93 protein-coding genes, 3 tRNA genes and 2 pseudogenes (2 of these 98 cut by a window edge) are annotated in these 115,343 nt (G+C 69.8%); 70 read left to right on the forward strand and 28 right to left on the reverse strand.

The annotated features are described in order from the left end of the window. The 5 genes from G448_RS0103580 to G448_RS0103600 all read left to right on the forward strand — a co-directional run. A protein-coding gene (locus tag G448_RS0103580) for a type III secretion system chaperone family protein (protein WP_026406869.1) crosses the window boundary here: on the forward strand, positions 1-240 show its 3' portion. The gene continues 447 nt to the left of window position 1, outside the view; only the last 240 of its 687 coding nucleotides appear in the window; its start codon lies off the left edge, out of view; its stop codon occupies positions 238-240. 10 nt (positions 241-250) lie between these two features. Then, positions 251-1,252 carry a tRNA (adenosine(37)-N6)-dimethylallyltransferase MiaA gene (miaA, locus tag G448_RS0103585; protein WP_026406870.1) on the forward strand — a complete coding sequence of 334 codons (1,002 nt, stop codon included), beginning with the start codon at positions 251-253 and terminating at the stop codon, positions 1,250-1,252. 10 nt (positions 1,253-1,262) lie between these two features. Continuing rightward, on the forward strand, positions 1,263-2,225 hold the full coding sequence (gene dapF / locus G448_RS0103590; protein ID WP_026406871.1) for a diaminopimelate epimerase: 963 nt from the start codon (positions 1,263-1,265) through the stop codon (positions 2,223-2,225). A gap of 68 nt (positions 2,226-2,293) precedes the next feature. Then, positions 2,294-3,718, forward strand: a complete 1,425-nt coding sequence (gene brnQ, locus G448_RS0103595; protein WP_034494227.1) for a branched-chain amino acid transport system II carrier protein — start codon at positions 2,294-2,296, stop codon at positions 3,716-3,718. A 194-nt stretch (positions 3,719-3,912) separates the two neighbouring features. Next, positions 3,913-5,172 carry a hypothetical protein gene (locus G448_RS0103600; RefSeq protein WP_026406873.1) on the forward strand — a complete coding sequence of 420 codons (1,260 nt, stop codon included), beginning with the start codon at positions 3,913-3,915 and terminating at the stop codon, positions 5,170-5,172. Positions 5,173-5,229: 57 nt separating this feature from the next. On the opposite strand, the gene G448_RS0103605 is transcribed toward G448_RS0103600, so the two are convergent. Both G448_RS0103605 and G448_RS0103610 read right to left on the reverse strand, forming a co-directional pair. Then, positions 5,230-5,880, reverse strand: a complete 651-nt coding sequence (locus tag G448_RS0103605; protein WP_026406874.1) for a class I SAM-dependent methyltransferase — start codon at positions 5,878-5,880, stop codon at positions 5,230-5,232. 37 nt (positions 5,881-5,917) lie between these two features. Then, positions 5,918-7,330, reverse strand: coding sequence for an MFS transporter (locus tag G448_RS0103610; RefSeq protein WP_051268596.1), 1,413 nt, complete (start codon positions 7,328-7,330; stop codon positions 5,918-5,920). A 327-nt stretch (positions 7,331-7,657) separates the two neighbouring features. Here G448_RS0103610 and hflX point away from each other — a divergent pair. The 6 genes and pseudogenes from hflX to G448_RS0103640 all read left to right on the forward strand — a co-directional run bounded on the left by hflX (position 7,658) and on the right by G448_RS0103640 (position 16,303). After that, positions 7,658-9,335, forward strand: a pseudogene (gene hflX / locus G448_RS14965) (GTPase HflX). Continuing rightward, on the forward strand, positions 9,332-11,359 hold the full coding sequence (locus tag G448_RS0103620; RefSeq protein ID WP_026406876.1) for an ATP-dependent DNA helicase: 2,028 nt from the start codon (positions 9,332-9,334) through the stop codon (positions 11,357-11,359). Before hflX ends, G448_RS0103620 begins: the two are co-directional and overlap by 4 nt. Before the next feature lie 64 nt (positions 11,360-11,423). After that, positions 11,424-12,131 carry a FadR/GntR family transcriptional regulator gene (locus tag G448_RS0103625; RefSeq protein ID WP_026406877.1) on the forward strand — a complete coding sequence of 236 codons (708 nt, stop codon included), beginning with the start codon at positions 11,424-11,426 and terminating at the stop codon, positions 12,129-12,131. Between the two features lie 211 nt (positions 12,132-12,342). Beyond that, positions 12,343-13,239, forward strand: coding sequence for an SMP-30/gluconolactonase/LRE family protein (locus tag G448_RS0103630; RefSeq protein ID WP_051268597.1), 897 nt, complete (start codon positions 12,343-12,345; stop codon positions 13,237-13,239). 19 nt (positions 13,240-13,258) lie between these two features. Next, positions 13,259-15,121: an alpha/beta hydrolase gene (locus G448_RS18490; RefSeq protein WP_211227951.1), complete on the forward strand. Its 1,863-nt coding sequence runs from the start codon at positions 13,259-13,261 to the stop codon at positions 15,119-15,121. 177 nt (positions 15,122-15,298) lie between these two features. Further along, positions 15,299-16,303: an L-lactate dehydrogenase gene (locus G448_RS0103640; protein WP_034494229.1), complete on the forward strand. Its 1,005-nt coding sequence runs from the start codon at positions 15,299-15,301 to the stop codon at positions 16,301-16,303. Positions 16,304-16,438: 135 nt separating this feature from the next. Here the strand turns inward: G448_RS0103640 and lexA are convergent, their stop codons facing one another. Continuing rightward, the gene (lexA, locus tag G448_RS0103645) at positions 16,439-17,203 is read right to left on the reverse strand and encodes a transcriptional repressor LexA (protein ID WP_026406881.1); all 765 of its coding nucleotides are present in this window, start codon (positions 17,201-17,203) and stop codon (positions 16,439-16,441) included. Positions 17,204-17,445: 242 nt separating this feature from the next. Between lexA and G448_RS16965 the strand changes: the two genes are divergently transcribed. Further along, positions 17,446-18,177 (forward strand): LysM peptidoglycan-binding domain-containing protein, encoded by a 732-nt coding sequence (locus G448_RS16965; RefSeq protein ID WP_169720817.1) that lies wholly within the window; start codon positions 17,446-17,448, stop codon positions 18,175-18,177. A 97-nt stretch (positions 18,178-18,274) separates the two neighbouring features. Further along, on the forward strand, positions 18,275-18,736 hold the full coding sequence (nrdR, locus tag G448_RS0103655) for a transcriptional regulator NrdR (protein ID WP_026406883.1): 462 nt from the start codon (positions 18,275-18,277) through the stop codon (positions 18,734-18,736). A 64-nt stretch (positions 18,737-18,800) separates the two neighbouring features. Here the strand turns inward: nrdR and G448_RS0103660 are convergent, their stop codons facing one another. Next, positions 18,801-19,940, reverse strand: coding sequence for a glycosyltransferase family 4 protein (locus G448_RS0103660; RefSeq protein WP_026406884.1), 1,140 nt, complete (start codon positions 19,938-19,940; stop codon positions 18,801-18,803). Between the two features lie 114 nt (positions 19,941-20,054). Continuing rightward, entirely contained in the window at positions 20,055-20,795 is a 741-nt protein-coding gene (locus G448_RS0103665; protein ID WP_026406885.1) for an IclR family transcriptional regulator, read from the reverse strand. Positions 20,796-21,029: 234 nt separating this feature from the next. Between G448_RS0103665 and leuC the strand changes: the two genes are divergently transcribed. The 7 genes from leuC to G448_RS0103700 all read left to right on the forward strand — a co-directional run bounded on the left by leuC (position 21,030) and on the right by G448_RS0103700 (position 29,154). Continuing rightward, positions 21,030-22,493 (forward strand): 3-isopropylmalate dehydratase large subunit, encoded by a 1,464-nt coding sequence (leuC, locus tag G448_RS0103670; protein ID WP_026406886.1) that lies wholly within the window; start codon positions 21,030-21,032, stop codon positions 22,491-22,493. 29 nt (positions 22,494-22,522) lie between these two features. Beyond that, a complete protein-coding gene (gene leuD, locus G448_RS0103675) occupies positions 22,523-23,200 on the forward strand; it encodes a 3-isopropylmalate dehydratase small subunit (protein WP_026406887.1) in 678 nt (225 codons plus the stop codon). A gap of 154 nt (positions 23,201-23,354) precedes the next feature. Next, positions 23,355-24,677 (forward strand): UDP-N-acetylglucosamine 1-carboxyvinyltransferase, encoded by a 1,323-nt coding sequence (murA, locus tag G448_RS0103680; protein ID WP_026406888.1) that lies wholly within the window; start codon positions 23,355-23,357, stop codon positions 24,675-24,677. 118 nt (positions 24,678-24,795) lie between these two features. Continuing rightward, positions 24,796-25,644 carry a lysophospholipid acyltransferase family protein gene (locus tag G448_RS14970; RefSeq protein ID WP_034494232.1) on the forward strand — a complete coding sequence of 283 codons (849 nt, stop codon included), beginning with the start codon at positions 24,796-24,798 and terminating at the stop codon, positions 25,642-25,644. Next, positions 25,641-26,672, forward strand: coding sequence for an NAD(P)H-dependent glycerol-3-phosphate dehydrogenase (locus tag G448_RS0103690; protein WP_026406889.1), 1,032 nt, complete (start codon positions 25,641-25,643; stop codon positions 26,670-26,672). The genes G448_RS14970 and G448_RS0103690 overlap by 4 nt, the downstream gene beginning before the upstream one ends. A gap of 207 nt (positions 26,673-26,879) precedes the next feature. Beyond that, positions 26,880-28,073 carry a D-alanine--D-alanine ligase family protein gene (locus G448_RS0103695; protein ID WP_026406890.1) on the forward strand — a complete coding sequence of 398 codons (1,194 nt, stop codon included), beginning with the start codon at positions 26,880-26,882 and terminating at the stop codon, positions 28,071-28,073. Continuing rightward, positions 28,060-29,154, forward strand: a complete 1,095-nt coding sequence (locus G448_RS0103700; protein ID WP_051268600.1) for a thiamine-phosphate kinase — start codon at positions 28,060-28,062, stop codon at positions 29,152-29,154. Before G448_RS0103695 ends, G448_RS0103700 begins: the two co-directional genes overlap by 14 nt. Before the next feature lie 202 nt (positions 29,155-29,356). Here G448_RS0103700 and rpmB read toward each other — a convergent pair whose 3' ends face one another. Continuing rightward, the gene (gene rpmB, locus G448_RS0103705; protein WP_003785965.1) at positions 29,357-29,548 is read right to left on the reverse strand and encodes a 50S ribosomal protein L28; all 192 of its coding nucleotides are present in this window, start codon (positions 29,546-29,548) and stop codon (positions 29,357-29,359) included. A 315-nt stretch (positions 29,549-29,863) separates the two neighbouring features. On the opposite strand from rpmB, the gene G448_RS0103710 reads away from it, so the two are divergent. Together G448_RS0103710 and G448_RS0103715 are read left to right on the forward strand one after the other, a co-directional pair. Continuing rightward, positions 29,864-31,720, forward strand: a complete 1,857-nt coding sequence (locus G448_RS0103710) for a DAK2 domain-containing protein (RefSeq protein ID WP_026406892.1) — start codon at positions 29,864-29,866, stop codon at positions 31,718-31,720. 75 nt (positions 31,721-31,795) lie between these two features. Beyond that, positions 31,796-34,042: an ATP-dependent DNA helicase RecG gene (locus G448_RS0103715; RefSeq protein ID WP_026406893.1), complete on the forward strand. Its 2,247-nt coding sequence runs from the start codon at positions 31,796-31,798 to the stop codon at positions 34,040-34,042. A gap of 27 nt (positions 34,043-34,069) precedes the next feature. On the opposite strand, the gene rsmD is transcribed toward G448_RS0103715, so the two are convergent. Then, on the reverse strand, positions 34,070-34,642 hold the full coding sequence (gene rsmD / locus G448_RS0103720; protein ID WP_026406894.1) for a 16S rRNA (guanine(966)-N(2))-methyltransferase RsmD: 573 nt from the start codon (positions 34,640-34,642) through the stop codon (positions 34,070-34,072). A 177-nt stretch (positions 34,643-34,819) separates the two neighbouring features. On the opposite strand from rsmD, the gene coaD reads away from it, so the two are divergent. The 8 genes from coaD (at position 34,820) to G448_RS0103760 (ending at position 41,330) form a co-directional block, all read left to right on the forward strand. Next, positions 34,820-35,356, forward strand: a complete 537-nt coding sequence (gene coaD / locus G448_RS0103725) for a pantetheine-phosphate adenylyltransferase (RefSeq protein ID WP_026406895.1) — start codon at positions 34,820-34,822, stop codon at positions 35,354-35,356. Further along, complete coding sequence (locus G448_RS0103730) at positions 35,340-35,894, forward strand: ATP synthase subunit B family protein (RefSeq protein WP_026406896.1); 555 nt, start codon at positions 35,340-35,342, stop codon at positions 35,892-35,894. Before coaD ends, G448_RS0103730 begins: the two co-directional genes overlap by 17 nt. A gap of 238 nt (positions 35,895-36,132) precedes the next feature. After that, the gene (locus G448_RS0103735) at positions 36,133-36,714 is read left to right on the forward strand and encodes a YceD family protein (protein ID WP_026406897.1); all 582 of its coding nucleotides are present in this window, start codon (positions 36,133-36,135) and stop codon (positions 36,712-36,714) included. Then, positions 36,714-37,604 (forward strand): ribonuclease III, encoded by an 891-nt coding sequence (rnc, locus tag G448_RS14975; RefSeq protein ID WP_084436303.1) that lies wholly within the window; start codon positions 36,714-36,716, stop codon positions 37,602-37,604. Before G448_RS0103735 ends, rnc begins: the two co-directional genes overlap by 1 nt. A 5-nt stretch (positions 37,605-37,609) precedes the next feature. Next, positions 37,610-38,620: a bifunctional DNA-formamidopyrimidine glycosylase/DNA-(apurinic or apyrimidinic site) lyase gene (mutM, locus tag G448_RS0103745; protein ID WP_026406898.1), complete on the forward strand. Its 1,011-nt coding sequence runs from the start codon at positions 37,610-37,612 to the stop codon at positions 38,618-38,620. A 105-nt stretch (positions 38,621-38,725) separates the two neighbouring features. After that, entirely contained in the window at positions 38,726-39,298 is a 573-nt protein-coding gene (locus tag G448_RS18495) for a TetR/AcrR family transcriptional regulator (protein ID WP_026406899.1), read from the forward strand. Next, complete coding sequence (locus G448_RS16975) at positions 39,295-40,551, forward strand: glycosyltransferase (protein ID WP_051268601.1); 1,257 nt, start codon at positions 39,295-39,297, stop codon at positions 40,549-40,551. Before G448_RS18495 ends, G448_RS16975 begins: the two co-directional genes overlap by 4 nt. Positions 40,552-40,676: 125 nt before the next feature. After that, a complete protein-coding gene (locus G448_RS0103760) occupies positions 40,677-41,330 on the forward strand; it encodes a response regulator (protein ID WP_026406900.1) in 654 nt (217 codons plus the stop codon). 62 nt (positions 41,331-41,392) lie between these two features. Here G448_RS0103760 and G448_RS0103765 read toward each other — a convergent pair whose 3' ends face one another. The 5 genes from G448_RS0103765 to G448_RS0103785 all read right to left on the reverse strand — a co-directional run bounded on the left by G448_RS0103765 (position 41,393) and on the right by G448_RS0103785 (position 50,236). Next, positions 41,393-43,345 carry a GAF domain-containing sensor histidine kinase gene (locus G448_RS0103765; protein WP_051268602.1) on the reverse strand — a complete coding sequence of 651 codons (1,953 nt, stop codon included), beginning with the start codon at positions 43,343-43,345 and terminating at the stop codon, positions 41,393-41,395. A gap of 10 nt (positions 43,346-43,355) precedes the next feature. After that, positions 43,356-45,149 carry a thiol reductant ABC exporter subunit CydC gene (gene cydC, locus G448_RS0103770; protein WP_026406902.1) on the reverse strand — a complete coding sequence of 598 codons (1,794 nt, stop codon included), beginning with the start codon at positions 45,147-45,149 and terminating at the stop codon, positions 43,356-43,358. Further along, positions 45,146-46,921 (reverse strand): thiol reductant ABC exporter subunit CydD, encoded by a 1,776-nt coding sequence (cydD, locus tag G448_RS14990; protein WP_211227952.1) that lies wholly within the window; start codon positions 46,919-46,921, stop codon positions 45,146-45,148. Before cydD ends, cydC begins: the two co-directional genes overlap by 4 nt. 663 nt (positions 46,922-47,584) lie before the next feature. Next, complete coding sequence (gene cydB / locus G448_RS0103780) at positions 47,585-48,721, reverse strand: cytochrome d ubiquinol oxidase subunit II (protein WP_026406903.1); 1,137 nt, start codon at positions 48,719-48,721, stop codon at positions 47,585-47,587. An 18-nt stretch (positions 48,722-48,739) separates the two neighbouring features. After that, entirely contained in the window at positions 48,740-50,236 is a 1,497-nt protein-coding gene (locus G448_RS0103785) for a cytochrome ubiquinol oxidase subunit I (RefSeq protein ID WP_026406904.1), read from the reverse strand. Positions 50,237-50,688: 452 nt separating this feature from the next. Here G448_RS0103785 and G448_RS0103790 point away from each other — a divergent pair, with 452 nt between their 5' ends. The 5 genes from G448_RS0103790 (at position 50,689) to proB (ending at position 57,108) form a co-directional block, all read left to right on the forward strand. Beyond that, a complete protein-coding gene (locus G448_RS0103790) occupies positions 50,689-53,397 on the forward strand; it encodes an Rne/Rng family ribonuclease (RefSeq protein ID WP_156910909.1) in 2,709 nt (902 codons plus the stop codon). Between the two features lie 201 nt (positions 53,398-53,598). Then, a complete protein-coding gene (gene rplU / locus G448_RS0103795; RefSeq protein ID WP_034494236.1) occupies positions 53,599-53,919 on the forward strand; it encodes a 50S ribosomal protein L21 in 321 nt (106 codons plus the stop codon). A gap of 84 nt (positions 53,920-54,003) precedes the next feature. Further along, the gene (gene rpmA / locus G448_RS0103800) at positions 54,004-54,261 is read left to right on the forward strand and encodes a 50S ribosomal protein L27 (protein ID WP_026406907.1); all 258 of its coding nucleotides are present in this window, start codon (positions 54,004-54,006) and stop codon (positions 54,259-54,261) included. Positions 54,262-54,373: 112 nt separating this feature from the next. Next, positions 54,374-55,966, forward strand: coding sequence for a GTPase ObgE (obgE, locus tag G448_RS0103805; RefSeq protein WP_026406908.1), 1,593 nt, complete (start codon positions 54,374-54,376; stop codon positions 55,964-55,966). Further along, positions 55,963-57,108: a glutamate 5-kinase gene (proB, locus tag G448_RS0103810; RefSeq protein WP_026406909.1), complete on the forward strand. Its 1,146-nt coding sequence runs from the start codon at positions 55,963-55,965 to the stop codon at positions 57,106-57,108. Before obgE ends, proB begins: the two co-directional genes overlap by 4 nt. Before the next feature lie 45 nt (positions 57,109-57,153). Here proB and G448_RS0103815 read toward each other — a convergent pair whose 3' ends face one another. Together G448_RS0103815 and G448_RS0103820 are read right to left on the reverse strand one after the other, a co-directional pair. Continuing rightward, positions 57,154-57,771 (reverse strand): hypothetical protein, encoded by a 618-nt coding sequence (locus tag G448_RS0103815; protein WP_026406910.1) that lies wholly within the window; start codon positions 57,769-57,771, stop codon positions 57,154-57,156. Next, positions 57,768-58,928, reverse strand: coding sequence for an AAA family ATPase (locus G448_RS0103820; protein WP_026406911.1), 1,161 nt, complete (start codon positions 58,926-58,928; stop codon positions 57,768-57,770). The genes G448_RS0103815 and G448_RS0103820 overlap by 4 nt, the downstream gene beginning before the upstream one ends. Before the next feature lie 325 nt (positions 58,929-59,253). On the opposite strand from G448_RS0103820, the gene G448_RS0103825 reads away from it, so the two are divergent. The 9 genes from G448_RS0103825 (at position 59,254) to G448_RS0103865 (ending at position 66,946) form a co-directional block, all read left to right on the forward strand. Next, on the forward strand, positions 59,254-60,573 hold the full coding sequence (locus G448_RS0103825) for a glutamate-5-semialdehyde dehydrogenase (RefSeq protein ID WP_026406912.1): 1,320 nt from the start codon (positions 59,254-59,256) through the stop codon (positions 60,571-60,573). 342 nt (positions 60,574-60,915) lie between these two features. Beyond that, a complete protein-coding gene (nadD, locus tag G448_RS0103830) occupies positions 60,916-61,596 on the forward strand; it encodes a nicotinate-nucleotide adenylyltransferase (RefSeq protein WP_026406913.1) in 681 nt (226 codons plus the stop codon). Then, complete coding sequence (locus G448_RS0103835) at positions 61,589-63,361, forward strand: hypothetical protein (RefSeq protein WP_026406914.1); 1,773 nt, start codon at positions 61,589-61,591, stop codon at positions 63,359-63,361. Before nadD ends, G448_RS0103835 begins: the two co-directional genes overlap by 8 nt. Before the next feature lie 33 nt (positions 63,362-63,394). Then, positions 63,395-63,781 (forward strand): ribosome silencing factor, encoded by a 387-nt coding sequence (rsfS, locus tag G448_RS0103840; RefSeq protein ID WP_026406915.1) that lies wholly within the window; start codon positions 63,395-63,397, stop codon positions 63,779-63,781. 16 nt (positions 63,782-63,797) lie between these two features. Continuing rightward, entirely contained in the window at positions 63,798-64,448 is a 651-nt protein-coding gene (locus G448_RS0103845) for a histidine phosphatase family protein (protein ID WP_026406916.1), read from the forward strand. Between the two features lie 126 nt (positions 64,449-64,574). After that, positions 64,575-64,647, forward strand: a tRNA-Ala gene (locus G448_RS0103850). A gap of 46 nt (positions 64,648-64,693) precedes the next feature. Next, positions 64,694-64,765, forward strand: a tRNA-Glu gene (locus G448_RS0103855). 38 nt (positions 64,766-64,803) lie between these two features. Next, positions 64,804-64,876 (forward strand) — tRNA-Ala (locus G448_RS0103860). An 81-nt stretch (positions 64,877-64,957) separates the two neighbouring features. Continuing rightward, on the forward strand, positions 64,958-66,946 hold the full coding sequence (locus tag G448_RS0103865; protein WP_026406917.1) for an OPT family oligopeptide transporter: 1,989 nt from the start codon (positions 64,958-64,960) through the stop codon (positions 66,944-66,946). Between the two features lie 39 nt (positions 66,947-66,985). On the opposite strand, the gene G448_RS0103870 is transcribed toward G448_RS0103865, so the two are convergent. Further along, entirely contained in the window at positions 66,986-67,462 is a 477-nt protein-coding gene (locus G448_RS0103870) for a MarR family winged helix-turn-helix transcriptional regulator (protein WP_051268603.1), read from the reverse strand. A 107-nt stretch (positions 67,463-67,569) separates the two neighbouring features. On the opposite strand from G448_RS0103870, the gene G448_RS0103875 reads away from it, so the two are divergent. Both G448_RS0103875 and ppgK read left to right on the forward strand, forming a co-directional pair. After that, positions 67,570-68,520 (forward strand): NADP-dependent oxidoreductase, encoded by a 951-nt coding sequence (locus tag G448_RS0103875; RefSeq protein WP_026406919.1) that lies wholly within the window; start codon positions 67,570-67,572, stop codon positions 68,518-68,520. Positions 68,521-68,766: 246 nt separating this feature from the next. After that, positions 68,767-69,543, forward strand: a complete 777-nt coding sequence (ppgK, locus tag G448_RS0103880; protein WP_034494247.1) for a polyphosphate--glucose phosphotransferase — start codon at positions 68,767-68,769, stop codon at positions 69,541-69,543. Positions 69,544-69,723: 180 nt separating this feature from the next. Here ppgK and deoD read toward each other — a convergent pair whose 3' ends face one another. Continuing rightward, positions 69,724-70,440: a purine-nucleoside phosphorylase gene (gene deoD / locus G448_RS0103885; RefSeq protein WP_026406921.1), complete on the reverse strand. Its 717-nt coding sequence runs from the start codon at positions 70,438-70,440 to the stop codon at positions 69,724-69,726. Positions 70,441-70,681: 241 nt separating this feature from the next. Here deoD and G448_RS0103890 point away from each other — a divergent pair, with 241 nt between their 5' ends. From G448_RS0103890 to G448_RS0103930, 9 genes are all read left to right on the forward strand, one after another. Beyond that, positions 70,682-72,244, forward strand: a complete 1,563-nt coding sequence (locus G448_RS0103890) for a sodium-dependent transporter (RefSeq protein WP_026406922.1) — start codon at positions 70,682-70,684, stop codon at positions 72,242-72,244. Between the two features lies 1 nt (position 72,245). Continuing rightward, complete coding sequence (locus G448_RS0103895) at positions 72,246-72,431, forward strand: methionine/alanine import family NSS transporter small subunit (RefSeq protein WP_026406923.1); 186 nt, start codon at positions 72,246-72,248, stop codon at positions 72,429-72,431. Positions 72,432-72,547: 116 nt separating this feature from the next. After that, positions 72,548-73,411: an HAD-IIB family hydrolase gene (locus G448_RS0103900; protein WP_051268604.1), complete on the forward strand. Its 864-nt coding sequence runs from the start codon at positions 72,548-72,550 to the stop codon at positions 73,409-73,411. A gap of 60 nt (positions 73,412-73,471) precedes the next feature. Then, the gene (locus tag G448_RS0103905) at positions 73,472-75,256 is read left to right on the forward strand and encodes a serine/threonine protein phosphatase (protein ID WP_245572169.1); all 1,785 of its coding nucleotides are present in this window, start codon (positions 73,472-73,474) and stop codon (positions 75,254-75,256) included. Positions 75,257-75,357: 101 nt separating this feature from the next. Beyond that, the gene (locus tag G448_RS0103910) at positions 75,358-76,083 is read left to right on the forward strand and encodes a vitamin K epoxide reductase family protein (protein ID WP_026406926.1); all 726 of its coding nucleotides are present in this window, start codon (positions 75,358-75,360) and stop codon (positions 76,081-76,083) included. Next, positions 76,080-76,808, forward strand: coding sequence for a metal-dependent transcriptional regulator (locus G448_RS0103915; protein WP_026406927.1), 729 nt, complete (start codon positions 76,080-76,082; stop codon positions 76,806-76,808). Before G448_RS0103910 ends, G448_RS0103915 begins: the two co-directional genes overlap by 4 nt. A gap of 9 nt (positions 76,809-76,817) precedes the next feature. Continuing rightward, positions 76,818-77,294: an HIT family protein gene (locus G448_RS0103920; protein ID WP_026406928.1), complete on the forward strand. Its 477-nt coding sequence runs from the start codon at positions 76,818-76,820 to the stop codon at positions 77,292-77,294. A 397-nt stretch (positions 77,295-77,691) separates the two neighbouring features. Then, positions 77,692-80,688, forward strand: coding sequence for a leucine--tRNA ligase (locus G448_RS0103925; protein WP_026406929.1), 2,997 nt, complete (start codon positions 77,692-77,694; stop codon positions 80,686-80,688). Positions 80,689-80,993: 305 nt separating this feature from the next. Beyond that, on the forward strand, positions 80,994-82,397 hold the full coding sequence (locus G448_RS0103930; protein ID WP_026406930.1) for a sodium:proton antiporter: 1,404 nt from the start codon (positions 80,994-80,996) through the stop codon (positions 82,395-82,397). Positions 82,398-82,666: 269 nt separating this feature from the next. Here the strand turns inward: G448_RS0103930 and G448_RS0103935 are convergent, their stop codons facing one another. Beyond that, positions 82,667-83,710 (reverse strand): DUF3097 domain-containing protein, encoded by a 1,044-nt coding sequence (locus G448_RS0103935; protein ID WP_034494250.1) that lies wholly within the window; start codon positions 83,708-83,710, stop codon positions 82,667-82,669. A 137-nt stretch (positions 83,711-83,847) separates the two neighbouring features. Between G448_RS0103935 and hrcA the strand changes: the two genes are divergently transcribed. Together hrcA and dnaJ are read left to right on the forward strand one after the other, a co-directional pair. Next, positions 83,848-84,912 (forward strand): heat-inducible transcriptional repressor HrcA, encoded by a 1,065-nt coding sequence (gene hrcA, locus G448_RS0103940; protein WP_026406932.1) that lies wholly within the window; start codon positions 83,848-83,850, stop codon positions 84,910-84,912. A gap of 109 nt (positions 84,913-85,021) precedes the next feature. Continuing rightward, complete coding sequence (dnaJ, locus tag G448_RS0103945) at positions 85,022-86,152, forward strand: molecular chaperone DnaJ (protein ID WP_026406933.1); 1,131 nt, start codon at positions 85,022-85,024, stop codon at positions 86,150-86,152. 8 nt (positions 86,153-86,160) lie between these two features. Here the strand turns inward: dnaJ and G448_RS0103950 are convergent, their stop codons facing one another. Further along, positions 86,161-86,979 (reverse strand): YggS family pyridoxal phosphate-dependent enzyme, encoded by an 819-nt coding sequence (locus tag G448_RS0103950; RefSeq protein WP_026406934.1) that lies wholly within the window; start codon positions 86,977-86,979, stop codon positions 86,161-86,163. Positions 86,980-87,033: 54 nt separating this feature from the next. Between G448_RS0103950 and G448_RS0103955 the strand changes: the two genes are divergently transcribed. The 5 genes and pseudogenes from G448_RS0103955 (at position 87,034) to G448_RS0103980 (ending at position 90,648) form a co-directional block, all read left to right on the forward strand. Further along, positions 87,034-87,858 carry a 16S rRNA (uracil(1498)-N(3))-methyltransferase gene (locus G448_RS0103955; RefSeq protein ID WP_026406935.1) on the forward strand — a complete coding sequence of 275 codons (825 nt, stop codon included), beginning with the start codon at positions 87,034-87,036 and terminating at the stop codon, positions 87,856-87,858. A 395-nt stretch (positions 87,859-88,253) separates the two neighbouring features. Then, on the forward strand, positions 88,254-88,826 hold the full coding sequence (locus G448_RS0103960; RefSeq protein WP_245572170.1) for a hypothetical protein: 573 nt from the start codon (positions 88,254-88,256) through the stop codon (positions 88,824-88,826). A gap of 272 nt (positions 88,827-89,098) precedes the next feature. Continuing rightward, positions 89,099-89,484, forward strand: a pseudogene (locus G448_RS0103965) (ATP-binding cassette domain-containing protein); the annotation flags it as partial. A 250-nt stretch (positions 89,485-89,734) separates the two neighbouring features. Beyond that, positions 89,735-89,995, forward strand: a complete 261-nt coding sequence (locus G448_RS18000) for a hypothetical protein (protein WP_026406938.1) — start codon at positions 89,735-89,737, stop codon at positions 89,993-89,995. After that, positions 89,995-90,648, forward strand: a complete 654-nt coding sequence (locus G448_RS0103980) for an ABC transporter permease (protein WP_026406939.1) — start codon at positions 89,995-89,997, stop codon at positions 90,646-90,648. The genes G448_RS18000 and G448_RS0103980 overlap by 1 nt, the downstream gene beginning before the upstream one ends. 30 nt (positions 90,649-90,678) lie before the next feature. Here G448_RS0103980 and G448_RS0103985 read toward each other — a convergent pair whose 3' ends face one another. Then, complete coding sequence (locus tag G448_RS0103985) at positions 90,679-91,602, reverse strand: CPBP family intramembrane glutamic endopeptidase (protein ID WP_026406940.1); 924 nt, start codon at positions 91,600-91,602, stop codon at positions 90,679-90,681. Between the two features lie 219 nt (positions 91,603-91,821). Between G448_RS0103985 and G448_RS0103990 the strand changes: the two genes are divergently transcribed. From G448_RS0103990 to G448_RS0104010, 5 genes are all read left to right on the forward strand, one after another. Continuing rightward, positions 91,822-92,382, forward strand: coding sequence for an STM3941 family protein (locus G448_RS0103990; RefSeq protein ID WP_026406941.1), 561 nt, complete (start codon positions 91,822-91,824; stop codon positions 92,380-92,382). A 91-nt stretch (positions 92,383-92,473) separates the two neighbouring features. Then, positions 92,474-93,082: a TetR/AcrR family transcriptional regulator gene (locus tag G448_RS0103995; RefSeq protein WP_026406942.1), complete on the forward strand. Its 609-nt coding sequence runs from the start codon at positions 92,474-92,476 to the stop codon at positions 93,080-93,082. 70 nt (positions 93,083-93,152) lie between these two features. Further along, entirely contained in the window at positions 93,153-93,989 is an 837-nt protein-coding gene (locus G448_RS0104000; protein WP_084436312.1) for an ABC transporter ATP-binding protein, read from the forward strand. Then, entirely contained in the window at positions 93,986-94,732 is a 747-nt protein-coding gene (locus tag G448_RS0104005; protein WP_026406944.1) for an ABC transporter permease, read from the forward strand. Before G448_RS0104000 ends, G448_RS0104005 begins: the two co-directional genes overlap by 4 nt. A gap of 62 nt (positions 94,733-94,794) precedes the next feature. Further along, positions 94,795-95,667, forward strand: coding sequence for an EamA family transporter (locus G448_RS0104010; RefSeq protein WP_026406945.1), 873 nt, complete (start codon positions 94,795-94,797; stop codon positions 95,665-95,667). Positions 95,668-95,803: 136 nt separating this feature from the next. Here G448_RS0104010 and brxL read toward each other — a convergent pair whose 3' ends face one another. The 9 genes from brxL to G448_RS0104050 form a co-directional block, all read right to left on the reverse strand. Further along, on the reverse strand, positions 95,804-97,921 hold the full coding sequence (gene brxL, locus G448_RS0104015) for a BREX system Lon protease-like protein BrxL (RefSeq protein ID WP_026406946.1): 2,118 nt from the start codon (positions 97,919-97,921) through the stop codon (positions 95,804-95,806). Positions 97,922-97,930: 9 nt separating this feature from the next. Next, on the reverse strand, positions 97,931-100,465 hold the full coding sequence (gene pglZ / locus G448_RS0104020; protein WP_026406947.1) for a BREX-1 system phosphatase PglZ type A: 2,535 nt from the start codon (positions 100,463-100,465) through the stop codon (positions 97,931-97,933). Further along, a complete protein-coding gene (locus G448_RS19090) occupies positions 100,462-100,968 on the reverse strand; it encodes a Fic family protein (protein ID WP_342663524.1) in 507 nt (168 codons plus the stop codon). The genes pglZ and G448_RS19090 overlap by 4 nt, the downstream gene beginning before the upstream one ends. Then, entirely contained in the window at positions 100,866-101,867 is a 1,002-nt protein-coding gene (locus G448_RS14995) for an ATP-binding protein (protein WP_245572171.1), read from the reverse strand. Before G448_RS14995 ends, G448_RS19090 begins: the two co-directional genes overlap by 103 nt. Before the next feature lie 136 nt (positions 101,868-102,003). After that, complete coding sequence (locus G448_RS17345; protein WP_084436314.1) at positions 102,004-104,409, reverse strand: AAA family ATPase; 2,406 nt, start codon at positions 104,407-104,409, stop codon at positions 102,004-102,006. Beyond that, the gene (pglX, locus tag G448_RS0104035; RefSeq protein WP_034494252.1) at positions 104,406-107,966 is read right to left on the reverse strand and encodes a BREX-1 system adenine-specific DNA-methyltransferase PglX; all 3,561 of its coding nucleotides are present in this window, start codon (positions 107,964-107,966) and stop codon (positions 104,406-104,408) included. The genes G448_RS17345 and pglX overlap by 4 nt, the downstream gene beginning before the upstream one ends. A gap of 11 nt (positions 107,967-107,977) precedes the next feature. Continuing rightward, positions 107,978-111,502, reverse strand: a complete 3,525-nt coding sequence (gene brxC / locus G448_RS0104040) for a BREX system P-loop protein BrxC (protein WP_026406950.1) — start codon at positions 111,500-111,502, stop codon at positions 107,978-107,980. Next, positions 111,499-112,113: a DUF1788 domain-containing protein gene (locus tag G448_RS0104045; RefSeq protein ID WP_026406951.1), complete on the reverse strand. Its 615-nt coding sequence runs from the start codon at positions 112,111-112,113 to the stop codon at positions 111,499-111,501. Before G448_RS0104045 ends, brxC begins: the two co-directional genes overlap by 4 nt. Continuing rightward, on the reverse strand, positions 112,110-112,733 hold the full coding sequence (locus tag G448_RS0104050) for a DUF1819 family protein (RefSeq protein ID WP_245572172.1): 624 nt from the start codon (positions 112,731-112,733) through the stop codon (positions 112,110-112,112). The genes G448_RS0104045 and G448_RS0104050 overlap by 4 nt, the downstream gene beginning before the upstream one ends. 224 nt (positions 112,734-112,957) lie before the next feature. On the opposite strand from G448_RS0104050, the gene G448_RS15000 reads away from it, so the two are divergent. The 3 genes in view from G448_RS15000 to G448_RS0104065 are tightly spaced (at most 23 nt apart) and all read left to right on the forward strand, a layout consistent with a single transcriptional unit that may run on beyond the window. After that, complete coding sequence (locus G448_RS15000; protein WP_051268610.1) at positions 112,958-114,106, forward strand: PhoH family protein; 1,149 nt, start codon at positions 112,958-112,960, stop codon at positions 114,104-114,106. A gap of 23 nt (positions 114,107-114,129) precedes the next feature. Next, the gene (gene ybeY, locus G448_RS0104060; RefSeq protein WP_026406953.1) at positions 114,130-114,588 is read left to right on the forward strand and encodes an rRNA maturation RNase YbeY; all 459 of its coding nucleotides are present in this window, start codon (positions 114,130-114,132) and stop codon (positions 114,586-114,588) included. Next, positions 114,585-115,343, forward strand: partial view of a hemolysin family protein gene (locus G448_RS0104065; protein ID WP_026406954.1) — the 5' portion only. Its footprint extends 531 nt past the window's final position; 759 of the gene's 1,290 nt are visible here — the first part of the coding sequence; it begins with the start codon at positions 114,585-114,587; its stop codon lies beyond the right edge, outside the window. Before ybeY ends, G448_RS0104065 begins: the two co-directional genes overlap by 4 nt.

Below are 115,343 nucleotides of genomic sequence, written 5' to 3' on the forward strand. Positions count from 1 at the left end.
CCCGTCAGCGAGGGCCTGCGCGATGAGCTCGCCTCCAGTGTCAACGACTGGAACCGGGACAAGTTCTTCCCGACGGTCTCGATCATCGATTCCCCCTCCGGCTCGATGGTGCGCGCCACCTACCTCATCGACCTCAGCTCGGGGGTCACCGATACCCAGTTGCGCCTTCACCTGGAGACCGCCCTGTCATCGTGCACGCAGGCTCTCAGCCTGGTGCGTCCCCTCCTGCCCGAGCTGTGAGGGCGGTGCGGTGACCCCGTCCGTTGTCCGTGTCGCCGTGGTCGGCCCGACCGCCACCGGCAAGTCGGATCTGGCGCTCGACCTCGCCGATGCGCTCACCCGCGAGGGTCGGGCCGCGACGGACGCGGGCGGTATCGAGATCCTCAACGCCGATGCCTCCCAGCTCTACCGCGGCATGGACATCGGCACCGCCAAGCTGCCGGTCGCCGAGCGCCGCGGCTACCCCCACCACCAGATCGACGTCCTGGACGTGCGCGAGGACGCCAGCGTCGCCGCCTACCAGCGCCGCGCGCGCGCCGATCTTGAGAGCATGGAGGCGCGCTGCGCCCGCGCCGTCATCGTCGGCGGCTCGGGGTTGTACGTGCGCGCGGTCACCGATGCCCTGGAGTTCCCCGGCACCGACCCGCTCGTGCGCGACGCCCTGAAGGAGCGCGCTCGCCGCGAGGGCGCGCACCGGCTCTGGGAGGAGCTGAGCGAGGCGGATCCCGCTTCGGCACGGCGGATCGAGCCGACCAACACGCGCAGGATCGTGCGCGCCCTGGAGGTCCTGGCTGTCACCGGTCGGCCCTTCTCCGCGACCCTGCCCCGGTACGAGGATCTCGTGCCGACGCTGCACCTGGCGCTGCGCGTCGATCGCGCCGCCCTGGACGCGCGCATCGATGCGCGCGCCGTCGCCATGTTCGATGCGGGCCTGATGGATGAGACCGAGGAGCTCATGTCGGCGGGCCTGGACCAGGGAACGACCGCACCGCGCGCCATCGGCTACGCCCAGGCCATCGACGTGCTCCGGGGGCGGATCACCGAGGCGGACGCGGTGGAGCTCACGGCCCGGGCGACGCGCCGTCTCGCCTCGCGCCAGCTCAAATGGTTCCGCCGCGACCCGCGGATCCACTGGCTCGATGCGGTCGTCGACTCCGTCGGACGGTGGGAACCCGGGCAGCGCCGGAGCGTGACGCATCAGGCGGTCCGGCTGGTCGCCCAGGCGGACGAAGCGCACGCTCGCGTCGCCTAGGCTTGGGCCCATGACTACTGCCTCGCGTCTCGCGGGCCGCGAGCTCATCAAGGGCCACGGCACGGAGAACGACTTCCTCCTGCTCGTCGACCCCGAGCGGGAGGTCTCCGTGAGTGCCGCCGATATCGCCGCCGTGTGCGATCGGCGCGCCGGATTCGGGGCCGACGGCTTCGTGCGGGTCGTGCGCACCCGGTCGCTGCCCGGCGCTCAGGGCTTCCACGAGGCCGTGCCCGAGGCGGAGTGGTTCATGGACTACTACAACGCCGATGGCTCCGTAGCGGAGATGTGCGGCAACGCCTCACGTCTGTTCGCCGCCGTCCTGGACGCCGAGGGACTGCGCTCGATCGCCGACGGCGACAGCGTCACGATAGGAACCCGCGGGGGCGCGCGCGCCATCACCCGCGTGGGCGACCTGTGGACGGTCGACATGGGGCCGGCCCGCCCGATACGACCCGTCGGCGCCCTGGCCGATGCCGAGGAGGATGGCTGGGACACCGTCGTCGTCGTTCCCGGCCTGGAGGGGGAGCGCGCCGCCCTGTCCATCTCCATGCCCAACCCGCACACCGTGGTCGCCCTGGGAGACGAGGACGAGCTTCGTGCCGCCGACTTCGCCGGCTTGACGGACTCGGGGGATCCGGTCGTCTACGACCCTGCGCCGATGGCCGGCACCAACCTCGAGCTCGTGGTGCCGATGGGTGGGGACGCGGACTCCGCCACCGGCGACCGGGTGGGCCGGGCGAGTGTCCGAGTGCTGGAGCGCGGTGTGGGGGAGACCCGCTCATGCGGGACCGGCTGCTGCGCCGTGGCCGTGGCCCTGCACGTGTGGGAGGGCGGCGACGCGCCCGAGGACTACCTGCTTCAGGTGCTCGGGGGCGAGATCGGGGTCCACGTGGGCGCGGACCCGTTCGCCGAGGGCTCCACCGTGCTCTTGACCGGCCCCGCCGCGATCACCGGACGCGCGACCGTCTCCTGATCCCGCCACCTGCGAGCATCTTCCTTGAACGACGACCCTGCCCGAGCCCGGACCGAGGACGGAGCACCATGAACCGATCAGCACGAACCGATCAGGCCGCCACCGGTCGCATCGGGATGACCATCGTCACCGGCCTCATGCTGTTCGCCCTGTTCTTCGGCGCGGGCAACCTCATCTTCCCACCGGTGCTCGGCGCCTCGGCGGGCGACCGTCTCCCCGAGGTCATGGCGGGATTCCTCATCACGGGAGTGCTCCTGCCGCTGACCGCCGTCATCGCCGTATCCACCTCTGGTGAGGGCATCCTCGGGCTCGCGCGCCGTGCGGGCAGGCGCTTCGGCATGGTCGCGCCCGCGGCCGTGTACCTGTCGATCGGGCCGCTCTACGCGATACCGCGAGTGGTGACCGTCGCCTACGAGCTCGCGACCCGCCCCGTGCTGGAGCTGCTCGGCCTGGACCCGAGCCGGTGGGTGCTTCCAGTGCACGCCGCGGTATTCCTGGCCGTCTCCGTGCTCATCGCCCTGCGCCCCAGCCGCATGGCCGACCGCATCGGGCGCTGGCTCACTCCGGCGCTGCTGGTGCTCATCGCCGTGCTGTGCATCGCAACCGTGGCGAAGGCGGATGCCGTCAGCCACGTCGACCGCGTCGCCACGGGCCCGTACGCGGTCTCCCCCTTCAGCACCGGACTGACTCAGGGATACCTGACCATGGACGTCCTGGCGGCGACGGTGTTCGGCATCGTCGTCATCCAGACGCTGCGCTCCCGCGGGATCAGCTCGACCGGCCGGATCGTGCGCAACACCGCCGGCGCCGGCATCATCGCGGCGGCCTGCCTGGCCGCGGTGTACATCGGTCTGGCGATGATCGGGGCGAGGACCGACGGCGCCGCGGACGACGGCACGGCGCTGCTCCGGACGGCGGCCATGAACGCCCTGGGGTCGACGGGCGTCGTCGTCTTCGCGGCGATCGTGGTCCTGGCCTGCCTGACGACGAGCATCGGGCTCCTGTCCGCCTGGGCGGGCTACGCCTACGCGACCTTTCCCAGGGCGACCTTCTCGCGCCACCTCGTGGCCGGGGCCGGGTGCTCCTTCATCTTGTCCAATCTGGGCCTGGCGGTCATCATCATGATTGTCTCGCCCCTGACGCTGCTGCTCTACCCCATCACCATCACGCTCGTGGCGGCGACGATCGTCGACGTCGTCGCGCCGGGCCGCCTGCGAACCGCCTACACGTGGCCCGTGGCCGTGGCCAGCGCCCTCGGCCTCGTCTCGGCCCTGTCCGAGGCGGGCTGGGGCGCCCCGAGCGCGCTGCTGGCGCGGACCGGGGTGTGGAACGACTCGACGGGATGGATCGCCCCGACCCTGCTCGCCCTCGCCCTCGGAGCCTCCCTGGACGTGCGCGCGGGCCGCTGGGCGACGCCCGCCGGCGACCTGTCCGACGCCGCCGAGGACGTCGAGCGGGCCGTCACCGGTGTGGAGCCGGCTCGCCGGGACTGAGGCCGGTCTCGGGCCGGGGACGGGAAACGGGGAGCCGGGCCGCGAGCCGCGGAATCGATGTCCCGGGGCTCGGGCCCTTCCCGTCGCCCATCGAGCACCGGTTCCGCGAGCGCTTCGAGTGCCCGCGCGGGGGCGGCGCCCCGATCGGTCGTGGGGACCTGATGAGGACCCGGGACCGGGCGTAGCCTGCTGACGTGGCCCCCTACGATGACGTCCTGCTGGCCGCCGCCAGACAGGTGTTCCCCGACTCCGAGATCACCGTCGCCGATGCCATCCGCCTGCGCCTGAGGCACCACGACGGCGGCAGGGCCGAGTACTGGTGCTCCATCCCCGAGCAGGAGAGCCGGGGCCTGCCCTTCGAGGAGCGCGTGCGCATGACGGTGGACTACCTGCGGACCTTCACCATCGAGCACGAGAGGCTCGAGGAGGAGCCCTGGGAACGACTCATGCCCCTGGTCAGGCCCGCCGGCTTCCTCCGGTCGCCGTCGGTCGCCGGCGGGTCGATCAGCGGTCTCGTGGTCGCCAGACCATTGGTCGACCACCTGGTCGAGATCGTCGGTGTCGACTACCCCGACGTGACGAGCCCGGTGACCACGACTCGGGCCGAGGCGTGGAGGGCCCCGGTCGATCGTCTGCACGTGGCCGCCAGGAACAACCTGCTGCTGAGCGGTCTTCAGACCGAGATCCTGGCGATCGGCGCCACGGGCGAGGGTGCCGTCCATATCGTCGGCCCGCGCGGCTACGAGACGTCCTGGCTGGCCTTCCCGGAGGTCTTCGCCCGGCCGATCGGGGCGGTCGCCAACCCGGTCCCGGGCGAGTCCCGCCAACTCGTGTTCCCCGTGGCCCGCAACGAGATGTTCGTCCTCCCCGAGGCCGATGAGGCGGCCATCGCCGCCGCACTGGGGTACTCCGGCTCCCGCTATTTCAATGACCGGCGGGCCATGGCGCCCTTCGCCCTCGTCCACGAGGGCGGCGCACTGGTGCCGTGGCGGCGGTCCGGCAGCCCTCTGGCCAGGAGATCGTGGCTGCAGCGGCGCCGCTTCGTGCGCGACCAGTACGCCGCCCAGGTCGATCGTCCGGCGGAGGCCCGGCGGCTCCAGGACGATGCCTCCGGAAGAGCGGCGGCGCCCCTTCCCGTGGCCGGGCACGGCATCCTGCCGACCAGCACCGTCGTCGCTGTCGGGCTTCGCGGCCGTCGCGGTGCCGGCGGGGATTCCGACGGCGGCGTGCGCGGCGGTGGTCCGCTGCTGCCGCAGGTGGAGTACCTGGACCTGCGCTCGGAGCGCGGCAGGGTCGTCGTCCCGTGGCAGCAGGCCGTCTACGCGCTCCGCCTGCGGCTCGTGCGGGGGCGGATACCCGTGCAGTGGGCCATGCGCGCATGGACCGTTCACCGTGACGTGTGGGAGCGGCTGCGCCTGGCCGCGGTGGACCCGGAGGTTCTCGAGCGGGAGTGAGGGAGACGGAGGGGCCGAGTGCCCGGACGGCGGCGGAACCGCCTCCATGGAGTGGAGTCATCCGGGGCTGTTCGCTCGCCGATCGTCGGTCGGTCGCCGTCGCCCCTGGACCCGCAGGACGCGGAAGCCCTTGGCGGAGGCCGTCCGTGTCACGGCGCGGCCCGTGCCCTGCAGCCACGCCGCCAGCGAGTCCGCGCCCAGGTTCTTGCCGACGACGAACCACGCCTCGCCGCCGGGTGCCAGCAGTCCCAACCAGGACGCCAGCAGTGCGTGCAGGGCCTTCTTGCCGACGCGCACCGGAGGATTGGACCAGATGAGGTCCAGCCGCGTACCTTCGCGCTCCAGCTGCGCTCGCAGCGCAGCGGCCTCGATGGCATGCACATTCGCGCACCCGGCGGCTGCCGCGTTGCGGGCCGTCAATCCCAGGGCGCGCTCGTTGATGTCGGTGGCGAGCACGCGCGCACGTGGAGAGGCGTCGGCGAGAGCCAGGGTGATCGGCCCCCAGCCGCAGCCCAGGTCGAGGAGCGTGCCGCGCCCGGGCGGGTCGGGGACGTGATCGAGCAGGACTCGCGTGCCCCTGTCGAGGCGGTCGGGGGAGAACACGCCCGACGCCGTCATCACCGCGTGCTCGCGGCCGCGGATGAGGAAGGAGCGGGAGCGCTCCTGCGCGGCGACAGCGGGGGAGGGGGTGAAGTAGTGCTCGCTCACGTCCCGAGGCTAACCGGTTCGCCCGGCCCGGGGCCTCTCAGGCCGCGCGACGGGCCATGAGCGGCGCCAGGCCCAGCATGGCGGTCAGCACCACGACGACGGGAACCACGAGGACCTCCTCGACCCCGGCCGACGTCGGCGCCACCAGGGTCGTCACCAGGGTGCCCAGGGCAGCCCCGCCCACGTTGACCGCCACCGTCACCGCGGTGGCCGATCGGGTCTCCGAGATCCCGTCCGCCGCCCTCCCCAGCTCGGTCGGATCGGTCACGCAGCGGATGAGCGTGTCCTGGTGGGTCAGGCCCATGCCTAGTCCCGCCAGTCCCCAGCCCGCGTGCAGACCCCACCAGGGCGCCTCACCGGTGAGGGTCACCGCGACGAGGCCGCCGCCGACCGCGAAGAGCAGCCCGGCCAGGCCCGTCCGCACCAGGTACTCCCGCTGCTGTCGCGCGGGGTGGGCTCCGCACCACATGGCCACCGCGCTCCACAGGACCCCGGCGGTGGTCAGGGCCCAGCCGATCGCGATCGGTCCCAGGCCGAGGACGTCATGGCCAGCGGGGGAGATGAGGAAGTCGAGGGCGAAGTAGCAGGCGCACACCCACGTCAGCACGGCCAGGGCCGCACGGCGACCGGGCGCCAACCGCAGCACACCGGCGGGGAAGACTCGCGAGCAGGCCCAGACCACGCCTGCCAGGCCGAGAGCCGAGGCCGGCCAGAACCACGGTGACGCCGCCGGCACGAGCCCGATGAGGGCCACCCCGCCGGCCAGAACCGAGGCCGCCGCGAGCGGGGCGCCGGAGCGGTCGCCCGCGTCGTCGTCGGGCACCCGCAGACCCCGGATCTGCCGGGCCATCACCAGCCGCGCCGCCACCAGCACGGGCGCGTAGGCCACCAGCGCCCACCGCCAGCCCCAGCTCGAGCCGACGGCCGCGGCGTAGGCCGGTCCGATCAGGGAGGCGACCACCCACACGGCTGAGCTCGCCGCCAGGAACGCGCGTCGCCACGCCTCGGGAAGCCCTGCGACCATCGCCCCCGTGGTGACCGTCGCCAGGGCCCCCGCGGCCAGTCCGCGCACGATCTCCCCCAGGACGTAGACGCCCACATCCGGCGCCAGTGCTCCGGCTCCGGCTCCGGCGACGAGCACCGCCGTCAGGGAGGTCATGAGGCGGTCGGCGCGCCACCGGGAGAGCAATGCCCCGCCCAGCGGCATGGTGAGGAACGTCGGCACCGTCGCCGCTGCCGTCACCAGGCCGTAGCGAGCTCGTGCTGCCAGGTCCACGGCGACCAGCGGCAGTACCGTCTGGTTGATGTAGACCTGCATGCCCGCCAGGAGCTCGACCACCAGCATCGCCAGGGTCAGGCGCCCGATCGAAGTGGTGAGCACGGCGCGCGCCGAGACGGGCGGAGCGGCCCGGTCTGGAGTCCGGGGGCTCTGGGGGCTCGGGCTGGTCACAGTGGGAGAGTAGCCGCGTTCGCCATGATTCCGGACTGCCCGGGACGATGCGCGCGGGGTCGGCCCGCGTGCCGGGGACCGGATCCGGGGCCCGCCAGCGGCCCGGACGGGCGGGCTCCCTGGTCCGGGGTGCCCGACGGCGCTACGATGCCGCCATGTGGATTCCTCGTATGCGCTGAGCCGTTGACGGCTCCGCGTCGTCCCCAATGCGCCCCTCGCCCGCGCCCGGCACACCGGGCGGGTCCGTCGAGTCTCCGCTCCGGGCCGCCTTCTCGCATACGAATAGGATTCCTCGTGACTCATCGCTCGTCCCGCCATGACCCCACCATCGACGCGTCCGACGACTCGCCGGATGCCGCCCGCACCGCGGGTGCCGCGCGCCCGGTCGCCTCTCACGCCGCGGGCTCGGATCGGCCCACCGCCGAGGACGTCGTCAGCCGTGTCCTCTCGCGCGCCGGGACGGCACTGGCCTCCACCGCGGGCGGATATCCCGGCCGTGAGTCCGATGACGACGGCGCCCTGGAACGGGAGGCGCGCGCCGGCATCCGCCGTGTCGCCGGCCTCAGTACCGAGCTCGAGGACGTTGGCGAGGTCGAGTACCGCCGGATCCGCTTGGAGCGGGTCGTGCTCGTCGGCCTGGACCTGTCCAGCGGCACTGCGCCCGGATCCGGCTCCCGGGCGCTCAGCGCCGCCCAGGACGCGGAGACCTCGCTGTCCGAGCTCGCAGCACTCGCCGAGACCGCCGGCTCCCAGGTCCTGGACGCCCTCATCCAGAAGCGCGATCACCCCGATCCGGCCACTTATCTCGGGTCCGGCAAGGCCGCGGAACTGGCCGAGATCGTCGTCACCGCGGGCGCCGACACGGTCATCGTCGACGGCGAGCTCGCCCCCTCCCAGCGTCGTGCGCTCGAGGACGTCGTCGGCGTCAAGGTCGTCGACCGCACCGCCGTGATCCTCGATATCTTCGCCCAGCACGCCAAGTCGCGCGAGGGCAAGGCCCAGGTCGAGCTCGCTCAGCTGGAGTACCTGCTGCCGCGCCTGCGCGGCTGGGGCGACTCCATGTCCCGCCAGGCCGGAGGACGGGTCGTCGGAGGCCAGGGCATCGGCTCGCGCGGCCCCGGCGAGACCAAGATCGAGCTCGACCGACGCCGCATCCGCCGCCGGATGGCCAAGCTCCGCCGCGATATCAGGGCCATGGCCCCTTCACGGGAGGTCAAGCGCGGCTCGCGCCACCGCGGTCCCATCCCCTCGGTCGCGATCGCCGGCTACACCAACGCCGGCAAGTCCTCGCTCATGAACCGGCTCACCGATGCGGGCCTCATGGTTCAGGACGCTCTCTTCGCCACCCTCGACCCGACCGTGCGCCGAGCCGAGACCTCCGACGGGCGCGTCTACACCCTCACCGACACGGTCGGCTTCGTTCGCAACCTCCCCCACGAGCTCATCGAGGCCTTCCGATCGACCTTGGAGGAGGTGGCGGGCGCGGACCTCGTCCTCCACGTCGTTGACGCCGCCCATCCCGATCCCCTCGGCCAGGTGACGGCGGTGCGGGCGGTGATCGCCGAGATCCCCGGGGCGCTCGATGTCCCCGAGCTCATCGTTCTCAACAAGACCGACCTCGCCGACGCCGTCACCCTTGTGACTCTGCGCACGCGCCTGCCCGGCGCGATCCAGGTCTCCGCCCGCACCGGCGACGGGATCGACGAGCTGCGGGCGCGCATCGCGGCCATGCTGCCGCGCCCGGATGCGCACGTCGATGTCGTCATCCCCTATTCGCGGGGCGATCTGCTGCTCGGTCGGATCGAGACAAGCAGCGCCGTGCGTCATCCCCTATTCGCGGGGCGATCTGGTCTCCAGGGTGCACGCCGACGGTGAGATCGACACGATCGACTACGCACCCGACGGCACCCGCATCGTCGCCAGGGTCGACGCCGCCCTCGCCGCTGAGCTGCAGGCCGCCGCCCTGCGCGACGCCGCTGCGGGCCCGATGCCGGACTCCCCGTGAGCCCGGCCGACGACACGGTCTCCGCCGACTCGGCCGACGGGGACGGGCGCGTCCTCACCTCTCTCGACGAGGCCGTGCGTCGCCTCCGGGGCGCCCCGCGCCCCGGGCAGGTCGAGATGGCCGCCCGCGTGGCCGATGCGCTGGAGACCCGAACGCACCTGCTGGTGCAGGCCGGCACGGGCACCGGCAAGTCCCTGGGCTACCTCGTGCCCGTCATGGTTCGCGCCGTCGATGCCGGGGAACGGGCCGTCGTCTCCACGGCGACGCTGGCCCTCCAGCGGCAGATCCTGACCCGGGACGCCCCCCTGGCCGCGGACGCCGTCGAGGTCGTCACCGGGTCGCGACCGGGCGTCGCGCTGCTCAAGGGCTGGCAGAACTACGTGTGCCGTCATCGTCTGGAGGGCGGTTACCCCGACGACGAGGGAGCCCTCTTCTCCGCCGGGGAGGCGACCACGGCGGGGCGCATCGGGGAGGCGGGCCGGCGCAGCGTCGGGGAGCAGGTCGTCCGGTTGCGCGAGTGGGCGGCGGACACCACCACCGGCGACCGTGATGATCTCGTCCCGGGCGTCTCGGACCGGGCCTGGGCGCAGGTGTCGGTGTCCAGGGCCGAGTGCCTGGGCCCCTCCTGCCCGCTGCGCGAGGAGTGCTTCCCCGAGCTCGCCCGCGCCGCTGCGGCCGAGGCCGATGTCGTCGTGACCAACCACGCCATGCTCGGCATCGCCGCGGCGGGCAACCCCGGAGTACTGCCCGAGCACCGGGTCCTGGTGGTCGACGAGGCTCATGAGCTCGTCGAACGGGTCCGCTCCCAGAGCACCGTGAGCCTGTCCGCGGCCGCCGTCATGCGCGTGGCCGCCACCGCGCGGCGGGGGGCCTCGGTCCTCGTCACCGAGTTGGAGTCCGCCGGTCGGCGGCTCCAGCTCTCCCTGGCCGATCTGCCCGACGGACGACTGCGCGACGGCCCTCCTCCAGTCCTGCATGAGGCGCTCGTCGTGCTGGATGCCGCGGCGCGCCAGGTCCTCGCGGACGTGCGCGAGGCCGCCAGGGCCGGGAGGAAGGGCGCGGACGCCGGCGGGGCCGGGGGCGTGGCGCTGGCCCGCACCGCCGTGTCGGACCTGGTGGGGGCCATTGAGCGCATGACCTCGGACTCGGTGCGCGAGCATCGTGACGTCGCCTGGGTCGAGCGGCCTCGTATGGGGACCGAGCCCCCGCGGCTCACGCTGGCGCCCGTCGATGTCGCCGCCTCCGTGGCCGACTCCCTGCTGGGCGACCGCGCCGCCGTTCTGACCTCGGCCACACTGGCCCTGGGAGGCGGCTTCGAGCCGATGGCCCGCGCTCTGGGGCTCACGCTGGCCGCCGGTCAGTGGGACGGCGCGGACGTGGGCACGCCGTTCGACTACGCCCGCCAGGGCATCCTCTACACCCCCACCCACCTGCCCAGGCCGGGCAGGGGCATCTCCGAGGCGGTGCTCGACGAGATCCTCGCCCTGACCGAGGCGAGCGGTGGCGGCATGCTGGGCCTGTTCTCCTCACGCCGCGCCGCCGAGGAGGCCGCCGGGGTCCTGCGCGGCGCCACGGCCCTGACCGTCTACGCCCAGGGCGATGACCAGCTGCCGACCCTGGTGGAGGCCTTCGCCGCGGAGGAGGACTCCTGCCTGGTGGGAACCCTGTCCCTGTGGCAGGGCGTGGACGTGCCCGGGCGCGCCTGCCGCCTGGTCATCATCGATCGCATCCCCTTCCCCCGTCCGGACGACCCCGTGGCCCAGGCCCGCAGCGAGGCCGTCGCGGCCGGAGGCGGAAACGGCTTCATGAGCGTGTCCGCCGCCCACGCGGCCCTCCTGCTCGCCCAGGGGGCGGGGCGGCTCATCCGCCGTTCCGAGGACCGCGGCGTCGTCGCCGTCCTCGACCCGCGCCTGCGCACGGCCCGGTACGGCGCTTTCCTGGCCCGTTCCATGCCGGGGCTGTGGCCGACTCGCGACCGCGATGTGGTCCTCGGCGCGCTTGCGCGGCTGGCCGCGACGAGTTGACGGCGCTCAGCGCGGCGACGCGCGCCGCAGTGTGTGAGAATCGGCCGAGGCGGAAGGGGAAGAGATGCGCAGGGACATGGTCGGCCGGGTTGTCGATGACATTCTCAACCGGATCGCCGACGGCCGGTACTCCCAGGACCGGACCCTGCCGAGCGAGGTCGACCTCGCCACTGAGCTCGACGTCTCGAGGCTGACGGTCCGCGAGGCCGTCAAGGTGCTGCGGGAGCGGGGGATCCTGCGGGTGGTCCAGGGTCGTGGCACCTACCTCACTCCGCGATCGGCGTGGACGGACCTGCCGACCCTCATCTCGATGACGCTGAGGACCACTCCGGAGCGCGAGGTCGGCCTCAGACTCATCGAGGTGCGCAGGATGATCGAGGTCGGGGCCGCCGGGCTCGCCGCCGTCCACCGCTGCGAGGCGGACGTCCGAGTGCTGGAGGAGTGCATCGAGCGGATCGACGAGGCCGGTGACGGGCAGGACGTGCCAGCGGTGGTGGAGGCCGACATGGCCTTCCACTCCTCGATCATGGAGGCGAGCGGCAACCCCTTCGTGCCGACGATCATGATCCCCCTGTCCCAGGCCTTCAAGGCCTCGCGGGCCATCACCTCGGCCGATCCCGAGGTGCGCCGGCGCGCCCAGTGGCACCATCGCGAGATCCTGCGGGCGATCCGCAGCGGGGACGAGCAGGGCGCGAAGGACGCCATGCGCTCGCACATGACGCAGACTCGGGCGGACCTGCTGGCCCGCATCTCCGCCTCCGACCGGAACTGAGCGCCCGACCGACCGCGCTTGCGCGGGCACGGGTGGAAGATTATGCTGTGCGCGGTCCTCAGACGTCTGAGGGTATATAGGTGTTTGGTCCGGGTGTTCGCAAAGGGGCGACGCGCCTTCCGCGCCGATCTTCTGCGCCAGCACCGTACGGGTCTCCGCCTCCGGTCCCACCGACTGGGCGATGACGCCCGGAAAGGACGCGATATCAGATATGACTCGCATCGACTCCCTGCTTCCGCCCGGCTGGCGGCTCCAGCGCCTCTTCACCGGCGGCTCCTGGCTCGAGGGCCCCTGCTGGCTCCCGCGGGAGCGCCGTCTGCGATTCTCCGACGTGATCGGCGACAGGGTGTGGGACCTCGACCCCCTGACCGGTGAGGCCGCCGTCCACCTGGAGACGCCCGACCACGTCAACGGACGCACCATCGACCTCGACGGCTCCGTCCTCCAGTGCTCCCACGGGGGCCGGCGGGTCGAGAGGGACCGGGACGGAGTCGTCACGACGGTCGTCGACCACTGGCAGGACCGCCGCTTCAACTCGCCCAACGACATCGTCGTCACCTCCGACGGATCGATCTGGTTCACCGACCCCGCCTACGGCATCATCTACCCGCAGGAGGGCCACCCGGGCTCCCGGGAGTACTGCGACCACTGGGTCTTCCGCATCACCCCGCGGGGACGCCTCACCGTCGTCGCCACCGACGTCGTCGAGCCCAACGGCATCGCCTTCTCCCCGGACGAGACCCTCTGCTACATCGCCGACTCCGCTGCCCTCAACCGCGACGGCGTTCTCGCCCGCCACCACATCCGCAGATACCTCGTCGATGACTGGCGGCTCAAGGCGGGGCAGGACCTCGCCGAGGTCTCCCCCGGGGTGCCCGACGGCATCAAGGTCGACGAGCACGGCAACATCTGGTCCTCGTGCCTGGACGGCATCGTCGTCCTCACCCCCGAGGGGGAGGAGATCGGCCGTCTCCCGGTGCCCGAGAAGGTCGGGAACCTGTGCTTCGGCGGCGAGGACGGCACCGATCTCTTCATAGCCGCCAGCACCTCCATCTACACGATTCCCACCCTCACCCGCGACTGCCGCCGCGCCCATGGCAGGGCGTGACATCCGCCGAGAAACGAGCATGACAATGACCACTCCGGCTACTCCGGCCACCCCCTCCTCCCATTCCCCCCGCGGCGCATCCCAGCGGGCCCTGTGGGCCGCTCTTGCCCTCCTGCTCCTCGTCTCACTGGCCGGCGCGGGCCTGTCCGCAGCCGCCGACCGGGGATTCGGACGCGTCGAGGTCCAGAAGATCGAGTTCATGACCGACCTCGGCGTGCCGATGACGGCGAAGGTTTACAAGCCCGCCTGGGTGAACGCGGACAACCCCGCCCCGGGGCTCCTCGCCCTTCACGGCTACCAGTCCGACAAGGAGGCGACGACGACCTTCGGGACCATCGAGCTCGCCAGACGCGGGTTCGTCGTGCTCAGCATCGACCAGTTCGGGCACGGCTACTCCACTCAGCACCCCGTGGACACGGCGATCATGTCCGGTGCGGGCTATGGCCTGGACTACCTCAAGTCGCTGTCCTTCGTCGACGGCACGCGCATCGGCACCTTCGGTCACTCGACGGGCTCCATCTACGCCGTCAAGCTGGCCGCGGAGGATCCGGCGGTCGGAGCCGTGGTCGCCCTGTCGGGCAACGGGGGCTCTCCCGACATCCCGTCGGTGCGGAACTATCTGCTCGTGCAGGGCAGCAACGAGGAGATCGGGGGCTACCGGGAGAAGACCTTCCCCGTGTCCTCGTTGACCACCCATCCGGCGCGGCTGGAGGCGTTCGGACTGCCCGCGGACGGCTCCCTGGAGTGGAATCGCACCTACGGATCCTTCGCGGACGGCACGGCCCGCCGCGCCGAGCTGGTCTCGGGGACGCACCTCGGAGTGATGACCGGCGGCGCGTCGAACACCGCGGCCGTCTCCTGGTTCAACGATGCGCTGCGCGCGGGCGAGCAGGATGAGCACTGGATCGATCCGTCCTCCCATGTCTACCAGTGGAAGGAGATCGGGGGAGCCATCGCCCTGTTCGCGCTCGTCGCCTCGCTCGTCCCGATGCTCGGCCTGCTCCTGCGCGTCCCCCTCCTCCGACGGGCGGTGGGCTCGGAGGGGGCCTACCGGGGCGGCCGCCGGACGGGGCTCGCCGTATCCGCGGCCGTGAGCGTCGCTCTCACGGTCGTCATGTACCCGCTGCTCACCCAGAAGGGGGGCGGCGAGGACCCGGTCTCCGCCGCCGTCCCGTTCCTGCCTCTCCAGATGGGCAACGGCATCGCCGCCTGGCTGCTGGGGACCACCCTCGTCACGCTGTGCCTCTTCCTGCTGTGGCGGCGCTTCGGCGCAGGGCGCGATACGTCCTGGACGGACCTGGGAGTGGTCGCTGCGGAGCATCCCGTCGGGCACATCGCGGCGGCGGTCGCGGTCTCGGCGGTCCTGATCGGGTGGCTGGCGCTGGTCGTGGAGGCGGTGGCGTTCTTCCGGGGCCCGGAGCTGCGCGTCCTGTGGCCGATGCTCAAGACCCTCACCCCCGAGCGGGTGGCGGTGCTCGTCCCCTACTTCGTCGTCATCTGGGGGTTCTTCTTCGTCGTCAACGGGCTCAGTCTCAGCGTCATGGCCAGAATCCCGTCCGGGCCCGGCCAACGGCCGCTCGTCCTGTGGGCCAAGCGCTTCTCCTTCGCCTGGGTGGCGGCCATCGGGGGCCTGTGCCTGCTGTGGCTCTTCCACTTCGTTCCCGGGTACATGGGCATCGGTCCTGGAATGGATGTGATCGGCCAGCCGACGCTCGGAGGACGGTGGATGATGATGCTCAACGTCATCATCCCGCAGTTCACGGCCCTGGTCGCGCTCAACGTGTGGGTGCAGGTTCGCTCCGCCTCGATCTGGCTGGCCTCGACCGTCGGGGCCGCGCTCTTCACATGGATGATGGTCGGCGGTCAGGTCGGAGTCTTCTGAGTCCTCCGACGGCGGCGGGTGCTCGGGCCGTCCTCCGGGACCTCCCGGAGGACGGCCCTCGATCCGCTCGCCGATGGGAGCCGATGCTGACGTGCCTCGTCCTGGTGGACGCGAACCGCGTACTCTGGGCATTGGCCGGCTCGCCTGCCGTGCCATCACCCGATTCGGAGGAAGACCGTGTCCGAGGCCACCATCACCAACAGTGCACAAGGTTCCTACCCGACGACCCCGGGGGGTCGCCCGTCCAAGGTCGCGATCATCGGCGCAGGTGCCGTGGGCTCGACGCTCGCCTACGCCTGCGTGACGAAGGGCGTCGCCCGCGAGGTCGTGCTGCAGGACATCGCCAAGGAGAAGGTCGAGGCGGAGGCCCTCGACATCGCCCAGGGGATCCAGTTCACCTCCGCCGGTTCCGTCTCCGGCTCCGACGACCCCGAGATCTGCCGTGATGCCGACGTCATCGCCATTACCGCGGGCGCCAAGCAGAAGCCGGGCCAGTCCCGCCTCGAGCTCGCCGGGGCCACCGTGGGCATCATGGAGAAGATTCTGCCGAAGCTGGTCGAGGTCGCTCCCAACGCGATCTTCCTGCCGGTGGCCAACCCGGTGGACGTCGTGACCTACTGCGCCAAGAAGATCACCGGTCTGCCCGAGAACCAGGTCTTCGGCTCCGGCACCGTCCTGGACACGGCCCGCATGCGCTATCTGGTCTCCCTGGAGACCGGGACCGCCACCCAGAACATCCACGGCTACATCACCGGTGAGCACGGCGACTCCGAGGTCCCGCTGTGGTCCTCGTGCGAGATCGGCGGCGTGCCGGTCACGCAGTGGGGCGGGACGCTGGACGGCGGTGTCTTCGACGAGGCCAAGCGCGAGCGCATCGCCCATGACGTCGTCCGCTCCGCCTACCGCATCATCGAGGGCAAGGGCGTCACGAACTACGCCGTGGGCCTGGCCGTCCAGCGGATCATCGGCGCCATTCTCAATGACGAGCAGCGTGTTCTCACCGTCTCGCCCTTGCTGGACGACTGGCACGGCATCTCCGATGTCTGCATGGCGGTCCCGACCATCGTCGGGCGCGAGGGCGCGGGTCGCCGGCTCGAGCTGCCGCTGACGTCCGACGAGCGGGAGCGTCTGACGGCTTCCGCGGAGCGCCTGCGCGAGGTCGCCCGCGGTCTGGGCTACTGAGTTACTGAGTCCGTCCGCGGTCCGTCCGCGTCGACGGCGCGAACTCTCCAACGCGGGGCCGGGGTCGCTTCCGAGGACCGGGGCGAACCCCGGCCCCGCGCCGCGAGCCGGTGCGCGCAGGGCCTGCGGGAGCACTCATAAGGAGCGCAGCACAGTGACGACCTTCCCCATGATCGTGGCCTCGTCCCCCGGGATCGGCGCGTAGTCGGGGTTGCGGGGCAGCAGCCACTGGTGGCCGTCTTTGCGGGACAAGACCTTGACGGTGGCAGTGGCGCCGTCGAGGTCGTTGAGCATGGCCGCGACGACGTCCCCGTTGACGGCGTCGGCCTGGGCTCGCACCACGACCCAGTCCCCGTCGCAGATGGCGGCGTCAACCATGGAGTCCCCGTGGACCTCGAGCATGAAGAGCTCGCCGCTGCCGGTCAGACGCCGGGGCAGCGCCACAACGTCCTCGATGCTCTGCTCGGCCAGAATGGGAGACCCTGCGGCGATCCGTCCGACGAGGGGGACCGCGACGGCCTCGCCCTCGGCCACGCCCGGCAGGACGGGCGGCGAGGGGGGAGCGCCCCGTTCCTGCGGATGGGCGGGAACGGCCTCCTCGTCCTTCGGATCGGCACCGGGGCCGGGGCGGTCGGGCAGGACCACCTCGAGTGCGCGAGGTCGGTTCGGGTCGCGCCGGACCAGGCCGAACCGCTCGAGCTTGTCGAGCTGATGCTTGACCGAGGAGGGGCTCGTCAGACCGACCGCGGCGCCGATCTCCCGCATGGAGGGCGGGTACCCGTGCGCGATGACGGCGTCGCGGACGGTCTCGTAGACGGCGCGGGCGCGCGCATCGAGGGCCTCGAGGGACTCGGCCGCCGAGGCCGTGGCGGCCGGGGTGGTGGTGCCGGGGGACGTCATGACCGGGCGGTCCTTCCTCGGCCCCGTCCCGCGCAACGGCCGTGGCGGCCGGGGCCCGGGCGACGCGGTTGCTCATGGGGCTCGAATTGGTGTCGGTGGCCTGTGGTGGGCTTGATGCGTCAAGCCTACGGCGGAATGACGAGCACTTCAAACATGTGTTCGAAAATGCTCTGGACACTCCGTCGATCAGCCGCTACCGTATCGAACATATGTTCGTCGAACGTGTGTTCCAGGAGGTTCTCATGAGCGCTCTCACGCTTGTCCCTTCTCACCGCCCGCGCGCCGTCTCGGTCGACTCGGCGCGGAAAGCCGAGGGCGACGCGGCTTCCGTCGGTGGCCGCCCCCGGCTTCGCCTGGTGACCGACGACGCCGGTGGCTCCCCGATCGGGGTCCTCCGGGCGGGGACTGCGATCGAGCTCCCCGCGGAGCTGTCCCGGCGCCCCGCCGTCCCGCGAGCGGCGTGGGCCGGCCGGCTCGAGCGGACCAGGGGCTCCGGACGGCCATCGCGCGCCGTGAAGGCGCGCCTCGCGGATCTTGCGCCGAACCACCCGGCCGTGCGCTCGCAGCGCCGTCGGGAGCGCGAGGGGCGGCGCCGAGCCGCGGCGGCGCCCCTCGCCGCGCATGGCGATACGCATGATGAACTGCACGGCGATGAGGCGCGCGGATCGGCGGTCGGGCGCGCTCGGGAGCCGGTGCGCCCGCTTCCGGTCGGGTTGCGCCGCCTCATGGCGGTGAGCGGGCTGGCGCTCGTGATCGCTCTTGTCGTCTCCATCGGGATCATGATCCGCGGTTCCGCGAACGCCTCCCCCCGGACGACGACGGCCACCGTTCGAGCCGGGCAGTCCCTGTGGGAGATCGCGGCGGGCACGGGCATTGACGACGTCGATCGAACCATGGCTCGGATCGTCGAGCTCAATGGCCTGGAGTCATCCGCTCTCGAACCCGGCCGGGTTCTGGTGGTCCCCGTCGAGTGACCCTCGATGAGCTCTGATCCGACGCCGCTTGCGGCGATCCGGCTCGCGCGTTTAGTCTCCATGGCACACCAGTGGTGACCAGTTGGAGGAGCTCGGCGTGCACTGTCCCTTCTGCCGGCATGACGGCTCGCGCGTGGTGGACTCCCGTACGGCTGAGGACGGGACATCGATCCGCCGTCGACGCGAGTGCACTCGGTGCGGCCGCCGCTTCACCACGGTGGAGACGGCGAGTCTGTCGGTGCGTAAGCGCTCCGGCGCGGTTGAGCCCTTCTCCCGGGCCAAGGTGATCGTGGGGGTGCGCCGGGCCTGCCAGGGGCGGCCGGTCTCGGATGCCGATCTGTCGCTGCTGGCCTATAAGGTCGAGGAGGCGGTTCGGAGTACCGGCCAGGCTCTCGTCGACTCCCACGAGGTCGGCTTGGCGATCCTGGGGCCGCTTCGCGAGCTCGACGAGGTCGCCTACCTGCGTTTCGCCTCGGTCTACTCCGATTTCAACTCCCTGGAGGACTTCGAGACCGCGATCGCGCAGTTGCGCGCCGGACGCGCATCGCACGGCGCCTGACCGGTCGCGACCACCCGCTGAAGCCCGCCGGCCTCGCCGCCTCCCCGCGGCGCCGTGCGTCGATTCACCGCGCGTCGATCGCCTCGACGAGACCGGTGACCAGGGAGGACCAGGTCCATCGCTCCTGCATCAGCGCTCGCCCCGCCGTCCCCATCCGGGTCCGCAGTGCCGGATCCGACAGCTGGCGTACCAGCGCCTCCACCAGGGCGTCCTGGTCGCGGCCGTCGACGACGTCGCCGGTCACCCCCTCGACCACCGTCTCGGGCGCGCCGCCGCTCGTGCCGGCGATGACGGGCAGTCCCGTCGCCGAGGCCTCGAGGAAGACGATGCCCAGCCCCTCGACGTCGAGACCGCCTCCTCGCGTGCGGCACGGCATGGCGAAGACGTCGCCCATCGCGACATGACCGGGCAACTCGGCGGCGGGCACCTCGCCGGTGAGAGTGATCGACTCTCGCGCCGGTGAGGTGCGGCGGAGCAGGGCCAGCCGCCTGGCGTAGGAGCCCCAGCCCACGATCACCAGCCTGGCCCCGGGGAGGCGCCCGATCACCCGGGGCCAGGCCTCGATGAGCGAGTCCTGGCCCTTGCGCGCCACGAGCCGCGAGACGCACACGACGGTCGGGGCCTCGCCCAGGCCGTAACGGGCCCGCAGGGCCGAGCGGGCCTCGGCGTCGGGGCGGAAGCGCTCGACGTCGATGCCGCTGGGGAGGCGGAGCACCCGTTGACCGTACGGCATGTGGGGGCGGAGCCTGCTCAGCGTGTAGTCGGAGATGCAGGTCACAACGTCAGAGTCGCGGAGGATCCTGCGCAGCACCTGCCGGGCCCCCGGGGTCATGCCCCACCCGACCTCGTGGCCGTGGGTGGTCGCGATGACGCGAGTGGCCCCGGCGCGCCTCGCGGCCCCGCCGAGCAGGCCCAGCGGGGCGGCGGCCCCGAACCAGACCGTCTCGATGCCGCGTGCCCTCACCAGGTGCTGCATCCGAGCGCGCACCCCGGGCGTCGGGAGCAGTACGCGCGTGGGCACCCGTACGACCTCGAAGTCCCGTGTGGAGTCGAACTCGCGCGCCGCCCGCGGCCCCTCGGGCGGCGTGGAGGCCAGGACCACGAGGTCCTTCGCTGGCAGGCGCGAGGTGTAGTCGTCCAGATAGGACTGGATGCCGCCCACAACCGGGGGGAAGTCGTTGGTGACCAGCAGGGTGCGTCGCATGCCGGGAGTCTATCGGGGCCCTCTCCGGCCTCGGCGGCGATCCGCCGTCCCGCCCGGCTCGCCGGTGCGGGGAGCGGGACTCCCCGGTGCTCCGGTCCGCCCGGGCGACGGGAGTCAGCCCTCGTCCGTGTTGCGCAGCACCTCGGACAGGCGGCGTGCCGCGGCCATGACGACCCCGCCGTGCGCGCGGCCGGGCTGGCGACCCATCCGCTCGATCGGTCCGGAGATCGATACGGCGGCGATCACCTTCCCGCTGGCGCCGCGCACCGGGGCCGATACGCTGGCGACGCCGGGCTCGCGCTCGCCCACGGACTGGGCCCAGCCGCGGCGGCGCACGGCGGACAGCATGGTGGCGTTGAACCGCGCCCCCACCAGACCGCGGTGCAAGCGGTCGGGCTCCTCCCACGCCAGGAGCACCTGGGCGGCGGAGCCCCCCTGCATGGACATCGTGGCGCCCACGGGGATGGAGTCGCGCAGGCCGATGGGGCGCTCCGCATTGGCCACGCAGATGCGGACATCGCCCTGACGGCGGTAGAGCTGCGAGGACTCGTGGGTCTTGTCGCGCAGCGCCGCCAGCACCGGGCCGGCCGCCGAGAGGAGGTGATCCTCCCCGGCGGCCGACGCCAGCTCGCTCAGGCGCGGGCCGAGGACGAAACGACCCTGGGAGTCGCGCGACACAAGACGGTGGTGCTCCAGCGCCACGGCGATTCGATGGGCGGTGGGTCGTGCTAGGTGGGTGAAGGAGACGAGCTGCGCCAGGGTCGCGGGTCCCGACTCCAACGTGCTCATGACGAGGGCGGCCTTGTCGATGACGCCAACGCCGCTGCTGCTCTCGGTATCGCTCAACGCGTCCATAATCTGATATTGCCATTCCGAGAGATGAGACTTCAAGTACGCTTCGGCACAGAAGTGGCGCCGTGTCAGAAACTCGGCAACCATGTCGGCAGCCGTATCAGCGTCTGCCGTCGGCCTTGCGCTGCACGGTGCTCGGCGCCGTCCCGGGAACCGCCGCCCGTCATGCTGCCGGCGTCGGTGACGGGCCTCGTGGCCCCGAGGGGCGCCCCGCCAAGAAGGAAAGGATGCGCAGTGATGGGAATGACCCTCGCTCAGAAGGTCTGGCGCGACCACGTGGTCTCGCAGGGAGCGGATGGAGCCCCCGACCTGCTCTACATAGACCTTCACCTCGTCCACGAGGTCACCAGCCCCCAGGCCTTCGAAGGACTGCGCCTGGCGGGCCGCAAGGTCCGCCGCACCGACCTGACCCTGGCCACCGAGGACCACAACACCCCCACGCTCGATATCGACCTGCCGATCGCTGACATCACCAGTCGTACCCAGATCGAGACGCTGCGCGCCAACTGCGCCGAGTTCGGCGTGCGCCTGCACCCGCTGGGGGACGCGGACCAGGGCATCGTCCACGCCGTCGGCCCCCAGCTGGGCCTGACCCAACCGGGCATGACCGTCGTGTGCGGGGACTCGCACACGTCCACTCACGGCGCCTTCGGGGCGCTGGCCTTCGGGATCGGCACCAGCCAGGTCGAGCACGTGCTCGCCACCCAGACCCTGCCCATCGCGCCCTTCAAGACCATGAGCGTGACTATTGACGGGGACCTGCCCGCCGGCAGCGGGGCGAAGGACATCATCCTGGCCATCATCGCCAGAATCGGCACCAATGGTGCGCAGGGGCATGTGATCGAGTACCGCGGCCGCGCCATCGAGCAGCTCTCGATGGAGGCCCGCATGACGATCTGCAACATGAGCATCGAGGGCGGCGCCCGCGCCGGCATGATCGCTCCCGATGAGACCACCTTCGACTACCTCGCCGGCCGCCCCCATGCCCCCGTCGGCGGGGAGTGGGACGCGGCCGTGGAGTACTGGAGGGGGCTGCGCACCGACGACGACGCCGTCTTCGACACAGAGGTGGTCCTGGAGGCCGAGGATATCGAGCCCTTCGTCACCTGGGGCACCAACCCCGGCCAGGGGCTGCCCATCTCGGCGACCGTCCCCGACCCCGAGTCCATCGCCGACAGCACCCGGCGCCGCGCCGCCAGGCGGGCCCTGGAGTACATGGATTTGACGCCGGGCATGCCGCTGCGCGACATCGAGGTGGATACCGTTTTCCTCGGCAGCTGCACCAACGGGCGCATCGAGGATCTGCGCGCCGCCGCCGAGATCGTGCGGGGGCGCAGCAAGGCGCCGGGCGTGCGCATGCTCGTCGTCCCCGCCTCGGCCCGTATCCGCCTCCAGGCGGAGGCCGAGGGGCTGGATCGGGTCTTCAGGGACTTCGGCGCCGAGTGGCGCAATGCAGGGTGCTCCATGTGCCTGGGCATGAACCCCGATCAGCTCGCCCCCGGCGAGCGCTCGGCCTCCACCTCGAACCGCAACTTCGAGGGCCGTCAGGGCAAGGGCGGGCGCACGCACCTCGTGTCACCCGTCGTCGCGGCCGCCACCGCCGTGCGCGGCACCCTGTCGTCCCCCGCTGATCTCCCGTCCCGGTCGACGCCGGTGGACGCGTCCGGCTCCGTTGAGCCCACCGAGTCCGACGCGGCCTGAGCCGGAGAAGGAGACAAGGAGACCCCGTCATGGAGAAGTTCATCCGCCACACCGGTATCGGCGCCCCCTTGCGCCGCAGCGCCGTGGACACCGACCAGATCATCCCCGCCGTCTACCTCAAGCGCATCACCCGCACTGGTTTCGACGACGCCCTCTTCGCCGCCTGGAGGGCGAACGAGGCCGATTTCGTCCTCAACCGGGAGGCGTACAGGCGGGCCAGCATCCTCGTCGCGGGGCCCGACTTCGGCACCGGCTCCTCGCGCGAGCACGCCGTGTGGGCGCTGAAGGACTACGGCTTCAAGGTCGTGCTCGCCCCGCGCTTCGCCGATATCTTCCGGGGGAACGCGGGCAAGCAGGGCCTTGTCGCCGGTGTCATCAGCCAGGACGACGCCGAGCAGCTGTGGAAGATCCTCGAGACCGAGCCCGGTACGCAGATCACGGTGGATCTTCGGGAGCGGAGCGTGGTCGCCGGGGGCATGCGCACCACCTTCCAGATCGACGACTACGTGCGCTGGACCCTCATGGAGGGCCTGGACGACATCTCGCTGACCCTCCAGCACGAGGACGAGATCGTCGCCTACGAGCGGGCGCGTCCGAGCTTCAAGCCGGCTGCGCTTCCGGCCCGCCACCTCCCGGAGGAGGAGGTCGTCCCCGCGCGCGCCGCCGATATGCCCGTGGTCGCCAGGCCGTCGGGCGCCGGCGGCTGAGACTCGCGGCACGGCCGCCCGTTCGCCGACGGCGCGCTCCACGATTCTCGCTGCGCCTGCCGTCTCGCTTATGCTGGGACGGCTCTGCGCTCGTCGGGCGCGCTCGTAGGCATCCGTGGTGCCCGCGACCACATCATCGTTTCGGAGGTACTTGATGGTCGACGGATTGCTCCAGGTTCGGGGCGGACGCCCGCTCAACGGCGAGATCACGGTGCGCGGTGCGAAGAACCTCGTGCCCAAGGCGATGGTCGCGGCCCTGCTGGGCGCCACGCCGTCCCTGCTGCGCAACGTCCCGCTCATCCGCGACGTGGACGTCGTCTCGGGGCTTCTGTCCCTCCACGGGGTGGCCATCGATTACGACCAGACCGAGGGCGTCCTGCGGCTGGACCCGTCTCGTGTCGAGACCGCCCACATGGCCGACATCGACGCCCACGCCGGCAGCTCGCGCATCCCCATCCTGTTCTGCGGCCCGCTCCTGCACCGGCTGGGGGAGGCCTTCATCCCGGATCTGGGCGGCTGCCGCATCGGGGACCGCCCGATCGACTTCCATCTGGAGATCCTGCGCAAGTACGGGGCGGTCGTCGACAAACTCGAGGGCGGCATCCGCATCACCGCTCCCGACGGCCTGCACGGCACCGTCATCGATCTTCCCTACCCGTCCGTCGGCGCGACCGAGCAGACGCTGCTGACGGCGGTGCGCGCGGAGGGCCTGACCGAGCTGCGCGGCGCCGCGGTCGAGCCCGAGATCCTCGACCTCGTCGATGTCCTGCAGAAGATGGGCGCCATCATCTCGGTCGATACCGACCGCACCATTCACGTCGAGGGCGTTGACGAGCTCGCCGGTTACAACCACGCCGCTCTGCCGGACCGCATCGAGGCGGCGTCCTGGGCCTCCGCCGCCCTGGCCACCCAGGGGGACATCTTCGTGCGCGGCGCCCACCAGGGCGACATGACGACCTTCCTCAACACCTTCCGCAGGGTTGGCGGCGCCTTCGACGTGCGCGATGACGGCATCCGCTTCTACCACCCCGGTGGGGAGCTGAGGAGCATCGTGGTGGAGACCAATGTCCACCCCGGCTTCATGACCGACTGGCAGCAGCCCCTGGTGGTGGCCCTCACCCAGGCCCAGGGACTGTCCATCGTCCACGAGACCGTCTACGAGAACCGCTTCGGCTTCACGGCGGCTCTGCGCAAGATGGGCGCCACCATTCAGGTCTACCGCGAGTGCCTGGGCGGTACCGCGTGCCGCTTCGGCCAGCGCAACTTCTACCACTCCGCCGTCATCTCGGGTCCCTCGCCGCTTCACGGCGCCGACATCGTCGTGCCCGATCTGCGCGGCGGCTTCTCGCACCTCATCGCCGCCCTGACGGCTCAGGGCATCAGTCGGGTCGAGGGCGTCAACCTCATCGATCGCGGCTACGAGCACTTCATGAGCAAGCTCTCCGCACTCGACGCCGACGTCGCGCGGCTGGCGTGAGCGGCGCCTCGGATCGACTCACCGAGCGGCCCGGGGCCCGACCGGGCGCCCGCCGACCGGATTCGTGCGCCGAGGCGCGAGCACCGGCTAGAGTCGCGTCGTGCCCACGACCCGACGCATGACGCCCTTCTACCGGTTCGCAGCCCGGGGAGCGATCATCCCGTTCCTCAAGCTGGTCTCCCGTCACCACGTGAGCGGCACGGAGAACATTCCCCGCGAGGGGGGCTTCATCGCCGTCTGCAACCATCTATCGGACCTGGACTCCCTGACGGCCATGCGATGCCTGGTGGATGAGGACGTGCCCGCGTACTCGCTCGCCAAGTCCACGATCTTCGATGCGCCCATCCTCGGGCACGTCTTCAAGGCCGGTGGTCAGATCCCCGTCTACCGGGGCACGAAGGAGGCCGGCAACTCCCTCGTCGAGGCGGAGAGGCGGCTGCTCGCCGGAGACGTCATCATGATCTTCCCCGAGGGCACGCTCTCGCGCGACCCGCTCCTGTGGCCCATGACCGGCAAGACGGGGGCGGCGCGCCTGGCCATGCGCACCGGTGCGCCCGTGCTGCCCATGGGGCAGTGGGGCGCGCAGGACATCCTCGACTCCTTCGGCGGCGGCTTCCACCCCTTCCCCCGCAAGGACGTGCGGGTCGAGATCGGCAGCCCCTTCACCCTGGAGTCATTCGGCTCGGACACCGAGGACCGTGCGGCGGTGCGTGCGGCGACGGCCGAGATCATGCGGCGGATCACCGTTCTGGTCGAGGAGCTGCGGGGGGAGAAGGCTCCGCGTCCCTATGACGTGCACTACGACGGCGACCCGGGCAAGAAGCATCGCGGTGTGCGCAGGCCCGACCCGCTCCCGGATGCGGAGGCCGCCGCCCAGACGGGGCCGGAGGCCGACGACGCCGAGGCCGGTGCGGGGTCCGACGCAACCGGGCCGACGGACGAGCCCGGCACGGAGCCCCGGTCATGAGCGCTCGGGCGGTGCGCAGGGCGGCCGTCGTCGGTGCGGGCGCCTGGGGCACCACCTTCGCCTGCCTGCTCGTCGAGGCGGGCACCCCCACGACTCTGTGGGCGCGTCGCGACGAGCTGGCCGCCGAGATCAACTCGGGCAGCAACGAGCGCTACGTCCCGGGGCGCCGCCTGCCCGAGGGCGTGTCGGCCACGAGCGACCTGACGCGGGCCGTCGAGGGCGCGGGCCTGGTCGTGGTCGCCGTGCCCTCCCAGAGCGCGCGCGACGTCCTGTCCCCGCTGCGCGGCGAGCTGGGGGAGACGGCCCTGGCGGTCTCCCTGATGAAGGGCGTCGAGCTCGGCACGGGACTGCGCATGAGCCAGGTCCTGGGCGAGGCCCTCGCCCTGCCCCGTGAGCGGGTCGCCGTCGTCTCAGGGCCCAATCTCGCCGACGAGATCGCGGCCCACCAGCCCACCGCCACCGTGGTCGCCGCAACCGAGGAGGCCGTCGCCGCGCGCGTGGCGGCCCTGTGCGCGACCAGCACCTTCAGGCCGTACACGAACACCGATGTGCTCGGAGTCGAGCTGTGCGGTGCGGTCAAGAACGTCATCGCTCTGGCCGTGGGCGCCGCGTCCGGGTGCGGGTTCGGCGACAACTCCAAGGCGACCATCATCACCCGCGGCCTGGTGGAGATCACCCGGCTGGGGCTCGCCCTGGGGGCGGTCCCGGAGACCTTCTCGGGCTTGGCCGGTCTGGGCGACCTGGTGGCCACCTGCTCCAGCCCCCTGTCCCGCAACCAGACCTTCGGGCGCCGCCTGGGCGAGGGCATGAGCGTGGTCGAAGCGGGCCTGGCCTCGCGCGGCGTCGCCGAGGGCGCGAAGTCGGCCCGCGCCGTCCTCGACCTGGCGGCCGCCCACGGCGTCGATATGCCCATCACCGCGGGCGTGGTCGCGGTGGTCGAGGGGAGGGCCACCGTCACCGAGGTCAACGATGCGCTGCTGGCCCGGCCCCGCAAAGCCGAGGGCATCAACGCCGCACCGCTGCGCTGATGCCGTCATCCGGACGCCCGTGACCGGCCGCCCCGTCGGTCGCGGCGGGCTCGGCCCCGGGGTGCTTCGGCGGCGTTCGCCCCGGTGGTCGGCGCGGTCCGTCCCCGCGGGACGCGGGGACGATGCCGGCCGGGGGCCGTGCCGGTCAGCAGTACTGGGCGACGGGGACTGCGCGCGGTCCGCTGGCCACGCGGTAGCGTTAGCGGCATGTCTCAGAGCGCCGTGCCGAGCCAGCAGCCCTCGAACCCCGACCCCCTCCCCCCCGCCGGACCGGGCGGCTCGCGCAGACCGCGTGTCGCCGTCGTCTTCGGCGGGCGCAGCGGAGAGCACACCATCTCGTGCGCCACCGCCGCCGGGGTCCTGTCGGCCATCGACCGCGACCGCTACGACGTGCTGCCCATCGGCATCACGCCAACCGGTCAGTGGGTGCTCGTCGACGACGACCCCGCCGCACTGGCTCTGGACGACTCCCGCCCGCCCGTGGAGATCACCGCCGAGGGGCTGGGGCGCGGCGAGCTCTCCATACAGCTCGGGGGCGGAGCGCTGACCGCCCTGACACCCGCGGGGCCGAGCGTCCTAGGCGATGTCGACGTCGTCCTGCCCCTGCTGCACGGCCCCTACGGGGAGGACGGAACCATCCAGGGGCTGCTGGAGATGCTGGGCATCCGCTACGTGGGCTGCGGCGTGCTCGCCAGCGCCGCGGGGATGGACAAGCAGGCGACCAAGGTGCTCCTGGAAGCCGCCGGCATCACCACCGCGCCGCACGTCGTCGTCGGGCCCCACCGGTGGAAGCGGGATCGCGCCGCCATCCTGGCGGCCTGCGAGGAGCTCGACTACCCGCTGTTCGTCAAGCCGGCCCGGGCCGGTTCCTCGCTCGGCATCACCAAGGTCGAGCGTCGCGAGGACCTACCCGCCGCCGTCGAGGCGGCTCGCGCGGTGGATCCCAAGGTGCTCGTGGAGACCGGGATCACCGGGCGCGAGGTCGAGGTCGCGGTTCTGGGGGGGCACGGCGATGACGCTCCGCGCGTGGCCGAGCCCGGTGAGATCGTCATGGACGCCTCTCATGGCGCCGGCGAGTTCTACGACTACCAGACCAAGTACCTGGCCCACGACGCCGTGCAGATGGTCTGCCCCGCCCGGCTCACCGCCGCCGAGCGCGAGCTGGTCATGTCCACCGCCGCTGAAGCCTTCCTCGCCATCGGGGGCGAGGGCCTGACCCGCGTCGACTTCTTCGTCACCGACGACGGGCGCGCCGTCGTCAACGAGGTCAACACCATGCCCGGTTTCACCCCCTTCTCCATGTATCCCTACATGTGGGAGGTGACCGGCATGGACTACACAGCCCTGATCGGCGAGCTCATCGAGCTGGCCCTGGAGCGGCCGGCCGATGTCAATCGATGAGGGCGTCGACGCGCGCCGTCCGATCACGGTCGCCGATCTGACGGAGGAGGAGCTCCTCGCGGCCTTCACGCCGCTGCTGCCCGGCACCCGGCGCGCGCTGGTCGGCAATGGCGACGACTGCGCCGTCCTGACCGCGCCGGACGCCCGCTACTGCGTGAGCACCGACGTCCTGGTCGAGGGCCACCACTTCTCCACCGACTGGTCGAGCGCCCAGGAGATCGGTGCGCGTGCCGCGGCCCAGAACCTCGCCGATGTGGCGGCGATGGGGGCCCGTCCGGTGGCGCTGGTGGTCGGCCTCGTCCTGCCCCTGAGCACATCGCTGACATGGATCCAGGACCTTGCGAGGGGCATGGCCCGAGCGTGCGACCGGATCGGCGCCGGTGTCGTCGGCGGTGACTTGAGCGCGGGGGAGGGGCTCGTCATCGCCGTCACCGTCCACGGCGATCTGCAGGGCCGCTCGCCCGTCCTGCGCTCGGGAGCCCGTCCGGGTGACCTGCTCGTCCACACCGGGACGCTGGGCCGCAGCGCCGCCGGGCTCGCACTGCTCGGCGCCGGCATCGACGATTCCGGTCGCAGCGGGGCGCGGGGCGGGGCCTCGTTCCGGGACGGGCTCGAGGAGCGGACGCGCGCCGCCGCGCACGAGAGCCTGTCCGTGTTCCGCACCCCCGTGCCGCCCCTGGAGGCGGGCCCCGCCCTGTCCGAGGCCGGTGCCACCGCGATGATGGACGTCTCCGACGGGCTGCTCCGCGACGCGGGGCGCATGGCTGAGGCCTCCCGGGTGCGGATGGACATCGACGATCCTCTGGGCTCGGTGGCCGGAACCGGTGAGGACCTGGCCGTCCTGGAGCCCGTGGCGCGCCTGCTGGAGGACTCGCGAGCCGCCGCTCGGGCACTGGCGCGTCGATGGGTACTCACCGGGGGAGAGGACCACGGCATGCTCGCCGCCGTCCCGGCCGAGACAGGGCCCCCACCGGGCAGCCGAGTCATCGGGCGCGTGCTGGAGCCGGATGATGGCCCTCGCGTCATGGTCAGTGGACGGGCTCCCGATGCGGGGAAGGGGTGGGACCACTTCCGAGGTTGACACCGCCGAGTCGGCTGAGCGGGCCGGGACGGGGCGGGCCCGACGATTCCGTCGCCGGACCCGTCCGGGAAAGCCGGTCTTATCGGGCTATCGGGGTGCGGCGCCGCCGAACCGATCTCGCCGCGGAACTCGACCGATCTCGACGAAAAGGCCGCCACCCGCGGGGTGACGGCCTCGCAGCGCCCGATCGGCGAGAGCGCACTCAGATATTGCGCGTCACCTTACCGGCCTTGAGGCAGGACGTGCACACGTTGAGACGCTTGGGAGCGCCGTTCACGAGAGCGCGCACGCGCTGGATGTTCGGGTTCCACCGGCGGTTGGTCCGCACGTGGGAGTGCGAGACGCTCTTGCCGAAGATGGGGCCCTTGCCGCAGACATCGCACACAGCAGCCACGGTCTCACTCCTGAATCTTCTTGCGTGAACGCCGGACGACGTCACGGCGCTGGATCGAATACCCCGAGCTCGCGCCCCGGGCAACCCGCAAACCCTATCGGACGGCAGGGAAAGGCCCCAAGCTGATGAGGCGTGGGGTGAGGCACATACGTGGCCGTCCAAGAGGAGCTCCGCTTCACTGCGCTCCTCGCAACGGCGCCTGGACCGGCGCTCAGGACGCGCGCAGCGGCGCGGACCGGTAGCCTTGGAACTATACAGGGGTAGCGGGCCGCCCGGTCGGGCGGCCGACCCACCGGTAGCCAAGGAGAACGCGGCGTGACACGGCAGACGAGCGGCCAGTTGCCCACCCCGGTTCCCGTGAACGCCCTGACCGCTCCTGTTCTGCGCTCCTGGTTGCGTCTGACGCGCAGGACGGGAGAGATCACACGCGCGCTCGTCGACTCCCTCAACGTCTTCCCGGTCCCGGACTCGGACACCGGCACCAATGTCCTGCTCACCGTGCGCGCCGCCTGCGACGCCATGCGCCTCCTGCCGGCCGGCGCCGGCCTCGTCCAGGTCTCCCGGGCGGCGGCTGACGGAGCGGTGCGCGGCGCGCGCGGGAACTCCGGTCTTCTGGTCTCCCAGGTCCTGGTCGCCCTCGCCGACGTCTGCGCCGAGGCGCCCGACCCCGCTGCACTGAGGCCGGTCGAGATCGTCCGCGCCTACGAGCGCATCGCGGACACCACCTGGGCCGCCGTGTCGCGCCCGGTGACGGGAACCCTGCTGACGGTCGCCCAGGACGCCGCCGCCGCCGCGCGCGCGGCTCTGGAGGAGTCCCGCCCCACTGCGCCCACGAGCCTCTCGGCGGTCTGCGCGGCCGCTGCCCTCGGCGCCCAGGAGAGCGTCGTCGAGACCGCCGGACTCGGCCACGGCCCGGTGGATGCCGGCGGTGCGGCCCTCATGCTCATGCTCACCTGCCTGTCGGATACGATCGACGCCGGAGACCGGGGGCAGGGGGACGCCGAGGCGCTGGAGGCCCCCCATCCCTGCACCGAGGTCGCCCACCAGATGCTCGTCGACCTGCTGGCCGGCGCCACGCATGTGGCCTCCGGACCGGGCGACAGCGCGCCGACGGCCTCCATGGGGGAGTTCGAGGTCATGTACCTGCTCGAGGCGACGACCGCCCAGGCGGACGTCCTGCGCGGTGAGCTCGAACGCGTCGGGGACTCCGTGGGCGTCGTCGGCACCCCCGACGCCCTGGGCGTGGGCCTGTACCAGGTCCACGTGCACACCGACACCCCCCGCGCGGCGCTGCCGCGTGCTGGACGGGCTCGCCAGGTGTGCGTCCACCACCTTCACCCCACGGCCCTGGCAGTCGTCGCCGACTGGGAGGCCGACGAGCCGCCTCTGCCCGGCGGCGACCGGATCGAGGACTCCCACGTCGTGTCCTTCGAGCGTCTCGCCGCGCGTCGGGCCCGGAATCGGGCCGCCAGGCGCGATAGTTCCATGCGCAAGCACCCCTCTCATCTCGGTCCCCCCACTCCGACGGGTGAGCGCACCGGGGTCATCGCCTGCACCCGCGCCCCGGGGCTCATCGAGCAGCTCGCCCGCACCGGCGCCGTCGTCGTCCTGGATCCCGAGCGGGACGGGATCATCCGCGCCGCCATCGACATCGGCCTGGAGCAGGTGATCGTGCTGCCCTGCGACGCCGACTGCGCCGCCCACGCCCACGAGGCGGCGCGCTTCCTGGCCGCCCGCTCCGCCGTCTCCCATGTGCGCGGCGCGGCCGAGGCCGTTCCCGCACCCGGCGACGGCGTCCAACTCCTCGTGTGCGACACCGATGACGAGGCCCGTGTCCTGGCGGCGGCCGTGGCCGTGGCCGGAAGCGGCGAGGGCCTCACCGTTCTGGCCAGAAGGGCCGGGCGCGCCGCCATCGAGCTGCGCACGCTGGCCCTCGACGGCCCGGACGCCGAGGCCGATGCGGTCGCCGCCGCCCTGGACACCGCCCTGCGACCCGATGACGAGCTCGTCACCGTGATCCTCGGACGCGACGCCATGCCGGACGTCGGCGCCCTCGCCGCCGAGGCCGTCGCTCGTTACGGCGAGCGGACCCTCGGGGACCCCGACGCCATCGAGGTCGTCATCCACGCCGGGGCCCAGGCGCGTCCCGATGTCCTGATGGCTCTGGAGTAGGGGCGCGTGAGCACACGATCCACGCCCATCCGATCCGATCCCGCTCGCGGGTCGGCGCCCCTGCTGGATCGCCCCTTGGACAGGATCCTGGGCGCGCGGACCGCCAACCAGCTCGCCAAGCAGGGGGCCCGTACTGCCGGAGACCTGCTGCGGCTCCTGCCTCGCCGCTACGACACATGGGGCGAGCTGACCGATCTGCGCGCCTTGGCCGACGGCGAGCAGGCCACCGTCCAGGCCCGGGTCGTGCGCTCGTCCGCGCGCCGCACCCGTGGCGGACGCCCTCCCGCCATTATGGAGGCCACTGTCACCGATGGCACGACGAGCATGGCCGTCGTCATGTTCGGCACCGCGGGTCTCATGAAGCTGCGGGCGGACCAGCTCTCGCCGGGCACCACGGCGCTGCTGTCGGGCAAGGTCGGGCTTCACCGGGGGCGCAAGCAGCTCGTCGGTCCGCGCATCCAGGTCCTCGACGAGCTCGATGAGGCCGAGCGCGAGGCGCTTCTGGCCCGTCCACTGCCCATCTACCCTGCCACCGAGGCACTGCCGAGCTGGCGCGTCGCCAAGGCCGTGCGCACGCTCCTGGATCAGCTCGACGCAGCGGACGTCCCCGAGCCCCTGCCCGAGCGCGTGCGCACGGTCCACGGGCTCATCGACGCCTTCACCGCCTATCGCTGGGTCCACGAGCCGCAGGACACCGGGCAGTGGCGGGAGGCGCGACGGCGACTGCGACACGAGGAGGCGCTCGTCCTCCAGACCGCGCTCGCTCAGCGCCGGGCCCGCCATCGGGCCACGCGCACCGCCGTGGCCTGGCCCGCCCCCGGTCCCGATTCCCTGCGCGCCGACCTGGATGCCGCCCTGCCCTACGAGCTCACGGCCGGGCAGGCGCGCGTGGGGGAGGACATCGCGCACGCCCTGGAATCGACCGTGCCCATGCAGGTCCTCCTGCAGGGCGATGTGGGCAGCGGCAAGACCCTGGTCGCCCTGCGCGCCATGACCCAGGTCGTCGGGGCGGGAGGGCAGACGGCTCTGCTGGCCCCCACCGAGGTGCTGGCGGCCCAGCACCGGACCAGTCTCGAGGCTCTCCTGGGGCCCCTGGGGCGGGCGGGAATGCTCGGCGGTGCGGAGCGCGCCATCCGGGTCCTGCTGCTGACCGGCTCCACGCCGGCCGGCCGGCGTCGGGAGATCCTCGCCGCCCTGGCCGCCGGCGAGCCCGCCATCGTCGTGGGCACGCACGCGCTGCTGGCCGAGACCGTGCAGATCCCCTTCCTGGGGCTCGTGGTGGTCGACGAGCAGCACCGTTTCGGAGTGGCTCAGCGCGACGCCCTGCGCGAGCGTCGCGGCGTGACCGATCCCGCCACGGGGGAGGAGCGCACCCCGCACCTGCTGGTCATGACCGCCACCCCCATACCGCGCACCGTCGCCATGACGGTCTTCGGCGATCTCGACACGGCGATCCTCGATGAGCTCCCGGCGGGACGCGGCCCCGTGGACACCCACCTGGTGCCCTGGGACCGAGTGACGTGGGTGGAGGGGATCTGGCGGCGGGCCGCCCGGGAAGTGGCCTCCGGCGGTCGGGTCTACGTCGTCTGCCCGCGCATCGACGCCGGCGACCAGGAGCAGGGGGAGGACGACCCCGATCGGCCCGAGGCCTCCGACGACCTGCCGGAGGAGCCGGACGGGGGCGCGGACCGGGAGGGGCCGACGCGCCCGCCGGCCGCGGTCGCCGAGTGGGCGCAGCGCCTGGCGGACGAGCCGTCGCTCACGGGGACGGGCATCGGCACGCTCACCGGACGGATGACCAGTGCCGAGAAGGACACCGCCATGGAGGCCTTCGCCAGCGGCGCCGCGCCGGTGCTCGTGGCGACCACCGTCATCGAGGTGGGGGTGGACGTGCCCGAGGCCACCATGATGGTCATCCTCGACGCCGATCGTTTCGGGCTCTCCCAGCTCCACCAGCTGCGCGGGCGCGTGGGCCGGGGAGACCGGTCCTCGGTGTGCGTGGCGACCACCGGCGTGGAGGTCGGGTCCGCCGCCTACCACCGGCTCAAGGCCTTCGCCGAGACCGCCGACGGCTTCGCCCTGGCCGAGGCGGACCTGGAGCTGCGGAGCGAGGGCAACGTGCTGGGGGCGGCCCAGTCGGGGCGGCGCAGCGATCTCGATCTGCTGCGGGTGACTCGCGACAGGAGGGTCATCGAGGCGGCTCGCGGCGAGGCCGAGGAGATCGTCGCCGCCGACCCGCGGCTGACGGATCACCGCGCGCTGGCCGCCGCCATCGTCGAGCGGCTCGACGAGGAGTCGCAGGCCTATCTCGAGCGGGTGTGACGGCTCCGGGGGCCCTCCCAGCTCCTCTCATCGGCTCTTCTCATCGGGCTCGGCGAACCAGAGGGAGGTCTCGCCGTAGCGCCTGTTCGCGACGTGCTCCAGCTTCCGGGGCCAGGCGGGCCCGGGCGAGCGGGAGGAGCGCTCCACCACGACGACGGCCCGCGGCGCCAGCCACGGGTCGTCGTCGCGAGCCAGGGGGGCGAGCATCGCGGCGAGTTCCTCGTCCCTCAGCTCGTAGGGCGGATCGATGAGCACCAGATCGACTGACCTCCCGGCGGGGCCCGCCAGGAATGCGGTCGCCCTCGCCGTCACCGCGCGCACGCCCGCCAGCCCCAGGGAGCGGATATTGCGCCGGCAGACGGCCACGGCCCTCCGCGAGGAGTCCACCAGTGTCACATCCGCGGCACCGCGGCTCGCCGCCTCCAGGCCCAGGGCCCCGGAGCCCGCGCACAGGTCGAGCACTCGCGCGCCGTCGATCGCCCCATTGTGCTCCAGCCGTGCGAACAGGGCCTCGCGCACGCGCTCCGAGGTCGGGCGCGTCCCCGCGCGGGGGACCTCGATCCTGCGTCCACCAGCCGTTCCGGCCACGATCCTGGTCATAGTCGGAGCCTACGGCAGAGCGGAATCGGGTCGTCGCGCCGAGTCGGTCGGCCTCGTACCGGTTCGCGCGGCGGGACGGGGGCGCCCGGATGCCCCGACGACGTCGAGACGCGGATCGGGTCGCCCGGCCCCGGCGCGCGTCCACCGTCGAGGCGGGGACGCCGTTAGCCTCGGGGCATGTCACTGGCCGTGTACCCCGGAACCTTCGACCCCATCACTCTGGGTCATGTCGACGTCGTACGGCGCGCCTCGACCGTGTTCGACCGGGTCGTCCTGGCCATCGCCCGGAACGCCGCCAAGGAGTCCGGTCACCTGTTCGACCTCGACACCCGCGTGGTACTGGCCCGGCGGGCTCTGGGGAACCTGCCCGGCGCGGAGGTCGACATCGTGCCCGGCCTCCTGGCCGACTACTGCCGCGCCCGCGGGGCCGACGTCGTCGTCAAGGGCCTGCGCAGCGGCACCGATCTGGACGTTGAGGCGCCCATGGCCCTGCTCAACCGCGATCTCGGCGCGCCCGAGACGGTCTTCCTCGTCGCCGCCTCCGCCCACGCCCATGTCTCCTCGTCTCTCGTCAAGGACGTGGCCCGGCACGGTGGCGACGTCTCCCGCCTCGTGCCCGACGCCGTCGTGGAGGCGCTCAGGGACGCCCTGCCGGTGCCGCACCCCCCGACAGCCTCCCGACAGGAAGGAACCACTCGTGACGACCAGCCGTGACGCCGGAGACGACCTGCTGCGCATCCTCGACGAGCTCGACCAGCTCATCACCGGTGCGCGCTCCGTGCCGATGAGCGCCTCCGCCATCGTCAATCGGGACGATGCGCTGGCCCTGATCGACAGCGCGCGCCATGCCGTCCCCTCCGCCGTCCGTCGTGCCGAGGAGATCGTCGCCGACGCGGATGAGGTCCTGGCCCAGGGGCGGGAGGAGTCCGAGAGGCTCGTCCTGCACGCCCAGGAGGAGGCGGATCGTCTGGTGGCCGGGGAGAACGTCGTGCGCATGGCTCATGAGCGTGCGGACGAAATCGTCGCCGAGGCCGAGGACCGCGCGGCGGGACTCCGTCACGGCGCCGACGACTACTCGGATCGCACGTTGGCGGCCCTGGAGGCCGAGCTCGTCAAGATCACCGAGCAGGTGCGCGCGGGTCGCGATGTCCTGGCATCCCGGCTCGGCGACCCCGCCGATGACGATGAGGCGACGCTCCCGGGCGACGGCCGCCGTCGCCCCGGATGGCCGCTCATCTCCGGGTCCGTATGAGCACCGCCGGTCCGGGCGCGGCGGGGCGCGTGCGGTGCGCCGACCGTCCTCGCGCGTCCGCGCGGCCCCACGGCGGGGCGCGTGCGCGGCGCCCGTGCGGCTAGGGATCACGATTCGAAGTGTGATCCGCCGACGGGGGGCGCTGCGGGCTCGTGCCGCTGGCGCCCGGGTACCCTGATCCCTTGCGGGTTTGGGCGCCGCCCGACCCGTGTACGTACCGGATAACCGGAGGAGCACCATGAGCACCACGGCCGCACTGGTGGTCGACATCGTCGATCTGCCGCACCAGATCGGGTCCGTCAAGGACGTCCGTGTGGAGACGGCCGCCCCCGCGGATCTGGGCACCGACGTCATCGGCGTGCCGGAGGGCAGCCCCGTCGTCCTGGATGCGCAGCTGACCAGCATGGAGGACGGCGTGCTGGCCCGCGGCCGCGCCGACGTCCGCATCCACGGCAGGTGCGTGCGCTGCCTGCGAGACCTCGACGAGGACCGCACCGTCGCCTTCGACGAGCTCTACTACCTGCCCCGGGCCGCCGAGGCCCGGGCGGCCGATGACGACGAGGAGGTCGAGGACCTGCTCCTGGTCGGCGAGACCGACCTGGACCTGGAGCCGGCGCTGCGCGACGCCCTCGTGCCCGCGCTTCCCTTCCAGCCCCTGTGCCGGCAGGACTGCGCGGGCCTGTGCCCGCAGTGCGGCGAGAGGCTCGACGACCTGCCCCCCGATCACCACCACGAGCAGCTCGATCCGCGTTGGTCCGCCCTGGCGGCTCTTCTGCCCGAGCGGGGCGAGCCGGACGCGAGTGAGGAGGGGCAGGCCTGATGGCCCACTCGTCTCGTAAGAGCGGCGGTAGGCAGTCCCGCCGCGTCGCCTCCCCGGCGCGAAGCGATGTCGAGGCCCTCGTCTACCGGTGGGGGCCGCGGATCGATCCGGATCTGCTCGACCTGTCGCTGACCCATCGCTCCTTCGCCCACGAGAACGGCGGGTTGCCCACCAACGAGCGCCTGGAGTTCCTGGGCGACTCCGTGCTGGGCATCGTGGTGACCGAGTACCTCTACCGCGCCCACCCGGATGTCCCCGAGGGCCAACTGGCCAAGATGCGTGCCGCGACCGTATCGGAGCCCGCGCTGGCGGCCGTGGCCCGGGACCTGAACCTGGGGGAGTTCATCAAGCTGGGGAAGGGGGAGTCCCTGACCGGCGGTCGTGACAAGGACTCGATCTTGTCCGACACCGTCGAGGCGCTCATCGGTGCCACCTACCTCTCCCAGGGGCTCGAACCGACTCGTGCCGTGGTCGAGCGCCTCGTGGCCCGCTTCCTCAGCTCGGCCCGCACGCGCGGCGCGAGCCTGGACTGGAAGACCAGCCTTCAGGAGCTCGTCGCGGCTCACGGACTGGGCAACCCGCGCTACGAGGTTGAGAGCGTCGGGCCCGACCACGAGCGGGTCTTCACCGCGCAGGCGATCGTCGATGGCGAGGCCCGCGGCGAGGGCACGGGCACCTCCAAGAAGCTCGCCGAGCACGCCGCCGCGGAGGCCGCTTACGCCGCGATCCTGGCCAGTCACGGCGACGGCGGATTGGATCTGCCCGGGGTCAACGAGGCCCTGCGCACGGATCTGGCGGGTATGGCCGCCCGGCAGGCGCGGATCGGGCCGACTCCCGGGTCCGCTTCCGGGCCGGTCCCCGCGCCGGCTCCGCCGGCCCTCGGCGACTGAGCGGCGTGCCCGAGCTGCCGGAGGTCGAGTCCGTGCGCTCCGGACTGGCCCGCTATCTGATCGGTCGTGCGATCGAGGCGGTCGAGATCCTCGATCCGCGCTCCCTGCGCCGCCAGGCCGGCGGTCCCGGGGCCTTCGCCCGTCAGCTCGCCGGGCGGACGGTGACCGCGGCCGTACGGCGGGGCAAGTTCCTGTGGCTGCCGCTGGATGACGGCCGCGCGCTGTCCGCCCATCTGGGCATGAGCGGCCAGCTCCTCGTGCGCGGCGCCGTCGCGGAGCCGCACGACGACGTCGAGGGTGCCCGGGTCGCCGGCCGGGTCGATGCGCATCGCGCCGGTCCGATGGCCACCCGCGCCCCGACCCTCGTGCACGAGCCGTCCATACGGCCGCGTCATCTGCGCGTGCGCCTCCGTCTGGCCCCCATCGACGGGGACGCGTCCGACGGGGCCTTCGTCGATCTCGTCGACCAGCGCGTGTTCGGCGGCCTGCACGTCACCGACCTGGTGCCGACCTCGGACGGCGCGCCCGGCGGCAGGGGCAGCCCGGACGCCCTGCTCCCCGACGACGCCCGCCGTATCGCCCGCGACCTGCTCGACCCCGCGCTGGATCGGCGCGATGCAGCGGCCCGGATGCGGTCCTCGGGCCGTGCCATCAAGACCATCCTCCTGGACCAGCGCATCGTGTCGGGCGTCGGCAACATCTACGCCGACGAGGGCCTGTGGGCGGCCCGCGTGCACGGCCTGCGGCCCGGCAAGCGGATCGGGCCGCGCGTCGTGGAGCGCCTGCTGGCGCGGACCGCGGCCGTCATGGAGCGGGCGCTGGCCGTCGGGGGGACGAGCTTCGACTCCCTGTACGTCGATGCCGACGGCGCCGCCGGCTTCTTCGCCCGCGAGCTCTCGGCCTACGGGCGCGCCGGGCTGCCCTGCGGGCGGTGCGGCGCGCCGATGCGCGTCGAGGCCGTCGGCGGGCGCAGCCATACGTCCTGCCCGAGGTGCCAGACCCGCCCGCGGTGCTGAGGACGGCGCAGGCGGCCGGGGGCGGCGGGGCTTGTCGGCGGGGCCTCGTCCTCTAAAATGAACGTGTTCATATCTGAACTTGTTCAGGAGAATGCGTGAGACTGCATGAATCGTAGACAGGACACCGAGGCCCGGGTACTGGAACGGGCCGAGCGGCTCTTCGTCCGCAGGGGCTACGCCGCCACGTCGATGCGGGACATCGCCGCCGAGGCGGATGTCTCAGTGGGCACCGTCGTCTCCGTGGGCGGCAAGGCCGAGCTCTTCGTGCGCTGCATGGAGCAGCGCGCCACGGCCGACGCCGTCGCCGCCCTGGAGGGGCGAGCGGATCTGCGCGACGCACTGCGGGCGCTCATCGCCGCCACCCCGGGTCTGGCGCCCCGGGGGAGCGGGTTGACCCGCGACTACCTGGCCGCGCTCCTGACCGGCCCCGTCCCCGCGGGCAACGACGATCGTCTGCGCGACGTCGTCGATCGCCTGGCCGCGTACTGGGCCGCGCACCTCGAGACCGGCCCGGACGACCCCCTGCCGCAGCTGCGCGCTCGCGCCTTCTACGTCGGCCTCGTCGGCGCCGTCTTCGCCGTCGCCTCCGGACAGCTGAGCGCGCGGGCCGCCATGGAGCTGATGGATCGGATCATCGATGAGCAGACGGCGCCGCCCGGGGATCGGAGCCGAGGATGACCCACGTGCTCGTCGCCATCGGCTCCATGGGGGATGTGCGCCCGCAGCTGGCCCTGGCGCGAGCGCTCATCGCCGAGGGGACCGATGTCCTGCTGCTGGGACTCGATGACTACGCGGAAGCGGCATCCGAGTGCGACGTGCCGTTCCGGGGAGTGGGGGCCAGGCTCATGGGCCCGATCGCCTCGCCGGTCGTCGCCCGCGCCGCGAGACGCCATCAGGCGGCCGGCGCGCTCGTGCTGCGCCGCTGGATCCGCGCCGTCGCCCCCGCGATCGCTCGGGCGTTGGCGGCCAGCACGCGTCCCGGGGACGTCCTGGTCTCCGGGATCCTGGGCCTGCCGGCATGCCGTCTCCTGAGCGCGGCGCTCGGTTGCGAGGTGGTGGAGCTGGCACTGGCCCCCACGCTGCCCACTGCGCGGGCGGACAGCCTCGTGGGCGCACCGCGCAGGGGCCGGAGTCCGCTCAACCTGCATTACTCCCGCGCGCTGCGTCGCGGCTCGCTGGCAATGGGGGCGCCGATCGCCCGTGTACTGGCACGTGGCGTCCCGAATGGTCGTGGGACCGCCGGCCGTCGGAGCGGCGGCACGGCGATCAACGGCACGGTGATCCTCGCGTGCTCCCCGCAGCTCGTCCCGCCCGCCGCCGACTGGCCGGCCGCCGTCCACTGCACCGGACGGCTCGCGGCGCCCGTGCGCGGATGGGAGCCCGACGCGGGTCTCGTCGACTTCCTGTCCTCCGGTCCGCCTCCGGTGTACGTGGGCTTCGGTTCCGTGCCGCTGGGGGAGCCTCGGGCCGCCGTCGCCCGTCAGGCCGAGGCCGCCCGTCGCGCCGGGGCGAGAGCGCTGATCTCGCCGGCCGCGGGGTTCGATGAGTGGGACGGGGACTACGGCGACCATGTGCACCTGCTCGGCTTCGCCCCGCATGACTGGCTGCTGCCGCGCACAGCCGCGGCGATCCATCACGGGGGAGCGGGGACGACCCACGCCGCTCTGGCCGCGGGCGTGCCGCAGGGAGTCGTCCCCTTCTCCCTCGATCAGCCCTACTACGCGCGCCGCGTGGAGGCACTGGGCCTGGGGCCCGCGCCGCTCGCGCCGCAGCGGGCCGACGTCGAGGCTCTCGCCGTCCTCATGAGGAGGCTGGTCGGTGCCGGGCAGGCCCGGGGCTACCGTGAACGGGCGCGAGAGGCGGCCGGGGTCGTCGCCCGCGAGAACGGCGCCCGTACCGCCGCCGGGATCCTGCTGGCCGCCAGTACCTGATCCGTCGGGGGAAGTCGAGGCCTCGTCGGTGCCGCCTCCGCGGGGCGGCCCATGGGCCCGGAGGCTTTTCCCAGGACGACGCCGTGCTTGTGACGTAGGTCCCCAACGCTGCTAGGCTCGTTGTCATGCCGAGAGCCGTCGCCGCCGAGCCCGTCCGCGTCATGATCGTGGACGATCACGAGATCGTCCGCCGCGGGATCGCCGAGATCATCGACCGGGCCGACGGGCTGGACGTTGTGGCCGAGGCGGGCTCCTGCGCCGAGGCCCTGCGCCGGGCCGAGCTCGTACGTCCCGACGTCATCCTGGTCGACCTGCAGTTGCCCGACGGCACCGGCATCGAGCTCATGCGTGAGCTGCGGGCCTCGGTCCCCGGGGCCCTGCCGATCGTCCTGACCTCCTTCGACGACGACGAGGCCCTGGCCGAGGCCCTCGACGCGGGGGCCCGTGCCTATCTGCTCAAGACCGTTCACGGCGCCGAGATCAGCGACGTCGTGCGGGCCGTCGCCTCGGGGCGCGTCCTGCTCGACGAGCGCACTGTCACGCGTCGGCGCGCCGACCACGACGATCCCACGGCGGATCTGACCAACGCCGAGAGAAAGGTCCTCGACCTGATCGGCGATGGTCTGTCCAACCGGGAGATCGGCGAGCGCCTGGGCGTGGCCGAGAAGACCGTGAAAAACCACATCACCTCCCTGCTGGCCAAGATGGGCCTCCAGCGCCGCACGCAGGTCGCCGCCTGGGTCGCCGGCCAGCGGGCCTCGGGCTGGCGCCGCGGCTGACCGCTCCTCGGACGGCGTGGTCCGGGTCGCGGGCCGGCCCGCTGATAGGGATCCGGGGGAGATCACCGCGGCGTCGGCTCCAGGGGGACCCTCCAGGTGAAGCAGGTGCCGCGGCGATCGCCGTCCGAGCGGGCCCGCGGTCCGATGACGAAGGTACCGGCATGGCGACGGGCGCGCTCGGCCATGTTCGCCGTGCCCGAGCGGCGCCTCACCGAGGGATCCACTCCCACCCCGTCGTCGCGGCACACCACCTCGACCACCGGCACGCCGTGGAATGGCTCGGCGTTCCCGGAGGCCGGCCCGTCCCCCGCCAGCAGGAGGCTGGAGCCGCCGGGCAGGACGCCCTCGATCTTGACGTCCACCGTCACCGAGGACGCCCTGGCGTGCCGGGCCACGTTGGACAGGCCCTCGCGCACGACCGCCACCATGTCGTCGGCGATATCCGTCTCGACGGCCGCGTCGATGGCCTCGATGAGCTCGTCCTCCTCCTCGCGGCCCGCCTGAGCCAGGCCGCGCCCATCGACCGTGAGGATGAGGGAGGGGGCGAAGCCCAGGGATGTGCGTGCCAGGGACGCCTCGCGCCGCAGACGCTCGACGACGCTCACATCCTCGTCGCGGTCGCGCAGCGAGCGCACGATGGAGCGTATCTGGCGCACCGAGTCATCGATCGCCTCCAGCGAGGACTCCAGCGCCCCGCGCACCGCTACCAGGTCGACGGAGCCATCGGCGTCCTCGGCGCACAGGCGATCGCGGGCCGCGGAGATATGCATCCCGGTGGCGAAGAGCTGCTGGATGGCCAGATCGTGCAGATCGCGTCCGATGCGCGCCCGCTCGTCGAGCAGTGTCGCCATCTCCTCGGCGTGCTGGGCGTCGGCCAGCTCGAAGGCCATCGTCGCCTGTCCCGCCACCAGTTCGGCGATCTCCAGGTCCTGATCGGTGAACGGCGCCGCTCCCTGGGCGCGCAGCAGCAGCATGACCCCCACACCGCGGCCGCGGTGAATCATCGGGGCGTACAGAGCGGGCCCGAAGGACGCCAGCTCCGGCACGAGCAGGTCGTGAGTGCCCCACGCCTCGGCCAGGGAGTCCACCGTCAGGCCGGTCTGATGGGCCAGCGTCGTCAGCGCCCTGCCCTCCGGCGGGAAGAGCGTCCCGATGAGGCCGGCGGAGTGGGCCCCCGCCGCGATCTCGCAGACCCACGTCCGACCGACGCCGGGCAGGACCAGGGCGGCCGTGTCCGCGTGCGCGACCTCTTGGACGCGTCGGGCGATCAGAGTCAGGGCGTCATCCTCCTCGGCGCCCGACAGCAGCAGCGTCGTGAGCTCCTGGGATACGGCCATCCAGCGCTCGCGGTCCCGGGCCTCCCGGTACAGTCGGGCGTTCTCCACGGCGACGGCCGCGGCCTCGGCGAGCGTGAGGACGACGGCCGCGTCCCCGTCGTCGAAGCCGTCATCCTTGTCGCACAGGTACAGGCGCCCGTAGACCCGCCCGCGCGCCCGCAGGGGGGCCGACAGGATCGAGCCCGCGGTCTCCCCCTCGATCCCGCCCGTGAAGGCGGAGGCGCGCGCCAGGTCGTTGTCGATGACGACGCCGTTGCCGGTCGGGCCGATGGCGTGAGCGCCCGACAGCATGGAGTCGAGCTCGTGGGGCGAGGCCGTCGCCCGCGCCGTGGCCAGGGGCGGGGCGCCGGCGGCTCCGAGCACGTCGATGGTGCCCCAGGCCGCTCCGGTGATCGAGCAGGCGGAGTCCATCAGACGACGCAGCGCGTCGGGCATGGTGAGGGATCCGGTCAGCCGCAGGGCCGCGCGGAAGAGCTCCACGGCGCCGCCGTCCAGGCCGACGCCGTGGTCCGGGCGCTCGCGCGTGGAGGCCAGCCGATCGGTGTGGATCGCATAGGCGAGGGAGCCGATGCCCGCGGGATCGTCGGGGCTCGGACCGCTGGGCAGCGCCAGGACCAGGTCGTCGTCCGGCATGCCGGGGAAGACGGCGGGATCGGGTTGCGGATCCGAGTCTGTCATCACAGTCGTCTCACCTGCGCTCCTGCTCGAGGGACCATCGGTAGGACTCGTCCTGAACGCTCAGCCGGGAGTGCGAGCCCCGGCGCACGACGGTGGCCGGCCGACCGGGCTCGGGAGCGTCGAGGACCAGGATCTCGTCGGCGCCGTCCAGGGCGCTCAGTCGATGGGTGACCAGCAGGACGCCTCTCCTCCTCTCGTCGGCGCCGTCGCCGGCGTGCAGCAGATCGGTCACGAGACGGTCGGCGGTGGCGGCGTCCAGGTGCTCGCCGGGCTCGTCCAGCACCATGAGCGGTGCCGGTGCGGCCAGCGCGCGGGCGAGCAGCAGACGACGGCGCTCGCCGCCGGACAGCGTCGTGGCGTTCGAGCCCATGATCGTGTCCAGCCCGTGCGGTAGGTCGGACAGCCACTCGCCCAGGCCCGCCCGCCGGAGCAGGGCGCGGGCCTCCTCGGGGCTCAGAGCGCCGTTGGCCACGCGCAGGTTCTCGAGGACGGTGGTGGCGAAGACGTGGGCGTCCTCCGCGGTCAGAGTGATCCGACTCGCCACGTCCGTCCTCCTCGCCGACCACGGTGGGGCCCCGTCCAGACTCAGCTCGCCGTCCCTGGGCTCCAGAAGGCCGACCAGGGTCGCCAGAAGAGTCGTCTTGCCGACTCCCGACGGCCCGACGACGGCCAGACGATCGCCGGGCGCCAGGTCGAGGTCGATGCCCTCGGCGACGACGGGGCCCTCCGGCCAGCCAACCGCCAGGCCCCGGGCTCGCAGGCGGGGGCCGTCGTCGCCGACTGCCGGCAGCGGTTCCGGATCGGAGGCCCCGGCGCGCGAGGACTCCGCCCGGTCGATGAGGGCGACGATGCGCGTCGCCGCCTCGGCGGAGGCGACCAGCTGGACGCTTGCGGGTCCCAGTGCCGAGGTGACCTCGAAGACGGCCAGCGGCACCAGGGCGATCACGGCGAGCCACACCGGCGCCAGACGGCCGGAGGCCACCGCCGGGATGCCGACCAGTAGGCCGAGCACGACCGCCAGGCCTGTGGCCGTCATGTCGACGGCCGCCGCCAGGGCCGCGGGGCGGGCCGCGCGGTCCCGGGTTGTGGCCAGGCGCGCCTCCAGATCGGCGAGCCCGCTCATGAGACGGGGCAGGCCTCCGGACACGCTCAACTCATCGCCGCTCTCCAGGGCGGTCAGGACGGTGGCGGACACGTCGTTGGCCTGCTGCTGGCGGGCCCTCTCGGCTGCCCGGGCCGCGCGGATCGACACCAGGGGCCCGACGACGCCCGCCAGCAGCAGGCATCCTGCCAGAACCAGCCCGGCCTCGGGCAGGATGAGGCCCACCCCGATGCTGGTGGCGGTGCTGACGCTCGCCGCCACCGCCACCGGAAGGCAGCCGCGCACGATCAGATCGCCCACGGCATCGACGTCGCCGCCCACGCGGGAGAGCAGGTCGCCGCGGCGCAGCTGCGCCACGGCATCGGTCGGCGAAGCGGCCAGGATCTCGTACAGGTGCGTGCGCAGGGCGCTCATGCCGCGCAGCGCGGTGTCGTGAGACAGAAGCCGCTCGCAGTAGCGCAGCACCGAGCGGGAGATCCCGAACAGGCGCACCGCCACGGGCGCCACGCCCAGGGCGACGACGTCGGGGACCTGGGAGGCGCGGGCGATCATCCAGGCCGCGACGATGGACAGCCCGATCGCGCTGCCCAGGCCGAGCGCGCCGGTGGCGACGGAGGCGGCGAAGCGGGTCCGATTGAGATCGAGCAGCCCGACGGCCCGCCGCAGCGCGCGTCGTTCCCTCTGTGACAGGAGGGCCCTCATCGGGCGGGCTCCTCACGGGCGCCGGCTCCGAGCGGCTCCTCGGCGATCGTCTCCGGGAGATCCCGTCCACCCGCGACGAGCTCCGGCGCGGGCCGCGGGACGACCTCGATCACCTCGTCCGCCACTGCCATCAGTGCCCGCCGGTGGGCGATCATCACGACGGTGCGGTGCTGGGAGCGCAGCATGCCGATCCCATCGAGGACGTGCGCCTCACTGGCCGCGTCCAGGTGCGCGGTCGGCTCGTCCAGGACGACGAGAGGGGCGTCCGACATGAGTGCCCGGGTCAGGCTCAGGCGCTGGCGCTGCCCCACGGACAGTCCGACGCCGCCCTGACCGATCCGTGTCCGCCAGCCTCGGGGGAGGGCGCTGATGACCTCGTCGAAGCCCGTGGCGCGGGCGGCGGCGAGCAGCCGAGGCGATTCCCGTCCGAGTCGGGCGTCGTCGATCTCCGAGGCGTGCTCGGGGCCCATCACGTTGGCGAGGACCGTTCCCGGAACGATGACCGGGCGCTGGGGGACCCAGGCGATCTGCGCCCACCAGGTGTGCGGATCGATATCGGACAGGTCCACGACGCCGCCTGCGCCGTTGTCGGAGATGATGCGCACGGCGCCTCGGTCGGGGGGCAGGAGCGCGAGCAGCACCTGGCAGGCCGTCGTCTTGCCCGCGCCCGAGGGACCGGACAGCGCCACGAGACGCCCGGGTCGGATCCTCGCGGTCAGTCCCGCGGGGGCCCAGGCGCCGCGCGCCGCGACGGCCAGGTCCTCGATCTCGATAACGGCCGAGCCGAGATCGGGGGCGGGGATCGTGCCGCGCTCGGGCGGGGGTGCGGCGAGGATCTCGAAGACGGCGTTGGCGGCGGCGACCCCGTTGGCCGAGGCGTGGAAGTGGAGACCGACCCGCCGCAGCGGCTGGTACACCTCCGGCGCGATCATGATGACCAGAAGGGCGGTGGCCAGGTCCATATGACCGAACAGCAGGCGGAAGCCCACCTGCACCGCGATGATCGCCACCGACAGCGTGGTGATGAACTCCAGGACCGCACCGGACAGGAAGGCGATCCTGAGGGTGTGCATGGTGGCGGCGCCGTAGGCCCGTCCCAGCTCGCCGATGCGCTTCGCCGGCCCGGCCTCCCGGCCGAGGGCCTTGAGGGTCGGCAGCCCGGCGAGCAGGTCGAGCACCTGACCGCCCAGGCGCTCCATGGCCTCCAGACGCTCCTCCGAGTGGCGCTGGGTGAGTCGTCCGATGAGGATCATGAAGATGGGGATGAGCGGTATGGTGCACGCCACGGCGACGGCGGAGGGCAGGTCCTCCGCGAGCATGACCAGTCCGGTCAAGGGGGTGACCGTGGCGGCGAGGAGGAGCTGGGGCAGGTACCGGGTGAAGTACGGTTCGAGGTCGTCCAGGCCCCGTGTCAGCAGGGTGGCGGTCCCGGAGCCGTGCTCGGCCGCCCAGCGCGGTCCCAGCGTGGCGGCGTGCTCCAGGACCTGGCGGCGCAGTTCGATGATCGTGCGCGTGGCGGCGCGGTGGGCGAGGAGCTCCTGCGCGTGGAGGACGCCGACGCGCGCCGCCATGGTGAGCGCCAGCAGCCCGATGAGGGGCGCGACCGCGCTGAGCGCAGCATCGGAGGAGATGACGGGCGAGACGGACCTCGAGATGAGAACGGCCTGCGCGACGACGAGCAGGGCCGTCGTACCGCCGGCCAGGGCGGTGACGACGATGTAGCGCCGGGCGGCGTGCGCGTAACGCATGAGCCGGGGGTCCAAAGGCTTCACCGCTCCAGAATAGTAGTCCTAGGACTGTGGTCCTGAAACTGGTTCTTCGTGTTGTGAGGGTGGGGTGTGTGCGGGTTGTGCGGGGCTTTTCTCGTCGGGTCTCGGGGCGCTGGTTGGCGGTTCCGGGGCGGGCGCGGGCCTCGGGCCTGCGTCGTCCTGCTGACGGGGCCTCGCTCGCCGTCGTGCCCGCGGAGGGTGCCGGCCCGCGCACTGCGCTTCGTCGCCGTGCGCCATCGGCCCTGCGCGGTCGTACGCGACTCCGCGCGGTCGTACGCAATCCAGCGCGGTCGTACTCCTGACGCTCCCGGTCGTACGCAACTCCGCGCGGTCGTACCTTAGAGCCCCTCTAAGGTACGACCGCGCGTCCCGGGGTACGACCGCGCGCTCCGGGGTACGACCGCGCGTCCCCGGGTACGACCGTGCGCTCCGGGGTACGACCGCGCGCTCCGGGGTACGACCGCGCAGGGCCCCGAGGCACCGAACCGCCGGCACCCGCCCACCCCGACCACGCCCTCATACACGAAGGGCCCTGAAACTCCTCGGTTCCGGTACAGCCGTCGCGCATGGACGGGTGGCCGTCCGCAGCGTCCGCGGGACGACCGCATGGCCCGCGCGGGAGCACTCGGGCGGAGCCGGTCGGGCGGTCGGCCCGGGTGCTCGGCATCAGTATCCGATGACGGCCTCGGGCTGAGCGGAGTCGCGCACCCTCGTCGGGTGCAGCCCGCCCTCATGCGGGTCGATCGCCTCGGCACTGATGCGCTTGGAGAAGACCCTGTATCCCCAGATCGTGTAGAAGAGCACGACCGGGACGAAGACGACGGCGGCGACGGTCATGATGAGGAGGGTCGTGTCCGCGCTCGCGGCCTGCTGGATCGTCAGGGAGTAGGCGGCGTCGATCGATGATCGCATGACATCGGGGGTCATGGCCGCGAAGATGAAGACGACGGCGAGGGCGATGCCGACGAAGTGCAGGGCGAAGGCCCAGCCGATCCGGTCCTGCCGAGCGAGGCCCAGTGAGCCGATCAGCGCCAGTGCGGCGATGACCAGTGGGATCCAGGCCAGTGCGTTGGAGGAGTGGGCGAGCTGCGCCCACAGCGCCCACACGGCGGTGACGGCCGCGGATGCGATCGAGGAGCGCTTGGCGAGGCGGAGGGCTCTCTCGGAGAGGGGGCCCACGGTCTTGAGCGCGATGTAGAGCGCTCCGTGCGTCAGGAACAGCAGGCAGGTGACCGCCCCGCCCAGGAGCGTGAAGGGCGTGAGCAGGCTGAGGAAGCCGCCGGTGATCTGGTGCGAGGCTCCGTGGATCAGGACGTCGGTGGGGACCTCGCTCGCGGGCACGGGCGCGCCCGAGGCCGTGTCGATGACCTCGATCCTCATGCCCTGGACGAGATTGGCGAAGGCCGCGCCCCACAGGATCGAGGGGATCCAGGCGCTGATCGTGTGCGCCCAGTCCCAGCGGTCGCGCCAGGCCTGGTCATTGATCTTCTCCCGCCACTCGATTGCGCAGATACGCACGATGAGGCACAGGAGAATGAGGAGGAGGACGAGGTACGCGCCCGAGAAGAGAGTGCCGTACCACTCCGGGAAGGCGGCGAAGGTGGCGCCGCCGGCCGTCAATAGCCAGACCTCGTTGCCGTCCCAGTGGGGGCCGATGGTGCCGAGCATGGCTCGGCGCTCCCTCTCGTCGCGACCGAGGATCCTCAGCAGCATGCCGACGCCGAAGTCGAAGCCCTCGAGGGTGAGATAGCCGATCCACAGGACGGCGATGAGGACGAACCAGAGGATGGACAGCGGTGTCATGGTGTGCTCTCTTCCGGTTCAGTACTCGAAGGACAGGAGGGGGGAGGCGGTGCTGCTCGTCGCGGCCGTTCTGACGCGCTCGACGGAGGCCGCGGTCTGAGTGCGCACGCCCTCGCGGACGTAGCGGCGCACCAGCACGAACCAGACGACACCGAGAGCCGCGTACAGGAGCGTGAAGAGGGCCATGGAGGCGAGCACCGTGCCGGAGGAGACGACGGTGGACACGCCGCTGCTGGTGAGCATGAACACCTGGGAGACGGGGTCGGCCAGGTTGGGGACGACGACCCACGGCTGACGGCCGATCTCGGTGAAGATCCAGCCGAAGGTCGAGGCGAGGAAGGGCAGCGGCAGGGTCCACAGGGCGATCCGACCCAGCCGCGGGCTGGTGATGAGGCGGTCCCCGCGGGTCAGCCACAGCCCGAGGGCGCCGATGAGCAGGGACAGCATGCCGAGCCCGATCATGAGGCGGAACGACCAGAAGGTCGTCATGACGTCGGGCGTGTAGTCGACACCGGCGCCGTATCGCTCCTCGTACATGGCCTGCGCGTCGGCCAGGCCCGTGACCTTCGCGTTCGGGTCGTTGGTCGCCAGGAAGGAGTAGACGTAGGGCGCGGAGCCGATGCGGGTGACTCCGCCGTCGCAGTCGCCGAAGGCGGCCACGGTGAAGCCGGCGCCGGACTCAGTGGCGCACAGGGCCTCGGCGGCGGCCATCTTGGCGGGCTGCTCCTGGGCGACGAGCTGTCCCTGGGCGTGCCCGCTGCCGGCGGTGAGCAGGCCGGCGACGACGACGGTGATCGCGCCGAAGCGGGTGAGACGGCGCCAGAGCTCACGGGCCTCGTAGTCCTGGCCGGCTCGGGCGGCCTTGACCATCCACCACACGGAGACGCCGAAGACGATCGTCCCGGCGACGAGGAAGGAGGTGGCGATGACGTGGAGGATGGTCGTCCACAGGATGTGGTTGCCCAGGACCGCGAGGAAGCCGCCGATGCCGTCGAGCTCGGCCCGGCCGGTCGTCCTGTTGACGACGGCGCCCACGGGATGCTGCATCCAGGAGTTGGCGGCGAGGATGAAGAAGGCGGAGACATTCGTGCCCAGGGCGACCATCCACATGCACAGGTTGTGCAGCTTGGGGGACAGGCGGTCCCAACCGAAGATCCACAGGCCGAGGAAGGTCGATTCCATGAAGAAGGCGAGGAGGGCCTCGAAGGCCAGCGGCGCGCCGAAGATGTTGCCGACGTAGCGGGAGTACTCGGACCAGTTCATGCCGAACTGGAACTCCTGCACGATGCCGGTGGCCACGCCGAGGGCGAAGTTGATCAGCAGGATCTTGCCGAAGAACGTCGTGGCGACGCGCCACTGCTCGTTGCCGGTGCGCAGGTAGGCGGTCTCCATGAGCGCCACGAGCGGGGACAGCCCGATCGTGAGCGGAACGAGGATGAAGTGGTAGACGGTCGTGATGCCGAACTGCCATCGAGCCAGATCGAGGGAGTCCAACGCCATCGGTGCGAGCACCATCAGCGCCACCTTTCAGGATGAACGATGAGAGCAATAAGTGAATCCTCCGCACCCTTTGCGGAGTTATAGGAGCAGTATAAGGCACGTGACGACGGCTTGTCACGAATGCGGGAATTCTAGGGCAGTCTTGGTGCGGCGGCTGCATGACGTCCCCGGGGAGTGAGCCAGTTCCCGGGCGGGCCGGTCCGTCCCGCGGCGCTCGGTGTGGAATACTGTCGTCGGCTTCGAGCGCTACGTACCGGCACCCGGGGCCCGAGCCTCAGTGGTCGAGACCGCCCTGGAGAAGTGCGCCGCACGACGCGCCGCCGCACTCCCGGACCGTGCGAGTCCCTCCGCGGGCAGGCGCCGCAAGGCGAGAACACAGACTTTTCCGCTCCCTCGTCGGGAGCACGACTGCGTCCCAGCGCCGTGGGTACGGTGGAGGCTGGGGCATCCGGAGAGTGCACCGCACCGTGTCCACATCGAAGTCCGCATCGAGCTCATCGCCCGCTCCCGATCGCGCCCCCCGTAGGCCCGGGACGCCCGTCGTTCCTGCTGCTGGGGAGGCTCCTGCCGCCGAGGCGTCCAGGACTCCGACCCGTCGGCGTCGTAAGGCGACCGCCGCGGCCACGGCTCCGGCGCAGGCCCCCGCCGCGGAGCAGCCGGTTCTCGCCCCGCCCGCGGACCATGACGCCGACCGTGCCGGTGGCGGGGCGCCCGCACGGATCCGGCCGTCCGACGAGGGCGGTCCCGACCGGGCGTCCGACGCGGCGGAGACCTCGGCCGTCGACGGGGCCGAGGGGGACCGGAGCTCCGAGGGCTCTGGGGGCTCTGAGGGCGCTGAAGACACTGGCGATGAGGGCGCCGCGGCGGCCGCCGAGGGTGGCGAGGCCGCTGAGGAGGCCGGCGGCGCCGATACCGTCGCCGCGCAGTCGGGTGCGTCCGAACAGGCGCCGTACCTCCCTGCCGCCTCCCTGCTCTTCCAGGCCCCGGATCCCGCACGGGCTCGCCGTCGGCGTCGTAAGGCGACCGCCGCGGCCACGGCTCCGGCGCAGGCCCCCGCCGCGGAGCAGCCCGCGCCGGTGACCGCCGGGGGTCCCGACGACGAGACCGCTTCGAGCGCACCGGACTCCGGCGGCACGGCCCCGACCGCGCCGCGAGCGGGGGGCCGACGACGCCGGAGGGCCACGGCCGGCCAAGCCGCTCCCGAGCACGCCGAGGCGCCGGACGGCGCCTCGGCGGACTCCCAGGAGTCCACCGGTCGGGAGGGTGCCGGGAACGACTCCCGGGCCGATGAGCAGGACGGCGCGGGTCGCCGTCGGCGACGTCGCGGAGGCCGTGGCCGTCGTGCGCGCTCCCGCACCGAGGAACGTCAGGAGACCGAGGGGACGGGGAGGGCCGAGAAGGCCGACTCCCGGGCCCCGGCGGGTGATGGCTCCGGGGATGCCCCGGGCTCCGCCGAGGAGGAGGCGGCCCCGCCCCGCCGTCGCCGTCGTCGCTCGCGTTCCCGCGCCCGTTCCGACGCCGGGCGGGACCCGCGTGACGAGGTGACCGCTCTCAAGGGCTCGACCCGCTTGGAGGCCAAGCGGCAGCGCCGCCGTGAGGGACGCGCGGCCGGACGCCGCCGCCCCATTGTCACCGAGGCGGAGTTCCTGGCCCGCCGCGAGAGCGTGGATCGTCAGATGATCGTGCGCGAGCAGGACGGTCTCAATCAGATCGCCCTGCTCGAGGACGGGCTGCTCGTCGAGCACTACGTCGCTCGTCACACGCAGACCTCCATGGTCGGCAATGTCTACGTGGGTCGGGTTCAGAACGTGCTGCCCTCCATGGAGGCCGCCTTCGTGGACCTGGGCAAGGGGCGCAATGCCGTGCTGTACGCCGGCGAGGTCAACTGGGACGCCGCGGGGATGGAGGGCAAGCCGCGTCGCATCGAGGACGCGCTCTCCAGCGGCGACACGGTCCTCGTGCAGGTCACCAAGGACCCCATCGGGCACAAAGGCGCACGACTGACCAGTCAGATCACTCTGGCGGGCCGCTATCTCGTGCTCGTCCCGGGCGGCACGATGACCGGTATCTCCCGCAAGCTGCCCGACACCGAGCGCGTGCGCCTGAAGAAGATCCTCAAGCGCATCGTCCCCGATGACGCCGGAGTCATCGTGCGCACCGCCGCCGAGGGCGCCAGCGAGGACCAGCTCGCAGCCGACGTCAACCGCCTCCTCACCCAGTGGCGGGCCATCGACAAGAAGGCGTCCTCCGTCTTCAGGGGCTCCAGCAAGGCCCCCGTCCTGCTCAAGGGCGAACCGGAGCTGGCCGTGCGCGTCGTGCGCGACGTCTTCAATGAGGACTTCCGGCGCCTGGTCGTCCAGGGCTCCGGCGCCTGGAAGACGATCAGCCAGTACGTCGGCGAGCTGAGCCCCGATCTGGAGGATCGCCTTGAGCACTGGGTGAGCCCTGAGGACGTCTTCTCCGCCCACCGGGTCGACGAGCAGCTCGCCAAGGGCTTCGATCGGAAGGTCTGGCTGCCCAGTGGGGGCACGCTCGTCATCGACCGCACCGAGGCCATGACGGTCATCGACGTCAACACCGGACGCTTCACCGGCGGCGCCGGCGGCACCCTTGAGGAGACGGTGACGCGTAACAACCTCGAGGCGGCCGAGGAGATCGTCCGGCAGCTGAGGCTGCGCGACATCGGCGGCATGGTGGTCATCGACTTCGTGGACATGGTCCTGGAGTCCAACCGCGACCTCGTCCTGCGCCGCCTGGTCGAGTGCCTCGGACGCGACCGCACCCGTCACCAGGTCACCGAGGTGACCTCTCTCGGCCTGGTTCAGATGACCCGCAAGCGCGTGGGGCAGGGACTGGTGGAGGCGTTCTCCACGCCGTGCGAGTGCTGCGGGGGTCGCGGATTCATCGTCCACGACAACCCGGTCGAGAATCAGACCGCGGATGGGCCCGCCCCCTCCCGGAGGGGCTCGGGATCGGGCCGCCGCGGTCGCAGGAATCGCGAGGAATCCGCACCCGCGCGTTCGTCCTCGCGCTCCAGCGGTTCCTCGGAGGCCTCCAGTGAGCCCGATGCGCCCGTGCACGATGACGCGGCGCGTGCCGCCGTGCGCGGCGCGCTCGCTCAGATCGCCGCTGCGGCGGAGCATGCCCACGAGCACGCCGACATCGATCAGGCCTGATGGGAGCCGCGGTGGCCCCGCCGGCTGTGCGCGAAGGCTCGTGCCCAAGAACACAGGTTCGTGTGCCGACGCCGGGTTGGTCGAGCGCCGCGGATCGCCTACAGTGGTTCGCCGGTGCGTCTTGCGCCCTGCCAAGTGGATCGTTCTCCGGCGGTGGAAATCGATGTTTCCCCGGATGCGATCCGAAGATTTTCGACAGAGATGAGCATTCAAGTGGTCTACGCGATCGTCAAGGCCGGCGGCCGTCAGGAGAAGGTCTCTGTCGGCGACGTCGTGGTTGTCGACAAGCTCGCCGGCGAGATCGGTGACGAGGTCTCCCTCGCCCCCGTTATGCTGGTGGATGGCGGTAAGGTGACCACTGCCGCTGCCGATCTCGCCGCATCCTCCGTCACCGCGGAGATCGTCGGCGAGGAGAGGGGCCCCAAGATCAATATCCTCAAGTTCAAGAACAAGACGGGCTTTCGCAAGCGTCAGGGTCACCGCTCTCGGCTCACGGCCGTCAAGGTCACCGCGATCAAGTGAACGTCCCGCGGCGTTCTCGGGCGCCGGCGGTCCCAAGCGCCGGTGCTGATGAGAGCGTCCGACTGAAGAGAAAGAAGCCTCACCATGGCACACAAGAAGGGTCTTGGCTCCTCTCGCAACGGCCGTGACTCGAATGCGCAGCGTCTGGGCGTCAAGCGCTTCGGCGGTCAGTTCGTCAAGGCCGGCGAGATCATCGTCCGTCAGCGCGGAACCCATTTCCACCCCGGCAACAATGTGGGTCGCGGAAATGACGACACCCTGTTCGCCACTGCTGCCGGCAACGTTCAGTTCGGCACCCACCGCGACCGCAGGGTTGTCAACGTCGTGCTTCCCGAGGCCTGAGTCTCCATACCACCAATCGGTGCCGCGAGGGCGAACGGCTTTCCGCCGTCCGCCCTCGCGGCATATGGCCCCGCGCGCCTCGCCTCCCGCTCAGAGCCCTCCAGGAGAACCCATGCCCAGCTTCATCGATCGAGTGGTCCTCCATGCGGCCGGTGGCGACGGCGGCCACGGCTGCACCTCGATCCGCCGCGAGAAGTACAAGCCCCTGGCCGGACCCGACGGCGGCGATGGCGGTCACGGCGGCGACGTCGTGCTCGTCGTGGATCCGCGGGTCACTACTCTGCTGACCTATCACCGCTCCCCCCACAGATCCGCGGGCAACGGCGCACCCGGCATGGGCGGATGGCGCCGTGGCGCCGACGGCGAGAGCCTGGTGCTGCCCGTTCCCGAGGGGACCGTCGTCAAGGACGCCGATGGACACGTCGTCGCCGATCTCGTCGGTGCGGGCACGAGGGTCGTCGTGGCCGAGGGCGGCACCGGGGGGCGGGGCAACTTCTCCCTGGCGTCCTCCAGGCGTCGGGCCCCGGGCTTCCATCTGCTGGGCGAGCCCGGGCAGACTCGTGATGTCGTCCTGGAGCTCAAGACCGTCGCCGATGTCGCCCTCATCGGCTACCCGAGTGCCGGCAAGTCCTCCCTCATCGCCGCGCTGAGCGCGGCCAGACCCAGGATCGCCGACTACCCCTTCACCACACTGGTGCCGAACCTGGGCGTCGTCGAGGCCGGGGAGACCCGCTACACGATCGCCGACGTGCCTGGCCTCATCCCGGGTGCCAGCCGGGGGAAGGGCCTCGGCCTGGAGTTCCTGCGCCACATCGAGCGCTGCGCGGTCATCGTCCACGTCGTGGACTGCGCGACGCTCGAGCCCGGTCGTGACCCGCTGTCCGACCTGGACACCATCGAGACCGAGCTGGCCGCCTACGCGGCCCGCCTCGACCAGGGGGAGGACGATCCCGTCCCGCACGGCCGCGTGCCGCTCATGGAGCGTCCGCGCGTCGTGGTCCTGAACAAGATCGACGTTCCCGAGGCCGCTGAGCTCGCCGACTTCGTGCGCTCCGACGTCGCGTCCCGGGGTCTGCCCGTCTTCGAGGTCTCCGCCATCGCCCGCACGGGACTGCGGGCCCTGTCCTTCGCGCTGGCCGAGCTCGTGGCGCGGGCGCGAGCCGGAGACGACACCGCTTCGAGCTCCTCGGTCGCCGGCGCCGAGGCGGAGCGGCCCGTCATCCGCCCGGCGGCCGTCGGCCGCCGCGACAAGAAGCCCCTGGCCACGGTGCGTCTCATCCGTCACCCGCGCGAGGGGGAGATCTACCAGGTTCGCGGCGACAAGCCCGAGCGCTGGGTGCGGCAGACCGACTTCGCGAACGACGAGGCCGTCGGTTACCTGGCCGACCGTCTGGCCGCCGGTGGCGTGGAGGACGAGCTGGTCGCCGCCGGCGCGCACGCCGGGGCCCCCGTTCTCATCGGGTCGGTCGACGGCGGAGTCCTGTTCACCTGGGAGCCGGCCATGACGACCGGGATCGAGCTCCTCGGAGCCCGAGGAACCGACGCGCGCATGGAGGATCGCCACCGACGCACCAATGCCGAGCGCCGTGCTCACTACCATGAGCTCATGGATGCCAAGGAGGCCGCTCGTCAGGAGCTGCGCGACGAGGCCGCCGAGGGCATCTGGACGGATGCGGCCGGCTGGTCGGACGAGGACGGGGCATGAGGACGACGGGTTCCCGGCCGACGCGCCTGGACGATGGGGCGCGTGTCGTGCTCAAGGTCGGCTCGTCCTCCCTCACTCGCTCCGACGGGGGCCTCGACCTCAACCGCATCGACATCATCGCGGGCCTGGTCGCCGGGATGCGACGTCGCGGCCACGACGTGGTCCTGGTGTCGTCCGGGGCGGTGGCCGCGGGACTGGTCCCCCTGGGAATGGTCGAGCGCCCCGGCGAGCTGCGCCTGCTGCAGGCGGCGGCCTCCGTGGGGCAGGGGCGCCTCGTGTCCCGGTGGCAGACCGCGATGAGCGCCTACGGCGTGGTGACCGCTCAGGTGCTGCTCACCGCTCAGGACGTCGCCGTGCGCAGCCACTACCGGACTGTGCGCGCCACCTTCGACGCCCTGCTGTCGATGGGGGCGGTGCCCATCGTCAACGAGAACGACGCCGTGGCGACCGCCGAGTTCAACCTCGGGGACAACGATCGCCTGGCCGCGCTCGTGGCCCATCTGGTCACCGCCGATGCGCTCGTGCTGCTCACCGACGTCGACGGCCTGTGGACCGCCAGGCCGGGCACGCCCGGGGCCGGTCCCGTGCGCTACGTCGAGACGCCGGAGCAGCTCGGCGCAGTCGATGTCACCGGCCGGGGCGGCTCGCTCGGCACGGGCGGGATGCGCACGAAGATCCAGGCGGCGACGATCGCCTGCGCCTCCGGGATCGCCACGATCATCGCCGCGGCCGACGACGCCCCGCGTCTCCTGGAACGGTCGGAGCTGCCCGTCGATCTGGGCACCTGGCTCGCGCCGACGGGACCGCATCGTCCCAGCCGGCGGCTGTGGATGGCGCATGCTTCCATTCCCGAGGGCCGCGTCGTGGTCGATGCCGGCGCGCAGCGGGCGATCACCGTCGGCAAGAAGTCTCTTCTCCTACCGGGTGTGACCGGTGTCAATGGGGAGTTCGAGTCCGGGGCCGTCGTGGAGGTCGTGGGGCCGGCGGGCGTCGTGGCCCGGGGCATCTGCCGCTACGCCTCCGCCGAGCTCGACGAGGTCCTGCAGGCGCGCAAGGAGGGGACCGCCGATGCGCTCGACCACGTCGCCCCCGTGATCCATCGGGACGACCTGGCCGAGCTGCCGCGCACCGCGGGCGCCTGAGGCCGGCGCTGCCTCCTCTGCGACCTCCTCAGGTTCTCGTCGGAGTCAAGCCCCTGCTCGGACAACGAGGAGCTGGGTGCGCATCGACGTCAGCCTTGCGATCGTGCGGCGAAGACTCGGACTGCGTTCCTGTGCTTTGACAACGTCCCAGCGTTTGAGGGCGAACTCGTTGAGACGGATCACATAGAGCGGTCCAGGCGCACCGTCGGCGCGAGTCATGTCGTCACGTATTCGACGTGAACGGGATGACCGGCACAGGTGGAGCAGCTCCCGTTTGGCGTGACGCAGTTGGTCCGGGGCTCGGGGGACCTTTTGCGCGGGCACCTTGAAGTGATCGGAGAAGTTCTCGGCGTCCGCCAGCAGCCAGGCTTCCGTCATCGAGCACGCGAAACGCAGTTCGAATCCGCCGTCGTGCGGACGCGAACCGATAAGGGCCATGCGGAGTTCAACCGGACACTGGTTATCAGAATCCCTGAACACAATCCAAGGGTTATGGATCTTCGTTCGGGAGAGTCTGGGCAGAAGACTGTCGAGGTTGGCGACTCCCCGCTTGACGAGGCAGGGGCGCGAAAGCGCGAGGCCGGCGCTTTCGAGCAGGGCCCGGGCCATCCCCGTGTCCGACTCCCCCTCCACGGCGACCGAGACGTAAGGATCGTCCGTCACCGATGACTCCTCGCGGCCCGAAGCAGACCTGTGAGATCGTCAGGGGCGATGAGGCCGTCGACGACATCCGAGACGGCCAGCTCCAGACCGAGGTCGTCCACCGCTTCTGGCAACGAGGAGAGAAGATCCGCGCGCGAGCCGTCATCCGTCACCCGCAGGACGAGTATCTCATTCGGGCTGATCCCCTCGTCGTCGAGGATCTCGGGGGCGTGGGTCGACAGGATGATCTGGAGATCCGAGGAGCGCCGCGCCTGCGCGAGCACCGAGGGCAGGATCTTCACGATCGCGTTGTTGAGGGAGAGCTCGGGCTCCTCCAGCAGCAGGATCCCCGGGTTCGCCGGTGTCCTGATGATGGCCCACAGCAGGCCGATGAGCCGCAGAGTGCCGTCGGAGAAGTCGACCTCGTTCTGTCTCGAAGGGGTGGACCGCCAGTTCTTGTAGCCGGCGACCAGGTGCGGTCTGCCGGCGGCGTCCGTCTCAATGGTCAGGGACTCGAATCCGGGCACCGCCGCGCGCAGGGCCTGCTGCATGCGCCTGAGCCAGGCATCACGAGTTCGGGGCGCGGTCGCGTTCATCTGGGCGATGAAATCGCTCCCGAAGGGGTCGTCTCCGGCGGTGACGGCGCGCGAGGGGTCGCGGATGATCTGAGGGACGAGGTGGAAGTACTGGACTCGATCGAAGTAGTCGGCGACGGAGCGGAACCTCTGATTGGACGCGATCTGCTCGAGGTGCGTCTGGGTCAGAAGGGCCTCATCCATCAGATCCCGGTCATCGGGGCGCCTGAGCAGCTCCGTGCCGTTCCTCATGACCAGCTCCTCGTGGACGACGGGACGGTTTCGGCCCTTCCCCTCGCCCTTGACGGAGAGCCTGTACCGCCATGAGTCGTCGCCATCCCGCAGTGTCACGTCGATGACGAGGCGCCCTCCGGCATTGTTCCGCGAGAACAGACTGCGGACCTTCTTCAGACCTCCTCGACGGTCGATGGCGGAGGCGAGTCCGCCTCCCCGCCCGGCGATGTCGGCCAGGAAGCGGAAGATGTCGAGGAGGTTGGACTTGCCCGCCGCGTTCGGGCCCACGACGAACAGGCGCTCGCCGACGTCGAACTCCACGTTCTTGAAGTTCCGCCAGTTGCTCGCCTCCAGGTGCGTGACTCTCATGGGCGATACCTGTTCCTCCCGCTCGCTCCCCGATTGGGGGAATCCTATGGCGAATGCATCGGCGGGCGCACCAGTCACCCAAGCAGGGGCGAGGGCGCTCAACTGCGGGTGGTGGTGGTGTCGACCCACGGCGAGCGATGCGGTTGCTCAAGCCATGGGCGGAACAGCCGAGCGCCCTCGCGCGAAGCATCATACCGCGTCCTTCTAGATCGCGGTACCCGACGAATACGGTCGTCATCAATACGACGCCGCGAATCCCGCCCATCGTGCTCGCAATCATGGGGAAAGGTTCCCATGATGCCGATTGCGCACGTATGGTGCTGCAATGAGCGCCACCTCCAGCAGCACCTACCAGCAGGATGCGACCGACCTGGTCGCGCGCACGGCCCGAGCCGCTCGCAGTGCCCAGCGCTCCGTGGTCGGAGCGCGCCGTGAGGTCAAGGATGCCGGGCTGCACGCCATGGCCGATCATCTTGTCGGATCCGCGCGGGAGATCCTGGTGGCGAACGCGGCCGATGCGGACCGCGCTCGCACGTCGGGCATGGCCGACGGACTCATCGATCGCTTGACCCTGACGCGCCGAAGAATCGGAGCCATCGCCGATTCCCTGCGCGAGATCGCGGGCCTGCCCGACCCGGTCGGCGAGATCATCGACGGGCGGACCCTCCCCAACGGGTTGCGGGTGCGCCGCGTACGGGTTCCCGTGGGCGTGGTCGGCATGATCTACGAGGCCCGTCCCAACGTCACCGTCGACGTGGCCGCCCTGACCCTGAAATCCGGCAATGCCGTCGTGCTGCGCGGTGGCAGTGCCGCCGAGCGGTCCAACGCGACCATCGTGGGCGTCCTGCGCGGCGCTCTGGAATCCGCCGGCCTGCCCGCCGACCTGGTGACGACCATCGATACCGCGGGAAGGCAGGGGGCCACGGAACTCATGCGGGCCCGCGGCCTCATCGACGTGCTCGTCCCGCGCGGTGGAGCCGGACTCATCAGGGCGGTCGTGGAGCAGTCCTCGGTGCCCGTCATCGAGACCGGCTCGGGCAACTGCCACGTCTACGTCGATGCCAGTGCCGATCTCGAGTCCGCGGTCCCCCTCATCGTCAACGCCAAGACTCAGCGCGTGGGCGTGTGCAACGCCGCTGAGACGCTTCTGGTGCACCGCGACATCGCCGACCGTCTTCTACCGGCCGTGGCCGCGGCTCTGTGGGACAGGGACGTCGTCCTTCACGCGGACGAGGCCGCCGAGGCGGCGCTGCGGGAGCCGGCCGCGCGGGCCGGGCGCGGGCGTTCGCTGATGCCCGCCACCGATGAGGACTGGGCGACCGAGTACGGCAGCCCCGACCTGGCCGTGCGCGTCGTCGCCGACCTGGAGGAGGCTGTCGCTCACATCTCGCAATGGTCCACAGGGCACACCGAGGCGATTCTCACCCGGGACATCGCCGCCATGAATCGCTTCACCGGGGCGGTCGACTCGGCCGTCGTCATGGTCAACGCCTCGACCCGATTCACCGACGGCGGTCAGCTGGGCCTGGGCGCCGAGCTCGGTATTTCCACCCAGAAGCTCCATGCCCGTGGCCCCATGGGGCTGGCCGCCCTCACGACGACTCAGTGGATCGTTCAGGGGAACGGGCATGTACGTCCGGACTGACGGCCCCGGTCGTGACCGTCGCGGGGCCGTTCAGGCCGCCGGGATCGGCTAGAGGCGAGATCCCGCGATGGCCTCGGCCGTGACCGTGCCGCCGTCGCGGCCGATGATCTGGCCGTGGAGACCCGCGAGTCTCCTTCGCGCGGCGTCCCGAGATCGTGCGGGGGAGGGGACCGGGGCGGGTGCGGATCGGACGGGGCGACACCGATCACGCTTGCGTGCGCGGCGGGCGTGGCACGAGCCACGCCGCGCCTCGTCCATGGCAGTATGGACGCGTCTGCGTGCACACGGCTCGCAGCGACCGAAGGAGCAGCAGTGCCGAAGAGCGACAGGGGGACGGCGCCGATGAGTGACGTCTCGCGCCAGCTGCGCATCGGCATCATGGGCGGAACCTTCGACCCGATTCATCACGGGCACCTCGTCGCGGCCTCCGAGGTTCAGTACGCCTTCGGGCTCGATGAGGTCGTCTTCATGCCGACCTGGAATCAGCCCTTCAAGAGGAATCGTCGTGTCACCCCGGCGGAGCACCGTTACCTCATGACGGTCATCGCCACCGCCCCGAATCCGCATTTCACCGTTTCCAGAGTGGATATTGATCGCGGTGGCACGACGTACACGATCGACACGCTCCACGACGTTATCGCCGAGTACCCCGGTGCCGAACTCTATTTCATCACCGGAGCAGATGCCTTGGCGCAGATCCTGACGTGGAAGGACAATGAGAAGATCTTCGACCTGGCTCACCTGGTCGGAGTCACCCGTCCCGGGCATGTCCTCACGGATACCGGGCTGCCCGAGGATACTGTGTCTCTCGTGGAAGTACCCGCGATGACGATCTCGTCCACGGACTGCCGCAGTCGGGTCGCCCATGGCATTCCCGTCTGGTATCTCGTACCCGACGGCGTCGTCCAGTACATCCGCAAGTACGGTCTTTACCGTACGGTTGAGCGTTCGGCATCGACGACGTCGATGACCGCTCGCGTCGCACGGGAGCAGTCCCTGAGGAAGGAGAACGACGGTGAGTGATCCCACCGACGTCAACCAGAGCCAGTCCGACGCCGCAGATGACGACGCCGGCACTCGCCGCAGCCGTCGGGCGATGCGGCAGGCCGAACGCGCTGCCGAGCGCGAGGCCATCCTGACCGGACAGCAGCCTCTTCTGACGCGACGGGAGCTCAAGCGCCTGCGCCAGGAGGCCGCGGCGCTGCGTGCGGCCGTCGCCGCGGGGGAGATCACCCCCGAGCAGGCCAGGGCGTTGCAGGATCCGCTGGCCGAGCAGCCCGAGATCGAGACCCCCAGCCTGGAGGCCACGGGGAGCCACGCCGCGTCCCATGAGGGACGGGCGGCGCAGGCCGATAATGAGCCCACCGCGTTCGGCACCGCGTCCCGCGGCGAGAGCCTGCCCGATGCGTCGTTGCAGGGGCAGTACGCGCCGGGGGAGTCCACGGTCCCCGCCTCCTCGTTCGATGAGGCGGGGGCGGCGCGTGTTCTGCAGATCCCCGAGCACCCCCCGGCGAGCAGGACCTCCGAGGCCGAAGCATGGACATCGTCCGCGCATGATGACGAGGCCGGGACGAGAGGCGCCGGCGCAACGGCCTTCCCCGGAGTCCCGTCCACGGGGGATGACTCGATGAGCCCCGTCGCGGCGCCGGCGCATCGCACGGACGGAACGGGTGGAGATGAGTCGGGCTCGTGGCAGACGTACTCGCGTGCGTCCGAGCCCCCGACGCCGATGGCAGCGCCACCGGTCCCCGGGAGCGCTCCAGGGCCCGTGATCGGACAGGGCGGGGACTCGAATGCTCCGGGTGCGGCCGCGTCTTTCGCGTCGTCGGGGGCCGGGGTCGTATCCGGGCCGGAGGCCTCCGCGGAGCCCTTCGCCGAGCCGGTGCCGCAGGTTGCCAACACCTCGCTGTCCGATGACGACATCGAAGACATCTCCGCCCAGCCGACCGGGGTCATGAACGCTGTCGATGCGTCGGCGCTGTCGCCCCTTCCATTGGCTCCGGCAACGGATGAGCCGGCCGGCATGCCGGAGCGGCGCTCTCTCTTCAATCGCGATACCCCGGCGCCCGGCGCCGAGACGGGGCCCGGCGAGCTCGCCCCCTCCGGTGCTGACGGGTACGAGGGGTACGCACCGGGCGCGGCGGCCCCGACCTCCTCGGGTGCTGACGGGTACGAGGGGTACGCACCGGGTGGATCCGCGGAAGTCGAGGGGCTGCCCGAATGGGACTCGCAGGCCGCCGGTGGACCGCCCCGTCGCCCCACCGTGAGGATTCCCAACGCTGCTCAGGGCGTGCGCACGGTCGACACCAATACCGGTGAGCTCAGCGACGTCCGTCCTGTCGATGAGGAGTTCGACGGCATCGACAACCCGCAGTGGCGCATCCTGCGGCCCGAGGCCGCTCGGCCCGATGCGCCGTCCGATGAGCCCGAGGCGCCGGTTGCCGAGGAGCCCGCATCCGCGCCGCCCTTCACCCCCTACGAGCCGATGCCCGAGGCCGCGGTTCGCGAGCCGCAGCCCCCCGAGCCGCAGTTCCCCGAGCCGACTGCGACGGCGCCCGCCGACTCGGGCGCGGGATGGAGCGCACCTGCTCCGACGTCATCTCCGATGAGCCCGGTCTCCGAGCCGCCGAAGACGTCGAGGATGGGCAAGATACTGCTCATCGTGCTGATCGTCGTCGTCGTCGCGCTCGTGATCCTCACCGTGGTGTGGTTCTTCCTCAACCGCGGGAGCGACAGCTCCGCGAGCGCTCTTGGCTCCGTTCCCACCTGGACCTCATTGATAGGCTGATGCGGAGTCCATCGCCTACTCCCAAGGAGTCCCGTGCCCGCCACTGATCACGCCGTCGCCCTGACCCGTGTCGCCGCCCGCGCCGCCGCAGAGAAGAAGGCGGAGGGCATCATGGCGATCGACGTCTCCGAGCGGCTCGCCCTGACCGACGTCTTCCTCATCCTCTCGGGTGATAACGACCGTCAGGTGCGAGCGATCGTCGATGCGATCGATGAGGCCATGCTCAAGGCCGGAACCAGGCGCAGGTCGCGGGAGGGCTTCGAGGACTCCCGTTGGGTGCTCATCGACTACTCCGACATCGTCGTTCACGTCCAGCAGTCCGAGGATCGCGAGTACTACGCCTTGGAGCGTCTGTGGAAGGACTGCCCTGTCATCGAGCTGCCCGAGGATGTGCCGGCTCCGGCCGATGTCGCGAGTTGAGGAGGGCCTGTTTCTCATGACGCGACTGGTCTTGTGGCGGCACGGTCTGACCGATTACAACGTGGCGGGCAGGATCCAGGGACGAGTCGATATCCCGCTCAACGATGCCGGGCTCGCTCAGGCCTCGGCGGTGGCGCCGGCCATCGCGGCCATGGAGCCGACCGCGATCGTGTCATCGCCTCTCGGCCGCGCCCGGCAGACCGCCGACGTGCTGTCCGCCGCAGTCGGTGTGGACGTGCGTGTCGACGACGCCCTCATGGAGCGGTCCTTCGGCATGTGGGAGGGACTGGAGCGCCTCCGGATCGAGAGGACGTGGCCCGATCAGTTCGCGGTGTGGCGGGCCGGGGGGGATCCCGAGGGAGTCGGGGTCGAGACGCGCGGCGACACCGCCACCCGGGTCGGCGTTGCGATGGAGGACATAGCCGCGGAGGCGGGCGAGGCCACCGTCGTCGTCGTCGCGCACGGAGCGGCCATCACCCTGGGCGTCACTCGTCTTCTGGACCTCGATCCCTCCGCGTGGTTCGGACTGCGCGGTCTGGACAACTGCCATTACGCGGTGCTGAGCAGCGCGGAACGATCCCCGGGCTGGAGGATCGTGCACTGGAACCGTGGTGAGGGCTGGGCGGCCCCCGCCGCGAGTGCGGCGCTCGGCGGGTTCCTGTCCTGAACCGGTACGCGGGCGGGGCGGGCGATGGCACCAGTAGGTGAGGTACCACACGCGGCATGGATTTGCCCGTAGGGGTGTGAAGTCCATACAGTTATCCGCGTCGCCCGCCGGGCGGCGCCCGGTGACGGGGCTATGGCGCAGTTGGTAGCGCGCTTCCATGGCATGGAAGAGGTCGGGGGTTCGAATCCCCCTAGCTCCACGATTCGCACTGCGGCATTGATCGTGCGGTACGGATGCCTGTTCATGGGGCTATGGCGCAGTTGGTAGCGCGCTTCCACTTCGTGGAAGAGACGGGGGTTCGATTCCTTCTAGCTCCACGGTTCACGCTCGACGGTCATCGAGTCGAGGGATCCGCGGGGTCATGGCGCAGTTGGTAGCGCGCTTCCATGGCATGGAAGAGGTCGGGGGCTCGAATCCCCCTGGCTCCGCATTGGTTGAGAGGATAGCGGCGAGCCCGTTCCTCAGGTGCACGAGATGCACATGCCGTTATTCCCGCGTAGAGGAGAACCATGTCCGGCAGCACCGCTCCCACCGCACCGGGTGTCCGTGAACTCACGATACGGGGCGTCGTCATCGGTGGCCTCATCACCCTGGTGTTCACCGCCGCCAACGTCTATCTGGGATTGAAGGTCGGCCTCACCTTCGCCACCTCGATCCCGGCCGCGGTCATCTCCATGGCGATCCTGCGCAACTTCCGGGACCATTCCGTGGTGGAGAACAACATCGTTCAGACCATCGCCTCGGCGGCGGGCACCCTGTCCGCCATCATCTTCGTGCTGCCCGGCCTGGTCATGATCGGCTGGTGGACCGGCTTCCCCTACTGGCAGACCGCGCTTGTGACAGCGCTGGGCGGCGTGCTGGGCGTCATGTACTCCATCCCTCTGCGCCGGGCTCTCGTCACCGGATCCGATCTGCCCTTCCCGGAAGGCGTGGCCGCGGCGGAGGTGCTGCGCGTCGGAGACAGTGCCGAGGGCGCGCAGGAGAACAGGCGCGGTCTGATGGTCATCATCGTGGGCAGCCTGCTGTCGGCCGGGTTCTCCCTGCTGGCGGCGATGAAGGTTGTGGCCGGCAACATCGAGCGGGCCTTCCGCGTCGGTTCCGGTGGCAGCATGGTCAGCGCCGGCCTGTCTCTGGCCCTGATCGGCGTGGGCCACCTCGTCGGCATCACAGTCGGCATCGCCATGATCGTCGGACTGGTCATCTCCTTCGGCGTCATGCTGCCGTTGCGGACAGCCGGCCGGATTCCCGCCGGTGACGACCTCGGCGAGGCCGTGTCGACGATCTTCAGCTCCGACGTGCGCTTCGTCGGAGCCGGGGCCATGGCGATCGCGGCCGTCTGGACACTCGTCAAGATCGCCCTGCCCATCGGTCGGGGCATCAAGGAGGCCTTGGCCTCCACCCGCGCCCGTGAGAGTGGGGCGGAGGTCCCCGTCGTCGAACGCGACCTGTCCGTGCGCGTGGTCGTCGGGGTGACGCTGGCCTCGATGCTGCCCATCGGACTCCTCTTGTGGCTCTTCGTGCGGAACACGCCCATCGCTCACCACGCGGCCGGCATGGTGGTGGTCAGTATTCTCTTCGTGCTGCTGATCGGCCTGGCCGTCGCGGGCGTGTGCGGTTACATGGCGGGCCTGATCGGCGCCTCCAACAGTCCCATCTCCGGGGTCGGCATCCTTATCGCCATCACTGCCGCCCTGCTCATCAAGGTGGTTCACGGAGCCCAGACGCCGGGGCAGGGCGATGCGCTGATCGCCTACACCCTGTTCACCGCCGCGGTCGTGTTCGGAGTGGCCACCATCTCCAATGACAACCTGCAGGATCTCAAGACCGGTCAGCTCGTCGAGGCCACCCCGTGGAAGCAGCAGGTCGCACTTGTCATCGGGGTCGTCTTCGGCTCGCTGATCATTCCGCCGGTGCTGCAGCTGCTCAATACCAGCTTCGGCTTCGCCGGTGCGCCCGGGGCCACCAGTAACGCCCTGGCCGCGCCCCAGGCGGCTCTGCTGTCCTCCCTGGCCAAGGGCGTGTTCGGCGGTGATCTGGACTGGGGACTTCTGGGCCTGGGTATCGCGATCGGCGTGGCCGTGGTCGTCGTCGACGAACTGCTCGGCCGGGCGACGGGGGGCGGGAGGCGCCTGCCGCCGCTGGCGGTGGGCATGGGGATGTACCTTCCGATGAGCCTGACGCTCATCATTCCCGTCGGGGCGTTGGCGGGCCTGATCTACGACCGGTGGGCGGAGGGAACCGCCGATCCGGAGGGCACCAAGCGGCTGAGCACTCTTGCCGCGACCGGGCTGATCGTGGGCGAGAGCCTGTTCGGCGTGGTTCTGGCGGGCATCGTCGCGGCCACGGGGGAGGACGAGCCCCTCGCCGTCGTCGGGCCCGGGTTCACGACCGCCTCCGAGATCATCGGAACCCTGCTGTTCGCGGGCACGGTTCTCGGGCTGTACCTGTGGGTCAAGAGGCGGTCGATCGGGGCGATGAGCGCCCACGGCACGGCCTGAGGCACCGAATGCCGCTGGGACGGGATGCGGTGACCCGCGTCAGGGCCGCGGTCGGGCGGATGCCCGGGTCGTCAGATCGTCCGCCAGGCGGCTCGCGACATCGCTCGCGGCATCGAGGAAGCCGACGAGCATCGACACCTGCTCGTCGGACCAGTCCGAGATGAGGCCGACCAGCTCCTCATCGGTTCGCGCGTAGACGTCGGTCAGGCGGCTCACCCCCGCGGTGTGGATGCGCACCGAGCGCCGGTCCGCCGCATCGGGCCTGCGCTCGACCCATCCTCCTCTCTCCAACCGCCTGAGAACCCCCGTCATCGTGGCCAGATGGGTGCGGGTGCGGCGAGCGAGCTCGGTGGGAGTGAGCGGCCCCTCCCGATGGAGCACATCGAGGACGGTGAGGTCCGCGTCCTTGATGCCGAGGACTGCGCCGACGGCGCGATTGGTCATGGACAGGACGCTGTTGAGCCGGCGCAGGGCCAGGACCGTTCGCAACCGCGGCGAATCAGGTACGGCAATCATGACGCTCCGTTTCTATAAGCGGTGTATCGTATGAGAATCATAGTAGATGGTCGGTGGTCCGGAAGACGCGTCGGGCGACGGCGATGAGAAGCGATAGGAGTGAGGGTGTGTCGAGGGTGCGAGCGATCGAGTATCGGAGCTACGGCGGTCCCGAGGTCCTTGAGATGGTCGAGGTCCCGGAGCCGGTGCCGGGAGCCGGTGAGGTCCGCATCGCCGTCAAGGCGGCGGGCCTCAACCCCGTGGACTGGAAGATCTTCTCCGGCATGATGGGAGACGATGCCTCGGCGCTGCCGCGGGGCGTGGGGCGGGACTATGCGGGAGTCGTCGACGCCGTCGGCGAGGGGGTCGCCTCCGTCGCCGTAGGGGACGCGGTCCTGGGGACCGCGCGCTCCGCCCCGGGCCGCGGGATGGACGCGGGCGCACTGGCTGACGGGCTCGTGGTCGCGGCGGATGCAGTCGTGCGCAAGCCCGACGCTCTCGACTTCATTCGGGCGGCCTCTCTCGGAGTCGCCGTTGAGGCGGCGACCGGTGCGCTGCGCGCACTCGACGTCACCCGCGGCGACGTGCTCGTGGTCAGTGCGGCCTCGGGCGGAGTCGGCGCGATGGCGGTGCAGCTCGCCGTCCAGCGGGGCGCCGCCGTCATCGGCATCGCCGGTGAGGGCAGCCTCGACCGCATTCGCTCCCTGGGCGCCGTCGCGGTGGCCTACGGGGAGGGCATGGAGGCCCGAGTCCGCGCGGCGGCGCCGTCGCCGGTGAGCAAGCTGCTCGACTGCCGCGGTCCGGAGTACGTCGATCTCGCGCTGGCGCTCGGCCTGGCCCCCGATGCCATCGCGACCATCGTGCCCGCTCCGCCGTCCGTGGCCAAGGGGGTCCGGGTCACCGGCTCGCGCGATGCCCGTCCCGGGGACCTGCGTCGAGCGGCCGACCTCGTGGCCGATGGCGTTGTGACGGTGACCATCGCTCGCGTCCGCCCCTTCGATGCCGCCTCCGTGCGCGCGGCCTATACCGAACTGCGTGGCGGTCACGTGCACGGCAAGCTCGTTGTCGAGATGTCCTGAGCGACGGCCGCGGCCCGTCGTACCGGGGCGCCTCGTCCGGACCACGACTCGGCGGGGCTCGCCCTGCTGGCGGGCACGGCTCGCCTCCCCGGTGCACCGCTCTCGGGTCGCGCGGCCGCGGAGCACCGGAGCGCGCCGGGCGGCCCGGGCCCCGGTCTCCCCGATGATCCCCCGGATTCGCCGCCCCTCCTCGGATCTTCGACTATTCTCGGTCCGTACCGATCAGAAGACTCTCGGGAGATAGCGATGAGCCAAACCAGCCAGACGAGTCGGGGAAACCGGGTGGCGTGCGGGATCGACATCGGCGGGTCGGGGGTCAAGGGCGCCCTCGTCGACCTGGAGACCGGTGAGTTCGCGGGCGACCGCGTTCGCATCGACACGCCTCAACCCTCCACGCCCGAGGCCGTCGCCGAGGTGTGCCGGCAGATCATCGAGGAGTTGGGCGTCGACCCCGATGCGCCCGTCGGAGTCACCTTCCCGGCTCCGATCGTGCACGGGACCGTTCGATTCATGGCCAATCTCGACAAGTCCTGGGAGGGCATCGATGTCAACGAGCTCATGACGCGCGTCCTGGGACGGCGCTCGTACGCGCTCAATGACGCCGACGCCGCGGGCCTGGCCGAAGTCGCCTACGGCGCCGCCAAGGGCGTGCGCGGCACCATCATCGTCACCACGCTGGGCACCGGCATCGGCTCGGCCGTCGTCGTGGACGGCACGCTCGTGCCCAACACCGAGCTCGGCCACCTGGAGATCGACGGCCATGACGCCGAGACCCGCGCGTCCTCGGGGCAGAAGACGCTCCAGGACCTGTCGTGGAAGAAGTGGGCCAAGCGGTTGCAGCGCTACTACTCCCACGTCGAGATGCTCTTCTCCCCGGATCTGTTCGTCGTCGGCGGGGGAGTGTCGAAGAAGCACGAGAAGTTCCTGCCCCTGCTCGAGCTCCGCGCCCCCATCGTACCCGCCGCCCTGTTCAACACCGCCGGCATCGTCGGCGCCGCCTGGCAGGCCTCCCGGGTCGAGTAGATCGACGTCGTGGCGGGGCCGGGACGGCCTCCCGGTTGCTCTCACGAGGGCGAGGATGCGAGCTGCGGGGTCGGTCGCTCGCCGTCCCGGGCGGCCGCCCGCTCCCGCGGGGTCGGGGCCCGGTCCCGTTCGCGGAGCTCGCGGGGGAACCCGGTGGTCGGCCCCGTCCCGGCTCGGTTATCAGCTCAGTGCGGCCGCGACGGCCAGGCGCACGGCGTCGTGGAATCGGGTCTCCCGCTCCCGAGCGCTCATGTCGTGGCGATGGTCGAGCAGGTGGTCCGAGACGGTGAGCACCGCCAGGGCTCGCCGGTCGTACTCGGCCGCCACGGCGTACAGGACGGCGGACTCCATCTCCACGCACAGCGTCCCGTAGGCCGCCAGGCGCTCGGTCTGGCCCTCGGGGGTGAGGTAGAAGTGGTCGCGGGATATGATCGTGCCGGTGCGGGTGCGCTCGACGATGCCGGAGGCGACCGCCTCCGCGTGGGCCGCCATGGCCAGGTGGAAGTCCGCGACGGCGGAGAAGTTGACGCCCGGGATGCGCAACTGGTTCATGGCGGAGTCGGTGTGCGCGCCGGTGGCGATGACGACGTCGCCCACTGCGACCCGATCACTGATGCCCCCCGCCGTCCCCACGCGGATGATGCGCTCGACGCCGTAGTGGGCGAACAGCTCGGTGGCGTAGATGGCCAGGGACGGCTGGCCCATGCCCGAGCCCATGACGCTCAACGGCCGGCCCTCGACGGTACCGGTGAAGCCGAGCATCCCGCGCACGTCGGTGACCAGCCGGGGCCCGGTCAGAAGGGTCTCGGCCATGCGCCGGGCGCGCTTGGGATCGCCGGGCATGAGAACGGCGGGGGCGAATTCTCCGGGCTCGGCGGCGATGTGGGCAGTGGCCATGGGCGTCCTTCGTGCGAGGGGGCGAGACGGGAGCGGGAGTCGGGACGTGCAGGATACGTCATGTGGCGCGTCGTGCGGCACGGCATCGAGGTCCCGGAATATGAAACGCTGTGTGCTCATTCAGTGAGCAGAGTTACCGTGCACTGGTTCCACCGTCCCTGCGTTCGCCTCGCAGGTCGACGACGCCGTCTTCACGACGCCGTCCCACGACGACCATCCATCACGCACAGGGGCTTCACCCATGTCCTCCACACCCACCACACCCGTGCCCGCGCGCGAGCAGTGGAGCGGCCAGCTCGGTTTCCTCATGGCCGCCATCGGCTCGGCCATCGGGCTGGGCAACATCTGGCGCTTCCCCGGCGTCGCCTACTCCAACGGAGGCGGCGCCTTCATGATCCCCTACATCATCGCCCTCCTGGCCGTGGGCGTCCCCGTCCTCCTGCTCGACTACGCCCTGGGGCATCGTTACCGGGGCTCCTCGCCGGCGGTCTTCCGACGCGTGTCCGCCAGGTTCGAGTGGCTGGGGTGGTGGCATGTCGTCATCTGCTTCGTCATCATGACCTACTACGTCGTCATCGTCGCCTGGGCGCTGCGCTACACGATCTTCTCGCTCACCATCGCCTGGGGCGAGGACGCCGCGGGCTTCTTCAACGAGTACATCGGCCTGGGCACGATCTCCGAGGCCGGCGTCCCGGCCTACTCGGCCAGGCCGATCGCCGGCGTCGTCGTTCCGCTGGTCCTCGTGTGGGCCTACGGGCTGTACGTCGTGGCGCGCGGCGTGTCCAGGGGGGTCGAGCGCGCCAATCGGATCTTCCTGCCCGTCCTGGTCGTCATGTTCCTGATGCTCGTCGTGCGCGCCATGCTCCTGCCCGGCGCCACCGACGGCCTCAACACCCTGTTCACCCCCGACTGGGGCAAGCTGGGCGACTACCGGGTCTGGATGGCCGCGTTCGGTCAGATCTTCTTCTCGCTGTCCATCGGCTTCGGCATCATGCTGACCTACGCCTCCTATCTCAAGCGCCGCTCCAACCTCGTGGGCACGGGGCTGACGGCCGCCTTCGCCAACTCATCCTTCGAGCTGCTCGCCGGCATCGGGGTGTTCGCGACTCTCGGCTTCATGGCGCACGTCCAGAACGTCCCGGTCGGCGAGCTCGAGGACATCTCGGGCCCGGCCCTCGCCTTCGTGACCTTTCCGACCATCATCTCCCAGATGCCGGGCGGGCCGGTCTTCGGGTTCCTCTTCTTCGCGTCCTTCACGCTGGCGGGCCTGACCTCCTTCATCTCCATCATCCAGGTCGTCGCGCCCGCGGTCGCGGAGAAGTTCGGCTGGTCCAACGTCACCGCCACGCTCGCCTGCGGACTGCCCAGCGCCGTCCTGTCCTTCGTGCTGTTCGGCACCGCCTCGGGGCTGTACGACCTCGACGTCGTGGACGCCTACATCAACAACATCGGCGTTGTGGGTTCCGCGATCATCATGTGCGTCGGCCTGGGGCTGGTCCTGCGCCGCTTCAAGGTCCTCCAGCGCCACCTCAACGCCGTGTCCGAGACCCGTGTGGTGGGGGCCTGGTGGCGGCTGCTGATCGCGGTCGTCGTGCCCGCGCTCCTCGGATACATGTTCGTCCAGACCGCGTGGTCCTACGGGCGGGACGGTTACGGCTACTCCCCGAGTTTCGAGGCGGTGTTCGGCTGGGGCATGCTCTTCGCGGGGGCGGTGGCGACCGTCGTGCTGACCGTGATCCCCTGGAGGACGCCCGTGGACCGTTTCACCCCGCTCGACCTGGACGCCCGCGAGGGGGTGAAGTGAGATGACCGGTCCCGCGATCACCCTCATGCTCGTCGCCATCATCATCATCTGGGGCGGCCTCGCCGTCTCGGTCACCGCCCTCGTCGTGCGTGGGCGCCGTGAGGACAGGGACGCCCGTGCCGAGGCGCGCGCCGCTGCCCGTGAGCACCTGCGTCACCCCGAGGCTCCCTCGCGGGCTCAGGACTGAGCGCGCGCCACCCGGCCCCGGGGCCCAAACCCGGCCGGTACGTCGCGCCCGCGCGTCCCGACACGCACGGACCGCATCGGGTTCCCGCCCGCGCCCCCGTGCGACACAATGCAGCCATGGCTGACACCTGCGGCACCGCTGCTCCCGACGCCCTGTCCACAGCACCGGAGGACATCGTTCCCCGGTTGGTCGCCTTCGACCTCGACGAGACCCTGGCCCCCTCCAAATCCGTCCTCCCAGGCCCCATGGCCGCGGCTCTGCGCTCCCTGCTCGACGTCGTGCCCGTGTGCGTCATCTCCGGTGGACGGTTCAGCCAGTTCCACGACCAGGTCCTGGCTCACCTGGGCGCCAACGGCGACCAGCTCTCCCACCTCCATCTCATGCCCACCTGCGGCACTCGCTACTACGTCCACGCTTCGCCGGGCGCCGCCGCGGGTGCTGCGGGTCATGCCGAGGACGAGGACTGGAGGCTCGTCTACGCCAACGACCTGACCCCCGCGCAGGTGGACAGGGGCTTCGCGGTCGTCGAGGCCGAGGCTCGTCGGCTGGGCCTGTGGGAGGAGCGGACCTGGGGCGCGATCCTCGAGAATCGCGGATCCCAGATCACCTTCTCGGCGCTCGGCCAGGAGGCGCCCCTGGACGCCAAGAGGGCCTGGGACCCCACGGGGGCGAAGAAGGGACGGCTGCGCGACGCCGTCGCAGCCCGCCTTCCCGAGTTCGAGGTTCGCTCCGGCGGTTCCACGAGCGTCGATATCACGGTCAAGGGTGTCGATAAGGCCTATGGGATGACCAGGCTGTCCGATCAGACCGCCATTCCCCTGAGCGATATGCTCTTCGTGGGGGACCGGCTCGATACCGACGGCAATGACTACCCCGTCAAGGCCCTGGGGGTGCCCTGCCATGCCGTCACCGGTTGGCAGGACACCGCCGACTACGTCGTGTCGCTGGCGGCTCGGATCGCCGGGTCCCGTCGGGCCTGAGTCGTGGTGGAGGGCCGAGGGGGAGCGGACGAGGACCGGCGGGCCCGTGAGCGGCGATCGGTGAGGGCGGTCGATGGGGTCCGGGCGCTGGCCCGTCGGGCTTCGGCGGCCTGCTCGAGGTGGTGGACGGGGCGTACCGTCGGCTTCCGCAAGGTCACTCGCACCCTGGTACTGCTCGCCGTCACATCGCTGGTCTCCCTGTGCGTGGGCGCGGCCACGGCCACTGCCTCCAGTCCCGTCGGTCCTCACCGGGCCCGGTGGTCGACCACCCTCGACTCCGCGGCCAGCCTGGACCTGGGACCGCTCGGGCAGATATCCATTGACTCGCCGACCGGGATCCTGGGCGTGCGGGTGGTGCTGGAGGAGGTCCCGGGCGAGGCCGATCCCGCCGCCGTCTCGCAGTCCGCGCTCGGCCAGGCGCTGAGCTCCGACGGCGCCGCCTACATCTCCCTGGTCACTCATCCCGAGCTCACCATCGAGCGCGGCCGACGGGCCCTCCTCGATGACGCCCTGAGGCGGGCCGGGCTGATGGAGTCGATCACGCTCTGCCTGGTGGCCGCCGGACGCCTGGCCACGGGAGGGCGGCTGCGCGACACCGTGCGCCGGGCCCTCGCCCGTCCGGCCGCCTCCGGACTGACGACGGTCACCAGCGCGGTCGCCGTCGCGGCGCTGCTCGTACCGGCTCTGCGCTCGGAGACGGTCACCGGCAACCGCCTGGAGGTCCTGGCCGGCACTCCGCTGGAACAGGCTCGCGTCTCCGGGCGCATCGGCGATATCGTGCAGGCCTACGGCGGACGGGTCAGTGCCTTCCTGGCCGACAACACCGCCTTCTACGCCGCCGCGCACGCCAACCTCCGGGCCGCCTGGGCGGCCTCGGAGGCCAGTGGGGGGAGGACGGACGTGACGGCCGCCGACGGCGCGGCCGAGCCGTCCCCGGCCCCGACCGGGGACGCCAGTGCCGCGGCCTCCGACCCGGACGCCGCGGCAGCCGGACGCGCCTCCCCCTCCTCCACCGGGGCGCCCTCCGCGAGCACGGCGCCCGGCACCTCCTCGCAACCGGCCGCGACCACCCCGCCGGCCCGCGACCGGGGCGCCGTCACGGCGGTCATGACGACCGATCTGCACTGCAATCTCGATGTCATCGCCTTCGCCGGACTGCTCGATACGCTGACGGGCGCCACCGTTCACATGGATGACGGCGATCTGACCATGACCGGCTCGGAGCCGGAGCAGGTCTGCGTCGACGCCCTGGAGGACGCGGTACCGGGCGGCGTCGCCCGGGTGGCCACGATCGGGAACCACGACTCGGCGTCCACGGCCGAGCGCCTGCGCGCGCTCGGCTGGACGGTGACCGACGGCGGCGTCCAGCAGGTCGGGGGACTGCGAGTCCTCGGCGATGTCGATCCGGATCGCAGTCCCCCCGGCGGGACCTTCCAGCGCGGTGAGGAGAGCGCCGCCGATATCGGGACGCGCCTGGCCGCCACCTCCTGCGAGGCCGCGAGCGAGGGTCGCAGGGCGGACGTCGTCCTCATCCACCAGCCGGCCACCTTCGCCCCGCTCATCCAGGACGGCTGCGCTCCTCTGCTGATCGCGGGCCACGTTCACGAGGAATGGGGGATGACCGCGACGCGGGGCTCCAGGCTCGAGGTCGCCCAGCTCGTCTCCGGAGCGGGCAAGGGCGGGACCTCCCTGGGGCGGGTCACGCAGGACGCCTACCTGCACGTGCTGTCCTTCGATGCCGGCGGCGATCTGGTGGCCTGGCGCGCGGTGGTGCTTCACCCCGATGCCTCGGTCACCGTGGGGGCCTGGAGGCCCGCGCCCGCGGCGGATGCCGGAACGGGATGAGCCGCCGGGCGGCGATGGTGCACAATGAGGCCTGCCGCCGTCCCACTGAACTGCATCGCTGAGACGAGATCGGATCATGATCGGACCACGAGGAGGCATCGATGGCGCATGTGCCCACCGAGGCGGAGATCGACGCCATGAGCGAGGATGAGCTCCAGGCCTACCTCGCCGGCGGATCCGGCGAGGCCGACGACCCCGCCTCCGCGGCATCCGATGAGGGAGGGGGGCCCGCGTGGCTCACCGCCACGGGGGCCTCGCGCCATTATGCCTGGCTGCTCATCATCGGCTCGCTTGCCGGCATCGCCGCCTCCTGGGAGCTCATGGTCAGCGAGCTGAGACTCATCAGGGAGCCGTTGGCCAACCTGTCGTGCGACATCAACCCGCTGGTCTCCTGCGGGGCCTCCCTGGACGTGTGGCAGGGCAACCTGCTCGGCGTGCCCAACTCATTCGTCGGTGCGATCGCCTTCGCGGTGCTCCTGTTCGCCGGGGTGCTGCTCGCCTCCGGTCAGCGGCTGCCCCGCTGGGTGTGGTGGGGCATGACGGCCGGAACCATCGGCGGCATCGGCTTCGTCGCATGGTTCCTGAGCGTCTCGATCACCGTCTTCGGCAGGCTGTGCCCCTTCTGCGTGCTCATCTGGGCCGTGACCATCCCGATCGCGGCGTTCACCTGGGGCGAGGCCGCGCATCGCGGGCACCTGGGTCTGCCGAGGGCCGCGGCCGAGCGTCTGCACGAGGCGCGCTGGTTGATCGCCGGAGTCATGTACCTGGCCGTCATCATCGTCGTCCTGATCGCCTTCTGGGACGGCTGGGTGGCGATGCTGCGGTGAGCCCCATCGACGAGGCGGGTGCTCCGACCGAGGGCTCCACCGTGACCCAGGACTATCTCAAGGCGGTGTGGGCCGCCTCGGAGTGGGGAGGCCCGGGCGCTTCGATCACCGGTCTGGCGCGGCGGATGAACGTGGCCGCCTCCACGGCGTCGGAGAACGTGGGACGGCTGGTCGAGGCGGGACTGCTCGAGCACGAGCCCTACAAGGCCGTGACGCTGTCGCCCGACGGGCAGCGCCTGGCCACCGGCATGGTGCGTCGGCACCGCCTCCTGGAGACCTACCTGGTCGAACGCCTGGGACTGGCCTGGGACGAGGTCCACGCCGAGGCCGAGATTCTTGAGCACGCCGTGTCCGAGCGTCTTCTCCAGGCGCTCGACGACGCCCTGGATCATCCCGTGCGGGATCCTCACGGCGACCCGATCCCCACTCCGGACGGACGGGTCGTCCGGCCCGAGCTCCGCAGCATCGACACCGTCCCCGTGGGGCGGACCGTCGTCGTGGGACGCATCAAGGACTGCCCCAGGACTCTGCGCAGCCTCGCGCTGGCCGGAATCGGCCTGGACACCACGGTGACCGTGACCGATCGCGGTACCATGGCGGCCTTCGCGCAGGGGGAGAGGCGTCGTGGGGCGACTGCGGTGCGCGCCGCTCGTGCGGCCGGCGAGCCGCTCGGCGAGCGCGCCGAGGCCGTCGTGCCTCTCGGCCACCTGTGGGTGCTGGCCTAGGGTGGTGCCATGACAGTTCCCAAGAGCCCCGCGACCCCCGGGGTCTCGGTCTTCACCAGGATCATCAACGGCGACATCCCCGGGCGCTTCGTCTGGGCCGACGACGTGTGCGTCGCCTTCGCCACCATCGAGCCGCAGACGCCCGGCCACGTCCTGGTCGTGCCGCGCATCGCCCACGAGTCCTACATCGATGCCGATGATGCCACCGTCGCTCACCTGTCGGTGGTGGCCAAGCGCATCGCCGCCATCCAGGTGCGGGTCTTCGACGCCGTGCGCCCGGGCCTCGTCGTTCTCGGGCTGGATGTGCCCCACCTGCACATTCACGTGCTCCCGCTGCACCGGGCCACCGATATCGCGCCGTCCGCGGCGCGCGCGGTCGGCGAGGAGGACCTCGATGAGGCCATGAACCGACTGCGCGACGGACTGCGCGAGGACGGCTGGGGCCGGTTCGTGCCGATGCGCATGGACTCGCCCGTCCTCGACTGAGTCGCACCGGTCGCCGTCCGCCCGCCTGCGCGCGAGGCCGTGCAGTCGACCGTCACCGAGCGGCCCCGCCCGTCCTGTTTCGCCCGCCTGCGCGCGAGGCCGTGACCGGCCGGTCCGGGAGGCGAGCACGGCGGCGTTCCCCCTGCCCGTCACCCGGACGGCGCGGGGCGAGCGCGCGGACGAGCGATAGGCTGAGCCGCAGCAGGCGCGTGCCCGCCTCCTCGAGCGTCGCGTCGGACGCGCGGGGACGGCGCGCCCGCCGGCATCCCGTACACCATGGAACCGCCATGGAACTGTCATGGCATTGTCATGGCATTGTCATGGCATTGTCATGGCATTGTCATGGCATTGTCATGGCACCATCACGGACACCACCACGGAAGAGAGCGCTTCTTCGATGACGGAGAACAAGATCCCCCAGGGCGATACCGCGACGCCGTTCCGCTACACGGCGGCCCTGGCCGAGACCATTGAGACCTCATGGCAGGACCGCTGGGAGGCCGAGGGCACGTTCAACGCCGACAATCCCGTCGGAGCTCTCGCGGGACCGGATGCGGCTGAGGAGAAGTTCTTCCTGCTCGACATGTTCCCCTACCCGTCGGGCAAGGGGCTGCACGTGGGGCACCCGCTGGGCTACATCGCCACCGACGTCGTGGCCCGCTTCACCCGCATGACGGGCAAGAACGTCCTGTACACGATGGGCTACGACGCCTTCGGCCTGCCCGCCGAGCAGTACGCCGTCGCCACCGGGCAGCACCCGCGCGTCTCCACCGAGGCCAACATCGCCAACATGCGCCGCCAGCTGCGCCGCCTGGGCCTGTCCCACGACCCGCGCCGCTCCCTGGCCACCATCGACGTCGACTACGTGCGCTGGACCCAGTGGATCTTCCTGCAGGTCTTCAACTCCTGGTTCGACCCCGAGGCCCCGCGCCGCGACGGGCGCGGCAAGGGCGCGGCCCGGCCGGTGTCCGAGCTGCGCGACAAGCTCGCCTCCGGACAGGTCCCCGTCCCCGGCGGCCGCGACTGGGCCGACCTGAGCGCCGCCGAGCAGGCCGAGGTCATCGACTCCTTCCGCCTGGCCTACGTCTCCAACGCGCCCGTCAACTGGTGCCCCGGCCTGGGCACGGTGCTCGCCAACGAGGAGGTCACCGCCGAGGGCCGCTCCGAGCGCGGCAACTACCCCGTCTTCAAGCGCAACCTGCGCCAGTGGATGATGCGCATCACCGCCTACGGCGACCGCCTCGCCGAGGACCTGGACACCGTGGACTGGCCCGAGAAGGTCAAGCTCATGCAGCGCAACTGGATCGGCCGCTCCGAGGGCTCCGAGGTGACCTTCGCCGTTCCCGGGGCCGGTCGGGGCGCTGGCTTCGACGCTGAGAGGAACGTCAGGCTGAGCGTCTACACCACCCGCCCCGACACCCTCTTCGGCGCCACCTTCATGGTCGTGGCCCCCGAGCACCCCATCCTGGGCGGCCTCGAGTCCTCCGGCTCGGTGCGCACCGAGACCCGGATCGCCGACGACGCCGCGGCCCTGACCGTCCCGGCCGCCTGGCCCGAGGGCACCAAGGACGCCTGGACCGGCGGCTACGCGACCCCCGCCGAGGCCGTGGCCGCCTACCGCGCCCGGGCCGCGGCGACGTCGGACGCCGACCGCACCGACGAGGGCCGGGTCAAGACCGGTGTCTTCACCGGCTTCTTCGGCATCAACCCCGTCAACGGCGCGAAGGTGCCGGTCTTCGTGGCCGACTACGTCCTCATGGGCTACGGGACCGGCGCCATCATGGCCGTGCCCGCCCACGACGAGCGCGACTACGCCTTCGCCACCACGTACGACCTCGACATCATCCAAACCATCGGCCCGGCCGACGACCCCCACGGCGTCGACCTGGGGGCCCAGGCCTACATCGGTGACGGCGTCGTCGTGAACTCCGCCCAGGGCGACCTGGACATCAACGGCATGAGCAAGGACGAGGCCAAGGCCACCATGATCGGCTGGCTGGAGGCCAAGGGCGCCGGCCGCGGCGCGGTCACCTACCGCCTGCGCGACTGGCTCTTCTCCCGCCAGCGCTACTGGGGCGAGCCCTTCCCGATCGTGTGGGACGAGGACGGAGGCGTCCACGCCCTGCCCGAGTCCATGCTGCCGGTCGAGCTGCCCGAGGTCACCGACTACTCGCCGCGCTCCTACGACCCCGACGACGCCGACTCCTCCCCGGAGCCTCCGTTGGGCAAGGCCGACGAGTGGGTCGAGGTCGAGCTCGACCTGGGCGACGGCCCCCGGACGTACTACCGCGAGACCAACACGATGCCGCAGTGGGCCGGCTCGTGCTGGTACGAGATGCGCTACATCGACCCCACCGATGAGAACGCGCTCGTCGATCCGGCCAACGAGGCCTACTGGATGGGGCCGCGCCCCGAGGCCGGCAACACCTCCGGCGGCACCGACCTGTACGTCGGCGGCGTCGAGCACGCCGTCCTGCACCTGCTCTACTCGCGCTTCTGGCACAAGGTCCTGTTCGACCTGGGCCACGTCTCCTCCTCCGAGCCCTATCACCGCCTCTTCAACCAGGGCTACGTCCAGGCCTACGCCTACACCGACTCCCGCGGGCAGTACGTGCCCGCCGACGAGGTCGAGGAGGTCGCCGCCGAGGACGGCACCGCCACCTACCTGTGGCAGGGCGAGCCGGTGCGCCGCGAGTACGGCAAGATGGGCAAGTCCCTGAAGAACATCGTCACCCCCGACGACATGTACTCCGCCTACGGCGCCGACACCTTCCGCGTCTACGAGATGAGCATGGGCCCGCTCGACCAGGACCGCCCCTGGGAGACCCGTGCCGTGGCCGGGGCCCAGCGCTTCCTGCAGCGCCTGTGGCGCAATGTCGTCGATGAGAGCACCGGTGAGCTGACGGTGGTCGATGAGCCCGCCGATGAGGAGACCCGCCGGCTCGTGGCCAGGACGATCGTGGGCGTGCGCGAGGACTACGAGGGCATGCGCCTGAACACGGCCATCGCCAAGCTCATCGTGCTGAACAACCATCTGACGGGCCTGAAGCGGGTGCCGCGCGAGGCCGTCGAGGCCCTGACCCTCATGACGGCGCCGGTGGCCCCCCACATCGCCGAGGAGATCTGGAAGCGCCTGGGGCACGAGCACTCGCTGGCCCGTGAGGACTTCCCGGTCGTGACCGACGAGTCCCTGCTGGAGGCCGACAGGGTCACCTGCGTCGTCCAGGTCAAGGGCAAGGTCCGCGACCGCCTCCGGGTCTCCCCGGACGTCTCCGAGGCCGAGCTGGAGAAGTTGGCCCTGGCCGCCCCCGGCGTCATCCGCACCCTGGACGGGCGCGGCGTGCGCAAGGTGATCGTCAAGGCGCCGAGGCTGGTGAGCATCGTCCCCGACTGACGCGAGATCGGTTCAGTTCTGCGCCGAGATCGGTTCAGTTCGGCATCGAGATCGGTTCCGTCCGATCCGATGATGACCGGCGTCCGTCCGGCGCGGGCCTCCGCGTCATCCGGTACGGAGATCGATGAGTCCGGCGAGCGCCCGAGCAGGCCGGCGAGTTCTGCGGGTCCGCCCGGGTCGCGTCGGGGGCCGGGATGCGAGCGCGGTCTCGGCTCCCCCGGCGGACATCCCGGGCGGTGGGACGCGGTTCATCGTAGGGTGAGCAGGCACAGGCTCGCCGCCGTCCCCGACTCGAGGAGTTCACCGTGCAGCTGCAGTGGTGGTCCGTTCTGCCCTTCGCCACGATGCTCGCCTGCATCGCGGTGCTTCCGCTCGTGCCGGTCACGGCGCACTGGTGGGAGAGGCGCTCCAGTCAGCTCGCCATCGCTCTGGCCCTGGGTCTGCCCGTGGCCGTATGGATGTGGCTGGTGCTGGGCTGGGAGCCCGTCTTCGCCGCCGTCGTCGAGTACGGCCAGTTCATCTCCCTTCTCCTGGCCCTGTTCATCGTGTCCGGCGGCATCTTCCTCAAGGGCGATATCGAGGCCACCCCGCGCAACAACACCATCTTCCTGGCCATCGGCGCCGTGCTCGCCAGCTTCGTCGGCACCACCGGCGCCGCCATGCTGCTGATCCGGCCACTGCTCAACACCAACTCGGAGCGCCGCTATCGGGTTCACACGGTGCTGTTCGCCATCTTCGTCATGGCCAACTGCGGCGGTCTGCTCACACCCCTGGGCGATCCGCCCCTCTTCCTCGGCTTCCTGCGCGGCGTGCCCTTCACCTGGACCTTCCACCTGTTTGCCGAGTGGCTGTTCGTCAACGCGATGCTGCTGGCCGCCTACTTCTCCCTGGACACCTACTACCACGCGCAGGAGCCGGCGTCCTCCGTCCGCCTGGACCGCACCGAGATCGAGCCGCTGGGCCTGCGCGGCAGCATCAACTTCGTGTGGTTCGCCGTCATCATCGCCGCCGTCGCCCTCGCCCCGTCCATCGACGCCGAGGCCATCGAGCTCGGCGAGGCCACCGCCATGGACTGGGTGCCGCTGCGCGAGATCATCATGCTCGTCGCCGCCGGGGCCTCGTACGCCCTGGGCGACAGGCGGACGCGCTTCCAGGACAACCAGTTCGAGTGGGGGCCGATCGCCGAGGTCGCCACCCTGTTCATCGGCATCTTCCTGACCATGATCCCCGCCCTGCACTACCTCGACGAGATCGCCGACGCCCTGCCCCTGAACCAGGTCACCTTCTTCATCTTCACAGGGGGACTGTCCTCCGTGCTGGACAACGCCCCGACCTACGCGACCTTCTTCGAGCTGGCCGGGCAGGTCACCCACCCCGGGGGAGCGGTTGTCGCCACGGTGCCCGAGACCTACCTCGTGTCGATCTCGCTGGGCGCGGTGCTGTGCGGGGCGATCACCTACATCGGCAACGGCCCGAACTTCATGGTCAAGTCGGTGGCCGACTCCCGGGGCGTCGAGATGCCGTCCTTCGGCGGGTACGTCGTGCGATCCTTCACCTACCTCGTGCCGGTCCTGGCGGTGATGGTGTGCCTGTTCATCGCAGAGCCCGTCTGGGCCAAGGTGCTCGGAGGGCTCGGCGCGGCGGCGCTGCTCGCCAACGACGCGCGTCTGATCCGCGCAGGACGGCGCCTTGCCCTCGTCGACGGCTGAGCCCGCGACCCCGCCCCGCTCGACCCGATCGGCCCGGTCCTCCACCCGCCGGGCGGGGACGCCGAGCGAGCGGGGCGCCGGTGGACGTCGAGTCGTCCGACGAGCGCGAGCTCGTCGTCGGGTCCGAGAAGCAGGCGGTGAGTGGCTTGTGCGCCGTCTGCGAGAACTCGGCACGGAACCGGACCGATCTCGGTGCGGAACTGAACCGATCTCGGCACGGAACCGGACCGATCTCGGTGAGGGGGGATCCGGCAACCGGGAGCCGGGGGTCAGCGGCTGCCCGGAGCGGTGACGAAGTCGATGAGCTCCTCCATGCGACCCAGCAGGGCCGGTTCCAGGTCCTTGTAGGTGCGAACCGCCGCCAGGATCCGCTGCCAGCCCCTGGCCACGTCCGCCTGGGTGGCGTGCGGCCACCCGAGCGCCTGCAGGGTGCCGTGCTTGATGTCGGTGCCCCGCGGCACCGCCGGCCACTCCCGCAGGCCCACCCGCTCGGGCTTGACCGCCTGCCACACGTCCACGTACGGGTGACCGAGCACGAGCACGTTCTCACCGCCGGGCAGGTCGCGCACGCGCCGGGCGATCCGCGACTCCTTGGACCCGGCCACGAGGTGGTCCACGAGCACGCCGGCGCGTCGTTCGGGGGAGGGGCCGAAGTCGGTCATGACCTCCTCGAGGTTGTCCACGCCGTCGAGCATGAGGACCACGACGCCCTCGTGGCGCAGGTCGTCGCCCCACACCTTCTCGACCAGCTCGGCATCGTGCCCGCCCTCCACCCAGATGCGCGAGGCCCGGGCGACTCTCGCCCGCTCATCGGTCACCGCGTAGGAGCCCGACGCCGTGAGCCTGCGCCCGCCCGCGCTGACCGGGCCACGAGGGGCCCGGGAGCGCGGCTTCGGCGGGTCGAGGATCACGGGACGCCCATCCAGCCAGAAGCCGCCGCCCAGGGGGAATCCGCGGCGCGCGCCCCGGCGGTCCTCCAGGACGACGACGCGGCGCCCGCCCGACTTCTCCACCGCCATCGCTGCTCCCACGAAGCCGCTCTCACGATCCTCCAGGACCATGCCGCGCTCCAGGGGCACGTGCACGGACTCGGGGCGATCGGCGTGCGGACCCACCCGGTGCGGATCGACGGCCAGCACGTCGCCGCCGTAGCGGTCCGAGGCCGACGGCCGCGACGGCGGGGGACCGGCGGGCCCCGTGGCCGGGCGCCGTCCGCCGGTCCCGGGGTCGGAGGCCCCCGCGGAGGCCTGGGCGCGCAGGGCCATGCGGCGCTCGACGGTCGAGCCGGGCACGGGGCGGGAGCGGTAGGGCATCGCGTTCACCCTGGGCACGGTAGGGGAACCTCACGCCGCTGAGGCGGCTGACCCGCCGGGCCCCGGCGTAGGATGGCACTCACACTCCGCGAGTGCTAATCGGCGTCGCGGGCGGCCGACGAGGAAGGAGCACGACCATGGCCGACGACCGTCGCCTGAAGGTCCTGTCCGCCATCGTCACCGACTACGTGCGCACCCGTGAGCCCGTCGGCTCGCGCGCCCTGGCCGAGCGCTACCGGCTCGGCGTCTCCCCGGCCACGATCCGCAACGACATGGCCTCCCTGGAGGATGAGGGCTACATCCACCAGCCGCATACGAGCGCCGGCCGGGTGCCCACGGAGAAGGGCTATCGGCTCTTCGTCGATGAGATCGCCCGCGTCAAGCCCCTGTCCTCCCCGGAGCGCCGGGCCATCACAGCATTGCTGTCGGGCGCCGTCGACCTGGAGCAGATCGTGGCCCGCACCGTGCGGGTTCTGGCCCAGCTCACCGGCCAGCTCGCCGTCGTGGAGTACCCCAGTCTGCGGCGCACGGCCCTGCGTCATCTCGAGCTCGTCGCCCTGGGGCCCACCCGTGTGCTGCTCGTCATCATCACCGACACGGGCCGCGTCGAGCAGCGCACCGTGTCCGTGCCCGCGGGGCGCGTCATCGACCCGCTGGCGCTGGAGTCCCTGCGCACCCGCATGAACGCGGCCCTGGTCGGCCGCATCGCCACCGACGTCGTCCCCATCCTGGCCTCCTTGGCCGAGGGCGTCCCCGAGGAGGAGAGACTCCTGCTCGCCGCCGTGTCCGACGGTCTCGTCGAGGCCCTGCGCCCCGACGGGGAGGAGCGCATCGTCGTGGCCGGTACGGCCAACCTGGCCCGCTCCACGCCCGACTTCTCCTCGCTCGGACCGCTGCTGGATGCAGTCGAGGAGCAGGTGGTGCTGCTGCGCCTGTTCGCGGAGGACGCCGCCTCCGGGCTGCCCCGCTCACGGGAGAATGAGGGCATGCGGGTGTCGATCGGCAGCGAGAACCGCGACGACGCGCTGGCGGAGGCCTCGGTCGTGACCGCGTCCTACGGGGCGGGGGCCGGGGACGTCGTCGCGCACCTGGGCGTGATCGGCCCTACCCGCATGGACTATCCGGCCGCCATGGCGGCTGTGCGGGCCGTCGCCCGCTACCTGTCCCGATTCCTGACCGACACCGATTGCACCGGCCCATGAGGGGCACTATTCGAGGGCACGGCCCGAGCCTCCCCTCGATCGCGGCCTCCGCTCCGGCCGGAGGCCGCCCGGCACCTGTTACACCACCGACCAGAGAGCACGACCAAGCGTGAGCGACTACTACGAGGTTCTCGGCGTGAGCCGCCAGGCCACCACCGACGAGATCAAGCGCGCCTACAAGAAGAAGGCCCGCAAGCTGCACCCGGACGTGGCCGGCCCCGGCCACGAGGACGAGTTCAAAGCCGTCAACGCCGCCTACGAGGTGCTCTCGGACTCCGACAAGCGCCAGATGTACGACCTCGGCGGGGAGGACGCCGTGCACGGTGGCGGCGGCTTCGGGGCCGGGGGCTTCAGCGCCTCCGACCTCGGGGGATTCGGGGACTTCCTCCAGCAGGCCTTCTTCGGCGGCGGGGCCGCCTCGCGCGGTCCGGCGTCCCGGGCGCGGCGGGGGCAGGACTCGCTCGTGACCCTCGAGGTCGACCTGGCCGATGTGGCCTTCGGCGCGACCAAGGCCCTGCCCATCGACACCTACGTCACCTGCGAGACCTGCGGCGGCTCGTGCTGCGCCGAGGGAACCAGGCCCGTGACCTGCTCGGAGTGCAACGGCCGGGGCTCCATCCAGCACATGCAGCGCTCCTTCCTAGGCAACGTCGTCACCTCGTCCCCCTGCCCGCGCTGCCAGGGCTTCGGCACCGTCATCGCCTCCCCGTGCCGCGACTGCAACGGCGAGGGCCGCAGGCGCGTGCGCACCACTATCGAGGTCAACATCCCGGCGGGGGTGTCCACGGGTACTCGTATCCGCATGTCCGGGCGCGGGGAGGCCGGCCCGGCCGGCGGTCCCAACGGCGACCTGTACGTCGAGATCCACGAGACTCGCGACGAGACCCTCTCGCGCACGGGCGATGACCTGTACACCGAGCTGCGCGTGCCCGTGACCGCGGCGGCGCTGGGGGCGAGCTTCCCCCTGTCCACCCTGGACGGTGAGCGGACCGTGTCGGTCAAGCCGGGCACTCAGAACGGCGACGAGGTGGTCCTCTCGGGTCTGGGGGTGGGGCGCCTGCGCCGCTCCGGGCGCGGCGACCTGCACGTGCAGATCGTCGTGGAGACGCCCACCAGGCTCGATGACCGCCAGCGTCAGCTGCTCGCCGAGCTCGCCTCGCTGCGGGGCGAGGACGGCTACGCCCCCGCCAGGGACGAGTCCCTGCTGGGCAAGTTCAAGAACAAGTCCAGGCGCCGCTGAGACGAGCCTCAGGCTCCGGCGCCGCCATCGGGCCGGTGGGGGCCCGGGGTCGGGCGCCGCCCGAAGATGGCCCGGCCGACGCGAACGCAGGTCGAGCCGCCCTCGACGGCGAGCTCGAAGTCCCCGCTCATGCCCATGGACAGCCGCCCGTCGCCGACCGTGCCCGCCTGGAGCCCGGCGTCGCGCAGGGCTCGCATGAGGCGGAAGCACTCGCGGATACGACCCTCGTCGTCCGTATGGGCGGCCAGCGTCATGAGCCCGCGCACGCGCAGCGAGGAGTAGGCGGGCAACGCCGCCAGGAAGGCCGCGACCTCGGCCGGGTCGAGCCCGAACTTGGAGGGCTCGCCCGAGGAGTTGACCTGCACGTAGACGTCCAGGCCGCGGCCCGCCGCCTGCAGACGCCGATCGAGGGCCTTGGCCACGCGCAGGGAGTCCAGGGCCTGGAACTCGCTCGCGAAGACCGCCACGTCCTTCGCCTTGTTGGTCTGCAGGTGGCCGATGACGGCCCAGCGGATGCCGAGGTCGGCCAGGGCGGCGGCCTTGCGCCTGGCCTCCTGGACCTTGTTCTCACCCATCCGGGTGATGCCGGCGGCATGGGCGGAGCGCAGCCGTTCCTCGGGAACGGTCTTGGACACGGGCAGCAGGCGGATCTCGGAGGCGTCGCGTCCGGCGCGCGCGGCGGCGGCGGCGAGCCGGGCGCGCACGGCCGCCAGGTTGCGGCGGAAGTCCTCCACGGTGGTGGCGGTGATGAGCCCGGATCCCCCCGGGGCGGAGAACCTCTCGGCATGCGGCTGCTGCGACTCCTGCGGCTTCTGCGGCTCTGTCATACCGGTGACGCTACACCGGCGGCGCCGGTCGCGCGGCGGCCGTAGGCTGACCCGGTGACCGCCCCCGTCTTCATCGTGAGTCCCGACGCGCTCGAGTCGATCGGTGGAGCCGGGGCCGCCCGCTCCGGCGACGTGCTGACGCTGACCGGCCCCGAGGCCCGTCACGCCGTGACGGTGCGCCGGTTGCGGACGGGGGAGCGCGCGGACCTGGTCGACGGCGAGGGCCTGCGACTGATGTGCGAGGTGGAGGCCATGGAGGCCGTGAACGGCGGGGCCGCCGGGGCCGGGCGCGGGAGTCGCCTGGTGGTGCGGGTGATCGAGCGCGTCGTCGAGCCGGCGGCGCCGCTGCGCCTGACCCTGGTGCAGGCCCTGGCCAAGGGCGGCCGTGACGAGCAGGCGGTGGAGACGGCCACGGAGGTCGGGGTCGGGGCCGTCGTGCCGTGGCGGGCTCAGCGGTGCGTGTCGGTGTGGAGGGGCGCGAGGGCCATCAGGGGGCGCGAGCGGTGGCGGGTGACGGCCCGGGAGGCCGCCAAGCAGGCCCGTCGCGCCCGGGTGCCGCAGGTGGAGGAGGTGCGGACGACGCCGGGGCTGGCCGCGTGGACGTCGGGGGTCGTCGCGTCCGGGGGAGTGGTGCTGGTGCTCCACGAGGAGGCGACGACGCCCATCGGCGGGGTGGGACTGCCGGAGCCGGATGGCGCGCGACCGCCGGTCCTCGCAGTCGTCGTCGGCCCGGAGGGCGGGATCGACGAGACGGAGACGGCGGCGCTTCGAAACGCCGGCGCGGTCACGGTGCGACTGGGCCCGCACGTCATGCGGACGGCGTCAGCCGGGCCGGTCGCGCTCGCGCTCCTGGCCCAGCGCGCAGGCCTGTGGGGCTGAGGCTCCGGATCCGCGTCGGCGGCTCCGCCGCGTTCTCAGAGTCTTCACAGGCCGAGCGGGGGCTGGTATTCAGGTCCAGCGGGTTATATATGAGTCACCGCCGGACGGACGGGGTCGTGAGGGTTGGGGAACCCGGTGACCGGCCCCCTCCGAGGTGGCTCGGGGTTTAAGGGAGCCCCGGGTCGATCGTTCCGGCGAAGGAGGGAGTTCCCCCGATTCGGGAACACGGGAGCGGAGCCCCTCGATGACAAGGGCCCGCGGGCCGGGGAGACAACCCGGTACCGCGGGTCTCGTCGTATTCGAGTGTGCGTGAGGGCATGCGAGGACATGTGAGGGCACTGCTGAATTCGTCGGTCCTGCTTGTCGCGGCGGCGGCGCCCGACTAGTTTTCGAGTATGGCCTTTGAAGCTGTTCCTCCGCTCGTTCCGGGGCCGGCTTCTCCGCCGGTCCAGCCGTGGGCCAGGGCCGCGTGCTGGACGGCGTGCCTGTGCGCGCTGCCGTCGGCGGCTTGGCGAGTGGCCATGATGACCGGGGCGGATGCGGGCTTCGGTCGGGCGGACCTCTACCGCGGCAGCGCGGAGGGGACGGCCTACGTCGTGACCCTGGAGCTCCTCCAGGTCGGCGCCGGGCTGCTCTGCCTGGGACTGTGCCAGTCGTGGGGCGAGAGGGCCCCGCGATGGGTGCCGGCCGCGGGTGGGAGGACGATCCCCCGTACGCTGCCCCTCCTCCTGGGCGGAGCGGGGAACCTGCTGCTCTACCTCATCATCTACCCGGTCGCCCTCCTCTTCGGACTGGCCCTCCTGAGCGAGCCGCCGTCCTGGACGCCCATCGAGGGCATGAGCGTCGGCCAGCGCACCGTCTTCTCCCTGTGCTATGCGCCCATGCTGCTGTGGCCCATCGCCCTGACGGTCGGGCTGGTCGGCTACTGGCGCAGGCACCGGCTCGGCGGCGCCCGGGCCCGCAGCTGAGGCGCCGCGCCGCCGTTCGGCCGCTGCGCCTCCATGGGGCGCCCGTGCCGGGGGCTCGGAGCGGCGCGGTGCCCCGGCTCCAGCGGCGCGTCACTGGCCTGAGTAGCGTCCTGCACTCCGGTCACTCGACCTCGTCGCCCTTGAAGGGGACCCAACCGGCCGACTGCACGTTCTCGGACAAGCCTGGTGCAAATATTTCGGCGGACAATTGATCCATTCATGTTCCGATTAAGGAGAACGCGATTGTGTCCGACCAATCCGACTATGTGACGATGGAATCCTTGGCGGTCGCCTATCCGGGCCGTGCGGACCCCGTTCTCCGGGGCGTCGATCTGACGGTGGAACGCGGCCGGATTCGTGGGCTGCTCGGCCGGAACGGTGCCGGCAAGTCGACGCTGATGCACTGCCTGCTCGGCCTCCTGCCGATCAGCGCGGGCACCGTGGAGCGCGCCCCCGGCGTCAGAATCGGGTGGTGCGCGCAGAAGCTCGTCATCGACTGGTTCCTGAACGTTCAGGACAACGTGCTGCTCGGAGCCCGGCTCCGCGGTCTCAGCGGCCGGGAGGCCAGGGCGGCGGCGTCCGATGCTCTGGCGGCCGTCGAGCTGAGCGACAAGGCGACGAGGGGCCCGAGGAGCTGTCCGGCGGCGAGCAGCAGCGCCTCATGATCGCCCGCACCCTCGCCTACGCGCCGGACGTCTACGTCCTGGACGAGCCCTTCGTCGGTCTCGACGCGCTCGCCAAGGAGAGTCTGATGAGTCGGCTGCGCGAGCGCGCCGACGCCGGAGCGAGCGTGCTAGTCAGCTCGCACGAGCTCGACGTCCTGGGCGGGGATATGCACGACGTCACGCTGCTCGACGGGGGGGCGCATCGTCTTCGACGGCGGGCAGGAGGAGTTCCTCACGCACTTCGTGCCGCAGGACACCGTCGTGCTCACCCTGCGCCGGCCCGCGGACGGGGAGCTGCGTCGAGCGCTGGGCGACGTCGTCGCACGTGCCGACGGAGCGACGCTGGAGATGCGCATCGGCCGAGGCGAACCGATCGGGGACCTGCTGGCCCGGGTGGTGTCCGGCGCCGACGTGCTCGACATGACCAGAAGCAGTGCGACCCTGAACGGCGCCATTCGCACGGCTTACGCTCGATCCGCTGCCGCAGATGAGGAGAATTCGTGATGACCAACGTTCTGAGGGGCGCCGTCCTCACCGCGGAGTTCGAGATCAAGGCCGCGGACCTTCTCACTCCCGGGGGCTTCGCGCGGTTGATCGCCGAGCCCGTTTTCTACAGCGCATTCGTCGTCACCGCCCTGTCGTCCCGCGGAGGCGGCGTGGATGTCGATCTCGTCGGTTTTCTGACCATCGGCGTGATCGGCATTCAGTACGTGCGGATGATGACGCAGGTCATCTACCGCTGGACACTCGAGCGCAAGTGGTCACTGGGCGGCCTCAAGCTCAGCTCCGGGGTGCCGCGGCTGGGGTACTACGCGGGAGGGGGGATGCTGCTGTGCGGCCTCTTCTGGTCCGCGCTGGGCTGCGTGCTGACCGCGATCATCAGGTCCTACAGGACCCGTGACTTCGTTGTGGCGATGATGCTGACGCCCTTGATGTTCAGCGCTCCCACGCTGTACTCGCTGGATCAGGTTCCGGTGTTCCTGCGCGCCGTAGCACGACTGAACCCGTTGACCTACCAGCTGCATTTCCTGAGGTCCGCCGCCAACGGCGAGTGGGTGACGAGCGGACTCCTCGTCGTTCTCTCCCTGACGCTGATCATGGTCTGCATCGGATACGTCAGCACGGGCCGGATGCGCACCGTGTCGAACGACGGGTGATCGGGCGGAGCGCACCGCTCCGCTCCCGCCTCAGTCCTCGCCGGCCCTCACGACGATGCGATGACCGCCCAGCAGCGCCACGGCCACCACCGCGAACATGACGATAGCGGGAATGCCCACGATGCTGGAGGTGACCGGGTTCCAGGAATCGCCCACGGCGACCAGGACGAGGGGCATGGTTCCGTAGGCGTTGAGCGTCCCGTGGGCGACGGCCGCCGGCAGGACGCTCCCCGACCTCGTCCGCAGCCACGCCAGCACGCAGCCGAAGGCCACGCAGCAGACGGTGAACAGGGCGATGCCGGGTAGCGGCGGGATCTGATTGTTGTACTCGTACCCCATGGCGATCAGGGGCGCATGCCACAGTCCCCACACGACCCCGGTGAGCAGCACGGCGCGCGTCGCACCGAGCGGAGCCAGCGCGGACAGGAGCCAGCCCCTCCACCCGGTCTCCTCACCGAGCGCCACAGCGGCATTGATCGTGCAGCCGGCCACAAGGGACTCGATCGGGAGGAGGGCCAGGAGGACGCCCGCGGGCGGAAGCGGCTTCGAGGAGTTCGTGTTCAACGCCGAGATCCTCGCCATCAGCCCGGGCAGGGTCCAGTCCGGCCGCATCCACCCGGCGGCGACCGCCACCGCCAGGCAGGCGGCGCTGACGGCCACGACCAGCGCGGCTCCGATCAGCGCCGACGTCAGAACCCGGCCCCGGCCGCCCGGCGCAGGCCGCCGGAGCCCGACGGCCCGCAGCCAGGGCTCTCCGGTGACGAAGCGGCAGACCACCCACGAGGCCAGAGCGGGGGAGAACATGCGAACGGTGAGGAGCGCATAGGACAAGGGCGTGCCCAGGCCGCCCGTCAGGGCGCAGACCGCGTCCAGCGCGAAGGCGGCCCCCATGGCGACCGCGACGAACAGGCCGACCGCCCGCCATCGCACAGACTGAAGGGCGAGTGTATCCATGCAGGGCACCTCCTGCGCACCTGGGCTAGGGACGACATCGACGGTCACTCTAGTCGCAGGACGGTCCCGGGGTGCGGGTGGAGCCTTTGGTCTCATCACTGTGAGACGTAGTGCGGGAAGGGCCCCGGGGCATGCGGGACGGAGCGCGTACGACACTCAATCGTCGTAGCCCGCGGCGAAGGGCCCCGGGGCATGCGGGACGGAGGCTAGGATGCGGCCATGTCGAATCTCCCTGCGCTTCGTCTGCCCCGCAAGAAGGCGCGATCGATCTTCCAGATCGTCGGGTCGGCCGGCTTCGTGCTCATCAGCCTCGTGCTGATCGTCATCGGCCTGGCGTCGAGGTCCCTCGACGCCCAGGCCGTGGTCTTCGTGGTGGCAGGGCTCCTGGGGGTTGTCGTCTTCGGCTTCTTCGCCTTCCTGAGCCTGCGCACACTGGCCCGCCCGGCCCTGATCGTCGACGACCAGGGCATCTGGGACAACACCTCGGGGCTGTCGATCGGCTTCATCCCATGGGAGCAGACGCTCGGCTTCCGGCCGATGCGGGTGATGCTCAATGACCTCGTGGCGGTCTTCTGGGCGGACGAGCGATGGGCGTGGGACCACATGGGGCTGATGTCCCGGTGGCTGAATCGGGTCAATCGGGGCGTCACGCCCGTCGGCCCGATCAGCGCGGACTTCCTCGAGGTGACCGGCCCGCAGCTCGCCCTCATGCTCCTCGCGCAGCGGCGCCAGCGTCGCCCGGAGCTGTCCGAGGTCCCCGGCATGCCCCCGACGCCGTGACGGCTGCGATGACTGCCATGACTATGACGACGGCCATGACAACGCGGCCGATCGCGGCGGCCCTCTCCTCCCGCCGGTCGGGCCCCGTGGGATGACCCCGCGCGGACGCCGGCCCGCGGGCAGCCCGGACGCGCGCGAGGCGATCCTCACCGCGGCGCGCACGGCCTTCGCCCGCGACGGCTACCGGACCTCCCTGCGCGGCATCGCCCGCGATGCCGGTGTGGATCCCGCCCTCGTGCACCACTACTTCCCCGAGCGCGCCCGACTCTTCACCGCCGCCGTCCTGGCCACGCCGGAGGGGCGCGAGCTGGATGCCTCCGTACTGATCGACGGCGTGCTCAATCTTCCCGACTCCAGGCAGGGCGAGGCCCTGGTCCGGGTGTTCGTCACCCAGTGGGATGAGTGGGATGCGGAGGGGGAGCGATTCGCCGCGACCGTCCGCGTCGTGCTCGAGGACGGCGCGGTCGCGGCGCGAGTCCGCGACATGATCGTCGCGGGCCTGGTGACCCCGGTGGTGGCGCGCATAGCCCCCGATCGGGCGGACCTGCGGGCGCAGCTGGTCGCCAGTCAGCTGATCGGCCTGGGAATGGCGCGGTGGGTCTCGCGGCTGGAGGCCGTTCGCGCCGCGGACGCGGACGCGCTGGCGGCCGCCGTCGGGCCGACCATCCAGCGCTACATGACCGGCGACCTGACCCGCTGAGCCCGCTGCGAGACGGTGCCCGTGAGCACCGCTCTTGAAGGGGCGGCGCTCCACGCCATATATTCATCATATGATGAAAAACCTGGGCGCGTCCCCGCCCGCCACCGCGTCGGCTCCGGGGGGCGAGGGGGCCTCGGACGGATGCGCGTCCGTTCCCCCGTCCTCCGACTCGTCCTCGTCCGCCTCGCCCGCGGCGGTTCACGTCTGCGGGCTGCGCGTGAGGCGCGGCGGCCGCCCGATCCTCCACGGGCTGTCCTTCGACCTGCCCACCGGCACCATCACCGGTCTCCTCGGTCCCTCCGGATGCGGCAAGACCACGCTCATGCGAGTCCTCGTCGGTGTTCAGCGCTACGACGGCGAGGTCCGCGTCCTCGGCGCCGACCCCGGCGCGCCCGCTGTTCGGGACCGCGTCGGCTACGTCACCCAGGAGGCCGCCGTCTACAAGGACCTCACCGCCCGCCAGAACCTGCGCTACTTCGCCGCACTGGCCGGGACCCGAGCCCGCAATATCGATGAGGTCCTGGAGACGGTGGGCCTGACGCCCATGGCCGACCGCGTGGTCGGCACATACTCCGGCGGCGAGGCCAACCGGGTCTCCCTGGCCTGCGCCCTGGTCGCCGGTCCCGAGGTCCTCGTCCTCGACGAGCCCACCGTCGGCCTCGACCCCCTGACCCGCGAGGACCTGTGGGCCACCTTCCACTCCCTGGCCGAACGGGGCATCACCCTCGTGGTCTCCAGCCACGTCATGGACGAGGCCTTCCGCTGCGACTCCGTCCTGCTCATGCGGGACGGGAGCCTGCTGGCCACCACCACCGCCCCCGCGCTCCTGGAGCGCACCGGGGCCGCGACCCTCGACGAGGCCTTCCTCGCCGTCATCCGCAAGACCGAGGAGGACCCCGTCCGATGAACGCCCGCACCTACGCGGCCACCGTCCGTCGCGTGCTGGCGCAGCTGGTCGCCGACCGGCGCACGCTCGCGCTCATTCTGGCCGTGCCCACGGCCCTGCTCACCCTGCTGTACTTCGTCTACCGCGACTACCCCGGCGCCGCGGCGCTGTTCAATCACGTCGCCGTCTCCATGATGGCGATGCTCCCCATGATCGTCATGTTCCTCGTCACGAGCGTCACCATGCTGCGCGAGCGCGGCTCCGGGACGCTGGAGCGCCTGTGGACAACGCCCCTGCACCGAGCCGATCTCCTTCTCGGCTACGCCACCGCCTTCACGGCCATCGCCGTGGGCCAGTCCCTCATCCTGTGCGCGGTGGCCGCCTGGTTCCTCGACGTCGCGATCGCCGCCTCCTGGGCCTGGGTCATCCTGACGGCACTCATCGACGCCTTCCTCGGCGTCGCCATGGGACTGTTCGTCTCGGCGTTCGCCCGCACCGAGTTCCAGGCCGTCCAGTTCATGCCCGTGGTCATCGGCCCGCAGATCTTCCTGTGCGGGCTGCTCGTCGCCCGCGACCAGCTTCCCCGCGCCCTCGAGCTGTGCAGCAACGTCCTGCCGATGAGCTGGGCCGTGGACGCCGTCGGCGAGCTCACCGTGAGCACGACGCCCACGGCTGACTTCGCCGCGGACGTGGGCCTCCTGGCGGCCGCCGGTCTCGCGGTCCTCACCATCGCCGCCCTGACCGTGCCGCGCCGGACCCGGTAGGGGGACTTCGTCCCTCCTCCCGGGGCCTGTCTCGGGCGGCTGACGGACATTAGGATCGCCTTATGTGGATCGTCTTCGCAAGTGGTGCCGCACTCTTCGCCGGGGCGACCGCTGTGCTGGCCAAGGAGGGGATCCGCACCACCGACTCCACGGTCGCGACCGCCCTGCGCACTCTCGTGGTGCTGGCCGGCGCCTGGGGGATGGTCCTCATCGTCGGCTCTCAGAGGGGGCTCGCCCATATCGACCCCCGTAGCACGGTGCTGCTGGTGCTCTCCGGCCTGGCCACGGGCGCCTCGTGGCTGTGCTACTTCAGGGCCCTTCAGCTGGGCAGCGTGAGCAGGGTCGTGCCCATCGACAAGCTGAGCACGGTGCTGACCGTCGTCATGGCGCTCCTGCTCTTGGGGGAGCGGATCGGAGTTGTCGGCGCCGTCGGTGTGGCACTGATCACGGGAGGTACCTTCCTCATGCTCGACGCCGAGGATGTGCGCCGTCTTCCCCGGTCCGTGCGCGCCGGTGGCAGCTGGCTGCTGTACGCCCTCGGATCGGCGTTCTTCGCGGCGCTGACGGCGATTCTCGGCAAGGCCGGAATCACCGGGGTGGAATCGAACCTGGGCACGGCGATCCGCACGGCAGTGGTTCTGGTCATGGCCTGGGCCATGGTTCTGGTGACCGGGAGGATGCGCGAGACGCGGGCGGTGCCGCGCAGGGAGCTCGGCTACGTGCTCGCCTCCGGAGCCGCGACCTGCGCCTCCTGGCTGTGCTACTACCGCGCCCTTCAGGACGGCCCCGCCAGCGTGGTGGTGCCCATCGACAAGCTGAGCGTCCTGGTCACCGTCGCCTTCTCGGCGCTCGTGCTGCACGAGCCCATCACCAGGCGCTACCTCACGGGCCTCGCGCTCCTCGTCGCCGGAACTCTCGCCATGCTCGTCCGCTGAGTGCGCCTGCCGCATGACGACGGGGCATTCCATGACGCCAGTTCCTCCATGAGGCCCCCGTTGCCCTTCTTGCGTGTCTCCACCCGGAGGTCACCCACACCGAGTTCCAGGTGACCAGCATGGCTGAGGTGCCGGGCTACTTCTTGCGCATGTAGGCAATCGTGAACTCCCTGACTTGGCGGAAGTACTGCTGGCGCAGGCGCAGGTCGAGCCAGTCGGTGTCGAAAGGCTGGAATACGTCCAGCCCGCGTCCTAGCATGATGATCCAATCCGTGTCGGTGGTGATCGAGCGGTCATGGATCGTGTCATCGAATGAATACTCGAAGCTGATGCCGGCGATGGCCGAGTTGGTGCGGATCGTCTCCAGGGTCTCCTGCTGTCTGGTCGCGTAGATCGGATCCTTATCGCGCTTGGTGGTCAGGCGGGCGGTGATTTCCCTCGTGGTATCGGTGCACTTGGCGATGGTCTCAATGAGTTCCATCAGGTTGCGTGCCTGGTGGGACCGGCGGATGTACGGGTCGACGACGTCGATGCGGGTAGCTCCGCGCAAGTACGGGCCAATATAGCGGTCGTAGGTGAAACCGCGCCTGCCTTCGGCGAACTCGAGACGCTGCTCTTTCAATTCCGATCCCGAGCCTTGCCGTTTGAGAGCCACTTCAACGGTGCCGTGGGCGTCGCTGGCCGGTGCGGCCTTGTCGGTGGATTCGGAACGGGCATCATCTGCTTCGGTGCCCGGGTGGTACAGCTCCGGATACTCATCCTCCTCCAGAGTGGTCACCGTATGGGTCTGTCCCGCGTGGGTGTACTCGAAGTTGACCGCCGTCATGGTGTCATCGATGCGGATGAGCTGATCCTTGACGCGCTTACGCCCTTCGAGCGCGATCCGTAGCTGGGCACCGATCTCATCGGGGCTGGCCTGCCCGGAGGGGTGGATAAGCTTCATCAGGCCAGAGAAGGTCTTATTGATGCCATCCCGATCACGAGTGGACAGGTCGTCCGACAGTGCGAAATGACGCTGGTATCGGTCGGAATAGTCGATGTCGCGCAAGGAACGGAGAACCTCGGCCAGGTAGTCGACGACGAACCCGTAGCCGCTGGAGAACATCCCGCCGCGGATCTGCTCGAACTCCCATCCGGGCACATAGCAGTGGATACGGTCCAGGAAGGCAGGATCGTGGTACTGCTCGGGCAGCTCCTCAAACAGGTCGGAGTTTTTGAGCATGTAGGGCACGGTGTGGGAGGTGTTGCCAACGAACACCATTGAGGCCTCTGCACCGAGCGTCTCAACACCGCGGGAGAAGGACTTGTTGGCCATATAGTTCTTCATGATGTCGACGAGTGCACGGTCGGCACGCTTCTTCTTGCCGGCGAACTCGTCGAAGGCGACGCAGTCCCAGTAGCCGACCAGGCCGATTCTTCCAGAGGCGTTGTTCACGAAGAGTTTCGGGACGGTCACCTCACCCCCGGAGATCAGCATGCCGTGGGGTGAGAACTCAGAATAGATGTGCGACTTGCCGGTCCCCTTGGGACCGAGCTCTATCAAGTTGTAGTTTCGCTCAACGAAGGGAATCAGCCGCACCAGGTGGAGGAGTTTAGCCCTGGGGCCGAACATGGCGGGGTTGAAACCGATGGACTGGACGAGCAGGTCGATCCACTCCTCGGTGCCGAATTGCTCCCGGGTACGAGTATAGGACTCCAGGTCCAGGCGTGAGAGCTGGATGGGCTTGAGCGAGTGAAGCCGCCAGGGAACGTCTTTCGAATTGCCCGAGTAGGCGTAGACGATATCGCAGATGCACCAGACCCCACCGGTCAGGAGCTTAGGATGCTGACGCACTGTCTCTGCACTGACCTCCACCCTACTGATACCCAGGTTGGAGAACTCGGCCTCATAGATATCCAGCTTCTCATTGAGGGAGACGGAGACCTTGTCAATGACGCGGTGGCGGCCCTTCTCCCGGATATGCGACTGGATGAGGCGGTTATCACCCCGGTGTACGTAGTGGTCCCGGAGGATGGTTCGGACCTGCTCGATGCCGGAGCGGATGGTGGCGTCATCGTCCGTGGCCGCGTACTGGCCTAACAGGTACTCCAGCACATAGGTGGGCACAATAGCGTTGCCCTTGACGGCCTTGACGAGGTCCTTGCGGACGACAACGCCGGGGAAAGCCGCTGCGATTTTGCGGTCCAGTGGCGTGGGGGGTGGGCACTGTACCTGGTCGGTCGGCTCCAACTGGGTGGGTTCCGGGGTGGTCATACAGGCATCCTAGAAGTCGAAGTCCGCACCGAAGTCGCTGGTGAAGGTGCGTGACAGGGTGAAACGGGCCTTTTCGCTATAGGGACGGCGCTGCGAGCCGACCGGTTCGTACAACCGTAGTTCGATGGTCTTGCCGTTGAAGGCATCCGCATCCTTACTCAGCGCCAGCGTGAGCGGGAAGAACCGATCCCTGGTTTCTGGGGAGACCTGTGAGCAGTCCACCGTGACCTCGTCGGAGATCAGTGTGTCGCCCGCGTACAGGCCCGCGATCAAACGGCGTGACTTGACCTTCTCGCTGACCGGCTCCTGTTGGAACAGCATGACGGTGATCTGCCCTGTGGTGATCTTGTCAGTTTCGGTGACAATCTTGACGGGGGTCTGGTAAGTGTCCGAGGAACGCCGCTTGTTAACGGCAATGACAGGTACCACAACCTCCTGGAGAGACGCGCCGCCGTGGACGAAACGCGTGCCGGAACCCGTGGTGCGGATGCGGTGGATGGATCCGGGCACCTGAGCCTCGATGTCCCCGGACATCCGGAGTTGGTGGGGGGAAAAGGTGATGAATGCGGCGTCCCTCTTGAGGCCGCGTCCCAGTACGAAGCGGTGGTTCACTTGCAGCAGTGCGTCGCCGTGCGGCTTTACCGACAGGTAGTCCTGCTTCTGCAATCGGCTGTCCTGGTAGAGGAAACCGTGATCGGCGGTGATGAGGATGTTGTTGACGTTGGCGTTCGCCAGCTTCTTTACCAGCCTGACCAGATTCTTGATGGCGTCCTCGCAGGCACGGAAGGTGTCTGGCTCTGTGGGCTGCTTGTCCCCGGTGGTGTCGATCTGGTTGTGGTAGACGTAGAGCAGCTGGTGGCTCTTGATTAGCTCACGGGTTTTACCGGGCTTCATGCTGAAGAGCACATTGGCCTGGATCGCTGAGCCTCCCACTGGCGTGAGCAGCCTGGCGCGGTTCTCGGTTCCTGCGCTGGGAGTACCGTCCACCTCTACCGACCCGTCATCGGCGAAGGCAAGAGACGCATGCGGCAGTAGTGCCGCCATACCGAGCTGAGTGTAGGAGGGCAGCACCGAAAGCATGGCTGACAGTCGTGCCGTGAAGCGGTCCTCCTGGCTGATACGTCGTGCCAGCTCCTCGCCCACCTCATAGCGCAGTGCGTCGGAGATGATGATGACGATCTTCTTGCCCTTGTCCAGCCAAGGCCTGCTGACCTGATCAGTGAAGAAAGACGTGGCAGAAGGAATTGAGTTAATCTCCCACTGTTCCAAGCCCTCGACATGCCTGCGCCACACCTGCCCGAGCGGCGTGAGGAAGTCCGTGATGTAAGCAGTTTCTACCACCGTCTTCAGTGTGTCGAGGGCGGAGTCCGGCTCGTAGAGGTCGATGTATCGATTGAACTGCCGATAGGCCTGGTCGATGATGAACCACTGCTGGGTATAGCGGTCGAAGGCGTCCTGCAGGGAGGGCATGTTCCAGGAGCCGGAGCCGATACGAGTCAGCAGGGTTGACGCCGCGCTGACGGCCTCGTAACCGGGCTTGAACTCGCCGTACCACGGCAACGCGGCACGGCTCTGCACGGCCTCCTGTACTTCCTTGTCCGTCAAACTGCGCTCTTGTACCCGCTGTGCCAGGCGCCGGACGAGTTCCTGGTCCACCAGAGGAAACGTCCTCCGGCCTAGCAGCTCGGGCAGGTCGAAGCCGGCCACGCGCTCGGCAATGCCCAGCAGTTCTGCTGCACGCTCAGCCAGGACTCGGTAGGTGTGAATGAACCGGAAGTCGTTGTGCCAAGTGCTGAAGTCACGGCGGATGTTGGCGTACTGTTCGGTGCCCAAGTCTGTGCGGGTGGGGGAGAACTGCTCCCACGCCCGGTTGAACAACCACCCCACGAAGTCATCGACGCTGGGCTCTTCCTCGGGGGCGTAACCGTAGATGCTGCGTGTCCCCTCCCAATGAAACTCGTCGAGTCCCAGACGGGTGATCGCATCGATGCCGGTGGACTTCCCTTCTGCGTTCTCCATCAGCAGTGCCCGCCAGAGCGCCTCCAGCGAGCGCTCCTCGGTGCCCAGCACGACGGCGGCCATGGAGGCGGTGATGGCGGCAGCATCGTCGTTCGGGCGCAGGCGGGCCTTGAGTGCCTCGCGGCGTCGTGCGCTGTCGAAGAAATGCGGGTACTGGCCGACGACGCTGCGCAGCGCAGGTCCGCCACCGAGCTCCTGCACCAGGAGCGAATCGTGGTCCGCGGTGAAAGTCCCGTAAGCGAGCTCCATGTCCTTGAGCCAGTTGTCGGTTACGGTCTCCGGGGTATCCGGCTGGCGGTGGCGGTAGAGCAGGAACTTGCGCTTCGGCTCGGCCAGCAGGACCCGGCGCTTAACGGCGAACTCGTTGTCCTCGACCCGCAGCACGGCGACGTCCGGGAGGGAAAGATCATTCAGCGAGTCGGCGTACCTGCCTTCGGGGTCCGACCAGATGACGATCCGTCCGGCTTCACCGGGGCGGTTGAAGCGCTCGCGGAGTTGGCGCTGGATGACTGACATGGCGTTCATTTGGAGCCCTCCGTGAGGTGGCGCAGGTAGGCGCGACCCCCGTCCGTCAGGATGTACCGCTGTGGTTTGCTACGGGGCTTGTCCGGTACCGTCATGGCAAGTAGCCCGCGATTCAGCAGCGGAACCACGTGGCGTGAGTAGGTCTGTGACAGGGGCCTGAGACCAGCGGCTTCCAGGAGGGTGTTCCTGTGAACCGGACCATTAGCTGCTGCTCTCATCATGACCACACCATACCTACCGTCATATCTATCATCATCGCTATGTATGTAGGTATGTTCTAAATAGGTATGTCCCTCCGGCTTCTGCTCCCCGCCCTCCGGTTCGCGGGTGCTGCGTGCTTCGTGCGACCCAGCATGCGCGGCGGCCGCCTGCTGCGGGTCGTGGCTAGGCGCGTAGATCGTCACTCTCGCCCGGTCCTGCACCTCTTCGATGATGGGCTCAGGAAGACCGGTTTCGGCCACCTGCTCGAAGACGCACTGGACGCCGGTGCCCCACTGCTCCACGATCCTAGCTTCGCGGAAGAGATGCGCGCAAGGGCGGGATTGCGCAGGCGGGACACGCGCCGCATGGTGTCGATGGTCATATCCGGCAGCAGCAACCCCGGGCTGTCCACTTGAATGCGATCGTCGTAAAAGCCGATCCTGATGGGCGTGCCGCGTTCCACGTAAGAGGCATGTACCAGGGCGTTGACGATCACTTCGCGGATTGGCTCGATGGGGATCGAGTAGACGTCGCGGCGCCGCACTTCGCCGAAAACCGCCGTCTTGTAGGCGTGCTTGAGTAGGAACTCCACGGCGCGGTCGACAGCCAGGGGCATGGGACCGTGAATCTCAATCTGGTCGAAGATATCGGTGCCGTGCGGGCCGCGCAGGCGCCCGCACTGGACCCAGGCGGTGGGGAGGAAGCGTGTGGGATCGGGGCAGGCGGCGAGGATGCCCGCATTGGTGGGGACGATCTGGTCGCTCTGTGTGACAGCAAGGCCGAGCGCCAGCAGGTCGGCAACGGATGTGGTGCGTCCACGCAGCTCGGAAAGGACCTCCGGATCCAGGTCGTGTAATGCGGCGCGTGGTTCGGGTAGGTCTTCAAAGGCGATGCCGCGGGCATTGCGCTCGAGCTCGGCGACGAGCGCCGAGTCCGCCTGCCGCGTGGTGGAACCGAGGCGCACGTAGACGCCGGCTACCGCACCTAGGCGGGTGATGTAGTGGGGGCAACGAGTGCTGAGCGGCACGTCGACGACGAGTACCGTCTTGTTTCCCATCGTCACCAGGTCGATGGCAGGAACCAGCTGGGGCGAGATCCGGTCATCGATGAGGCTGGCGATGCGTTCCTCCTCGGCGAGCGGGTCATCGACGCCGACGGACGACCGTACCGTCGTCTGCGACCCCGATGACGAGCCACCCACCCGCGGAGTTCGCGAAGGCGGCGATCATCCGCAGCGGACCATCGGGCGACGACAGATCGCGCTTGAGCTCGAAGGTCTTGCCTTCGGAAGCCGTGGTCCGCCCGTTCTGATCGAGACTCAGATAATCATTCACAAGTCAGTGTCCTTCAGACGATGCCGGTGCGAGTTTATCCAACAGCTTGTGTTCCTCGATATCCAGTGCTTTACACATAGAGGAGACGTGGTCTGGATCTACGCGATACATAAGCTGGAACAGTGAACGAAGGACGGTTGTAGCCTCGTTTAGTCTAAGTGGTTGTGAAATGTTGCTTCCGTCGAAATGAGAATAGGTGTGAAGGTACTTCTCGACTCGCGTGCGAACGGTGCTATCTAGATTCTCAACACCGTTCATAACTTCTTCGAGTGCAACATGGAAAGAGCCAATTCTGCCGGGGCAGCGGAAACTTAGAAAACCTTCGAGCATGCGTCGAGCGGCGTTGGGTATAAGTGCGAGCTCCATCATCTGATCGGCTTGAGTCTCTCCTTCCTGTCGGTCCGTAACGGCATGTGCCACCTTAGAAAACAAGAAGTGATATTCAGAGCGCAGCACCTTGGCTCGGTTCTTGTCGGTTTCCCAGCGACTGAGACGAGGGGTGCGCTGGAACTTATTGCGACCACGTTGGGCGTACATTGGTGTCATCTCATATGCAGCATAGTTGCAGCCTTCATGCTGCTGTCGGGATTCGAGTTGAATGAGCCACTGCCGAAAGAGCTCAAAGTTGTGAGTCATGAGAAATATCTGACTGACATAGGTGTTAACAACAAGTTCGGACCAAATATGTGCCGAGACGCCGAAAAGAATCTCGTTGTCCAAACTGGAAACAGGGTCATCGATGATAACGATCGGAGGTTCCCCCGCGATCTTGTCCTTCCTGACACTCGAGAGGAAGTACAAGAGGGCAATGGCAGTCTGTTCTCCCTCACTGAGGTGCGTGGCAGGCGCATCGGCTCGTTTGATGACATAGTGCTTGGAATCGTGGGCACTAAAAGTCAGCTCATTGCGGCCCAAGAGGCCGCTCAGGTCCTTGGTGAGTTCCTTGGCTCCTGGGATGGGGTCGCCATCCACGTTCTCCAGGGCGGTAATCTGCTGTTCAAGGTCCTCCACCATTTCCCTTTGGCGATTTAGCTCCGCCCTCTGCTGCTCAAGGTTCTTTTTGAACTGCTTATACTCATCGAAGAAGCTCCTCACATGGTAGTGCTCAACGCGTTCAGCCGCCTTCATCGCCTCGGCGTCATGGTGATCGATCCTTGCCTGATGCATGTCGACAACCGAGTTGAGAGCGGCAACGCTCGGAGCCGTCAACACAAGGTTCGAACTGAGTACTGGAACATCAAAGGGATTCTCTCTCTTCTCTTTCAAGGCTGACACAATACTGTGAATTGCGTCGGCGTAGACCTTGTGTTCGGTCTTGTAGGTTGCGCGAGAACTCAGCAGTTTCTCCTGCAAGTCCTCATATACGTCGGATCGGGCAGGGAAGGCGTCCAGATAGGTTCTCGACGCCTCCTTCGAAGTCTCCAAGCGGTTCACGAGATCATCGATGTCGGTCTGGAGCTTCTTAAAAGTTTCATCAAAGTGCGCATTAAGGTCGTTGACTCGATCAGGGGTCAGTTCTTGCCCGCAGAACAGGCATTTTTCCAAGTGATTGTGAAGGATGATACCTTCCTGAACCCACTTGGACCGGTCAGAGTGTCCCACCAGCTCCATGATGAGCGTGTTGCTCAGGATATTTGTCGATAGCAGTTCACGCACATCGTTAAGAACATCCTGTTCCAGTAAGATTTCTCGAGGTTGGAGGGTAACTGGCCTCATCGCATGACCTGTTGCAAGTTCACGATCAACGAGCAGGTCCGTTGTATCATCCGCCAAGATTGTTGGGTCACTATCGAAAATCTCGAGAAGCTTCTTGACATTTCTTCGGTCATAACTGCGCGAGTTGAAGCCGGGTGCGCCAGAGAGATCAGTTGCTACCCGTCTTGCAACATCGCTAGCCTGGCTATTTATAGTAGCATTCGTTGTTTTCCAAGTGGTGTCCGCTGTAGAGAGTCTCTGTCGTGCCTCATCAAGTTGAGGGCGCAGCTCTTCGAGCTTTTCTGTGGCGTCTGCGAGTCTTTTTCCTATGGTCAGCAGCGCCTCGGGGGATGGTCCGTTTGGTTCCTCAAACCGAAGACTTCTGTGAACGAAGTCCCTATTGAAGACTCGTACTCGACCCCAAAATTCACGATCGTCTAAGTCGATCTGAAAAGAGGATTTCCCTGCGTCGTGGGTCACAAGCAGTTGCAGGCCGGCATTGGCCTCGTCGTTGCCATCGCTATGGGACTCAGATTCGGCAGTTGCGTTCGCAGCGCAGCCTGCCAGGAGGCTCGCGAATGTGCTCTTGCCGCTGCCATTTTGCCCGTAGATTAGATTAACTCGGGCGAACTCGACGCCACCGTCTGGCTTCCACTTCTGAAAAATACGGTAGTTGTTGATTGTCTCGATTTTGCGGATTAGGGCTTTGGTCATTTGACGCCATCCTCAGGGGTAAGCTGGTGGGTGGGCCAGGTCCAGGTTTGGACGTCGCGGCGTTTCTTCTCAATGGCGGGGATCTTCTGGAGTGCTTCACCGAAGCGGAGGTAGTTGACCAGAACTCCGTCATCAAGATCGATAGACGGACGACGAGATGCGAGGGGGAACAGGACGTCCCGCTCGTAGTCCTCGCACTCGGTCAGTGCCTTGCGGTAGGTGTCGGCGCGCTTCTGGTCGGCGGCCGTCTTGGAACGCTCCAGGTGACCGATCTCGGTGCGCAGCTTCGCCTGGAACTCCCTCAGGTAGTCGCCGAGTACCGTGTTCAGTGTGTCCGGAGTATAGCGGTGAAGGTAGATCAGAGCCTGGAAGGACGCCTTGCTGTCACGGCGTGAGGAGACCATCCAGTAGATTGGCCGGTTGGAGTAGCGGCGGTAATGGTCTTTGTAGAAGTCCTTCACGAAGTACTGTCGCAGGGACTTGCCCAACGAGTCCTCGATCAGACGCAGGTTCGACTCAAGGTGCTCCTTGCCGAAGGCGGCTGCGAGGAAGGACCGAAAGCGAGTGACGATGTCGTCCGTGAACCACTCGCCGGACGTAATGGGGATGACGCCATCCTCATCGGGGGCGAAGGTCGGCTGGGGAACTACTTCACGGAAGTCCTGAATGCTGCTGCCCTGATCGGCAAGTATGAGGCCGGGCGCATGGAGGCTGTAGCGGCCGAAGAGGCAGCCGACGCTGTAGGAGATGAGATCGCGCACGGCATCCCCTGCGAAAAGATGGTGGTACTCATCATCGGTGCGAGCCGCACCTTTGCTGGGTGCATAGCGGAAGTGGGGGTTGGAGGTCAGTGAGATCCTCCTGAGCGGGACCTCAATGGAAACCTCATCCTGAAAGCCGTAGATCTCGGCCCAGTAGCGATTATTCTCAGTCTCCAGCGTCTGAGCCTCACGAGCGGTGCTGAGAGAGTCCTTCCACCAGCACTCCAGAGCATCATGTAACGAACCCCCTGAGTGGGTGCGCAGAATGAGTGGTGAGGTTTGGAAGTCCCACGAGGTCTCGTAGGCGTTCCAGTCGTTTCTAAACAAGCTAATCAAACGTTGTGCAACGGTCGGTCCTGGAATCGAGATGGTGGCGTCGGTGAGAGGGAGCTCGTTGACCTGCCCGACCTCGAAGTGTACAGTTGGTGCCAGTGATTCGAGAATCCTGTGTGCGCAGCTGGAGTTGAGGAATGACAGAATGCGATTAGCGTCTGCCTCTGACGTCGGGATGACCGGAGCTACGTCGTTGGGGATGAATCCTTCCAAATTAATACGAAATGCAGGTTCGCCACTTGATATGCGGGACCATGAGATGGCTGGCTTGAAGTAGGAGCCGATGTTCTGTGGGCGCGACCTTTGCTTGCCATTTGCGTCGCGGAAATTCTGTACCTCTGTTCCATCGTTCTCCCAATTGACGACGTAGTCCTGGTTGCCCCACCACTTGCGGAACTCGCCGCCCTTGAGGTGTGGGAACCACTTGGCGCCGCTTGCGGCGGCCGCCTCGCGGGAGTCAGCGTCGAAGCAGATGCGCGGGCGGGAGACCTCGAACCACTGGCGCAGGAAGCGAGCATTGTCGCCGGTCTGCAGGCCAACTTTAGGCTCGGCGATCTCGCCGAGCGACTTGCCGTCGGTGAAGGCTCGCGTCATAGCTGGCGATAGCCAGTAGGCAATTGGTGAGCCGGGAAGAGCGAGTAGAGTTTTCTGTGTGAGCTCGTAATATCCAAGTGTGCGATCAAGGAACAGTTGTTTAATTGTCTTTACAGACCTGACTTCAACGTGAGCTGTGAAAAGGCGTCGATAGATGCCGATGTGGTTGTGTGTGGCGGGGGAGTTGGTTATAGTGAATGCGACAGTTCCGAAATCTGATCCGAAGATTCCCCGTCCCAGGTGCGCGAGCGAGTTAACGGTTGTGTGTCGAAGTAGATCTATGCGGAACTGGGCGAATGACTTAAGGAACATCCAGGAAGGTAGATTAATCATTGCCCACACGCCGGCTGGTGAGCATAGTTCATAGGCGCGTTCCATGAACACCGTCATGAGGTCGGACTTCGCCTGCGTGTGGTGCTTCTTCACCCAGGCGGACAGCACTGGACCCATATTGCTGCCGCCCATGTACGGCGGGTTCGTCACCACCACCGCGTAGGAACGGGTCAGGTACTCCGCCTGGACCGCGACCTGCTCACCGCGAGCGCGCAGATCCTCGGCCTCCAGGGTAGCGGCGTCGAGCGCTGCCAGCCGCTCCTTGGCGGCGGGCAGGGCAGCGGCATCGGGGGCAATGAGGGAGCCCAGCACATCGGCGTGGATGAAACTTTGCCAGAAGTACCGGCCCGACTGAGTACCGCCTTCCGAGCCGGCAAGCTGGTTGAGCTCGTCTTCGCTGAACTCCACCGGTTCGATGACCCGGATATGCGGCTGTATATGCTTACGTAGGAAGCGACGCTGACGGGCACGAGCCTTCATCATCAAGGCGAAAGCGGCCAGCGCCGCGGCGCGCGGATCAATCTCTGTGCCGTACAGGTTGTGGGTGAGGATCAGCGTGGGAATCTCCGAGGGCGCGTAACCCTCCTCCTCATAGATGGTGTAAAGCAGGTCGAAGGCGTAGGTGAGCATGTGCCCCGAGCCGCAGCACGGGTCCATGACCGTCAGCTGCTCCGGCTCGGTGATCCGCAGGAAATCGACCTCGCCGTCTGCCGGCTTAATGTAATAGGCCATCTGGTCGATCAGATGGGAGTCCGGGTGGTTCAGCATCCACAGCCGGCCCACTGAGTTCTCCACCAGGTAGCGCACGATCCAGTCCGGGGTGAATAGCTGTGTTGCCGCTGGAATCTCCGCCGCCCCGGCCTTCTGGCGCTTTCGGAAACCGGCGAAGACCTCGGCCTTACGCTCGGCAATGTAGAACTGATACAGCCAGCCGATCACCTCCACATCCCGGCACGCCTCCGCGGTCAGCGCCCTGACCGCCTGCGCGCGCACAGAACTGTCCGCCAGCATATCCGCGGGCATAAGCAAGGTGGTATAATCACCGTCGGGGGCGAACATGAAGGGCAGGGTCCGGCTCCAGTACGTGCAGTAGGCGCTCAGAAGCAGCCCATAGGCCTCCTCCTGTGGGGCGGAACTCGTGATCGCGCCGTTCAGCAAGCTGGCAATGCGTTCGGCCAAGTCCGGTCGGGTGAAGACCTGCGGGTCGAACTCGCCCCGCTTGGCGGCGGCGAGCACCGCCGGCTGGCCCACCGTGGCGCCGCCGTCCGGGGAAACCAGTGCCGGGGAGGTGTAGCCGTTGGCGTCCATGAACCGCAGCGCAATGATCCGGTTGAACCAGACGTAGGCCTGTTCCTCCGCAACACGTTGGCGACCGACGGCATCACCGCCGTGACGGCGGATGCGTTCCTCCAGGACCTTGATCGCTCCCGGGAACTCCTCTCGCGCCGTCGCTGCAGGGGAGAGCACGGCCATAAGGCGCGCCTCGACCTCCGCCATGAGCTGGGACCGGGCCGAGGCGGCGAAGGTCTTCAGCATCCGGGTAACAGTCACAGGGACACCTGCTTTCCAGAGACAACCGCATTGTGAAGGATCTCCCGCAACTCGTCGATGTAGGCGTCGACGTCAGCGGAAGTGCGCAGCATCCGTCTGCGCGGCCGGGGCAACTGCCTGAGCGGAACCACCAGCGGGGCCGGGGGAGTAGGCGTGCTGGCCTCGGTGCTGTTCTTCGCTCGGCGGCGGTCGGCCTCAAGCACGGCCAGCAGCTCGTCGTAGCCCTCCTCGTCGAACTCGCGGGCGAGCTGGCGAATCACCGGCACCGATACGGCCTCAACCACCTGCTGCGTGGCTGCGTCAATTCTGCCGTCAACCTCCGCGCGGGCGGCGTCGGTGGCATGCTCCCAGGCGGCACTGCTGCGCAGATTGTTCGCGCGCTCGTGGAAGAGATCGGATGCCTCAGCGCGCTCCTCTGTCAGGATCCGGTCCGTGGTGGCGCGCAGCTCGCCGGTGGCGTCCTTCAGACGCTTCATCCGCTGCCCCCGGAAGATGTTCTGATCTGCCAGCAGCGACTCGACTCTGCTCGCCTCATCCGTCTTCAGATAGCGGAGAGTGTCCTTGCGCTCGGACAGCAGGCGCACGGCGTCGTCGTAGATCGTCTTCTGACTGCCGTTCAGGAACTGGGCGACAGGATCGATCACATCCTGCTTCACATCCAACAGCTCGTCAGTGCGGGCGGAGAACTGGTCCAGATACCACTCGGCGTCGCGCCCCATCACCTCCCGCAGTAGCTCCAGCGGCTCGTTCAACACGGCCAGGAAGGGATATCTCCTACCGGAGGCGTCCAGGTGAGTTTTCAGCGTCCGATACTCATCCTCGAGCCGCTCCCCGACGTCGGCCGCCAGTTCCACGGGATCGTTCGGAAGCTGCCCGGTGGCGAAGAACTCCTGGGCGAAGCTCCGCAGGCTGCTGACGACGACGGCGTCGAAGCTGCGCTGTGGTGCCACCGCAATTGCCTCGTGCTTCTTCCCATTGGGCAGCACGGCGGGGAGCTCCGTGCGCTTCACGGTGCTTCCGTCGAGCGTCAATGATGCCCGTGACGTGGCAGCCAAGCGGGTGAGGGCGCACAGGATGCTCGCCAAGGTCCAGCCATAAGGCTTGCCCTCAAAGTGGGAGACGACCTGTTTGACGGTGGTTCTCACACCTAGTGAGCGCTGGGAGGAGATCCAGGTATGGACCTCCTCGGCCAGGGGCTGAAGCGTATCCGTGCTCCGATCCAACAGAGCCGGGTCCTCGCTCGCCACCCGGGCAATGTCCGACTCCGAGTACGCCACCGCGCCGAGCTGCGACAGATACGGGTAAATGCGCGTGATCAGCTGCTCCATCCCCTCCTGCACGCGCTGTACCGGATCCCCGACGGACGCGGCAATCGGCGCGCCACTGATGATCAGCTCGGCGTCGCTGATGGCCTGCTTGACGCGTGCGGTCAGCTCCTTGCGCCGCTTGCTGTTCTGCCGCTTCTTAGAATCGAGAATGTGGCTCTGAGAGTCGGTCAAGGACGAGCTGGCACGCAGCCGGACGTACTTATCCGTCTGGACGAGCAAGCGCAGATCCTGATACATCCGCGTATCGTCCGCCAGCACCACCCGGAGTTCGTCACGCCCCATAGACTGTGCCACGACGGCCTCACGAGACAAGCCCAGGGCGGAGGAGATGTAGTGCACGGCCAGTGACTGTGCCCGGCTGTAGGAGATCTCATCCAGCAGCAGCTGGTACTTAAAGTCCCGGCCTGTGACCGAATGGCGCACCGAAGAACTCCGGATCACGTCCTGACTGATGACAGCGGCCAAGAGCTTGGAAATCTCATCGGAGTCGACGTCGGTGCTCTTGATCTCGTTCTCGATGTCCTGTTCCTCATTGGTCAGGTACTCGTAGGTCGAGCCATTGCGCTGGACGTAGGTCTGCTGCTCCAGGAGGTCGAGCGCTTGGGAAACCTGCCGGTTCAGTTCGGTGAGGTCCTGGCCGAAGTGGTCATACAGGAGCACGGTGAGATTGCGTGGGGTAGCAGAGAAGTCACCCACGTACTTCACCAGGAACAGTGCCTTGAGCAGCCGGACCGCCACGTCGCGCACCGGGCCCTCCGGAAGCTGAGCCTGCGCCGTCGCAATATTGCGGGTGGCGGCGGACTTCACCGCCTGCCGGATGCCGGTGAACATGGCGTCGAAGGGCACCACCGTACCGAGTGGGAGTTCCTTCAGGTGCGTGGCGACTTCCTGCACCACCCCCAGCATTGAGCGCTCACCCACCGAGGCGTGCCGGCCCTCGAACACGTTGTGCTCGGAAAGACCTACCAGGGCCGCCTGGAAGAAGGGGAACTGATAGGGCACGAACGGGTAGATCTGCGCGAACCTGTCCCGGGTGTCGTAGTTGCGGTACGTCTTGGAACCGTCAACGAAATCGAACAGGGTGCGGAAACTCGTGTGGAACTCGTCGTACAGCGGATCGAGGGCGGCCTCGGCAACGGCGGTCTTGCTGAGCAGACGCTTCTTGACCACCTCCTCCACGTCGTGGCTTGTCAGCTTCATGCGTGTGGCGAAGCGGGCCTGGATCTTGGAGAAGTCGTTTCCCTGCGTCCTAGTCCGGTCCCCGATGATGCCGTCCATGTCCTCCTGGCTGGTGACACACACCCATGCGCGCCCGTTGCAGCGCGTGCTCAGCGTCTCCACGATCGTCTGCAGGTTGAGCATGAGCTTGGTGCTGGAGCCGATGAATTGGCCGACCTCGTCCACCATGAACAGCAGGCGGTGACCTTCGGGCTGAGCCTCCAGCCACTGGGCGACCTCATCGGCGAAATCCTCAATGGACAGGGAGTACTGCGCCTCATAGCGGGACAGGATGTTCTCGGAGGCGGGCTCGCCAGTCACCTGCGAGAAGGCCTGCGTGACGTTGTGCTCCTGGAGAATCCCCTCTTCCCGGCCCTGTTCCCACGGGACACCGGCGATCCGGGTGAAAACCCGCTTGAAATTCTCAAGCAGGCCGCGTCGGTCCAGGTCTCGCTCGAAGCGGGCCACCGACGGCTCGCCCGTGTAGTAGCCCCGCGCCTCATTGAAGACCTTCACGAAGACCTGCAGGAGGGCATCGGTCTGGTTCTTATCGATCAGGGGAGCCTTTTGATCAATATTGAAAAGTAGGGAGGTGGCCGGGATCCGCTCCACCTGAGTGAGCTTGCCCCGTAGGAAGGCATCCTTCTCCGCCTCGACCTTCTCTTTGAAGGACTCCATCGCATGCTGCCTGGCGCTGGGGCGCCCGGGCACATCGCCCAGCAGATAGGCGAGCATCTTGAGCAGGTGCGACTTACCGGAGCCGAAGAAACCGGAGATCCACACGCCGTTGCCGCCGTTGTAGACCGGATCGGTGTACGTCTCCAACAGTTCGGACAGGGCCGCCGCCGTCTCACCGGTCAGGACGTACTCGTCAATCTCGGTGGCGAGGTGCTCGGCATCGTCGGCCTTGACGACGCCCTCGATGGGACGGGAGACATCCTTGGCGAAGAGGCTGCCAATTGTCGTCTGGCTCATGAGGGCTCCTGTTCCAGGATGTTCTTGGCACGGTAGTACTGGTCATCCGTCAAGAGGTTGAACAGCACCAGGGATGACCCCGATAACGCAGTCTGCGGGTACTCGCCGGGGAAGAGCATGAGTACAGGGAAGCCGGAGACGGCGACTTGCAGGTTGTTCAGGACGTTGTGTGAGCGGATGAAGGGGAACACCCGTCCGATTCCGGTCAGCATGAGCAGGTCTACGCCCGCCTCGGCCTCGATTCGGCGCTTGATTGCGGGGGCGATGTGCTGCTCCGGATCAAGCATGCGCTGCAAGTCCCGGCGGAAGTCGGAGCGGCTTCGGGTGGGTTCGATCTGCTCCAGGCGTTCCAGCATGTTGCCGCCGCGCCCTCCAAGCAGATCGACGGCGAGTTCGAAGAGATCCATCACGAGGACGCTCAGACCGCGTATGGTGCGCAGCCTGTCGATAATGCGGCCGGTTGCCGCCTGCACTTCAAGTTCCTGCTCGGGTGGGTAGGGCCAGATGAAGAACGGCACCTCGTTGCCCAGCCCCTCCATGCGCAGGAAGCGGTCGGACGAGAGCACCGCGAGCACATGCTGCTCGACGGAGGCGACGTCATAGTCGCTCACCGGCCGCCTCCTACCGGGAAGAAACGTCGGTCGCTGGGAATGCGCGCATCCAGGAGTGCCAACACCTCTGGTGACAGTAGCGGGGAGACGAGCGTGGCGTCGGCGGCGAGCATTCCGCTCTGACGCAGCGCCAGGAACAGGTTGGTGCGCAGCTTGGTGCGAGTCGAGGGCCTGGCCTCCTCCAACTCCGCGTGCCACAGGGCCTTGGAGTCCCAGAAGCGCTCGAAGTCGGCAGGAACCAACTGCGAAGCTCCCAGCAGGTAGTGGTCGTGCACTACCTCCTGGGCGAACTCCGCCACGAACACGTAATGCCGGCACAGTGCCGCCCACATCAGATGCAGACGATCCGGCCCGGGAGCGTTGGCCAGATAAGCTACCTCGACATCGCTGAGCACAGACAGCCGCTGAATGAGCTCCCGGGTGAGCCTGACCGCCGTCGAGCGGGTACGTGCATGCAGCAGATTGTCGGCATTCAGAGCCGCCCGGACCGCCGCCCAGTCACGCAGTTCCAGATACAGGGGAGCGGCAATCGTGGCCTCCGTTGCCAGGAGCCCGCCCACAACGAAGGACAGCCGGTACGGCTCGGAGGTCGTCACCACGGCGCTGAGATCGCTCGTCACCACAACACCATCCGCTTCGCACCTCCCGATCGCGCGCTTCACTGCCGCTGAACAACGGGGCAACCCTAGCCGATCCGGACGGAGCCGTTAGGATGCGCCGCATCGACCGGCCTCCGCAAGTAACCTCTACCGACCTCGGCGGTGGGGATGGGGACGGGGGATGAGGCCGGTCACCACGATACCGGCTGGTTTGCCGCGCCCTGGCCGGTAGCATGGGTCCCGAGATGACGAATTCGCCCATCACGCCAGCAGCCGCGACCGCTGCGACCCCCTCTCCGACCAATGCCGGCTCCGCTTCCACCGCGGGCTCCGCCGGACCGGCGGACGTCACGCGCACCCTCACCCTGCCGGAGGACATCTCCCCGGTGACGCTCCTCGGCGCCCGCGACGAGGTCCTGCGCGCCGTCGAGGGGGGCTTCCCCGACGTCGACCTCCATGTGCGCGGCACCACCGTCACCATCACCGGTGAGCGGTCCCGCGTCGACGTCGTCGTCCTGCTCCTGTCCGAGCTCATCGACGTCGCCCGCGCCGGCGCGCCGCTGACTCCCGACGCCGTCGAGCGCGCCATCGGCCTGCTGGACGCCTCCGCACGACCCGCCGAGGTCATGACCGACCGCGTCCTGACCGCGCACGGCCGTACCGTCCGCCCCAAGTCGCTCGGCCAGAAGGCCTACACCGACGCGATCGAGACGGCCACCATCACCTTCGGCATCGGGCCGGCCGGCACCGGCAAGACCTATCTGGCCATGGCCAAGGCCGTGGACGCCCTGGCGCGCAAGCGGGTCTCCCGGATCATCCTCACCCGCCCCGCCGTCGAGGCCGGGGAGAACCTCGGGTTCCTGCCCGGGAGCCTGGCCGACAAGGTCGACCCCTACCTGCGGCCCCTCTACGACGCCCTCCACGAGATGCTCGAGCCCGAGGCGCTGCCCCGGCTCATGGCCTCGGGCGCCATTGAGGTCGCACCGCTGGCGTACATGCGCGGGCGCACCCTCAACGACGCGTTCGTCATCCTCGACGAGGCTCAGAACACCAGCCCCGAGCAGATGAAGATGTTCCTCACCCGCCTCGGCTTCGGCTCCAAGATGGTCATCACCGGCGACGTCTCCCAGATCGACCTGCCCGGGGAGCGCTCCTCGGGCCTGCTCGTCGTGCGCGGTATCCTCGACGGCGTGGACGGCATCGCCTTCTGCGAGCTGGGGAGCGCCGATGTCGTGCGGCACCGGCTCGTGGCCCGCATCGTCGACGCCTACTCCCGCTACGAGGCGCAGGAGGCCGCCGCGGAGGCCGCCCGATCCGCGGCCTCGGCCGCCCGCGGGCGCCGTCGCGGCCGTGCGTCCTCAACCACCTCAGAATCCCTCTCAGGAACCGCCTGAGAGCTCCGCGAGAGGAACCGCCCGTGAGTACCGAGGTCGTCAACGAGACCCAGACCGTGATCGACGGCGCTGAGTTCGCGGCGCTGGCCGACCACGTCCTGCGCAACCTGCACGTCAACCCCCTGGCCGAGCTGAACATCCTGTTCGTCGACCCCGAGCCCATGGCCGAGCTGCACATGCGCTGGCTCCAGCTGCCCGGCCCCACCGACGTCATGAGCTTCCCCATGGACGAGCTGCGTCCCGGCACCGCTGAGAACGAGACGCCGGCCGGGACCCTGGGAGACATCGTGCTGTGCCCGCAGGTGGCCGCCGGGCAGGCCATCGAGGCGGGTCACTCCGCCGTCGAGGAGATGCTCCTGCTGACCACCCACGGAATCCTCCATCTCCTGGGCTACGACCACGCCGAGCCGCAGGAGAAGAAGGAGATGTTCGATCTCCAGCGGACCCTGCTGCTGACCTTCCTCGCGGAGCGGGGCCAGTGACGGGCACGCCCGTCGCCCTCCTGGTCGTCCTGGCCGTCATCGTCCTGGCATTCGGCGCCGCGCTGACCGCCGGGGAGGCGGCCCTGACGCGCATGACCCGTGCCGCCGCCGAGGACCTCGTCCAGGACGGGCGGCGCGGCTCGGGCCGGGTCCTGGCCCTGGCCGAGAAGCGCGGGCAGGTGCTCGGCTCGGTCGCCCCCATCCGCGTCGCCGTCAACATGCTCGCCGCCGTCCTGCTGACCCTGGCCGTCGCCGGGGTCCTGAGCCGGTGGTGGCAGGTTCTGGGGGTCGCCGTCGGGCTCAACATCGTCCTGCTCGGCCTGGTCGTCGGCTTCTCGCCGCGCTCGATCGGACGTCGCAACCCCGACGGCACTCTTCTGGTCCTGGCCGGAGCGCTCCTCAACGTCGATTCCCTGGGCGCCCCGTGGCGCTGGGTCGACTCCCACTACGGGCGCTCGGCCGCCCTGACCGACGCCGAGACGCGGGCCGAGGTCACCGAGGACCTGCGCGAGATGATCGACGAGATCGGTGAGGCCGAGACTATCGAGGACGAGGACCGCGAGATGATGCGCAGCGTCGTCGAGCTCGGCCGGACCCTCGTGCGGGAGGTCATGGTGCCCCGCCCCGACATGGTCACCATCGACGCCGGCAAGCCCGCCTCGGCCGCCATGCGCCTGTTCGTGCGCTCCGGCTACTCCCGCGTGCCCGTCGTGGGGGAGGACGCCGACGACGTGCGCGGCATCCTCTACCTCAAG

The organism is Actinomyces gerencseriae DSM 6844, from assembly GCF_000429265.1.
Classification (GTDB): domain Bacteria; phylum Actinomycetota; class Actinomycetes; order Actinomycetales; family Actinomycetaceae; genus Actinomyces; species Actinomyces gerencseriae.

Excerpts from the sequence above, each read along its gene's own strand:
- dapF (WP_026406871.1), top strand. The coding sequence starts at position 1,263 with ATGACTACTGCCTCGCGTCTCGCGGGCCGCGAGCTCATCAAGGGCCAC.
- brnQ (WP_034494227.1), top strand. The coding sequence starts at position 2,294 with ATGAACCGATCAGCACGAACCGATCAGGCCGCCACCGGTCGCATCGGG.
- G448_RS0103625 (WP_026406877.1), top strand. The coding sequence starts at position 11,424 with ATGCGCAGGGACATGGTCGGCCGGGTTGTCGATGACATTCTCAACCGG.
- G448_RS0103630 (WP_051268597.1), top strand. The coding sequence starts at position 12,343 with ATGACTCGCATCGACTCCCTGCTTCCGCCCGGCTGGCGGCTCCAGCGC.
- G448_RS18490 (WP_211227951.1), top strand. The coding sequence starts at position 13,259 with ATGACAATGACCACTCCGGCTACTCCGGCCACCCCCTCCTCCCATTCC.
- lexA (WP_026406881.1), bottom strand. The coding sequence starts at position 17,203 with ATGACGTCCCCCGGCACCACCACCCCGGCCGCCACGGCCTCGGCGGCC.
- G448_RS16965 (WP_169720817.1), top strand. The coding sequence starts at position 17,446 with ATGAGCGCTCTCACGCTTGTCCCTTCTCACCGCCCGCGCGCCGTCTCG.
- G448_RS0103660 (WP_026406884.1), bottom strand. The coding sequence starts at position 19,940 with ATGCGACGCACCCTGCTGGTCACCAACGACTTCCCCCCGGTTGTGGGC.
- G448_RS0103665 (WP_026406885.1), bottom strand. The coding sequence starts at position 20,795 with ATGGACGCGTTGAGCGATACCGAGAGCAGCAGCGGCGTTGGCGTCATC.
- leuC (WP_026406886.1), top strand. The coding sequence starts at position 21,030 with ATGGGAATGACCCTCGCTCAGAAGGTCTGGCGCGACCACGTGGTCTCG.
- leuD (WP_026406887.1), top strand. The coding sequence starts at position 22,523 with ATGGAGAAGTTCATCCGCCACACCGGTATCGGCGCCCCCTTGCGCCGC.
- murA (WP_026406888.1), top strand. The coding sequence starts at position 23,355 with ATGGTCGACGGATTGCTCCAGGTTCGGGGCGGACGCCCGCTCAACGGC.
- G448_RS14970 (WP_034494232.1), top strand. The coding sequence starts at position 24,796 with ATGACGCCCTTCTACCGGTTCGCAGCCCGGGGAGCGATCATCCCGTTC.
- G448_RS0103690 (WP_026406889.1), top strand. The coding sequence starts at position 25,641 with ATGAGCGCTCGGGCGGTGCGCAGGGCGGCCGTCGTCGGTGCGGGCGCC.
- G448_RS0103695 (WP_026406890.1), top strand. The coding sequence starts at position 26,880 with ATGTCTCAGAGCGCCGTGCCGAGCCAGCAGCCCTCGAACCCCGACCCC.
- G448_RS0103700 (WP_051268600.1), top strand. The coding sequence starts at position 28,060 with ATGTCAATCGATGAGGGCGTCGACGCGCGCCGTCCGATCACGGTCGCC.
- rsmD (WP_026406894.1), bottom strand. The coding sequence starts at position 34,642 with ATGACCAGGATCGTGGCCGGAACGGCTGGTGGACGCAGGATCGAGGTC.
- coaD (WP_026406895.1), top strand. The coding sequence starts at position 34,820 with ATGTCACTGGCCGTGTACCCCGGAACCTTCGACCCCATCACTCTGGGT.
- G448_RS0103735 (WP_026406897.1), top strand. The coding sequence starts at position 36,133 with ATGAGCACCACGGCCGCACTGGTGGTCGACATCGTCGATCTGCCGCAC.
- rnc (WP_084436303.1), top strand. The coding sequence starts at position 36,714 with ATGGCCCACTCGTCTCGTAAGAGCGGCGGTAGGCAGTCCCGCCGCGTC.
- G448_RS18495 (WP_026406899.1), top strand. The coding sequence starts at position 38,726 with ATGAATCGTAGACAGGACACCGAGGCCCGGGTACTGGAACGGGCCGAG.
- G448_RS16975 (WP_051268601.1), top strand. The coding sequence starts at position 39,295 with ATGACCCACGTGCTCGTCGCCATCGGCTCCATGGGGGATGTGCGCCCG.
- G448_RS0103760 (WP_026406900.1), top strand. The coding sequence starts at position 40,677 with ATGCCGAGAGCCGTCGCCGCCGAGCCCGTCCGCGTCATGATCGTGGAC.
- G448_RS0103765 (WP_051268602.1), bottom strand. The coding sequence starts at position 43,345 with ATGACAGACTCGGATCCGCAACCCGATCCCGCCGTCTTCCCCGGCATG.
- cydC (WP_026406902.1), bottom strand. The coding sequence starts at position 45,149 with ATGAGGGCCCTCCTGTCACAGAGGGAACGACGCGCGCTGCGGCGGGCC.
- cydB (WP_026406903.1), bottom strand. The coding sequence starts at position 48,721 with ATGACACCGCTGTCCATCCTCTGGTTCGTCCTCATCGCCGTCCTGTGG.
- G448_RS0103785 (WP_026406904.1), bottom strand. The coding sequence starts at position 50,236 with ATGGTGCTCGCACCGATGGCGTTGGACTCCCTCGATCTGGCTCGATGG.
- rplU (WP_034494236.1), top strand. The coding sequence starts at position 53,599 with ATGAGCATTCAAGTGGTCTACGCGATCGTCAAGGCCGGCGGCCGTCAG.
- rpmA (WP_026406907.1), top strand. The coding sequence starts at position 54,004 with ATGGCACACAAGAAGGGTCTTGGCTCCTCTCGCAACGGCCGTGACTCG.
- obgE (WP_026406908.1), top strand. The coding sequence starts at position 54,374 with ATGCCCAGCTTCATCGATCGAGTGGTCCTCCATGCGGCCGGTGGCGAC.
- proB (WP_026406909.1), top strand. The coding sequence starts at position 55,963 with ATGAGGACGACGGGTTCCCGGCCGACGCGCCTGGACGATGGGGCGCGT.
- G448_RS0103820 (WP_026406911.1), bottom strand. The coding sequence starts at position 58,928 with ATGAGAGTCACGCACCTGGAGGCGAGCAACTGGCGGAACTTCAAGAAC.
- G448_RS0103825 (WP_026406912.1), top strand. The coding sequence starts at position 59,254 with ATGAGCGCCACCTCCAGCAGCACCTACCAGCAGGATGCGACCGACCTG.
- nadD (WP_026406913.1), top strand. The coding sequence starts at position 60,916 with ATGAGTGACGTCTCGCGCCAGCTGCGCATCGGCATCATGGGCGGAACC.
- G448_RS0103845 (WP_026406916.1), top strand. The coding sequence starts at position 63,798 with ATGACGCGACTGGTCTTGTGGCGGCACGGTCTGACCGATTACAACGTG.
- G448_RS0103865 (WP_026406917.1), top strand. The coding sequence starts at position 64,958 with ATGTCCGGCAGCACCGCTCCCACCGCACCGGGTGTCCGTGAACTCACG.
- G448_RS0103870 (WP_051268603.1), bottom strand. The coding sequence starts at position 67,462 with ATGATTGCCGTACCTGATTCGCCGCGGTTGCGAACGGTCCTGGCCCTG.
- ppgK (WP_034494247.1), top strand. The coding sequence starts at position 68,767 with ATGAGCCAAACCAGCCAGACGAGTCGGGGAAACCGGGTGGCGTGCGGG.
- deoD (WP_026406921.1), bottom strand. The coding sequence starts at position 70,440 with ATGGCCACTGCCCACATCGCCGCCGAGCCCGGAGAATTCGCCCCCGCC.
- G448_RS0103890 (WP_026406922.1), top strand. The coding sequence starts at position 70,682 with ATGTCCTCCACACCCACCACACCCGTGCCCGCGCGCGAGCAGTGGAGC.
- G448_RS0103895 (WP_026406923.1), top strand. The coding sequence starts at position 72,246 with ATGACCGGTCCCGCGATCACCCTCATGCTCGTCGCCATCATCATCATC.
- G448_RS0103900 (WP_051268604.1), top strand. The coding sequence starts at position 72,548 with ATGGCTGACACCTGCGGCACCGCTGCTCCCGACGCCCTGTCCACAGCA.
- G448_RS0103910 (WP_026406926.1), top strand. The coding sequence starts at position 75,358 with ATGGCGCATGTGCCCACCGAGGCGGAGATCGACGCCATGAGCGAGGAT.
- G448_RS0103920 (WP_026406928.1), top strand. The coding sequence starts at position 76,818 with ATGACAGTTCCCAAGAGCCCCGCGACCCCCGGGGTCTCGGTCTTCACC.
- G448_RS0103925 (WP_026406929.1), top strand. The coding sequence starts at position 77,692 with ATGACGGAGAACAAGATCCCCCAGGGCGATACCGCGACGCCGTTCCGC.
- G448_RS0103935 (WP_034494250.1), bottom strand. The coding sequence starts at position 83,710 with ATGCCCTACCGCTCCCGCCCCGTGCCCGGCTCGACCGTCGAGCGCCGC.
- hrcA (WP_026406932.1), top strand. The coding sequence starts at position 83,848 with ATGGCCGACGACCGTCGCCTGAAGGTCCTGTCCGCCATCGTCACCGAC.
- G448_RS0103950 (WP_026406934.1), bottom strand. The coding sequence starts at position 86,979 with ATGACAGAGCCGCAGAAGCCGCAGGAGTCGCAGCAGCCGCATGCCGAG.
- G448_RS0103960 (WP_245572170.1), top strand. The coding sequence starts at position 88,254 with ATGGCCTTTGAAGCTGTTCCTCCGCTCGTTCCGGGGCCGGCTTCTCCG.
- G448_RS0103980 (WP_026406939.1), top strand. The coding sequence starts at position 89,995 with ATGACCAACGTTCTGAGGGGCGCCGTCCTCACCGCGGAGTTCGAGATC.
- G448_RS0103985 (WP_026406940.1), bottom strand. The coding sequence starts at position 91,602 with ATGGATACACTCGCCCTTCAGTCTGTGCGATGGCGGGCGGTCGGCCTG.
- G448_RS0103990 (WP_026406941.1), top strand. The coding sequence starts at position 91,822 with ATGTCGAATCTCCCTGCGCTTCGTCTGCCCCGCAAGAAGGCGCGATCG.
- G448_RS0103995 (WP_026406942.1), top strand. The coding sequence starts at position 92,474 with ATGACCCCGCGCGGACGCCGGCCCGCGGGCAGCCCGGACGCGCGCGAG.
- G448_RS0104000 (WP_084436312.1), top strand. The coding sequence starts at position 93,153 with ATGATGAAAAACCTGGGCGCGTCCCCGCCCGCCACCGCGTCGGCTCCG.
- G448_RS0104005 (WP_026406944.1), top strand. The coding sequence starts at position 93,986 with ATGAACGCCCGCACCTACGCGGCCACCGTCCGTCGCGTGCTGGCGCAG.
- G448_RS0104010 (WP_026406945.1), top strand. The coding sequence starts at position 94,795 with ATGTGGATCGTCTTCGCAAGTGGTGCCGCACTCTTCGCCGGGGCGACC.
- brxL (WP_026406946.1), bottom strand. The coding sequence starts at position 97,921 with ATGACCACCCCGGAACCCACCCAGTTGGAGCCGACCGACCAGGTACAG.
- pglZ (WP_026406947.1), bottom strand. The coding sequence starts at position 100,465 with ATGAACGCCATGTCAGTCATCCAGCGCCAACTCCGCGAGCGCTTCAAC.
- G448_RS17345 (WP_084436314.1), bottom strand. The coding sequence starts at position 104,409 with ATGACCAAAGCCCTAATCCGCAAAATCGAGACAATCAACAACTACCGT.
- pglX (WP_034494252.1), bottom strand. The coding sequence starts at position 107,966 with ATGCTGAAGACCTTCGCCGCCTCGGCCCGGTCCCAGCTCATGGCGGAG.
- brxC (WP_026406950.1), bottom strand. The coding sequence starts at position 111,502 with ATGAGCCAGACGACAATTGGCAGCCTCTTCGCCAAGGATGTCTCCCGT.
- G448_RS15000 (WP_051268610.1), top strand. The coding sequence starts at position 112,958 with ATGACGAATTCGCCCATCACGCCAGCAGCCGCGACCGCTGCGACCCCC.